Source organism: Janthinobacterium sp. CG3 (assembly GCF_000344615.1).
In the GTDB taxonomy this organism is placed as follows: domain Bacteria; phylum Pseudomonadota; class Gammaproteobacteria; order Burkholderiales; family Burkholderiaceae_D; genus Janthinobacterium.
Genome location: NZ_KB467824.1, coordinates 5,254,123 through 5,366,503, shown reverse-complemented (window position 1 = coordinate 5,366,503; position 112,381 = coordinate 5,254,123). Strand labels below are relative to the sequence as shown.

99 protein-coding genes and 4 pseudogenes (2 of these 103 running past the window's edge) are annotated in these 112,381 nt (G+C 65.7%); 59 read left to right on the top strand and 44 right to left on the bottom strand.

The genetic code is table 11. The annotated features are described in order from the left end of the window. Positions 1–3,025: the 5' portion of an FG-GAP-like repeat-containing protein gene (locus JANGC3_RS0123840; RefSeq protein ID WP_157406857.1), read on the bottom strand. 296 nt of this gene lie to the left of the window's left edge; only the first 3,025 of its 3,321 coding nucleotides appear in the window; the start codon lies at positions 3,023–3,025; its stop codon lies beyond the left edge, outside the window. A 398-nt stretch (positions 3,026–3,423) separates the two neighbouring features. On the opposite strand from JANGC3_RS0123840, the gene JANGC3_RS29970 reads away from it, so the two are divergent. Both JANGC3_RS29970 and JANGC3_RS0123830 read left to right on the top strand, forming a co-directional pair. Next, positions 3,424–3,762: a DUF6444 domain-containing protein gene (locus tag JANGC3_RS29970; protein ID WP_017879004.1), complete on the top strand. Its 339-nt coding sequence runs from the start codon at positions 3,424–3,426 to the stop codon at positions 3,760–3,762. Then, a pseudogene (locus JANGC3_RS0123830) lies at positions 3,741–4,220 on the top strand (IS66 family transposase); the annotation flags it as partial. The gene JANGC3_RS29970 and the pseudogene JANGC3_RS0123830, both read left to right, overlap by 22 nt. 83 nt (positions 4,221–4,303) lie before the next feature. On the opposite strand, the gene JANGC3_RS32980 reads toward JANGC3_RS0123830, so the two are convergent. The 6 genes from JANGC3_RS32980 to JANGC3_RS0123805 form a co-directional block, all read right to left on the bottom strand. Continuing rightward, positions 4,304–4,627, bottom strand: coding sequence for a hypothetical protein (locus tag JANGC3_RS32980; RefSeq protein WP_157406855.1), 324 nt, complete (start codon positions 4,625–4,627; stop codon positions 4,304–4,306). A gap of 229 nt (positions 4,628–4,856) precedes the next feature. Next, the gene (gene coaD, locus JANGC3_RS0123825) at positions 4,857–6,002 is read right to left on the bottom strand and encodes a pantetheine-phosphate adenylyltransferase (RefSeq protein ID WP_017879002.1); all 1,146 of its coding nucleotides are present in this window, start codon (positions 6,000–6,002) and stop codon (positions 4,857–4,859) included. Between the two features lie 80 nt (positions 6,003–6,082). After that, positions 6,083–7,423, bottom strand: coding sequence for an ATP-binding protein (locus JANGC3_RS0123820; RefSeq protein WP_026133433.1), 1,341 nt, complete (start codon positions 7,421–7,423; stop codon positions 6,083–6,085). Then, complete coding sequence (locus JANGC3_RS0123815) at positions 7,420–8,079, bottom strand: response regulator (RefSeq protein WP_026133432.1); 660 nt, start codon at positions 8,077–8,079, stop codon at positions 7,420–7,422. The genes JANGC3_RS0123820 and JANGC3_RS0123815 overlap by 4 nt, the downstream gene beginning before the upstream one ends. A gap of 104 nt (positions 8,080–8,183) precedes the next feature. Beyond that, the gene (locus JANGC3_RS0123810; RefSeq protein WP_017878999.1) at positions 8,184–9,722 is read right to left on the bottom strand and encodes a Do family serine endopeptidase; all 1,539 of its coding nucleotides are present in this window, start codon (positions 9,720–9,722) and stop codon (positions 8,184–8,186) included. Between the two features lie 214 nt (positions 9,723–9,936). Beyond that, on the bottom strand, positions 9,937–10,392 hold the full coding sequence (locus tag JANGC3_RS0123805) for an Hsp20 family protein (protein WP_017878998.1): 456 nt from the start codon (positions 10,390–10,392) through the stop codon (positions 9,937–9,939). Positions 10,393–10,662: 270 nt separating this feature from the next. Between JANGC3_RS0123805 and JANGC3_RS0123800 the strand changes: the two genes are divergently transcribed. The 3 genes from JANGC3_RS0123800 to JANGC3_RS0123790 all read left to right on the top strand — a co-directional run bounded on the left by JANGC3_RS0123800 (position 10,663) and on the right by JANGC3_RS0123790 (position 14,024). Continuing rightward, on the top strand, positions 10,663–12,585 hold the full coding sequence (locus JANGC3_RS0123800; protein ID WP_017878997.1) for a M61 family metallopeptidase: 1,923 nt from the start codon (positions 10,663–10,665) through the stop codon (positions 12,583–12,585). Between the two features lie 72 nt (positions 12,586–12,657). After that, entirely contained in the window at positions 12,658–13,614 is a 957-nt protein-coding gene (locus JANGC3_RS0123795) for a sensor domain-containing diguanylate cyclase (protein ID WP_017878996.1), read from the top strand. Between the two features lie 50 nt (positions 13,615–13,664). Continuing rightward, on the top strand, positions 13,665–14,024 hold the full coding sequence (locus JANGC3_RS0123790) for a hypothetical protein (RefSeq protein WP_017878995.1): 360 nt from the start codon (positions 13,665–13,667) through the stop codon (positions 14,022–14,024). A gap of 365 nt (positions 14,025–14,389) precedes the next feature. Here the strand turns inward: JANGC3_RS0123790 and JANGC3_RS0123785 are convergent, their stop codons facing one another. Both JANGC3_RS0123785 and imuA read right to left on the bottom strand, forming a co-directional pair. Continuing rightward, a complete protein-coding gene (locus JANGC3_RS0123785) occupies positions 14,390–15,871 on the bottom strand; it encodes a Y-family DNA polymerase (RefSeq protein ID WP_026133431.1) in 1,482 nt (493 codons plus the stop codon). Beyond that, positions 15,801–16,511 (bottom strand): translesion DNA synthesis-associated protein ImuA, encoded by a 711-nt coding sequence (imuA, locus tag JANGC3_RS0123780; RefSeq protein WP_017878993.1) that lies wholly within the window; start codon positions 16,509–16,511, stop codon positions 15,801–15,803. The genes JANGC3_RS0123785 and imuA overlap by 71 nt, the downstream gene beginning before the upstream one ends. A gap of 174 nt (positions 16,512–16,685) precedes the next feature. On the opposite strand from imuA, the gene JANGC3_RS0123775 reads away from it, so the two are divergent. Together JANGC3_RS0123775 and JANGC3_RS0123770 are read left to right on the top strand one after the other, a co-directional pair. Next, complete coding sequence (locus JANGC3_RS0123775; protein WP_026133430.1) at positions 16,686–17,945, top strand: putative Na+/H+ antiporter; 1,260 nt, start codon at positions 16,686–16,688, stop codon at positions 17,943–17,945. A gap of 46 nt (positions 17,946–17,991) precedes the next feature. Beyond that, positions 17,992–18,624: a LysE family translocator gene (locus JANGC3_RS0123770; RefSeq protein WP_017878991.1), complete on the top strand. Its 633-nt coding sequence runs from the start codon at positions 17,992–17,994 to the stop codon at positions 18,622–18,624. Here JANGC3_RS0123770 and JANGC3_RS0123765 read toward each other — a convergent pair. Together JANGC3_RS0123765 and JANGC3_RS0123760 are read right to left on the bottom strand one after the other, a co-directional pair. Then, positions 18,621–20,684 (bottom strand): GNAT family N-acetyltransferase, encoded by a 2,064-nt coding sequence (locus JANGC3_RS0123765; protein ID WP_017878990.1) that lies wholly within the window; start codon positions 20,682–20,684, stop codon positions 18,621–18,623. The two genes, JANGC3_RS0123770 and JANGC3_RS0123765, sit on opposite strands and share 4 nt — an antisense overlap. Positions 20,685–20,767: 83 nt before the next feature. Continuing rightward, the gene (locus JANGC3_RS0123760; protein ID WP_017878989.1) at positions 20,768–21,982 is read right to left on the bottom strand and encodes an MFS transporter; all 1,215 of its coding nucleotides are present in this window, start codon (positions 21,980–21,982) and stop codon (positions 20,768–20,770) included. A 267-nt stretch (positions 21,983–22,249) separates the two neighbouring features. Between JANGC3_RS0123760 and hepB the strand changes: the two genes are divergently transcribed. Further along, complete coding sequence (hepB, locus tag JANGC3_RS29965) at positions 22,250–25,171, top strand: heparin/heparin-sulfate lyase HepB (RefSeq protein WP_157406853.1); 2,922 nt, start codon at positions 22,250–22,252, stop codon at positions 25,169–25,171. 21 nt (positions 25,172–25,192) lie between these two features. Here the strand turns inward: hepB and JANGC3_RS0123750 are convergent, their stop codons facing one another. Continuing rightward, positions 25,193–26,422 carry an extracellular catalytic domain type 1 short-chain-length polyhydroxyalkanoate depolymerase gene (locus tag JANGC3_RS0123750; protein ID WP_017878987.1) on the bottom strand — a complete coding sequence of 410 codons (1,230 nt, stop codon included), beginning with the start codon at positions 26,420–26,422 and terminating at the stop codon, positions 25,193–25,195. A gap of 289 nt (positions 26,423–26,711) precedes the next feature. Here JANGC3_RS0123750 and JANGC3_RS29960 point away from each other — a divergent pair, with 289 nt between their 5' ends. From JANGC3_RS29960 to JANGC3_RS32975, 3 genes and pseudogenes are all read left to right on the top strand, one after another. After that, positions 26,712–27,182, top strand: coding sequence for a PRC-barrel domain-containing protein (locus JANGC3_RS29960; protein ID WP_035787922.1), 471 nt, complete (start codon positions 26,712–26,714; stop codon positions 27,180–27,182). Positions 27,183–27,279: 97 nt separating this feature from the next. Continuing rightward, positions 27,280–28,432, top strand: a pseudogene (locus tag JANGC3_RS29955) (IS110 family transposase). 222 nt (positions 28,433–28,654) lie between these two features. Beyond that, positions 28,655–28,894 carry a hypothetical protein gene (locus JANGC3_RS32975; protein ID WP_157406410.1) on the top strand — a complete coding sequence of 80 codons (240 nt, stop codon included), beginning with the start codon at positions 28,655–28,657 and terminating at the stop codon, positions 28,892–28,894. Between the two features lie 132 nt (positions 28,895–29,026). On the opposite strand, the gene hrpA is transcribed toward JANGC3_RS32975, so the two are convergent. Then, the gene (gene hrpA / locus JANGC3_RS0123735) at positions 29,027–33,142 is read right to left on the bottom strand and encodes an ATP-dependent RNA helicase HrpA (RefSeq protein ID WP_017878983.1); all 4,116 of its coding nucleotides are present in this window, start codon (positions 33,140–33,142) and stop codon (positions 29,027–29,029) included. A gap of 55 nt (positions 33,143–33,197) precedes the next feature. Between hrpA and argA the strand changes: the two genes are divergently transcribed. Further along, a complete protein-coding gene (gene argA / locus JANGC3_RS0123730) occupies positions 33,198–34,508 on the top strand; it encodes an amino-acid N-acetyltransferase (RefSeq protein WP_017878982.1) in 1,311 nt (436 codons plus the stop codon). Between the two features lie 33 nt (positions 34,509–34,541). Further along, complete coding sequence (locus JANGC3_RS0123725) at positions 34,542–34,814, top strand: oxidative damage protection protein (RefSeq protein ID WP_017878981.1); 273 nt, start codon at positions 34,542–34,544, stop codon at positions 34,812–34,814. A gap of 175 nt (positions 34,815–34,989) precedes the next feature. On the opposite strand, the gene JANGC3_RS0123720 is transcribed toward JANGC3_RS0123725, so the two are convergent. Beyond that, on the bottom strand, positions 34,990–35,379 hold the full coding sequence (locus JANGC3_RS0123720) for a hypothetical protein (protein ID WP_026133429.1): 390 nt from the start codon (positions 35,377–35,379) through the stop codon (positions 34,990–34,992). 39 nt (positions 35,380–35,418) lie between these two features. Continuing rightward, a complete protein-coding gene (rpiA, locus tag JANGC3_RS0123715; protein ID WP_026133428.1) occupies positions 35,419–36,096 on the bottom strand; it encodes a ribose-5-phosphate isomerase RpiA in 678 nt (225 codons plus the stop codon). 227 nt (positions 36,097–36,323) lie between these two features. Here rpiA and JANGC3_RS0123710 point away from each other — a divergent pair, with 227 nt between their 5' ends. Genes JANGC3_RS0123710 through JANGC3_RS0123700 form a run of 3 tightly spaced genes read left to right on the top strand, consistent with a single transcriptional unit; the run spans position 36,324 to position 38,337 of the window. Continuing rightward, on the top strand, positions 36,324–36,692 hold the full coding sequence (locus JANGC3_RS0123710; RefSeq protein WP_026133427.1) for a response regulator: 369 nt from the start codon (positions 36,324–36,326) through the stop codon (positions 36,690–36,692). Positions 36,693–36,694: 2 nt separating this feature from the next. Then, positions 36,695–37,315, top strand: coding sequence for a chemotaxis protein CheC (locus JANGC3_RS0123705; RefSeq protein WP_017878977.1), 621 nt, complete (start codon positions 36,695–36,697; stop codon positions 37,313–37,315). Then, positions 37,312–38,337, top strand: coding sequence for a diguanylate cyclase domain-containing protein (locus JANGC3_RS0123700; RefSeq protein ID WP_017878976.1), 1,026 nt, complete (start codon positions 37,312–37,314; stop codon positions 38,335–38,337). The genes JANGC3_RS0123705 and JANGC3_RS0123700 overlap by 4 nt, the downstream gene beginning before the upstream one ends. Before the next feature lie 163 nt (positions 38,338–38,500). On the opposite strand, the gene eda is transcribed toward JANGC3_RS0123700, so the two are convergent. Together eda and edd are read right to left on the bottom strand one after the other, a co-directional pair. Next, on the bottom strand, positions 38,501–39,130 hold the full coding sequence (eda, locus tag JANGC3_RS0123695) for a bifunctional 4-hydroxy-2-oxoglutarate aldolase/2-dehydro-3-deoxy-phosphogluconate aldolase (protein WP_026133426.1): 630 nt from the start codon (positions 39,128–39,130) through the stop codon (positions 38,501–38,503). 1 nt (position 39,131) lies between these two features. Next, entirely contained in the window at positions 39,132–41,048 is a 1,917-nt protein-coding gene (gene edd, locus JANGC3_RS0123690) for a phosphogluconate dehydratase (protein WP_017878974.1), read from the bottom strand. Between the two features lie 333 nt (positions 41,049–41,381). Here edd and pgi point away from each other — a divergent pair, with 333 nt between their 5' ends. Continuing rightward, on the top strand, positions 41,382–43,046 hold the full coding sequence (pgi, locus tag JANGC3_RS0123685) for a glucose-6-phosphate isomerase (protein WP_026133425.1): 1,665 nt from the start codon (positions 41,382–41,384) through the stop codon (positions 43,044–43,046). 16 nt (positions 43,047–43,062) lie between these two features. Continuing rightward, a complete protein-coding gene (locus JANGC3_RS0123680; RefSeq protein ID WP_017878972.1) occupies positions 43,063–43,965 on the top strand; it encodes an SMP-30/gluconolactonase/LRE family protein in 903 nt (300 codons plus the stop codon). 72 nt (positions 43,966–44,037) lie between these two features. Here JANGC3_RS0123680 and JANGC3_RS0123675 read toward each other — a convergent pair whose 3' ends face one another. Beyond that, positions 44,038–44,994 carry a chemotaxis protein gene (locus tag JANGC3_RS0123675; RefSeq protein ID WP_026133424.1) on the bottom strand — a complete coding sequence of 319 codons (957 nt, stop codon included), beginning with the start codon at positions 44,992–44,994 and terminating at the stop codon, positions 44,038–44,040. Between the two features lie 504 nt (positions 44,995–45,498). On the opposite strand from JANGC3_RS0123675, the gene zwf reads away from it, so the two are divergent. Genes zwf through JANGC3_RS0123660 form a run of 3 tightly spaced genes read left to right on the top strand, consistent with a single transcriptional unit; the run spans position 45,499 to position 49,207 of the window. Beyond that, complete coding sequence (gene zwf, locus JANGC3_RS0123670; RefSeq protein ID WP_017878970.1) at positions 45,499–46,971, top strand: glucose-6-phosphate dehydrogenase; 1,473 nt, start codon at positions 45,499–45,501, stop codon at positions 46,969–46,971. Beyond that, on the top strand, positions 46,971–47,825 hold the full coding sequence (locus JANGC3_RS0123665) for an SIS domain-containing protein (RefSeq protein ID WP_017878969.1): 855 nt from the start codon (positions 46,971–46,973) through the stop codon (positions 47,823–47,825). The genes zwf and JANGC3_RS0123665 overlap by 1 nt, the downstream gene beginning before the upstream one ends. Positions 47,826–47,881: 56 nt before the next feature. Then, positions 47,882–49,207, top strand: a complete 1,326-nt coding sequence (locus JANGC3_RS0123660) for an IS1182 family transposase (RefSeq protein ID WP_017878968.1) — start codon at positions 47,882–47,884, stop codon at positions 49,205–49,207. Between the two features lie 299 nt (positions 49,208–49,506). On the opposite strand, the gene JANGC3_RS29950 is transcribed toward JANGC3_RS0123660, so the two are convergent. Next, positions 49,507–49,887 carry a hypothetical protein gene (locus JANGC3_RS29950; protein ID WP_157406851.1) on the bottom strand — a complete coding sequence of 127 codons (381 nt, stop codon included), beginning with the start codon at positions 49,885–49,887 and terminating at the stop codon, positions 49,507–49,509. Positions 49,888–50,126: 239 nt separating this feature from the next. Here JANGC3_RS29950 and tal point away from each other — a divergent pair, with 239 nt between their 5' ends. The 7 genes and pseudogenes from tal to JANGC3_RS0123625 all read left to right on the top strand — a co-directional run bounded on the left by tal (position 50,127) and on the right by JANGC3_RS0123625 (position 58,774). Beyond that, positions 50,127–51,065 (top strand): transaldolase, encoded by a 939-nt coding sequence (gene tal / locus JANGC3_RS0123650; protein WP_017878966.1) that lies wholly within the window; start codon positions 50,127–50,129, stop codon positions 51,063–51,065. 256 nt (positions 51,066–51,321) lie between these two features. Beyond that, positions 51,322–52,509, top strand: a complete 1,188-nt coding sequence (locus JANGC3_RS0123645) for an efflux RND transporter periplasmic adaptor subunit (protein WP_026133423.1) — start codon at positions 51,322–51,324, stop codon at positions 52,507–52,509. Positions 52,510–52,523: 14 nt separating this feature from the next. Then, positions 52,524–55,682, top strand: a complete 3,159-nt coding sequence (locus JANGC3_RS0123640; protein WP_017878964.1) for an efflux RND transporter permease subunit — start codon at positions 52,524–52,526, stop codon at positions 55,680–55,682. Further along, positions 55,675–57,114, top strand: a complete 1,440-nt coding sequence (locus JANGC3_RS0123635) for an efflux transporter outer membrane subunit (protein ID WP_017878963.1) — start codon at positions 55,675–55,677, stop codon at positions 57,112–57,114. Before JANGC3_RS0123640 ends, JANGC3_RS0123635 begins: the two co-directional genes overlap by 8 nt. A gap of 82 nt (positions 57,115–57,196) precedes the next feature. Continuing rightward, a complete protein-coding gene (locus tag JANGC3_RS34180; RefSeq protein WP_269746277.1) occupies positions 57,197–57,328 on the top strand; it encodes a hypothetical protein in 132 nt (43 codons plus the stop codon). Continuing rightward, positions 57,295–57,426 (top strand): annotated as a pseudogene (locus tag JANGC3_RS31875) (methyl-accepting chemotaxis protein); the annotation flags it as partial. The gene JANGC3_RS34180 and the pseudogene JANGC3_RS31875, both read left to right, overlap by 34 nt. Positions 57,427–57,637: 211 nt before the next feature. Then, positions 57,638–58,774: a tetratricopeptide repeat protein gene (locus JANGC3_RS0123625; protein WP_232429762.1), complete on the top strand. Its 1,137-nt coding sequence runs from the start codon at positions 57,638–57,640 to the stop codon at positions 58,772–58,774. A gap of 17 nt (positions 58,775–58,791) precedes the next feature. On the opposite strand, the gene hemW is transcribed toward JANGC3_RS0123625, so the two are convergent. The 5 genes from hemW to JANGC3_RS0123600 all read right to left on the bottom strand — a co-directional run bounded on the left by hemW (position 58,792) and on the right by JANGC3_RS0123600 (position 63,427). Continuing rightward, positions 58,792–60,030 (bottom strand): radical SAM family heme chaperone HemW, encoded by a 1,239-nt coding sequence (gene hemW, locus JANGC3_RS0123620; protein ID WP_017878960.1) that lies wholly within the window; start codon positions 60,028–60,030, stop codon positions 58,792–58,794. Then, positions 60,027–60,611, bottom strand: a complete 585-nt coding sequence (gene rdgB, locus JANGC3_RS0123615; protein ID WP_026133421.1) for an RdgB/HAM1 family non-canonical purine NTP pyrophosphatase — start codon at positions 60,609–60,611, stop codon at positions 60,027–60,029. Before rdgB ends, hemW begins: the two co-directional genes overlap by 4 nt. Before the next feature lie 90 nt (positions 60,612–60,701). Beyond that, positions 60,702–61,436 carry a ribonuclease PH gene (rph, locus tag JANGC3_RS0123610; protein WP_017878958.1) on the bottom strand — a complete coding sequence of 245 codons (735 nt, stop codon included), beginning with the start codon at positions 61,434–61,436 and terminating at the stop codon, positions 60,702–60,704. An 18-nt stretch (positions 61,437–61,454) separates the two neighbouring features. Beyond that, entirely contained in the window at positions 61,455–62,399 is a 945-nt protein-coding gene (locus tag JANGC3_RS0123605; protein WP_017878957.1) for a PP2C family protein-serine/threonine phosphatase, read from the bottom strand. Positions 62,400–62,425: 26 nt separating this feature from the next. Continuing rightward, the gene (locus JANGC3_RS0123600; protein ID WP_017878956.1) at positions 62,426–63,427 is read right to left on the bottom strand and encodes a serine/threonine protein kinase; all 1,002 of its coding nucleotides are present in this window, start codon (positions 63,425–63,427) and stop codon (positions 62,426–62,428) included. Between the two features lie 88 nt (positions 63,428–63,515). Here JANGC3_RS0123600 and JANGC3_RS0123595 point away from each other — a divergent pair, with 88 nt between their 5' ends. Further along, positions 63,516–64,397, top strand: a complete 882-nt coding sequence (locus tag JANGC3_RS0123595; RefSeq protein ID WP_017878955.1) for a YicC/YloC family endoribonuclease — start codon at positions 63,516–63,518, stop codon at positions 64,395–64,397. Positions 64,398–64,667: 270 nt separating this feature from the next. Here JANGC3_RS0123595 and JANGC3_RS0123590 read toward each other — a convergent pair whose 3' ends face one another. Further along, positions 64,668–65,723 carry an ABC transporter ATP-binding protein gene (locus tag JANGC3_RS0123590; RefSeq protein WP_017878954.1) on the bottom strand — a complete coding sequence of 352 codons (1,056 nt, stop codon included), beginning with the start codon at positions 65,721–65,723 and terminating at the stop codon, positions 64,668–64,670. 59 nt (positions 65,724–65,782) lie between these two features. On the opposite strand from JANGC3_RS0123590, the gene JANGC3_RS0123585 reads away from it, so the two are divergent. Then, the gene (locus tag JANGC3_RS0123585; protein WP_017878953.1) at positions 65,783–67,459 is read left to right on the top strand and encodes an ABC transporter permease; all 1,677 of its coding nucleotides are present in this window, start codon (positions 65,783–65,785) and stop codon (positions 67,457–67,459) included. Positions 67,460–67,664: 205 nt separating this feature from the next. Here JANGC3_RS0123585 and JANGC3_RS0123580 read toward each other — a convergent pair whose 3' ends face one another. Then, positions 67,665–68,678 (bottom strand): Fe(3+) ABC transporter substrate-binding protein, encoded by a 1,014-nt coding sequence (locus tag JANGC3_RS0123580; RefSeq protein ID WP_017878952.1) that lies wholly within the window; start codon positions 68,676–68,678, stop codon positions 67,665–67,667. A 256-nt stretch (positions 68,679–68,934) separates the two neighbouring features. Here JANGC3_RS0123580 and gmk point away from each other — a divergent pair, with 256 nt between their 5' ends. The 3 genes from gmk (at position 68,935) to JANGC3_RS0123565 (ending at position 72,182) form a co-directional block, all read left to right on the top strand. Further along, a complete protein-coding gene (gene gmk, locus JANGC3_RS0123575) occupies positions 68,935–69,573 on the top strand; it encodes a guanylate kinase (protein ID WP_017878951.1) in 639 nt (212 codons plus the stop codon). Between the two features lie 49 nt (positions 69,574–69,622). After that, entirely contained in the window at positions 69,623–69,826 is a 204-nt protein-coding gene (rpoZ, locus tag JANGC3_RS0123570) for a DNA-directed RNA polymerase subunit omega (protein ID WP_017878950.1), read from the top strand. Between the two features lie 82 nt (positions 69,827–69,908). Beyond that, positions 69,909–72,182 (top strand): RelA/SpoT family protein, encoded by a 2,274-nt coding sequence (locus JANGC3_RS0123565; protein ID WP_026133420.1) that lies wholly within the window; start codon positions 69,909–69,911, stop codon positions 72,180–72,182. A 64-nt stretch (positions 72,183–72,246) separates the two neighbouring features. Here the strand turns inward: JANGC3_RS0123565 and JANGC3_RS0123560 are convergent, their stop codons facing one another. Beyond that, positions 72,247–72,936 carry a transposase gene (locus JANGC3_RS0123560; RefSeq protein ID WP_026133419.1) on the bottom strand — a complete coding sequence of 230 codons (690 nt, stop codon included), beginning with the start codon at positions 72,934–72,936 and terminating at the stop codon, positions 72,247–72,249. A gap of 154 nt (positions 72,937–73,090) precedes the next feature. Further along, entirely contained in the window at positions 73,091–73,657 is a 567-nt protein-coding gene (gene greB / locus JANGC3_RS0123555; protein ID WP_017878947.1) for a transcription elongation factor GreB, read from the bottom strand. A 119-nt stretch (positions 73,658–73,776) separates the two neighbouring features. Between greB and JANGC3_RS0123550 the strand changes: the two genes are divergently transcribed. The 4 genes from JANGC3_RS0123550 (at position 73,777) to JANGC3_RS0123535 (ending at position 78,360) form a co-directional block, all read left to right on the top strand. Further along, positions 73,777–74,367 (top strand): hypothetical protein, encoded by a 591-nt coding sequence (locus JANGC3_RS0123550; protein ID WP_017878946.1) that lies wholly within the window; start codon positions 73,777–73,779, stop codon positions 74,365–74,367. A gap of 21 nt (positions 74,368–74,388) precedes the next feature. Continuing rightward, positions 74,389–75,915 carry a PAS domain-containing sensor histidine kinase gene (locus tag JANGC3_RS0123545; RefSeq protein ID WP_017878945.1) on the top strand — a complete coding sequence of 509 codons (1,527 nt, stop codon included), beginning with the start codon at positions 74,389–74,391 and terminating at the stop codon, positions 75,913–75,915. A gap of 37 nt (positions 75,916–75,952) precedes the next feature. Then, positions 75,953–76,600: a response regulator gene (locus JANGC3_RS0123540; protein ID WP_017878944.1), complete on the top strand. Its 648-nt coding sequence runs from the start codon at positions 75,953–75,955 to the stop codon at positions 76,598–76,600. A 134-nt stretch (positions 76,601–76,734) separates the two neighbouring features. Next, a complete protein-coding gene (locus tag JANGC3_RS0123535; protein ID WP_035788973.1) occupies positions 76,735–78,360 on the top strand; it encodes a diguanylate cyclase in 1,626 nt (541 codons plus the stop codon). Between the two features lie 25 nt (positions 78,361–78,385). Here the strand turns inward: JANGC3_RS0123535 and fliD are convergent, their stop codons facing one another. From fliD to JANGC3_RS0123520, 3 genes are all read right to left on the bottom strand, one after another. After that, positions 78,386–79,720, bottom strand: coding sequence for a flagellar filament capping protein FliD (fliD, locus tag JANGC3_RS0123530; RefSeq protein ID WP_017878942.1), 1,335 nt, complete (start codon positions 79,718–79,720; stop codon positions 78,386–78,388). Positions 79,721–79,779: 59 nt separating this feature from the next. Next, positions 79,780–80,166 carry a flagellar protein FlaG gene (locus tag JANGC3_RS31870; protein ID WP_081611964.1) on the bottom strand — a complete coding sequence of 129 codons (387 nt, stop codon included), beginning with the start codon at positions 80,164–80,166 and terminating at the stop codon, positions 79,780–79,782. A 207-nt stretch (positions 80,167–80,373) separates the two neighbouring features. Further along, entirely contained in the window at positions 80,374–81,174 is an 801-nt protein-coding gene (locus JANGC3_RS0123520) for a flagellin N-terminal helical domain-containing protein (protein ID WP_017878940.1), read from the bottom strand. A 434-nt stretch (positions 81,175–81,608) separates the two neighbouring features. Here JANGC3_RS0123520 and fliS point away from each other — a divergent pair, with 434 nt between their 5' ends. From fliS to JANGC3_RS34370, 7 genes and pseudogenes are all read left to right on the top strand, one after another. Beyond that, positions 81,609–82,058: a flagellar export chaperone FliS gene (gene fliS / locus JANGC3_RS0123515; protein WP_035788971.1), complete on the top strand. Its 450-nt coding sequence runs from the start codon at positions 81,609–81,611 to the stop codon at positions 82,056–82,058. A 4-nt stretch (positions 82,059–82,062) separates the two neighbouring features. Then, positions 82,063–82,389, top strand: a complete 327-nt coding sequence (locus tag JANGC3_RS0123510; RefSeq protein ID WP_035787919.1) for a flagellar protein FliT — start codon at positions 82,063–82,065, stop codon at positions 82,387–82,389. A gap of 17 nt (positions 82,390–82,406) precedes the next feature. After that, a complete protein-coding gene (gene fliK / locus JANGC3_RS0123505) occupies positions 82,407–83,663 on the top strand; it encodes a flagellar hook-length control protein FliK (protein WP_017878937.1) in 1,257 nt (418 codons plus the stop codon). Further along, positions 83,653–83,985, top strand: coding sequence for an EscU/YscU/HrcU family type III secretion system export apparatus switch protein (locus tag JANGC3_RS0123500; protein WP_017878936.1), 333 nt, complete (start codon positions 83,653–83,655; stop codon positions 83,983–83,985). The genes fliK and JANGC3_RS0123500 overlap by 11 nt, the downstream gene beginning before the upstream one ends. A 13-nt stretch (positions 83,986–83,998) precedes the next feature. Next, positions 83,999–84,760, top strand: a complete 762-nt coding sequence (locus JANGC3_RS0123495; protein ID WP_017878935.1) for a flagellar brake protein — start codon at positions 83,999–84,001, stop codon at positions 84,758–84,760. A gap of 363 nt (positions 84,761–85,123) precedes the next feature. After that, positions 85,124–86,380 carry an IS4 family transposase gene (locus JANGC3_RS0123485; protein WP_051068410.1) on the top strand — a complete coding sequence of 419 codons (1,257 nt, stop codon included), beginning with the start codon at positions 85,124–85,126 and terminating at the stop codon, positions 86,378–86,380. Positions 86,381–87,424: 1,044 nt separating this feature from the next. Continuing rightward, positions 87,425–87,532: pseudogene (locus JANGC3_RS34370) on the top strand (FxDxF family PEP-CTERM protein); the annotation flags it as partial. 142 nt (positions 87,533–87,674) lie between these two features. Here JANGC3_RS34370 and JANGC3_RS34175 read toward each other — a convergent pair. Next, positions 87,675–87,800 carry a hypothetical protein gene (locus tag JANGC3_RS34175; RefSeq protein ID WP_269746259.1) on the bottom strand — a complete coding sequence of 42 codons (126 nt, stop codon included), beginning with the start codon at positions 87,798–87,800 and terminating at the stop codon, positions 87,675–87,677. A gap of 155 nt (positions 87,801–87,955) precedes the next feature. Next, positions 87,956–88,276 (bottom strand): flagellar hook-basal body complex protein FliE, encoded by a 321-nt coding sequence (gene fliE, locus JANGC3_RS0123475; RefSeq protein WP_017878932.1) that lies wholly within the window; start codon positions 88,274–88,276, stop codon positions 87,956–87,958. 305 nt (positions 88,277–88,581) lie between these two features. On the opposite strand from fliE, the gene fliF reads away from it, so the two are divergent. The 13 genes from fliF (at position 88,582) to fliR (ending at position 100,182) form a co-directional block, all read left to right on the top strand. Further along, positions 88,582–90,294, top strand: a complete 1,713-nt coding sequence (gene fliF, locus JANGC3_RS0123470; RefSeq protein ID WP_026133415.1) for a flagellar basal-body MS-ring/collar protein FliF — start codon at positions 88,582–88,584, stop codon at positions 90,292–90,294. A 34-nt stretch (positions 90,295–90,328) separates the two neighbouring features. Continuing rightward, complete coding sequence (fliG, locus tag JANGC3_RS0123465; protein ID WP_026133414.1) at positions 90,329–91,327, top strand: flagellar motor switch protein FliG; 999 nt, start codon at positions 90,329–90,331, stop codon at positions 91,325–91,327. Between the two features lie 40 nt (positions 91,328–91,367). Continuing rightward, on the top strand, positions 91,368–92,042 hold the full coding sequence (locus tag JANGC3_RS0123460) for a flagellar assembly protein FliH (protein WP_051068409.1): 675 nt from the start codon (positions 91,368–91,370) through the stop codon (positions 92,040–92,042). Positions 92,043–92,116: 74 nt separating this feature from the next. Next, positions 92,117–93,433, top strand: a complete 1,317-nt coding sequence (fliI, locus tag JANGC3_RS0123455) for a flagellar protein export ATPase FliI (RefSeq protein ID WP_198292095.1) — start codon at positions 92,117–92,119, stop codon at positions 93,431–93,433. Between the two features lie 35 nt (positions 93,434–93,468). Beyond that, positions 93,469–93,909, top strand: a complete 441-nt coding sequence (gene fliJ, locus JANGC3_RS0123450; RefSeq protein ID WP_017878927.1) for a flagellar export protein FliJ — start codon at positions 93,469–93,471, stop codon at positions 93,907–93,909. A gap of 38 nt (positions 93,910–93,947) precedes the next feature. Then, a complete protein-coding gene (locus JANGC3_RS30965) occupies positions 93,948–95,420 on the top strand; it encodes a flagellar hook-length control protein FliK (RefSeq protein ID WP_017878926.1) in 1,473 nt (490 codons plus the stop codon). Between the two features lie 164 nt (positions 95,421–95,584). After that, entirely contained in the window at positions 95,585–96,103 is a 519-nt protein-coding gene (gene fliL / locus JANGC3_RS0123440) for a flagellar basal body-associated protein FliL (RefSeq protein WP_017878925.1), read from the top strand. 7 nt (positions 96,104–96,110) lie between these two features. Then, positions 96,111–97,091, top strand: a complete 981-nt coding sequence (fliM, locus tag JANGC3_RS0123435; protein WP_017878924.1) for a flagellar motor switch protein FliM — start codon at positions 96,111–96,113, stop codon at positions 97,089–97,091. Between the two features lie 43 nt (positions 97,092–97,134). Beyond that, positions 97,135–97,575 carry a flagellar motor switch protein FliN gene (gene fliN / locus JANGC3_RS0123430; RefSeq protein WP_017878923.1) on the top strand — a complete coding sequence of 147 codons (441 nt, stop codon included), beginning with the start codon at positions 97,135–97,137 and terminating at the stop codon, positions 97,573–97,575. Then, entirely contained in the window at positions 97,572–98,183 is a 612-nt protein-coding gene (gene fliO / locus JANGC3_RS0123425; protein WP_232429761.1) for a flagellar biosynthetic protein FliO, read from the top strand. Before fliN ends, fliO begins: the two co-directional genes overlap by 4 nt. Positions 98,184–98,190: 7 nt before the next feature. After that, on the top strand, positions 98,191–98,964 hold the full coding sequence (gene fliP, locus JANGC3_RS0123420) for a flagellar type III secretion system pore protein FliP (RefSeq protein WP_017878921.1): 774 nt from the start codon (positions 98,191–98,193) through the stop codon (positions 98,962–98,964). An 18-nt stretch (positions 98,965–98,982) separates the two neighbouring features. Further along, positions 98,983–99,252: a flagellar biosynthesis protein FliQ gene (gene fliQ, locus JANGC3_RS0123415; protein WP_026133412.1), complete on the top strand. Its 270-nt coding sequence runs from the start codon at positions 98,983–98,985 to the stop codon at positions 99,250–99,252. A gap of 57 nt (positions 99,253–99,309) precedes the next feature. Continuing rightward, positions 99,310–100,182 (top strand): flagellar biosynthetic protein FliR, encoded by an 873-nt coding sequence (fliR, locus tag JANGC3_RS0123410; RefSeq protein WP_017878919.1) that lies wholly within the window; start codon positions 99,310–99,312, stop codon positions 100,180–100,182. Positions 100,183–100,233: 51 nt separating this feature from the next. Here the strand turns inward: fliR and flgL are convergent, their stop codons facing one another. The 11 genes from flgL to flgB form a co-directional block, all read right to left on the bottom strand. Beyond that, positions 100,234–101,469 carry a flagellar hook-associated protein FlgL gene (gene flgL, locus JANGC3_RS0123405; protein WP_017878918.1) on the bottom strand — a complete coding sequence of 412 codons (1,236 nt, stop codon included), beginning with the start codon at positions 101,467–101,469 and terminating at the stop codon, positions 100,234–100,236. Positions 101,470–101,517: 48 nt separating this feature from the next. Beyond that, positions 101,518–103,482: a flagellar hook-associated protein FlgK gene (gene flgK, locus JANGC3_RS0123400; RefSeq protein WP_026133411.1), complete on the bottom strand. Its 1,965-nt coding sequence runs from the start codon at positions 103,480–103,482 to the stop codon at positions 101,518–101,520. A gap of 95 nt (positions 103,483–103,577) precedes the next feature. Further along, a complete protein-coding gene (gene flgJ / locus JANGC3_RS0123395; protein ID WP_017878916.1) occupies positions 103,578–104,492 on the bottom strand; it encodes a flagellar assembly peptidoglycan hydrolase FlgJ in 915 nt (304 codons plus the stop codon). Positions 104,493–104,503: 11 nt separating this feature from the next. After that, the gene (locus JANGC3_RS0123390) at positions 104,504–105,634 is read right to left on the bottom strand and encodes a flagellar basal body P-ring protein FlgI (protein WP_017878915.1); all 1,131 of its coding nucleotides are present in this window, start codon (positions 105,632–105,634) and stop codon (positions 104,504–104,506) included. A 2-nt stretch (positions 105,635–105,636) separates the two neighbouring features. Continuing rightward, a complete protein-coding gene (locus JANGC3_RS0123385) occupies positions 105,637–106,281 on the bottom strand; it encodes a flagellar basal body L-ring protein FlgH (RefSeq protein WP_026133410.1) in 645 nt (214 codons plus the stop codon). 87 nt (positions 106,282–106,368) lie between these two features. Then, complete coding sequence (gene flgG, locus JANGC3_RS0123380; RefSeq protein ID WP_026133409.1) at positions 106,369–107,151, bottom strand: flagellar basal-body rod protein FlgG; 783 nt, start codon at positions 107,149–107,151, stop codon at positions 106,369–106,371. A 70-nt stretch (positions 107,152–107,221) separates the two neighbouring features. After that, entirely contained in the window at positions 107,222–107,968 is a 747-nt protein-coding gene (locus tag JANGC3_RS0123375) for a flagellar basal body rod protein FlgF (protein ID WP_026133408.1), read from the bottom strand. Positions 107,969–107,996: 28 nt separating this feature from the next. Continuing rightward, the gene (locus JANGC3_RS0123370) at positions 107,997–109,550 is read right to left on the bottom strand and encodes a flagellar hook protein FlgE (protein WP_017878911.1); all 1,554 of its coding nucleotides are present in this window, start codon (positions 109,548–109,550) and stop codon (positions 107,997–107,999) included. Positions 109,551–109,583: 33 nt separating this feature from the next. After that, on the bottom strand, positions 109,584–110,273 hold the full coding sequence (locus JANGC3_RS0123365; RefSeq protein ID WP_026133407.1) for a flagellar hook assembly protein FlgD: 690 nt from the start codon (positions 110,271–110,273) through the stop codon (positions 109,584–109,586). A gap of 17 nt (positions 110,274–110,290) precedes the next feature. After that, positions 110,291–110,692 carry a flagellar basal body rod protein FlgC gene (flgC, locus tag JANGC3_RS0123360; protein ID WP_026133406.1) on the bottom strand — a complete coding sequence of 134 codons (402 nt, stop codon included), beginning with the start codon at positions 110,690–110,692 and terminating at the stop codon, positions 110,291–110,293. 2 nt (positions 110,693–110,694) lie between these two features. Next, on the bottom strand, positions 110,695–111,105 hold the full coding sequence (gene flgB / locus JANGC3_RS0123355) for a flagellar basal body rod protein FlgB (protein WP_017878908.1): 411 nt from the start codon (positions 111,103–111,105) through the stop codon (positions 110,695–110,697). A gap of 181 nt (positions 111,106–111,286) precedes the next feature. On the opposite strand from flgB, the gene flgA reads away from it, so the two are divergent. Together flgA and flgM are read left to right on the top strand one after the other, a co-directional pair. Continuing rightward, positions 111,287–112,000, top strand: coding sequence for a flagellar basal body P-ring formation chaperone FlgA (flgA, locus tag JANGC3_RS0123350; protein WP_017878907.1), 714 nt, complete (start codon positions 111,287–111,289; stop codon positions 111,998–112,000). Between the two features lie 117 nt (positions 112,001–112,117). Continuing rightward, positions 112,118–112,381 carry the 5' portion of a flagellar biosynthesis anti-sigma factor FlgM gene (gene flgM, locus JANGC3_RS0123345; protein WP_017878906.1) on the top strand. Its footprint extends 39 nt past the window's final position, so 264 of the gene's 303 nt are visible here — the first part of the coding sequence; it begins with the start codon at positions 112,118–112,120; the stop codon falls past the right edge of the window.

The following is a 112,381-nucleotide window of genomic DNA, read 5'->3' as shown; positions in this document are numbered from 1 at the left end:
GATCGCCACTGTCGTTGAAGGCGTTGGTCGTGACAACGACCGGCAGCGCCGTGCCGTCCAGGTCCCATCCCTCTTCCCTGCTTTGGTACAGATATGGCCGCCGAACTATTTTCACGGATGGGCACGGCAAAGTGCTGGTCGCGGTAGTGCTCGATGATGTCTTGTCGCAATAGCTGTAGCTGCTACGGCTGAGCACTTGCGCGCCGGATGCATTGAGCGGCCCCAATCGGGTTTCGCTCGCCGCCGGTACGCCGGTATAGTAGCCATTTTGCAAATTGCTCGTCACGATTGTCAAATTGCCCCCGTTTGGAGCAGTATGCTGGCGCCGAACTTCGCGGAAGCCGAGGAAGCCAAACCCGGCGGCGCTCATCTTCATGCCCGCATAGCTATATTCTGAAATTTGCTTGCCCGTCCCGACGCCGCTATCGGTAGTGCTGGTGACCACCACATGGCTCGGCATCGTGATATCCACCATCGGATACTTGGCCGCGTACGGCGTGCCGAAATCGCTGGCATAGCGCGCACCCAAGCCGCCGCTGGCGGAATTGCTCATCGGCACCCAGGTCAGGCTAGTGCTTATGCCCGTACCCGACGTGACCGATACGAGCTGGTCCAGCGGCGTGCTATCGCTCTTGACGAAGAGCCGATTGGTGTATCCCAGGCGCAGGATCTCGGTGTTGCCGCGCCCCGTGAAATCGCCCAATATGAAATTGGCGCTTCTGTCGCTTTTTTGCAGCACATCGTTCGTCGTCGTCAGATTAAACGTGGCGTCGCGGCGGAAAGTGCCGTCGCCATTGCTTAACCATACGGCGTTCTGCGTCGGATCGTCACTCCAGCGCAGCATATCCGTGCGGCCGTCGCCGTCGATGTCCGCCAGTTGTACATCCATAGTTGGAGGCATTCCGAGCACAGGCGTTTTCCTCATATCATCGCTTGTGAGGTTGAAATTGCTTGCCCGTTTTAACGTATCGCTGCCATCGGCCGTGTAGAGTGCGGCTGGATATAAGCAGTCGGATCGGCCGTCACCGTTAAAGTCAAGGGAGTCCCGGCAGCCTCTGTCGACACTCGAATTAGCCAATGGAGTGATATCGAAGTTGCCGTCACCGCGGGATAACCAGACACCGTTAGTGACAAGCAGGTCCGGTAAGCCATCGCCATTGGCGTCAGAAACATATGGCCTGCGCAGCGTTTCGCGAGGTGGTTCCTCGGCATAAACAGAACGGTGTGCAAGGTTAGTATCCGTTTTTTCGACAAAACCACCGCCTGGCTGTCCCAGGAACTCTCGGGTGCAAACCAGCGTTGCGCACAGCGTCGCGTCGCTATACGGGGTAGATGTTCTATTAAACGAAGGCATGATCGTTGTAACAATATCCAGCAAGCCATCATTGTTGACGTCCAATATATGGAAGCCCCGCCCCTCGGTCTGTGAAAAAGCAGTCGGATCCATAGAATATTCATTGCAATTAGCACCAGAACCAGAGAGGCAGTCGTAGTATGATTGCCTGCTCCCTTTTTTTTTCGTAAAATCGATCCCGGCCACATCCGTTTCAGCGAATGAACCGTCGCCTTTGCCAATGTACAAAATATGTCGCATTGCACCGCAGGAGGTCGAACTGGTGGAGTACGTCTGCATGATGCGCAAGATGTCGCTCATGCCGTCGCCGTTGAAGTCGGCCACGACTGAGGAATAGCATCCATCGCTCTTAAACAGATTTTGAGCGGTGATGTTAAATACTGCCACCTTCGTAAACGAGCCGTCAGTCGCGCCTTTGTACAACTCGTTTTGGCTCGGCGTGTCCAACCAGCGCAGAATGCCGGCGCGGCCATCGCCAAAGAATTTCCCGACGCTCACACCGTAGTTGCCGGTTGTGCTTTGCATCGTCAAGTTGCCGAGCGCGCTGTCGGTAAATTGTGAATTTTGCGTGTATCTGGCGTTGCCGCCAGGCGCATAGTTAAAGCTCGTGGGCGGCAAACACTTGCTGCTCGCGCCAGCACACTCGGTGATTTTTACCAACCGGCTACGGCCGCTGACCGGGCCCTTCTGATAAGCCAGGTTGATTGTCTTCACATTGATCGGACTTGCCTGCGCATTGATGTACGTTCGGATCGCGCTAAGCAGCCGTACGCTGACGTTCTTGCTGCCCTCATGGTAGCTTTCCGAACGATCCTGCGCGGCGCCGCCGCCAGCCATGTCGGGCCGGTCCGTGTATTCGAATACCACCTTGTTGGCCGGGGCTTGGTTGCTACTGCCGGTATAACGAACTTCCAGCAAATTCCATTCGCGACCGACCGTCGGACTGCCGGCGACCGAACCGCTGCCCCAAGCAACATCGCGCTGCTCGTACTCGAAATCCATGAAGTTGCTGACGGTGTCTCGAATGCGGCTGACTGGCCAGGCCGCCACCACGCTTTTGCCTCCTGCGAGGATTTGCGCGTTGGCGGTGGAGTTGGTGCCCACGCCATATTCGTAAATCTGGCCGCTCTTGGTCCAGACCTTGAAATACGCCGGCCCGTTGGCGGCATTGCCACCGGCGACGCCGTAGGCGCGGATGCGCGCATACATGTCCTTCTCGGTGCGGTACTCGCGCACAGTCCCCGAACCGCCCAAGCTATCGTTGAGCTGCGGGCTCACGACAACGCCATCGGCATCGGTCTGGATCAGGCGCTGACCGTCCAGGCACAGTTTGTCAGCCGCGGCGAATTTGACCGGCACGGGGTAGCCATCGATGATTTTGTTACCCGCGCAGCGAGTGATCATCGAGATGCCCTGAACTGTCCAGCCCAGTCCGACGGGACCGTTCACACCGCCACCGCTGTAGAACAATGCCAGGTTTGGCGCCATCCCGGCAATACCTGGCGGCACGCCAATCGGAAAGGAGTAGGACGCCATGCCACCGTCGGATACGGAAACCTGATCGCCTGCCTGCGCGCCAAACGAAGCGAGCGCAAGAAAGCAGCTGAGCGCCCAGCGCCCGATCGAAGCAGCCACCTTGGGGCATCTAACTACATTGTTTACTGTGATCAAACCGTTATTCTCCGCTGCGGCAGAAGGCAGGCATGGCGCTCAACTGTCATGGCAACGCATGGCGTCTCCGCCGCCTTGCTGCCATGCTTGATACGCCCCTGACATTGCTCAAGTTAAAAAATTTCCACTGGGATATTAACATATCCCGAGAAAATTGTTGCCATAAAATTATTTAACTTCCTGCAAAAACAACGGTGCGGACACCTGCGCCTTGGCGGTTGGGCCTATCCTTGCTGCGATTTTTCATGGGGCTAAAATTTCACAGTTTGCCGCCCTCGAAATTTTCAATGCAAAAAAGGTCCATGTCGAAGAAATAATGAATTTTTTGCACCTATTCAGCCTGAGCGAGCGGTGTGAAAATTGTTGTAAACAGAACTGGAATAACGCATCATTCGTGTATGCCACCGAAGTCGCCACGCCTCGACCTCGCACATCTGTCCGAACAGGACAAGGACCGGCTTATCGACGCCCTGTTCGCACGCCTCGACGCAGTTGAGGCGAGACTTGGAATGAACAGCGAGAATTCGAGCAAGCCGCCGTCGACCGATGGCCTTGCCAAGAAGAAAACGACGCAATCGTTGCGCGGGTCGTCGGACAAGAAAGCGGGCGCACAAGGTGGACACAAGGGGGCGACGCTCAAGCAGGTCACCGAACCGACCGACACGGTGCGCCATCCATTGCCATCGCTCGTTGCCACTCGACGAGGCGCGTGTGGCGCATCGCGGAACTATATGTGATGGAGGCCGAGATCCGCAACAAACCGCCCGACGAACGCAGGACAGTTCGGCAGACGCGCTCGCGGCCCTTGCTCGACGACCTGGAGCGCTGGCTGCGCGCCGCGCTTGATAAACTCCCGCGCAAATTCGACACGGCGGCAACTATCCTGCACGCCTTGAACCTGTGGCCGGCGCTGGCGCGCTACTACGACGACGGTGCCATCGAGGTCGACAACTCGGCCGCCGAGCGGGTCCTGCGCGCAATCGCCATCGGCCGCCGCAACTACCTGTTCGCGGGCGCCGACAGTGGCGGCGCGCGCGCCGCCGTGATCTACTCACTGATCGGCACGGCCCGGCTGAACGGAATCGACCCCGATACCTGGTTGCGCCATGTGCTGGCGCAGATCGGCGACCATCCCGTCAACCGCGTCGACGAGTTCCTGCCCCGGCATTACGTCCAGCAGATCAAGCCTGCCTGAACAACACGCCGCTTCCCAGCGCTGTAACGTCATCATCGATTAATTCGGCAGCGCGCTCAAGACGTCACTGGTTTGACGCTCCCTCAAGGATTCACAAAAATAGACTGCAACGGCATACCCCAAACGCACGTAATATTATTGGGAATTTCCAAAGCTACCGGCTTTTGCGCCACAAATCCCGCCATCGCGGCGGCATACATTGCCTTTCCACCAGGCGTCGCGGTATCCACGGTAAACGTCTTGAAAGCACACACACCAACGCTATGATCTATATAAACAATGCCATTCACGTAGGCCCGAATATTTATTATAGAACCATACGGGGAAACGTACTGGGAACTCGTTTGTGCATGCGCGAAATTTTGTAGCAACCCAAGGAAAATCGCCAATAATTTAAATTTTTTCATTTCTTTACAATCAATAAACGTCAACAATTAAGAAAACCCAGTATATTTAAGCCTTATAGAAATAACTGATAAAAGTATCTTCCGCATTAAAAATTTATTTCGGCATAGTGCCAACATCATCGAAAACACGATGCAACATACGAAGCACATAAACATTATAGCAAGCCTGCCAATTCAAAATTTACAATACAATTTAAATATCAATAAATTTTTATATAAACAACGCTTTTCAAGCGCCGAGCGCGTCGATCTCGCGCGTCAGGTTGTCGATGGCCTTGTCGTTGTACTGCTCGGCGAAGTAGGGGTCGCCGAACATCCCGCCGGACTCGGCCTTGGCGCGCAGGTGGATCAGCGCCAGCCGGCGCTGCTCGCGGAAGCGGGCCTCGTCGACGTGCGCGTATTCCTGGCGGATGGCGCGGGTGTACGCTTCGTACACCTCGTCGTTCTGGCCCAGGATGGCCAAGTCGACGCTGAGCATGACGTCCTTGAGCTTGTGGTTGATGCCGGGGCTCTGGAAGTGGTCGGTGGCGCGGATCAGCTCGGCCACCTCGGTACCGGTGCCCATGTCCAGGCCGCTGCCCAACCACAGTTGCGCGCTCGCCTCCTCGTTCGAGAACAGCGCCGCCTCGTCGCGCTCGTACAGCGCGTCGTGGAACCAGAAGGCCTTCTTGACGATGTCCATATCGTGCGCCGAGGCCTGGGTGTTGGCGGCCCACACGCGGATTTCGCACAGGCCGTGCACCAGGTGGTCGAGGTTATGGTAATAGCGGTCGGCGCCGCCGTAGGCCTGCGCCCCGGTCAGGTGGGCGAACCAGCGCTCGATCAGCTCCTGCTCCGGCGCCAGCGCGCCGGCGTTGTCCCACAGGCCGTCCCATTCCTTGCGCAACCAGCTGAGGATCCAGGCGCGGTAGGCCGGGCCGGGCACGAATTTCTTCATGGTCCAGTTCCAGCCAACCGGCCCCTCCAGCGCCTTGACGAAGCTCGAACTGACCGAGCCGAGGTCGCGCGGCGGCATCACGAAGATGGTCTTGGCGCCCTGCAGCACGTCGACGTTGGTTTGCTGGATCAGGTTCTCGTAGTCGAAGTCGGCGGTGGTGCGGATGCCGCGGATCAGGTAGTCGGCGCCGTGCTTTTTCGCCACGCGCGCGGTGTAGTCGCTCTTGACGATGACGACCTGGACGTTGTCCCAGCCGCGTTCGCGCGCGCTCTGCTCGATGATGTTCTTGCGGTCCTCGGCGGGGAATTGCGGCCGCTTGGCCGGATTCTGCGACAGGAACACGATGACCTCGTCGGCGATCGTGCGCGCCTCGCCGATCACCCACATGTGGCCGTTGGTGATGGGGTCGAGGGTTCCCGAGAATCCGATTTTCTTCATGCGGCGCTCCAAATTGGCTGTAGTTCCGCAGAAGATATAGCGCGCGGGCGCCCCCGTCAATCAAAAGGATTGCATCAAGATTAAGCTTTAAGCGCCGCGGCGGGGAATTCGACCTGCACGCGCAGCCCGCCCAGCCGCTGCGACTGCTCCAGCACCAGTTTGGCGCCATGCCGTTCGGCGATGGCCTTGATGATCGCCAAGCCCAGGCCGCTACCGCCGGCCGCGCTGCCCGGCACCCGGTAGAAGCGGTTGAAGACGCGCTCGCGCTCCTCCGGCGAGATGCCGGGGCCGCTGTCCTCGACCGCCAGCGTCACGCCGGCCGCGCCGGCGCGCAGCTCGACGTCGACGCTGCCGCCGGCCGGCGTGTACTTGAGCGCGTTGTCGACCAGGTTGCGCAGCATGATCAACAGGGCGTCGCCCTGCCCCGCCACGCCGGCCGGGTCGAGGTGGTGCAGGCCCAGGTCGATCTGGCGCGCCTGCGCGGCGCCGGCCATGTCGCCCAGCGTGCGTTTGACCAGCTCGCCCAGTTCGACCGGTTGCAGCAGGTCGCCGCTGGCCGCGCTGGCCTCCTGCCGCGCCAGCACCAGCAATTGCTCGACCAGGCGGGTGGCCCGTTCGATGCCGGCGCCCAGGCGCGCCACCGCGACGCCGCGCGCCTCGTCGCAGCCGGCCCGCTCCAGGCTGACCACCTGCAGCTTGAGCGCCGCCAGCGGCGTGCGCAACTCGTGCGCGGCGTCGGCGACGAAGTGCTGCTGCGCCTCGAAGGCGGTTTTGACGCGGCCGAACAGCAGGTTCAGCTCGCGCACCAGCGGCTGTACCTCGTCGGGCAGGCCCGACTCCGACACCGGCGAGAGGTCGTCGGCCTGGCGCGCCGCGACCTGCTTGCGGACCCGCTCGACCGGCGCCAGCGAGCCGCTGACGACCCACCACACCACCAGCATCAGGATCGGCGCCATCAGCGCGATCGGCCCGACCGTGCGCAGCGCCATGCTGCCGGCCATGCGCTTGCGCACCGCCATGTCCTGCGCCACCTGCACCGTTTGCGAGCTGGTCTGCACCGAGAAGATCCGGTAGGTGGTGCCGTTGGCCTGGACGTTGGAAAAGCCCAGCACCGCGCGCTGCGGCAGCTCGGCGCGGGTGATCGAGCGGTACACCTGGGCGCCGTCCGGCGTCCACACCTGCACCACCAGGTCGTTGTTGGCCGGGTCGGCCGGCGTCTGCGGCGGCTGCTGCTGCTGGTTCGCCAGCGGCGCGCCCGAGCGCAGCGACAGCGCCATCTGCTGCATGTGGTAGTCGAAGATTTCGTCGGCGTCGTACAGCGCGCTGCGGTAGGCGATCGAGGCCTGCGCCAGCGCCGCCATGATGATGGCCGCCAGCAGAAACCACAGCAGGCGCCCGCGCATCGAATGCGCCACTCTCATGCCTTCGGCACCATGTAGCCGAGTCCGCGCACGTTCTGGATCAACTCGCTGCCGAGCTTCTTGCGCAGGCCGTGGATGTAGACTTCGACGGCGTTGCTGTTGACCTCGTCCTTCCAGCTGTACAGTTTTTCCTCCAGCTGGGCGCGCGAGAGCACGATGCCGGGGCGCGCGATCAGCGCCTCGAGCACCGCCCATTCGCGCGCCGACAGGTTGACCGGGTGGCCGTCCGCCACCACTTCGCGCGTCAGCGGATTGATGCTCACGCCCTGGTGCTCGAACACCGGTTCGGGCCGGCCGGCGGCGCGCCGCAGCAGCGCGCGGATGCGCGCCAGCAGCTCGTCGAGGTCGTAGGGCTTGAGCACGTAGTCGTCGGCGCCGGCGTCGAGCCCGGCGATGCGCTGGTCGACGGCGTCGCGCGCCGTCGCCACCAGCACCGGCGTGTCCTGCTTGCGCAGGCGCATGCCGCGCAGCACGTCGAGGCCGTCCTTGCGCGGCAGGCCCAGGTCCAGCAGCACCAGGTCGTAGGTCTGGGTCTGCAGGGCCGTGTCGGCCATGTCGCCGTCCTTGACCCAGTCGACCGCGTAGTGCTCGGCCCGCAGCAAGTCGAGCACGACCTCGCCGATCATGACATCATCTTCCACCAGCAAAAGTCGCATCGCGTTTCCGTTATTCTCGTTAATGATTCATGCCAAACCACACCGCCGGCGTGAACCCGGGGTCAGACCCCGACGGTCCGACCCCGGCTCCTCGCGCGTGGCCGTCACCCCAGGCGCACCGGGATGAAGATGCGCTCGGCGCCGCGCTGGATCAGCAGCGCCACCGACCTGGCCGACTGCCCCACCACTTCGCGCACCTGTTCGACGCTGTTGACCGGCTTGCCGTTCACCGACAGCAGCACGTCGCCGGCCTGCACCCCGGCGTAGGCGGCGGCGCCGCTGGCGTCCTCCACCAGCAGGCCCGAAGGCAGGCCGGCGTCGCGCCGCTCGGCCGGTTGCAGCGCGCGCAGCGCCAGCCCCAGCTTGACCTTGCCGGCCGGCGCGTCGCCGCGGTTGACGTCGGCGAGCTTGTCGGCGGCGTTGCCCAGCTTGGCCGACAGCGCGATGGTTTTGCCTTCGCGCCACACCTCCATCGTCACATTATCACCCGGCAGCGCGATTCCCACCATCGCCGGCAGGTCGGCCGAGGCGACGATGTTCTGGCCGTTGAGCTTGCGCACCACGTCGCCCGGCTTCAGGCCGGCCCGTTCGGCCGGACTGCCCGGCTCGACGTTGGCCACCAACGCGCCCTCCGGCGTGGCCAGCTTGAACGAATCGGCGAAGCCCTGGTTGACCTCCTGCACCGTCACGCCCAGCTTGGCGTGGCTGGCCTTGCCGGTGGCGACGATCTGGTCCTTGATGCGGTTGGCGACGTCGATTGGAATGGCGAACGACAGGCCCTGGAAGCCGCCGGTCTGGCTGTAGATCTGCGAATTCACGCCGACCACCTCGCCGCGCACATTGAACAGCGGCCCGCCCGAGTTGCCGGGGTTGACCGCGACGTCGGTCTGGATGAAGGGCACGTTGCTGTCGTCCGGCAACGAGCGGCCCTTGGCGCTGACCACGCCGGCGGTGACGGTGCTGTCGAAGCCGTAGGGCGAACCGATCGCCAGCACCCATTCGCCGACCTTCAAGTCCTTCGAGGCGCCCAGCGGCACCACCGGCAGGTTCTTGGCGTCGATCTTCAACACCGCGATGTCGGTTTTCGGGTCCGAGCCGAGCACGCGGGCGCGGTATTCGCGGCGGTCGGCCAGCTTCACCGTCACCTCGCTGGCGTCGCGCACGACGTGGGCGTTGGTGATGATGACGCCGTCCGGGCTGACGATGAAGCCCGAGCCCAGGCCGTGGGTCGGCATCTCGCGCCCGCCGCGCTGGCCGCCCTGCGGCCCCTGGAAGCGGCGGAAGAATTCGAAGAACGGGTCGTCGCCGAACGGGTCGGCGCGCTGGCCGCGGCCCTGGGCGCCATCGGCCATGTCGAGGCCGACCTTGGTGGTGCCGGTGACGCTGATGTTGACCACCGCCGGGCTGTTGCGCGCGGCGATCTGGCTGAAGTCCGGCAGCGCCACCGTCAGCGCCGCCGCGGTCGACGGCGCGGCGGCCGTGGCCGGCGCGGCGATGGCGGCGACGGCCGTCGGCGCCGCATTGGCGTCGGCCTTATTCTGGTGCATCGCAATCGCGCCGACGGCGCCGACGACGCTGACGGTGGCCAAGGCCAGCGTCAGCCGTTTGATTGTCATCGATCCGGAATGGGATTGTTTTTGCATGGGGCGCTCCTGATTGAATAGGATGATTGATGTAGTGGATCATCGCGCACTAGACTTAGACGCCGCTTAAATAAACGACTAGGCCAGCGCGCCATCGACCTGGCGCGCCGGGAAACGCGAATGGCCCGTAGCGGAATACGGGCCAGCTCCTTGCAAGCCGTGTTCCGGCCAGTCCCGGCTTGGGCCGGCCGGATGTCGGTAGGCGATTACGGGCTTACGCGGCCTGGCGCTCCAGCGCACTGACGTTGTCCGCGCCGTCGATGACGATCTTGCGCGGCTTGTGCGCCTCCGGCACCTCGCGCACCAGTTCGATGGTGAGCATGCCGTTGTCGAACGAGGCGCCGGTTACCTTGACGTGGTTGGCCAGCTGGAAGCGCTGCTCGAAGTCGCGCGCCGCGATGCCACGGTGCAGGAAGGTGCGCTCGACGCCGTCCTTTTGTTTGCGGCCGGTCACGTGCAGCGAATCGCGTTCGGCGACGATGTCGACTTCGGCGCGGCTGAAGCCGGCCAGCGCCATGACGATGCGGTAGTTGTCCTCCGACACCAGTTCGATGTTGTAGGGCGGGTAGCTGGGCTGGGCGTCGCCGCGCTGCGCTTCGTTCAACAGATGGGCCAGGCGGTCGAAGCCGATGGCGGAACGATACAGGGGGGCGAGGTCGAATGTACGCATGGTGGATATCCTTTTAAGAGTGAAGCGATAGGGTGGCGCGGACCTCACGATGAGCATCCGCTGAGTACGATATACGGCCCCCGCCCAGGCATTTCAAGGCCTTGAAAAACGCTGCAAGACGCCCCATGGCGGCGCAAAATAATTTGCCGGTGGTGTTCCAGCCTGCCGCGGCGGGCCGCATGCTACACTGGATCGGCCCTGCGCAAGGCTGTCGGCGGCGGCCGTTTTCGCCCCGGCGGGTCATCCACTCACCCTCCCTTTCGACCGCCCATGATTGCTCAATCGCTGTTCCGTTTACGCGCCAGCGCGCGCTCGACCGCCCTGCTCGCCGCGTTGCTCGGCGCCGCCTTCGGCGCCCGCGCCGCGGCGCCGGCCGCCGCCGCCGAGCTGGCCTATCCCGGCACCATCGTGCTGCGCGTCGACGCCACCAACCTGGCGCAACAGATCTTCCGCGTCAGCGCCAGCATTCCCGTGCGGGCCGGCAATGTGACCTTGCTGTATCCGCAATGGGTACCCGGCAACCACGGTCCCAGCGGCCCGTTGGCCCAGTTCGCCGGTCTGAAGCTGAGCGGCAACGGCACCGCGCTGGCGTGGCGCCGCGACCCGGTCAACATGTTCGCCTTCCACGTCGAGGTGCCGGCCGGCGTCGCCATGCTGGAGGCCGAATACCAGTACCTGTCGCCGGTCGAGGCCACCCAGGGCCGCTTCACGATGAGCAACGAGATCCTCGGCGTGCAATGGCACGCGATGGCGCTGTACCCGGCCGGCTACGCCAGCCGCAACATCAGCGTGCAGGCCAACCTGACCCTGCCCGACGGCTGGCAGTACGCCAGCGCGCTGGAGCAGGCCGGGCGGCGCGGCAACGAGGTCGCCTTCAAGCCGCTCGACCTGGAAAAGCTGGTCGACTCGCCGCTGTTCGCCGGCCGCCACGTCAAGCGCATCGACCTCGACCCGGGCGCCAAGGTGCCGGTGCACCTGAACCTGTTCGCCGACAACGCCGACAGCCTGGAGGCGAAGCCGGAACACATCGCGCTGCACCGCGCGCTGGTGCAACAGAGCTACAAGCTGTTCCAGTCGCACCACTACGCCCACTACGACTTCCTGCTGGCGCTCAGCGACGACTTCGGCGCGATCGGCCGCGAGCACCACCAGTCCAGCGAGAACGGCGTCAAGCCGGATTACTTCACCGACTGGGCCAAGAGCGAGCCGGTGCGGGCGCTGCTGCCGCACGAGTTCGCGCACTCCTGGAACGGCAAGTTCCGCCGCCCGGCCGACCAGGTCACGCCGGACTTCAACACGCCGCTGCAAAACAGCCTGCTGTGGGTCTACGAGGGCCAGACCCAATACTGGGGCAACGTGCTGGCCGCGCGCTCGGGCCTGATCGGCGCGCAAAACATGCGCGACATCTTCGCCGCCAGCGCGGCGCAATACGACAACGTCCAGGGCCGCAGCTGGCGCGCGGTGCAGGACACCACCAACGACCCGATCATCAACGGCCGCCGCCCGCTCGGCTGGGGCAACTGGCAACGCAGCGAGGACTATTATTCGGAAGGCGCGCTGATCTGGCTCGACGTCGACACCAAGCTGCGCGAACTGTCGGGCGAGCGCCGTTCGCTCGACCATTTCGCCCGCGCCTTCTTCGGCGCCGGCGACGGCAGCGCCGCCACCGCGCCCTACACCTTCGACGACGTGGTGCAGGCGTTGAACGCGGTCCAGCCGCACGACTGGGCCGTCTTCCTGCGCGCCCGCCTGGACGGCCACGGCCCCGGCGCGCCGCTCGACGGCCTGGCGCGGGCCGGCTGGAAACTGGTCTACGGCGACACCCAGAGCGAGTTCCTGAAGGGCGCCGAGGGGCGCGGCAACTGGACCGATTTCAGCTACTCGCTGGGCCTGGCGGTCGACAAGGAAGGCAAGATCGGCAACCTGCAATGGGGCGGGCCGGCGTTCCAGGCCGGCCTGTCGGGCAACACCACCTTGCTGGCGGTGAACGGCCGCGCCTACAAGCCGGAGGTGCTGAAGGCGGCCATCCAGGCGGCCAAGGGCGACCCCAAGGCGATTGAATTGCTGGTCAAGAAGGGCACGCAATTTCGCACCGTGGCGCTGGACTACCACGGCGGCCCGCGCTATCCGCGCCTGGAACGCATCGAGGGCGCGCCGGACCGTTTGACGGGCATCTTGCAAGCGTTAAAATAGGGCGGACCGCGGGCGGGGCTGGTGTATATTACATTTTTTACATGATATAGCCCCGACTCCGCCACCCCGTCCATGCCGCCCGATATCGCCCATTCCACCGACGCCGGCGCTGCCAGCGACGAGCTAGCGCGCCAGCTCCAGGAGCTGGCCGGGCTGCGCGCAGCCGACGGGCTGTTGCGCGCCCTGCTCGAGCACGCGCCGATGCTGATTTCCACCAAGGACCTGCAGGGCACGGTGACCATGGCCAACCGCCATTTCGCGGTCCTCGACGGCTACGACCCCGACAATTTCGTCGGCAGGAACGTCTTCGACCTGTTTCACCGCGCCATAGCCGAACAGCTGTGGAACAACGACCAGCGCGCCGCGCAACAGCGCGCCCCGGTGCGCGAGGAGGAGTCGGTGTACCACGCCGACCAGTCGCTGCACACCTACGCGACGGTGAAGTTCCCGCTGTTCGACGGCGCCGGCCGGGTCACCGCGACCTGCGCCGTCTCGACCGACGTCACCGAGGCCAAGGCCGCCAGGCTCGACAGCATCACCGACGAGCTGACCGGCCTGAACAACCGGCGCTACTTCAATCTGCGCTACGCCGAAGAGCAAAAGCGCGCCCAGCGCGAACGCCGCGTGCTGACGCTGCTGCTGGCCGACGTCGACCGTTTCAAGCAATACAACGACCACTACGGCCACGCGGCGGGCGACCGGGTGCTGGCGGCGGTGGCGCGGGCGATGCGGGCGGCGCTGAGCCGGCCGGCCGACCTGTGCTTTCGCACCGGCGGCGACGAATTCGCCTGCCTGTTCGCCAGCCGCGGCGCCGACGACAGCGTCGCGCTGGCCGAGCGCATGCGCCGCGGCGTGTTCCAGGCCGGCATCGCGCACCGCGCCAACGCGCCCTTCGGCCAGGTCACGCTGTCGATCGGCCTGGTTTTCATCGCCCCCGACGCCGCGCTCGACCAGCACGCTTTTTATGAACTGGCCGACCGCGCGCTGTACCGCGCCAAGGCCAAGGGGCGCAATCTGGTGTCGCGCTGACGCCAGCGCCGGCCCTGTGGCGCGGCGGCGTTTTGGTGTATGCTGACGCTATGAATACTGACACCGATATCCAACTGAGCGGCCCCTTCAAGGCCACCGACGGCTCCGGCCGCGCGCACGACATCAAAGCGATCCGCATTTTCGACGAAGGCTACGGCGTTATCGACGTCTACGTCGACTTCAGCGCCGCCATCGACGCCGACGCGTACAAAGACAAGACCCTGGTCGGACAGATCCTGGCGCGCCTGCGCAGCCTCGGCTACGTCGGCCCGGACTTCGGCCACGGCGACCTGGGCCTGCAGGACAAGAAATTGATCGTGCTCGAAGCGCCGGAGGAGTTCAACACCTTCGCCGCCAGCAAGGGCTGGAAAGACCTGGCGGCCGAGTTCGACGAAGGCGACGACGCCTGACAGGAACGGCGTTAAATGAGCGTGAGCGGGTCGGCGGCGCTGAAATCAAGCAACGGCAAAGAGCCGGGGTCGGACCCTCGGTTGTAAACTCGCCGGCAACCGGCGTACGGGCCGTCCGGCGAATCGAGCCGGGCCGGACCGCCAGCCTGGCGCCGTCGGCGCCGGCCAAGTCCAGTCGCGCTGATCGCCTCCCCCCCCCCTTGGAATGACGGCCTGGCCGCAACCGTTCCTTATGCGCGCCGTCCCTTCCCCCATGCCGCCAAGCCAAGGTTTTCGTAGGTCGGGTTAGCGCGCAACGCGCGCGTAACCCGACAATGTTGGCGCCGAGCCGGCGGGCGGCGTCAGCGTCGACGCAGCCCCCCCCCTCAGCCGAACAGGCCGTGCAGATACCAGCGCGGTTCGGCCTGCTCGACCGCGCCGCCGATGCGCTCGCGGTAGACCCAGTAATGGGCGTGGTCGCGGCCCTCGGCGACGAAGTAGTCGCGCGCCTGCGTCTGGCTCCACCAGCCCGCCTCGATGCGTTCCGGCGCCGACCTCATCGTCAGCGGCGAACCGTAAAACGGCCGGTGCTCGCGCATCAGCAGCGCGACCGGCTTGGCCAGCAGCCAGCTCGGACGCGGCATGCTGAGGATGTCGGCCGGCAGTTGCGCCTGGCCGGCCGCCGCCTTCGGCGCCAGTTGCAGCGGCACCCAGGCGTTGGCCGCCTCCGGCCGGTAGTCGGCCCGCGGCGCCGCCTGCAACACGTTGTCCGGACCCAGCCGCGCCGCCAGCAACTCGAACAGGCGCTGGCGCTCCTGCGGCGTGCCGCCCGGCTCGGGGAACAGCGACTCGCTCGGCGGCGCCATCGGCTGCACCTGCAAGGCCTCCAGGCACAGGCCGATCACCGGCGCCTCCAGCGTCAGTTGCGCCAGCCGCTCCTTGAGCAGGCGCAGCAGGTGGTCGTCGCGCCAGGTCGGCTCGGCCAGCACGATCTCAAGCGCCGTCGGCGGCCGCGCCACCCGGCCGCGCTCGTGTTCGAGCAGCAGGCTGACGCGCTCGACCGCGCATTGCCGCGCGCACAGCCAGCCCGTCATCTGCAACAGCAGCCGGCGCGCACCGAACAGCAAGGCCCCGGCGTCCTCGACCCGGTCGAACAGTTCCAGCTTGGCGCGAAAACTGGCCGGCGCCTCGATCCATTCAAACAGGTCGGCGCTGTGGCCGTGCGCGCCGTCGAGCATGTCGAGCAGCGCGCGGCCGCAGCGCCGCTGCAAACCGGGCCGCGGCAGGGCGCGCATCTGCCCCAGCGTCAGGCAGCCGATGCCGTCAAACCACTCCAGGTAGGGCCGCGCCGGCGGCAGCAGGGCGCTCGGCAGCCGGTCCAGCCGGCGCACCATCGACGGCATCGTCAGCGCCCGCCCGGCGTTGGCGCGCGCCAACAGCCAGGCGCCGCGCGCGGTCGGCGCGCAGGCCAGCGCGGCCGAAAAACCCAGCGCCCGCACGCTGGCGGCGATGCGCCGGCACAGCGCGCGCACGCCGCCGAACAGGCGCAGGCTGGCACCGACGTCGATCAACAGCGTGGCCTCCTCGGCCGCCGCCACCAGCGGCGTGTACTGCAGCAAGGCCATCGCCACCGCGTGCAGCGCCTCGGCCTCGCGCGCCGGCGCGCGCTCGTGCACGCGCACCTGCGGCGCCAGCATCAGCGCGCCGCCGCGGCGCATGCCCGGACGCACCCCGGCCGCGTGCGCCAACGGCGACAGCGCCACCACCCGCTCGTGCTCCAGCACCACGCTGCAACTGTCATCCGACCAGTTCGGAAAAAACACTTCGAGCGGAAGCCGGGGCAGATAAAGGCCGATCCAAAGACGCATGGCGCTGCAGTAAAGAAGAGGGGGTCAGGGGCAGGAACAGCGGCGCGTCGCGCTGCGGTCCCCGGCGTTTCACGAAGCCGATGTCGACGCCGCCGGCGGCCGGGCGCAGCGACAGCCGCAGCGGCGCCGGCGAGGCGTCCTGCGCCGAGGCCAGCGGGCGCAGCATGCAAAACAGCGTGTCGCCGCTTTGCGCCGCCAGGTGCAGGCGGCGCAGGGTTTCGCCGCGCGCATGGTTTTGCCAGAACAGCAAGGCGGCGCAACTGCCGCTGCGCAGCACGTTTTCGGCCGCCCACAGCGCGTCGCCGCTGCTGCCGCTGCGCACCCAGAGCAGTTGCGACGGCGCCAAACCCAGCGCCGCCAACGCCAGCGCCTGCGGCGGATGGGGCGGCTGCAACAGCACGATGGGCAGCTTCGGCAGCCGCGCCAGCGCCGGACTGAGCAAGCGCATTTCGCCGCTGCCGGTCTGCTGCACCAGCAAATCGATCAGGGTGCCGGTCGGCCAGCCGCCGCCCGGCAGTTGCGCCGACAGCGCGGCGAAGCCGGTGTCGACGCAGCGCGTGGCCGAGTACGCCAGCTGCGAGGCCCGCCACAAGGACGGGTGCAGCGCTTCGGGCGCGGAGAGGAGGTCGGATCGGAGCATAACATTCGCCGGTAAGAGTACTGTATAAATACACAGTACTGTTTGAACCGGGGTTTGGCAAGGTTTATCTTGCGCCCGCCCGCACGCCAACAGGTGCCAAGCGGTAATACTGTAAAATAGACACCGTATTCCGGCATGACCGTCGGCCATTTCCTTTTAAAAAAGGCATTCCATTTGACCACCATGCAACTGATCAGCGCGATTGTTTTCGGCCTCGCGCTGCTGCACACCTTCGCCGCCAAATCGTTTGAAGTACTGGCCCACCGCCATCCGCACCACGCCGGCCTGTTCCATTTGCTGGGCGAGGTCGAGGTGGTGTTCGGCTTCTGGGCCTTCATTCTGATCATCGTCATGGCCTTCGTCGACGGCGGCGCCCAGGCCATCGGCTACGCCGAGTCGCGCCAGTACACCGAGCCGCTGTTCGTCTTCGTGGTGATGGTGGTGGCGGCGTCGCGGCCGGTGCTCGACATCATGCAGCGCCTGCTCGGCGGCGTGGCCCGGCTGATGCCGGTGCGCACCGAACTGGCGCTGGTCTGGCTCGGCCTGGCGCTAGTGCCGCTGCTCGGCTCCCTGATCACCGAGCCGGCCGCGATGACGCTGGCGGCGCTGATGCTGGCGCCGCAAATCTTCCGCCAAGGCATTCCCGAGGGGCTCAAATACGGCGCGCTCGGCGTGCTCTTCGTCAACGTCTCGATCGGCGGCACGCTCACCTCCTACGCCGCGCCGCCGGTGCTGATGGTGGCCACCACGTGGAACTGGGACAGCGCCTTCATGGCCAGCCATTTCGGCTGGAAAGCCGCCATCGCCGTGCTCGTCAACGCCACCGGCGCCAGCTTCCTGCTGCGCCGCTACCTGCGCGGCGCCGCCGCCAACGACGCCGGCCCGCACGTCGAGCCGGTCGCGGCGATCCCGTGGCCGGTCACCGCCGTGCACCTGGGCGTGCTGGCCGCCGTGGTCGCGCTGGCGCACCACCCGGTGCTGTTCCTCGGCCTGTTCCTGCTGTTCCTGGGGTTTTCACAAGCCTACCAGCGCTACCAGAGCCCGCTGATCCTGAAGGAGGGCTTGCTGGTCGGCTTCTTCCTGGCCGGGCTGGTGGTGCTGGGCGGCATGCAGCAATGGTGGTTGCAACCGATCGTCTCGAGCTTGCCGCCGGTGTCGCTGTTCTTCGGCGCGCTGGGCCTGACGGCCATCACCGACAACGCCGCCCTGACCTACCTCGGTTCGCTGATCGCCGGCATGAGCGACGAGGCGAAATACATGCTGGTGGCCGGCGCCGTCGCCGGCGGCGGCCTGACCGTGATCGCCAACGCGCCCAACCCGGCCGGCGTGGCGCTGTTGCGGCGCGGCTTCAAGGACGAGTCGATCAGCGCGCTGGGCCTGCTGGCCGGCGCGCTGCTGCCGACGGCGGTCGCGGCCGCCGCGTTTTTCCTGTAGTCAAGCCATGTAGTGCCATCTTGTATCGATATAAAGGAAACACATCATGCCCGACATAAGCAATTGGCTCGCTTTTGGCCTGGTCGCACTCGGCATGGCGCTGACGCCCGGCCCGAACATGGTGTATCTCATCTCGCGATCGATTTGCCAGGGAGCGGCGGCCGGGCTGGTCTCGCTTGGCGGCGTGGCCCTGGGTTTTGTCGTCTACATGGTGTGCACCGCCCTGGGTATCACGGTACTGTTTCTGGCGGTTCCGTATGCCTATGACGCCTTGCGCATCGTCGGCGCCATTTACCTGCTTTACCTAGCCTGGCAGGCGGTAAAACCGGGCGCACGCTCACCCTTCCACGTGCGCGACTTGCCACAGGACAGCAATCCTCGGCTGTTTGTGATGGGCTTTCTCACCAGCCTGTTCAACCCGAAGATCGCGGTCATCTACCTTTCCCTGCTGCCCCAGTTCATCAGCCTGGAGCATGGCAACGTGCTGGCACAATCGCTCACGCTCGGCTTTACGCAGATCGCCGTCAGCCTGAGCGTTAACGCCCTGGTCGCCATGACGGCCGGGACCATTGCGGGCTTTTTCGCCGGGCGGCCGGCGTGGCTGGTCATCCAGCGCTGGCTTATGGGAACCGTGCTGGCGGGCCTGGCCATGCGCATGGCGATGGAAGCCCGGCGCTAAGCGCCGCCCTGGCCGGGTTCGTACACCAGGAAGTGCAAGCGGTCATAAAATATGCTGAAGGCATAGTCGAAGGTACCGGCGATCTTGAAGCCCTTGCGTAGATAGATCTGCAAGGCGTCGCTCTTCTCCCACACCGTCAGCGTGATGCGCTCGCAGCGCCGGCGGCTGCTCAGGCTCTTGATTTCATTGAGCATCTGATTGAACAAACCCTTGCCCCGGTATTTCTCATCGATAGCCAGACTGCTGACGAAACAATCGTCGTCGCGGGAATGCTCCAGCACGAATTGGTCGTAGGCGTCGTCGAGCGCCTTCATGTCGTCGCGGTAGTACGATACCGCGCCGCATGCCTGGAAATCCGCCATCGTCGCGGCGGTAAAAAAGCCGATGAAATTATCCTCCTCATCGTGCAAGCCATGGATGTGCTGTAAATAGGGATCGATGTTTTGCCGCCTTTGCAATTCGACAAACTGCACATTCAGCTTGTTCCCAAAGGAGCAGTACTCCAGGTAACTGGTGGAAAACAAGAGTTTCGCCATGCGATTCTTGGTCTCCTCCCCCAACAGGCTGCCGTGAACCAGTGTGACGGGGGCGTGCGACAACAGCCCGGCATGGCCGCTATGGTCCGGCGCCTTTGCGCCCCTGTGGCGGCCGACGGTCCGACGCCAGAACGCCCCCGCCGCGATGTTTTTCGAATTATGCGCCACCAGGTAGCGGCAAAATATCGCATTCACCCGGTCCAACTGCCCGTCGTCCGACAACACCGAGTAGTAGTGGAAATGATCGACTTCCGCGCGCAACTGCGCCGGATACGCCATCCTGGGCGCCTCATCGATTGAAAACACATCGACGATATTGGCCAGCTCCAAGGGGTCCTTCAGGCGCCAATTGATCTCGTCGAGCCTGGCGATACAGCGCGCATACGCGCGCTTTTCCTCCTCGCTCAAGGGCAGTTGAATATCGGTGATGATATCAACCAACAAGCGCATGCCGCGGATTCCACCGACCACCGCCTCTTTGCCGCCGTGATACAGCACCGAATAGCGCTGGTAGAACTCGGCATGGCTCAGGAAGGTCCGGCCCAAGTTCTTCTTCCACTCGCTATAAAACTCGCCGAACAGCCGCGATTCGAATTCCGGACAGCTGCAAGGAATGCCCGCGTCGATGCGTGAATAGGCCAGATTCACATTCCGGAACACCTCCCTCAGGGCGGGGTCGTTCTTTTTGGCGATGACCATGCCGGTCTCATCCAAAAACAGATTCATCCAGCTGACATGATGGCTTTTTTCCGCGCCGCCGTCGGCGACCTGGCGATGAAAATAATCGGGCACCTCCGGCGTCATCAGAAAAATGGTCGCCGGATTATGCGGAATGGTATCCACGTCCATGTAGATGCCGCCATATTCGCACATGATCAGGATGCGGAAGTAATCGGACAGCGTCGCGAAATAGCGCTTCGTATGCAACTCATCCAACAGATCAAATCTGTCTTGCGCAAAGTCCAGCGCCAAGTCGCGCAGCGCGTTGATATGCAGCGTATTCGGGCCGATGGCATAGCGGCCGATGGCGTAGCGCCCGACGCCGCCGGTCGGGCTGAAGCGGGGATCGCGCGCCAGTTGCCCCTCGTCCCAGACCCAGAGGATCGACACATACGGCGCGCCGCCGTTTTCCCTTACTTCGTCGAGCGCCGCGCCCCACTGCTGTATGGCTTCCGCGGCAATGGACGGCAACTGCCCGCCCATCCAAATTCTGTGGATATAGCGTTCATCGTTGCCGATCGAACGCGTCGGAATACAGCTCAGCGACGAACACGTTGCCGCGTTGAAGTGGTTGAAATTCAAATGAATAAATGTGCGCAGCGCGGCGACCCCGGCGTCGTACTCGTCCGCCATTTCCTCCAGGCGCGCGTCATTGCGCGAAGGGCGGGCAGCGTCCGCCAGCGCATGGGGAAAGGCGTCCGCCAGCGTGATGTAATCGAGCTTCAGCTTATTGATGCGGAACTCATACTCCAGGTTGAAAATTTTCGCTTGATCGTGTTGCGAGGCCAGGTCATCTATCTTCATGAGCGCTCCATATTTCCCGATGAGAATGTAGGTAATTTCCGAACGATGTCAACCATTTCAAGCACACGCGAATCTACCGGATATCAGTGCTGGACTTGCAGTAGCGCGCTTCCCCCTCGCGCCGCCATGCCCCTGGAGAAAATCAGCAGGCAGGCCATGATCATCAAAATGACGGGAATGTTCAGCAATGCGTAAGTCGACAGGGAGTAGCCGAAGCGCTGGCACAGCACGTTGTAGAGCTGCAGCCAGGCAGCCAGGTAGATGCAGTAAAGCAGGCTCATCGCGGCCGACGTCAAGGTCAGCGATTCCTTGCTCGACGTGATCGCGCACCTGATCAACGCGCCATTAAACAAGCCGAAGCCGATGGAGTAGACAAACATGCAGGCGGCGAAAACATCGATATGGTGACGAGCCGCGCCAGCGCCCAGCATGCCGGCCGCCGCGATCAAACCGCCCATGCGCAGCAAATTCACGAGCGGGAAGTCATTTTTGATTTTTTGAATGGCGATACTGCTCAGAACGAATCCCGACAAGATGGCGCATTGCAGGACGATGTAGGTGGTGTAGGAGGCTTGCATATCCTGCATCACGAAGATGGGAGAAAAACCGATCCAGGCCGTCAGCGGCACGGTGGCCAGTCCGGCGGTGAACATGCCGAACATGAAGCGCCGGTTGCTGAAGATTTTCGCGTAACTTCGGCGGATGGCGGCGTAGTCCAGGAATGGCTGCGTCACCTCTTTTTTCGGCATGAATTTGAACAAGCCGACCAATGAAATCAGTCCCAGCGCGCCGGACATGAAAAACACGTATTTCCAATCCAACTTGCTGATGATCGCGCTGCCGATAATGGGTCCGGCCAGCGGCGCCAATATAGTGGTGCTGGACAGGATGCTGCTGAGCTTGACCGCTTCAATATCGTCGAACAACTCGTGAATCATGGCGTAGCCGACGAACACGAAACAGCAGCCCATCCCCTGGAAAAAGCGCGTGAGCAGAAACTGCTCGATGGACGTGGAAAACGGCACCATCAGCGTTGCCAGCAGAAACAACGAATTGCCTATCAAGATGAGTTTGCGCTTACCGATGTAATCGGCTAAAGGGCCGAGGAAAATCTGCATGGAACTGCCGCCCAGCAGATACAGGCTCAGGGACAAGGGTATGAATTTTTGCTGCGCCCTGAACTCATCGATAATGATCAGCATCGCCGGCATGATCATGTCATTCGACAGATAGATATTGAGTTCATAAACGACGAAAAACGCAAAAAACCAGAGCAGTTGTTTGGACTTTATATACATTGCTTGATCCGTAAATGGGTAGTATCCAGCGCGGCCAGCCGCTGTCAGCATATACCAATTGTATACCAATTTACCTTTTAAGCAATGTTTTTGCCTATTTTAAATGCCAAACTAATACCACATTGGTCGGCTTTACACCTTTCCAGGGGCGATACGTACGTTGCCACACAGTAGGCGAAAAACGTCCGGTAACCCGCACGGGCCAGGCGCCACATGTTACTATTTATGAAATTATCATTGATATAATATTGCATGGGAGAGTATGAGATGAGTATTCGCACGCGTTGTGGTGCACGGGCCAAATTATTGCCGTTGCTTATATCCGCGGGACTGGCCAGCCACGCGGCCCTGGGCGCATCGATCCCATTCCAAACCGAGTTCATGATCGAGGCCGAAGACGGCACGAAAAGCGCGAGCTCTGGATGGCTCGAGAAAACTGGCGCCGGCGCATCGAATCAACGGTTCATGCAAGCGCCGCCCGAGTACAAGGGGGCGCAAGAGGCCGGTACTCCCGGTGAACTGTCTTATCAAGTGCTGATTCCTGCCGCCGGCACTTACAAAATCTGGCTGCGCATGCTGGCAACAAGCGCTACGTCGAATTCCCTCTTTCTGGCGGTAGAGGATGACATGGGATCCAGCGCGTTCAGCGCGACCAGACCGCCCAAAGTGGACGGCGACTGGAAGTGGTTCTATGTAGAGCGCGTACTCAAAGCTGGCGTGAACACTATCAAGCTCGACCGCCACATGGGCGGAGCAGGCATTGACCGACTGATGGTAAGCTCCTTGCCCGCCTTTGTTGCCAGCGGCATGGGCACCAGCCCCGGCATCCCCGCTATCGTGCCACCGGCCGGCCACCCTCGCCTGTTCGCCAGGAATTCCGATCTGGACCGGTTGCGCAGCCAAATGGCGCATCCGGAAATCAAGCCGGCGTGGGAGCGCATGGAAAAAATTGCCGGCGACGCAATCAAGGTCTATCCCGAGGGCAATCTCCCGCTTGCGGAGGCCGGCAAGTCAAATTACAAAAAGGAGTTGCTGGTCGCCATTAAACGCCGAGCCCTGGATTATCTGCTGTACGGCAACCAGATGAACGGAGCGTTGGCCGTCACCCTGATGGAAAACAACCTAAAGACCGTCCGATTCACTGCGGATACCCGCGAAAAAGGCGACACCATCTTGACCAGCGCCATGGTCTACGACTGGTGTTACCCGCTGATGACCGCCGCGCAGCGGACGTACTTCATCGAACGCTTCAAGACGATTGCGCCAACCATGGAAATCGGCTACCCGCCAATCAAACAGGGTTCGTTGGTTGGCCATGGCAGCGAGGCGCAACTGATGCGCGACCAGTTAAGCGCCGGCGTGGCTTTCTACGACGAAGATCCGACCATTTACCAGATCGTCGCCGGCCGCTTCTTCGCGGAATTCATCGAAGCCCGTCATTTCAGCTATCAAGCCCAAAGCCACCATCAAGGCCTTTCTTACGGGCCGGTCCGCTACATGGCCGACCTGTATGCGGCCTGGATCTTCCGTCGCATGGGCGCCGGCGACGTATTCGATCCACTGCAGCAAATGACACCCTATCACTGGCTCTATATGCGCAGGCCCGATGGACAGATGATGCGTGACGGCGACATCTATCAATCCGCTTACATGCGCTATGGCCAGTACTGGTCGGAACCGATCGCTTATCTTTTGCCCGCAAGCTATTACAACGACCCGGTACTGAAACAAGAGCTTGCGCAGCAACTCAGTGTGGTCGAACAAACCACTGGTTTTAGTGTCGAGGACGATATCTGGTACCTTTTGTTTGGCAACACGCAATTGATCCCGCAAACCAGTCCGAAAAACCTGCCTCTCACAAAGTATTTCCCCGACCCGGCAGGCATCATGGTGGCGCGCACGGGCTGGGAAAACGGCGTCAAGCTGGATTCCGGCACGGCCATCGCGAGCATGAAAATCGGCAACGTGCAATACAGGAACCACCAGCACCTCGATGCCGGCCAGTTCCAGTTCTACTACAAAGGCAGCCTGGCCAGCGCATCGGGCATCTACTCGGGCAAGAGCACCGCCAACGGCGTCCCCGGTAGCGCCGACGGCACTACAAGTTTGGAATACGGCAGCACCCACGACAAAAACTACTACAAGCGCACGATCGCCCACAATGCGCTATTGGTGCTTGATCCGAGCGAAGAGTTCCTGGGTTCCGCCAACGACGGCGGCCAGCGCTGGGTCTCGAAATACGAACCATTCTCGCTGCCGGAATTGCTCAACCTGCCGCATCCGGATACCCAGTACAACAGCGACCAGCGCGTGGACAACAGCTCGGTAGTGGCCAGCGTGCTCAGGCACCAGTTCGGCCCGGACGCCGTCAAACCGGAGTTCAGCTATCTGAAAGGCGACCTCACCAACGCCTACACGTCCAAGGTCAGCGAGGTCAAACGTTCCTTCGTATTCTTGAATTTGAACGACCCCGACCATCCCGCCGCCCTAATCGTGTTCGACAAGCTAACCTCCAGCAACAGCGCCTTCACCAAAACCTGGTTGCTGCACACCCAAGCCGAACCGCAGATCACAGGCGATACCGTCACGGTCCTGCGCACCGGCAACGGCTACAACGGCAAGCTGGTCAACCGGACCTTGCTGCCCGCCGCAGACAACACCGCCATCGTCAAGGTTGGCGGCCCGGGCCGCGAATATCTGGTCGGCGACACGAACTACGCCATCTTTCCGAACCATCAACTAAACACCGAGGAAGCGGGATCTTGGCGTGTCGAAGTTTCGCCAAAAACGAAAGCCGGCGCCGATACCTTCTTGAATGTCATGCAGGTGATGGATGCCAAGGTGCTCAATATGAACGGCACGGTCGTTGGCGAAGGCCCCCCTCCATTTGCCACGGCGGCCATTGTGTCGGAGCAGATGAGCGGCGTGACGCTGAAAGACCGGGCGGTGTTGTTCGCCAAGGACGGCGCCGACATCACCGATACGGCCAGCTTCGTGCTGCCGCCTTCGCCCGGCGGCATGAAAGTGTTGGTGACCGACTTGACGCCTGGTATATGGACGGTCGGAAAAGCTGGCGACAGTGCCACGGTCCAGTATGAAGTCCAGCCTGACGAGGGAACTGTATATTTCGTCGCGTCAACGGGCGGAACTTACGTCTTGCAGCGCGGATCGGCCACCGTGCTGCATTAAGGCCGCAGGCGAACCCGGGCCTCAGCGAACGCGGCGGTGCTTGGCGAAGAAGTCGAGCATCATTTTGCTGGCGTCCGGCCCGGCCTTGTCGTTGTAGGTCAGGCTGGGGTCGCCGCCGCTCCAGGCGTGCTCCAGGCGCTCGATCCTGGCCACCCGCAGCAGCAGTTTGCTGCCGACGTGGAAGTCGCGGATCTGGTGCGCGTTGGCCGGGTTGCGGCTGCCGGCCCGCCCCGCCGGCTTCGCCTCGACCGACACCGCCGTCTGCGCCGGCATGCGGTTCAGCAGCAGGCTTTGGCGTGTCAGCTGGGCTTGGTTGACCGGACGCACCACCTTGTCGGCCTCGCCCTGGATCAGGATCGCCGGCAGCGCCGGAAACGCCGGGCGGCGCGCCAGCACGTCGCCGATGGCGTCGTCGACGTGCTGGCTGGCGCCGTGTTGCATCACCTTCAGCGCGCCGATCACGCCGTGGCCGGCGCCATACACCGGCCCGGAATGCAGGCCCACCGCGGCGATCAGTTCGGGATGCGTCAGCGCGACGATGTCGGCCATGCCGGCGCCGGCCGACATGCCGGCAATGTAGACGCGCGAGCGGTCGATGCCATAGCGCTGGGCCACTTGCTCAATGATGCCGACGATCGTGCGGACGTCGCCGCCGCCCTCTTGCGTGGCCTTGTCGTACCATTTCCAGCAGCGGTGGGCATGCGAGCTGAGCGACTGCTGCGGATACAGCACGGCGTAACCCTTTTTCTCCGCCAGCCGGTTCATCCGCGTGCCTTGCGCGAACTGCGGCGCGGTCTGGTCGCAGCCGTGCAGCATCACGACCAGCGGCATGCCCTTGCGCAGCATTGTCGCGGACGGCGCTTTGTCGGGCAAATACAGGTAATACATCATGCGCTTGCCGGGCATGTGCCCGGCTTCGGGCGTCGGCGAATAATAGCTGGCCAGCCACTTTCCGGGCAGCGCCGGTTGCGCGACACGGGCGCGCGGCGCGGCCGCCGGCTTGGCCCGCGACGCGGCGGCAGCGGGCTTTGGCGCCGCCTTTGCCCTCGGCGCCGCCCGTGGCTTCGGCGACGGCGCCAGCGTTGGCTTCGGCGCCAGCGCCAGCGTGGGTTTGGGTTTAGGTTTGGCCTTGGCGCGCGGCTTGGGCGCGGGTGTGCCGAACAGGCTTTGGGCCAGCTTGGTGGCGCTGCGCTGCTGCGCCTTGCCAACGCGCACCAAGCCGCGTAGCCATTGCGTCGAGGCCTTCACCATCGTCGTCTCACCACATTGCCTGGACAATGGGAATCCATCCTGCCGGTAAAAAATGTCATCGCAATCCTCTATCCCGCGTTAGAACCGCACTGTTTCGCCGGCATGCACAAACACCACAATAACGCGAAACAGCGCCGCGCTCGGTACGCTAGCGCTCACAAGGAGCGGGCCAACACGATTGAGGCAGATCAAACGCCGCGGGGTACGAATGCTTATTCTGACTTTTGCAGAACCCCATTCATCAGCGACTCCCGGCGTTTCCGGGCGAATCAATACAAAGGAGGCTGACATGACTTATATGGACCGTGACACCCTTGGCATGTACAAAGGTAGAAGCAGCAGCAGCGGCGGCCCCGGCCCGGAATTAATGGGTTCCGGTACGCTGGTGGGCGAAGATGTTTACAACCACAAAGAGCAAGACCTGGGCGACATCAAGGAAATCATGCTCGACATGCGCACCGGTGAAGTGGCGTATGCCGTGCTGTCGTTCGGCGGCATTCTCGGCATGGGCGAAAAACTGTTTGCCGTGCCTTGGGAAAGCCTGACGCTCGACACCGTCAACAAGCGCTTCCTGCTCGACATCGACAAGGACCAGCTTAAAACCGCACCCGGTTTCGACAAGGACCACTGGCCCGACATGACCAGCGAAGACTGGGCCCAGCAAATCAGGACGTTCTATGGCACCGGATCGCGCAGCGGCGCGGCACACAGCGGCCGGTCGACTTCCGGGGCCGGTAGCTCGGGCGGGATTGCAGGCTAGCGCCAGGTTTTGTAGATACTATGAATGAAGGCGGGTCGGCAAAAGACGCAAATTAATCCTAAAGTGAAGGTTCGAAGAATCAACTTAGGAGAAAATCATGCAACCGACCCGCGCCAACGATTTTACGCCTGAAGTCGAAGTTTTTGCAGTGGCATTAGAGTTGTCGAGCAAGAGCTGGAAAATTGCCTTGCACGACGGAAAGAGAGAGAAGCCGGCGATTCAGACGGTTTCCGGCGAGACAGCGGCGGGGCGCCTCAACGAAACGGTGCAGGAGATTGAGAAGTTCAAGGCAAAGTGGGGCCTGGCCGCCGAGGTACGCACCGTCGTGCTGTACGAGGCTGGTCAGGATGGCTTCTGGATTGAACGCGCCCTCTCGAAGCTGGGCTACGAGGTGGTGATCTGCGACCCTGCCAGCATTCCCGTCGAGCGGCACAAACGGCGGGCCAAGACCGACCGGCTCGACGCGATCAAGCTGGTGCTGACATTGCGGGGCTGGTTGCGTGGCGAGTACGACCGGATGCACGTGATCCGTGTTCCGACGGTGGAGGCCGAGGCGCAGCGGCACGTGGTACGGGACCGCGGCGAGTTGCAAAAGGAAACGCAGCAGCACCGCGACCGGATCCGCAAGCTGCTGCGCACCGTCGGCTGCTGGGATGGCGTCGGCGGCGATGTGGGGCGCGCGGCTGAACAAGCGGGAATTGTGTTGCTACGACGGCGATCCGCTGTCGGCGCAGCTGCAGCAGCGGCTGGAACAGGAGTGCAAACGTTTGGAGTTGGCGCAGCAACAACTGGCCGCGCTGGAAAAAGGGATGGCGGAGCAATTGCCGCCGGAGGTGCGCCAGCGCATTGCCGACCTGGAACGGTTGAAGGCGGTGGGGCCGGTGGGCGCGACGAGGTTGGTGCTGGAGCTGTTCTGGCGCAAATTCGAGAACCGCAGGCAGGTGGGCGCCTGCGTCGGTTTGGTGCCGCAGCCCTACGACAGCGGCGAGAGCCGGGTTGACCAGGGCATCAGCAAGCAGGGCAACCGGCGCGTGCGCGCGCTGTTGATCGAGATGTCTTGGTTCTGGCTGCGCTACCAACCCGACAGCGTGATGACGAAATGGTTCGCCCGGCGCACGCAGGGAGGCCAGAACAAGCGCGGCAAGCGCATCGCCATCGTCGCGGTGGCGCGCAAGCTGGTGGTCGCCCTGTGGCGCTACCTGGAGCATGGGATCGTCCCCGAAGGGGCGCAGTTGAAACGAGCGGCATAAGGGAGTAAGGCGGCACGTTCAGTACCAGCAGTTGGCATTACGTTGAACTACGCAGCAGCAAGGAGTAGGCAGGCCCGTAACCCGACCTGGTTGCCCATGGCAACCGACCCTAGTAGATGGGGCTTGCACGCATCAAGGTCACTAAGCGCAACGCGCATGCAGAATTAGGCTGGGGTAGCAAAACCAGCGGATAGAAGGTGGTGGGACGTGAAGTCTCACGCAATGATGACCGAGAGCTTCGAACTGGGCTGTACGAACGACGAAAGCAAAGCGCTGGCAATGAACGAAGGCCAAAACGAAACAGGTCGGCATGGCGCCAAGCCGCAATATGCGTCATGGCGCCATGGACCAGCATATTTCGGTATCGGCGGCGTCAAGGGTTCGCTTCGCCGGGCTTCGCCCGCCCTTGACCCCGCCGATACCGAAACAAGGGATAGGATAAATTTGCGAAAAACCAGTTGACTTGGAATTCATCATAGAAGGTCGGGTTAGCCCATCGGGCGTAAGCCGACAACGTTGGCCTGGAGCGGCGCGTTCCGCTTTGGCCAACACTGCCGCACTACGCTCCGCCAACCCGACCTACGAGACGCTAACTTAACGCTGCATCGATTCCCACACTTTTTGCAGGCGTTTCGCCGACACCGGCATTGGCGTGCGCAACTCCTGCGCGTACAGCGACACGCGCAGCTCTTCCAGCATCCAACGGAACTCCGTCAGCTTCGGATCGGTGTTCTTGCCGGCCTGGCGGTCCTTGGCGCAGCGCTGGTACAAGGTCGCAGCCTGTTGCCACTCGGCCATCAGCTTGGCGTCGCGGGCGGGGTCGATGCGCAGCTTTTCCAGGCGCACGTTCATCGCCTTCAGGTAGCGCGGGAAGTGCGCGATCTGGCCGTAATCGTTGTCAAGCAGGAAGCGTTTGTTGACCAGCCCTTGCAACTGGCTTTGCATGTCGGCGGCGGCCGGCCCCGGTATGCCCTGCAAGCGCTTCGGCAAACCGTGGAACTCGGTGAGCACCTGCGCCAGCAGGCGCGCGATTTCATTGACCAGCAATACCAGGCGCGACTTGCCCTCGTCCTTGCGCTTGGCGAAAGCGGCGGCGTCGAGCGGCAGCGGATCTTGCAGGCAGGCGATGTCGAGCGCCTTTTGGATGATTTGTTCGCGCAACTCTTCCTGCGAACCCAGCGCCATGAATTGCATGCCCATCTGTTGCAGGCCGGGGATGCTTTTCTCGACGTATTTGAGTTGGTCCTTCATCTGCAACGCGAACAGGCGGCGCAGGCCGACCCGGTGCGTGCGCGCGGCAACGGTCGGATCGTCGAACACTTCCAGGTCGCAATGCGTGAGCTTGTCGACCAGCGCCGGGAAGCCGATCAGGGTCACTTTCCCCTGGACGATTTCCAGCAGCTCCGGCAGTTCGCCGAAGGTCCAGCCGGTCAGGCCCATGTGCTGCGTGACGGTGTTCGCCGCAGCGCCGCCCGCCTTGGCCGCCGCCATGTTGCCGCCGGCGCCGAAGCCCTTGGCGGCGGCCGGCACGTACACCGCGCCGGTCGGCGGCGCGGTCTTCACCTCGGCCATCTTTTGGAACTCCTGGCGCGCCTGCCCGCCGAACTCGGCCTGCAAGGTGGCCAGGTTGCGCCCCATGTCCAACTGGCGGCCGTGCTCGTCGACCACCTTGAAGTTCATGAAGTGATGCGCCGGCAAGGTCTCCGGTTTGAAGTCGGTGGTCAGCACGCTCAGGCTGGTCTGGGCGCGCACGTCGGCGATGATGGCGTCGACCAGGTCGCCGCGGCCGAACACGCCCGCTTCGTGCACCCGTTCGCAGAACTTGGCCGCGTAGTCGGGCAGCGGCACGCAGTGGCGGCGCAGCTTTTGCGGCAGCGATTTGAGCAGCAGATGCACCTTCTCCTTCAGCATGCCCGGCACCAGCCATTCGCAGCGTTCGCGCGGCAACTGGTTGAGCGCGAACAGCGGCACCGACAAGGTGACGCCGTCGCGCAGGCTGCCCGGCTCGAAATGGTAGGTCAGCTGCATTTCCAGCCCCGTCACCGCCATCATTTTCGGGAACAGCTCGGTGGTCACGCCGGCCGCCTCGTGGCGCATCAGCTCGTCGCGGTTGAGGAACAGCAGCTTTGCTTCCTTGGCCGTGGCGTCCTTGTGCCACTTCTCGAAGCCGGCGCCGTTGCACACGTCGGCCGGCAGCAGCTTGTCGTAGAACGCGGCGATCAATTCATCGTCGACCAGCACGTCGAGGCGGCGCGACTTGTGCTCGAGGTTCTCGATTTCCTTGATCAGCTTGTGGTTGTGCGCGAAGAACGGCGCGCGCGTGTCGAACTCGCCGCCTACCAGCGCGTCGCGGATGAAGATTTCGCGCGCCTCGGGCAGGTTGAACTGGCCGTAGTTGATGCGCCGCTGCGCGTACACCACCAGCCCGTACAGCGTGGCGCGTTCGGACGCGCTGACCTGCGCCGAGCGCTTTTCCCAGCGCGGCTCGCCCCAGGACTTCTTCAACAGATGGCCGCCGACCTTTTCCAGCCACTCCGGCTGGATCTGCGCGATGCAGCGCGCGTACAGGCGCGTGGTGTCGACCAGCTCGGCCGCCATGATCCACTTGCCGGGTTTCTTCAGCAGCGAGGAACCGGGCCAGACGTGGAACTTGATGCCGCGCGCGCCCAGGAAGCCGGCGCCCGGCTCGTCCTCGGCCTTGAAGCCGATGTTGCCCAGCAGGCCGGTCAGCAGCGCCGTGTGCAGGTTTTCATAAGTGGCGGGCGCGTCGTTCATGCGCCAGCCCTGCTCCTTGACAATCGTCAAGAGCTGCGAATGGACGTCGCGCCACTCGCGCAGGCGCAGTTGCGACAGGAAATTGGCGCGGCAGTTGTCCTGCAACTGCCGGTTGGTTTTCTTGTGCTCGATGGCGCCTTCGAACCATCTCCAGATCTTGATGTAGCTGAGGAACTCCGACTTCTCGTCGGCGAACTTCTTGTGCGCCTCGTCGGCCGCCTGCTGGTGTTCCATCGGCCGGTCGCGCGGGTCTTGCACCGACAGCGCCGAGGCGATGATCAGCACTTCCGTCAGGCAAACGTTGTCGAGCGCGGCCAAAATCATCCGGCCCACGCGCGGGTCCAGCGGCAGCTTGGCCAGCTTGTTGCCCAGCGCGGTCAGGCGGTTGACCTCGTCGACCGCGCCCAGTTCCTGCAACAACTGGTAGCCGTCGGCGATGGCGCGCGCCAGCGGCGGCTCGATGAAGGGGAAGGTTTCGACGTCGGTCAGGTGCAGCGACTTCATGCGCAAGATGACCGAGGCCAGCGACGAGCGCAGAATCTCCGGCTCGGTGAACTTCGGCCGCAGCAGGAAGTCCTGCTCCTCGTACAGACGGATGCAGACGCCGTCGGCGACGCGGCCGCAACGGCCGGCGCGCTGGTTCGCCGCCGACTGGGCGATCGGCTCGATCTGCAACTGTTCGACCTTGTTGCGGTAGCTGTAGCGTTTTACGCGCGCCAAGCCGGCGTCGACCACGTAGCGGATGCCCGGCACCGTCAGCGAGGTCTCGGCGACGTTGGTGGCGAGCACGATGCGGCGCGCGTTGCTCACTTTGAAGACGCGTTCCTGCTCCTCGGCCGACAGGCGGGCGAACAGCGGCAGGATTTCGACATGCGGCGGATGGTGCTTGCGCAGCGCCTCGGCGCAGTCGCGGATTTCGCGCTCGCCCGGCAGGAACACCAGCACGTCGCCCGAACCGATGCGGCACAGTTCCTCGACGCCGTCGACGACGGCGTCCATCAGGTCGCGCTTCTCGCGCGCGGCGGCGGCCTTGGGCGCCGGCTTGGCGGCGTCGGCGTTACCCATCGGCACGCCGTCGCGTTCGACCGGACGGTAGCGCACCTCGACCTGGTACAGCCGGCCCGACACCTCGATCACCGGCGCCGGCTTCTCGGGCGTGCCGAAATGGCGCGCGAAGCGGTCGGCGTCGATGGTCGCCGAGGTGATGATGATCTTCAAATCCGGCCGGCGCGGCAGCAACTGTTTTAGATAGCCGAGCAGGAAGTCGATGTTCAGGCTGCGTTCGTGCGCCTCATCGATGATGATCGTGTCGTAATTTTTCAACAGCGGATCGGTTTGCGTCTCGGCCAGCAAGATACCGTCCGTCATCAGCTTGACCGAGGCGCCGCGCGTCAGCGTGTCGGCGAAGCGCACCTTGAAGCCGACGGTTTCGCCCAGCGGCGTGCCCATCTCCTGGGCGATGCGCTTGGCGGTCGACGAGGCGGCGATGCGCCGCGGCTGGGTGTGGCCAATCAGGCCCTTCCGGCCGCGCCCCAGCTCCAGGCAAATCTTCGGCAACTGCGTGGTCTTGCCCGAACCGGTCTCGCCGCAGACGATGATGACCTGGTTCGCCTGCAAGGCCTCGGCGATTTCGCCGCGCCGGCCCGACACCGGCAAGTCTTCCGGATAGGTGATCGGCGGCAGCGGATTGCGGAACGGCGCTTCGGCAACGCGCGGCTCGCGCGGCGTGCGCGGCTCGCTGGGCCCGCCCTGGCCTTCCGGCCGCGGCGCGCGCGGCGGCCGTTGCGCCTGCTGCCCCTCCGGCCGCGGCGCGCGCGGCTGCTCCGCCGGCCGCGCGGGCGCGTTTGGCGCCGCGGACGCGGTCGTTCCACTCTGGTCGGAGGCCGAATTCGGGCGTGGGAAAGTAGTCGAAGGCTTATTGCTGGTTTGGGACATTGTTTTTTACAGGTATTTGGGCGCGGACATCGCGCAGCGAATTATAATGCGCTTAATGGAAAACCCTACCCAATTCGTCCAATGGCTGCGCTCGGTCGCACCTTACATCCACGCATTCCGTGGCAAGACCTTCGTGGTCGCCTTCCCAGGTGAACTCGTCACCGCCGGCGCGTTGCCGGTGTTGGCGCAGGATCTGTCGCTGTTGCACGCGCTCGGCATCAAAGTCGTCATCGTCCACGGTTCGCGACCACAGGTAGCCGAACAACTGGCGTTGCGCAACGTCGAAGGCCGTTTTACCAACGGCATCCGCATCACCGACATCGCCGCGCTCGAGTGCGCGAAAGAGGCCGCCGGCGAATTGCGCCTCGACATCGAGGCCGCCTTCAGCCAGGGTTTGCCGAACACGCCGATGGCGCACGCCGCCATCCGCATCATTTCCGGCAACTTCGTCACCGCCCGCCCGCTCGGCGTCATCGACGGCGTCGACCTGGAACTGACCGGCGTGGTGCGCAAGATCGCCTCCGAAACCATCCACCCGATCCTGGCCGCCGACGCGCTGGTGTTGCTCTCGCCGCTGGGCTTCTCGCCGACCGGCGAGGCGTTCAACCTGACGATGGAAGACGTCGCCGTCTCGGCGGCGATCGCGCTGCACGCCGACAAATTGATCTTCATCAGCGAAACGCCGATGATGCTCGACGCCGCCGGCACCGAAATCCGCGAACTGTCCTCGCACCAGGCCGAGGCCGTGCTGCAAGCCGGTTTCCTGCCGCACGACACCGCCTTCTACCTGCAGCACGCCATCAAATCGTGCAACAGCGGCGTACCGCGCGCCCACATCGTGCCGTTCACCACCGACGGCTCGGCGCTGCTGGAGCTGTTCACCCATGACGGCGTGGGCACCATGATCAGCCACGAGAACCTGGAAAGCCTGCGCCAGGCCAGCATCGAGGACGTCGGCGGCATCATCAAACTGATCGAGCCGCTGGAGGCCGACGGCACCCTGGTCAAGCGGGGACGCGAGCTGATCGAACGCGAAATCGAATATTTCTCCGTCATCGAGCATGACGGCGTCATTTTCGGCTGCGCCGCCCTGTACCCGTTCCCGGCGCAAAAAATGGCCGAAATGGCTTGCCTGACGGTTAATCCGGAAGTGCAGGCGCAGGGCGACGGCGAGCGTATTTTGAAACACATGGAAAACCGCGCCCGCGCCGCCGGCTTCAACAAAATGTTTGTTTTGACCACGCGCACCGCGCATTGGTTCAAAAAACGCGGCTTCGTGCCGGCCAACGTCGACGACCTGCCGAAAGACCGCCAGCACATGTACAACTGGCAGCGCAAATCCCAGGTCCTCATTAAGACTTTATAATCACGCTTTACATTGACCGCTTTAGGAGCACAGATGGCCCGCACAATTCACTGTATCAAGTTAAACAAAGACGCTGAAGGCCTCGATTTCGCGCCGTACCCGGGCGAACTGGGCAAGAAGATCTACGAATCGGTATCGAAGGAAGCGTGGGCGGCCTGGCTCAAGCACCAGACCATGCTGGTCAACGAGAACCGCCTGAACCTGGCCGACGCGCGCGCCCGCAAATACCTGGCCACGCAGATGGAAAAGCACTTCTTCGGCGACGGCGCCGACGCCGCCATGGGTTACGTGCCACCGGCCGACTAAGCCGCGGCGGCCGGCCCGCCCGGCGACAAGCCACGCTTTCAGGGACACTTCCGGAACGCGTGGTTTTTTTACGCCCGCAGGTTTTGTAGGTCGGATTACGCCGACGCCTCGGCGGCCCGCGCATCCGACCTACGACACGGCAACTGAACGCCAGCAGGGTCCGCGGCGCCTTGGCCTACATCGGTTTGCACTGGCGCAGTTCGCACTTGGCGAGGAAGACGCTGCCGTTGTCGCACGCCATGCGGTACACCTCGACCGGGCCGGGCTGGCTCACCAGGCCGGCGCCCAGGCCGCCGCTGCAGTTGCGCTGCCGCGCCAGGCGCTCCACCGTCGCCGAGGACACGCCGGCGCGAAACTCGACCTTCTCAATCTCCACGCCGTCGATGGCGACGCGCGCGGTGCCGTCCGCCGCCAGGGCCGGCGGCGGTACGCGCCGGCTGGCGGCGGCGCGCGCCACCTCCTCGCGCGCCTGCGCCTCGGTTTTCATCAACGGCACGCCAAACGGCAAGCCGGCGCAGGCGCTCAACAACAGCGCGGACGACAACAATACGGTCAATCGCTTCATGCTCAGGTCCGGTCAGCAGTGGCGCCGGGGCGCCGTGGTTTAAAACGTCAGCGTGCGCACGCCGTCCGCGGTACCCAGCAGGCAAACGTCGGCGCCGCGACCGGCGAACAGCCCGACCGCGATCACGCCGACGATCTGGTTGATCTCGCGCTCCAACGCCACCGGGTCGGCGATCGCCAGGCCCAGCACGTCGACGATGACGGCGCCGTTGTCGGTGACGAAGGCTTCGTCGCTGCCCGCCTTCAGGCGCAGACGCGGCTGGCCGCCGAGCGCGCCGAGGCGGCGCGAGACGGCCGCGCGCGCCATCGGCAGCACCTCGACCGGCAGCGGGAACTGGCCCAGCGTCTCGACCAGCTTGGAGCCGTCGGCGATGCAGACGAACTGGCCCGACACCGAGGCGACGATTTTCTCGCGCGTCAGCGCCGCGCCGCCGCCCTTGATCATCGCGCCGGCGGCGGTGATTTCGTCGGCGCCGTCGACGTAGACGGCGATCGACGCCACGTCGTTGAGGTCGAACACCTCGATGCCATGGCCGCGCAGGCGCGCCGCGGTCGCTTCCGACGAGGCCACGGCGCCCTTGATGCGGTGCTTGATCTTGGCCAATTCATCGATGAAAAAATTGGCGGTCGAACCCGTGCCCACACCTATAATCTCACCGTCCACTACATACTCGATGGCGGCGCGGGCAACAGCTTGTTTCAATTCGTCTTGGGTCATGGCAGTGGTGCTCTGTAAAAAGGGTGGAAATAAACGGCAATGGCGGTATTTTAGCGGATTGCCGGCCTGCCCAGCCGCTTTGCGCGGCAAATGGCGCCGGCCGGTCCGCCGCGCCGGCAGCGCCCACGCCCCGACACCGTACGCACGCGCCTAATATACGCGGGAGCGGGCGCGCAAAATGTGCGAAAATGCGTTGTCGCCAGCATACAAAGTTTCAGGAAGAACCCATGAACCAAAGTAAAACGGTCCTTATTGTCGACGACAGCCGGGTTTCCCGGCTGATGGCGCATCAATTTGTTCTGAGCAAGAAACCCGATTGGACCGTCGTCGAGGCGGCCACCGGCGAGGAAGCGCTGGCGAAGGCGCCGGCGCTGCAACCGGTCCTCATCCTGATGGACGTCAACATGCCCGGCATGGGCGGCATGGCGGCGGCCGAACAGCTGCGCGCGCTGTGTCCGCACAGCCACATCTCGCTGGTGACGGCCAACGTGCAAAACGCCACGCGCAACCGGGCCACCGAACTGGGCATCGGTTTCATGGAAAAACCCATCACCGAAGGCCGCATCCACCAATTGCTCAACGCGCTAGAGAGCTGAGCATGCTCTCCCTCACCGAACTCGAACACGATGCCCTGGTGGAGATTTTTAACATCGGGGTCGGCCACGCGGCCGCCGCGATGAGCGAAATCGTCAACGAGGAGGTGACGATGTCGGTGCCCTCGATCAGCTTCCTGAGCCGCGCCGAGGCGGCCCAGTTGCTGGGCAAGCGCGACGGCGAACGCATCTGCGGCGTCAGCCAGCACTACGAGGGCGCGTTCCAGACCGAGGCGATGCTCATGTTCCCCGAGGATAAAAGCCTGGAAATCGTGCGCCTGATGGTGGGCGAATCGATCCCGCTGCAGGAACTGACGGAGATGGAACAGGAGGCGATGAGCGAGATCGGCAACATCATCCTCAATTCCTGCGTCGGCACGCTGGCCAACATCTTCGGGCGCGAGCTGCACGGCTCGCTGCCGGTCTACCACGTCGGCACCAGCGAGGAAATCATGGCCTCCTCGGGCGGCCAGGCCGACACCGTGGTGCTGATGCTGCACATCGACTTCATCCTGGAAAAACACCAAATCCACGGCTACGTCGCCTTCGTGCTCGACGTCACCTCGCTGCACGACCTGAAGGACCTGGTCAACCAGTACCTGGTCAAAGTGATGGGGACGGCGTGACGACCGGGCCGGGCCACGTCGGGCGCCTGGGCCTGCTCGAGAGCGCGCTCGGCGCCGTCAACCTCGGCGTCGTCGTGCTCGACGGCGCGCGCCGCGTGGTGCTGTGGAACCAGTGGATGGCGCGCCACTCCGGCCTGTCGGCCGACACCGTGATGGGCCGGGATTTCCTCGAACTCTACCCCGAGCTGCGCGCGCGCCGGGTCGACGCGGCGATCGGCCAGGCGTTGCGCGACAACTTCCCCTCGCTGCTGTCGCAGACGCTCAACAAGTCGCCGTTCGCGCTGTACTCGAGCCCGGCCACGGCGGCGCGCAACGAACGCATGCAGCAGGCGGTGGCGGTGGCGGTGACGCCGATCGACATCGCCGGCGCGCCGCGGCATTGCCTGATCCAGGTGCACGACGTCAGCGTCGCCGTCGGGCGCGAAAAACTGCTGCGCGAGCAGACCCTGGTGCTGCGCTCGCAAACCTTCGCCGACGGCTTGACCGGCATCGCCAACCGCCGCCATTTCGACGTCGCGATGGAAAAGGAGCTGCGCCGCGCCAAGCGCAACGGCGCCGCGCTGTCGCTGCTGATGATCGACATCGACCACTTCAAGTCCTACAACGACCACTACGGCCACCAGCAGGGCGACGACTGCCTGATCCAGGTGGCGGCGGCGCTGACGGCGCTGCTGCAGCGCTCCACCGACCTGCTGGCGCGCTACGGCGGCGAGGAGTTCGCGGTGATCCTGCCCGAGACCGACGCCGACGGCGCGCTGGCGATGGCCGAGGCGATGCGCGCCGGCATTAGCGCGCTGGCCGTGCCGCACCTGCAGGCCGGCGGCGCCGAGCGCCACATCACCGTCAGCATCGGCATCGCCAGCCAGGACCCGGACGCGCCGGTCGAAGTGGCGACGCTGATCGGCGCCGCCGACCGCGCGCTGTACGGCGCCAAGCGCGCCGGGCGCAACCGCGTGCTGGCGCAGACGCCGGCGCCGGCCGGCGTTGCCGGCGGACCGACGCCAGACCTGTGCGCGGACTAGGATTCAAGCGCGCTTCGGCGTTGAACTAGTTAACACAAAAAGCGTGAATCCGGCTTCACCGCATGGGGGGGGGCGGCCCCTCGGGGGCCGACCCCGGCCCGGCGCCGCTGGTTTTAACGGCGCCGGCGCCACGCATGCCGGGACGGCAGGCGCGGGAGGGGGCTTAGGCGGAGCGCAGGCCGCTGGCGGCTTTGGCCAGGTCGGTGATGCGGTCCCAGTTGCCGGCCAGGATGGCGTCTTTCGGCGTCAGCCACGAGCCGCCGACGCAGGCGACGTTTTTGCACGCCAGGAACTGCGACGCGGTTTCCTGCGAGATGCCGCCGGTCGGGCAGAAGGTGATGTCCGGCAGCGGGCCGTAGATCGCGTTGAGCATGCCGACGCCGCCCGCCGGCACCGCCGGGAACAGTTTCAGTTGCTGGAAGCCCTGCTCGCGCGCGGCCATCACTTCGGACGGCGTCATCACGCCCGGCAGCAGCGGCAGGCCGCTGCTTTTCGCGGCGGCGATCAGCGCCGCCGTCAGGCCCGGCGAGACGCCGAACACGGCGCCGGCGTCGCGCGCGGCGGCGAATTGTTCCGGCTGCGTCAGCGTGCCGACGCCGACGATGGCGCCCGGCACTTCGGCCATGGCGCGGATCGCCGCCAGGCCGTGTTTGGTGCGCAGCGTCACTTCCAGCACGCGGATGCCGCCCGCCACCAGCGCGCGCGCCAGCGGTACGGCGTGCTCGGGGTCGTCAATCGCAATCACGGGGATCACGGCCGAGGTGCGCATCATTTCCAGCAGAGTCATAGTCATATTATTTCTTTATGAGAGTGTCTTCATCGGACCCCGGCAAGTCTTCGACGATGGCGTCGGCGTCATGCAGGGCAACGGTGGTGGGAATCGGCGACGGCAGACCGAAGGTGGTGGCACCCTCTTCCGCGGCGCTGACGGTGGAGCGGAACATGGCAAACAATTCGCGGCCCATGCCGACGTGGTTCGGCGTCATGTCGGCCTGCGCCTGCGTGCGCGCGCACCAGACGTCGGCCGGCACCAGCGCCTCGAGCGTGCCGGTGAAGGCGTCGACGCGGATGATGTCGCCGTCGCGCACCAGGCCGAGCGGGCCGCCGGCCAGGATTTCCGGCGACACGTGGATCGCCGCCGGCACCTTGCCCGACGCGCCCGACATGCGCCCGTCGGTGACCAGGGCGACGCGGCGCCCGGCGTCCTGCAGGTTGGCCAGCGCCGGCGTCAGCGCGTGCAGTTCCGGCATGCCGTTGGCGCGCGGCCCCTGGAAGCGCAGCACGGCGACGAAGTCGCGGTCGAGCTTGCCGGCCTTGTAGGCGAGCATGAATTCCTCCTGCGAATTGAACACCAGCGCCGGCGCCTCGACCGTGCGGTGCTGCGGCTTGACGGCCGATACCTTCATCACGGCGCGGCCCAGGTTGCCGGCCACCAGCACCATGCCGCCGTCCGGCGCGAACGGCGCGGCGGCCGTGCGCAGCACGTTCTCGTCGGCGCTGGCCAGCGGCGCGTCCTTCCACACCACGCCCCGCCCCGGTGCGTCGAGGAAGGGCTCGGTGCAGTGCGCGCGCAGGCCCTTGCCGAGGATGGTCGTGACGTCCTCGTGCAGCAGGCCGGCGTCGAGCAGTTCGCGGATCAGGAAACCGGTGCCGCCGGCGGCGTGGAAATGGTTGACGTCGGCGTCGCCGTTCGGGTAGATCCGCGTCAGCATCGGCACCGCGGCCGACAGTTCGTTGAAGTCGTTCCAGTCGATGACGATGCCGGCCGCCTTGGCGATCGCCACCAGGTGCAAGGTGTGGTTGGTCGAGCCGCCGGTGGCCAGCAGGCCGACCAGGGCGTTGACGATACATTTCTCGTCGACCACGTGGCCGACCGGCAGGTAGTTGCCGCTTAGCGCCGTGATCGACGCGGCGCGCTGGGCCGCCGCCACCGTCAGGGCGTCGCGCAGCGGCGTGTTCGGCGTGATGAAGGCGGCGCCCGGCAGGTGCAGGCCCATCACTTCCATCAACATCTGGTTGCTGTTGGCGGTGCCGTAGAAGGTGCAGGTGCCGGCGCCGTGGTAGGCCTTGGCCTCGCCTTCGAGCAATTCCTCGCGCGTCGCCTTGCCCTGCGCGTACAACTGGCGCACCTTGGCTTTTTCCTGGTTCGACAGGCCCGACGCCATCGGCCCGGCCGGCACGAACACGGCCGGCAGGTGGCCGAAGTGCAGCGCGCCGATCAGCAGGCCCGGCACGATCTTGTCGCACACGCCCAGGTACAGGGCGGCGTCGAACATATTGTGCGACAGCGCCACGGCGGTGGCCATGGCGATGGCGTCGCGCGAGAACAACGACAACTCCATGCCCGGCTGGCCCTGGGTCACGCCGTCGCACATGGCCGGCACGCCGCCGGCGAACTGCGCCACCGCGCCGACCTGGCGCACGGCGTCCTTGATGATGGCCGGAAAGCGCTCGAACGGCTGGTGCGCCGACAGCATGTCGTTATACGACGAGACGATGGCCACCGACGGCTTCTTGTCTTCGCGCAGCGCCAGCTTGTCGTTGGCCGGGAACGCCGCGAAACCGTGCGCCAGGTTGGTACACGACAGCGCGTTGCGCTGCACGCCCTTGACGCGCGCCGCTTCCAGGTGCGCCAGATAGGCGCCGCGCGACGGTCGGCTGCGCTGGATAATGCGCGCTGTTACGGTTTCGACTACTGGATGCACCGCCATGATCGGTTCCTTATAAATGTATTTCGTGAAATTTTACTACAAAATTGGAATACGACCACCCTTTTGTGAGCCAGCTTGCTATATTTTCCGCCAAAACGCAAGCGCCGCACGGCTGCGCGCCGGGCCGCCGCCGCGCGCCGGGCGGATTGCGGGGCGGGCGCGAACGCCAAGCGGGCGCCGCCAAAGCGGCCGGCGCGGGGCGCCGCCGCCGATCAAACTGTAGTGAAATTACCGGTTTTTCATGTATAGTTAAATAATATGACGCCGGGCCGGCCTTTTCCGCGCCGCCCGCCCCCTCAACCCGCCACAGCCACTCTACGACGCCGACCCATCATGCGCCAGACCGCCCCTACCCCGATGCTCACCGCCACCGCCAGTTTCCAGGCCCTGCAATCGCACGCCACCGCCGCCAGCCAATGGCAGATGCGCCAGTTGTTCGCGGACAATCCGCAGCGCTTCCGCCAACTGACGGTCGAGGCCGCCGGCCTGCTGCTGGACTTTTCCAAGAACCGCCTGGACGCCACCACGCTCGGCCTGCTGACCGACCTGGCGCGCGAGCGCGGCGTCGAAGCCCGGCGCGAGGCCATGTTCGCCGGCGAAAAAGTCAACCCGACCGAAGACCGGGCGGTGCTGCACACGGCGCTGCGCGCGCCGCGCGGCGGCGCGCTGGTGGTCGACGGCCAGGACGTCAACGCCGACGTCCACGCCGTACTGGATCGCGTCAAGGACTTCACCGCGCGGGTGCGCAACGGCGGCTGGCTCGGCTACACCGGCAAGCCGATCTGCGACGTCGTCAACATCGGCATCGGCGGCTCCGACCTGGGCCCGAAAATGGCCTGCCTGGCGCTGCGCTCCTACGCCAACCCGGGCCTGGAAATGCACTTCGTCTCGAACGTCGACGGCCACGACATGGAGGCGATCCTCTCCAAGGTCGACCCGGAGACGACGCTGTTCATCGTTGCCTCGAAAACCTTCGTGACCGCCGAGACCATGCTCAACGCCAATACCGCGCGCGCCTGGTTCCTGCTCGAGGGCGAGGCGGCCGACCTGGCGCGGCACTTCGTTGCCGTGTCGACCAATACCGAGGCGATCAAGGCCTTCGGCATCGACCCGGAGAACATGTTTCCGTTCTGGGACTGGGTCGGCGGACGCTACTCGGTCTGGTCCTCGATCGGCCTGGCGCTGGCGCTGTCGGTGGGCTTCGACTACTTCAGCGACTTCCTGGCCGGGGCGCACGCGATGGACCAGCACTTCCGCCGCACGCCGCTGGAGCGCAACATGCCGGTGCTACTGGCCCTGGTCGGCTTCTGGAACCGCCAGTTCCTCGACTGCGCCTCGCTGTCGATCGCGCCCTACCACCAGGACTTGAGCCGCTTCCCCGCCTACCTGCAGCAACTCGACATGGAAAGCAACGGCAAGCGCGTCACCAAGGGCGGCGCGGCGGTCGACACGCCGACCTGTCCGGTGGTCTGGGGCGAGTGCGGCACCAACGCCCAGCACGCCTACTTCCAATTGCTGCACCAGGGCAGCGACGTCACGCCGATCGACTTCATCGCCGCGCTGCGCCCGACCCACGACCTGCCCGGCCACCACGACGCGCTGCTGGCGAACTGCTTCGCCCAGTCGGAAGCCTTCATGACCGGCAAGACCGACGCCGAGGTGCGCGCCGACCTGCAGGCGCAGGGCTTGGCCGCCGAACAGATCGACGCGCTGGCGCCGCACAAGACCTTCCCCGGCAACCGTCCGAGCAACACCATTTTGATGGACCAGCTGACCCCGGCCGCGCTGGGCGCGCTGATCGCGCTGTACGAACACAAGACCTTCGTGCAGGGCGTGCTGTGGGACGTCAACAGCTTCGACCAGTGGGGCGTCGAACTGGGCAAGGTACTGGCCCGCAACATCCAGGCCGAACTGCAGGGCGAGGCCTGCCCGCAGCGCCACGACAGCTCGACCAACGGCTTGATCGAACTGGCCAGGGCGGCCAGGTCGGCATACTAATCGCAAGGACACGACTATGACGAATCACACCGCGGCCGCCATCGAAGCGGCCTGCGACGGCGCCATGCAAGTGGGCGAATGCCCGCTGTGGCACGCCGAAGAGGCGGCCCTGTACTGGGTCGACATCGAAGGTTTCAGCGTGCACCGGCTCGACCCGGCCAGCGGCGCGCGGCGCACCTGGCGCATGGAGTGCGAGCCGTCGGCGCTGGCGCGCCACGCCGGCGGCGGACTGCTGGTGGCGCTGCGCAGCGGCTTCGCCCACCTCGACACCGACAGCGGCGCCGTCACGCAGATCGCGCCGGCGCCGTACGACACCGCCACCACCCGCTTCAACGACGGCCGCGCCGACGCCGCCGGGCGCTTCTGGGTCGGCACCATCTACGAGCCGCGCGACCGGCAGGCGGCGCAGATGTTTTGCCTGGAACGGGGCAAGACCCGGCTGGTCTGGTCGGGCGGCATGACGGTCTCGAACGGCCTCGGTTTCAGCCCGGACCAGCGCAGCCTGTACCACGCCGACACCACCACCCACCGCATCGACCGCTACAGCTTCGACCTGCAAGCGGGCACGGTGGCCGACGCGGTCGAATTCCAGCGTTTTTCGACCGACAAGGCCAACCACTACGGCGGCCGGCCGGACGGCGCGGCCGTCGACAGCGAAGGCAACTACTGGTGCGCGATGTTCGAGGGCGGGCGGGTGTTGTGCATCGCGCCGGACGGCACGCTGCTGCGCGAAGTGGCGCTGCCGGTGCGCTGCCCGACCATGGTGGCGTTCGGCGGCGCCGACTTGCGCACGCTGTATATCACCAGCGCCAGCTACAAGCGCTCGGCCGAAGAATTGGCGGCGCATCCGCTGTCGGGCTGCGTGCTGTCGCTGCGGGTGGACGTGGCGGGACGCGCCGAACCGGCATATATCCCTTAATATCGACGGGCGGATTTTCGTCGGTCGGGTTAGCCCAGGGGGCGTAAGCCGACCGACAAAACCTGGGCAACCTTACTTGGCCAGCACCTTGCGGATGGTCGCGGCCAGTTCCGCCGCGACGAACTTGGCGACGTAGGCGTCGGCGCCGACGCCCTTGACGTGGTCTTCGTTGGTCGAGCCCGTCAGCGACGAGTGGATCACCACCGGGATGCCGGCGAAGCGCGTGTCGGTCTTGATGTTGCGCGTCAGCGTGAACCCGTCCATCTCCGGCATCTCCAGGTCGGTCAGCACCAGCGCGACCTTGTCCTTGACGGTCTTGCCCTCGGTGATGGCCTGGTCCGACATGGCCTGCAATTTCTCCCACGCTTCCTTGCCGGTCTTGGTCATGATGTACGGCGTGCCCATCGCCGTCAGGCCCTGTTCGATCAGCGAGCGCGCCAGCGACGAGTCGTCGGCCGCCAAAATGACCGCGCCGACCGGCAGGCGCACTTGCGGGCCGATGCTGCTCTTGTCGACGTCCGGGTCGCCGGACGGCAATACGTTGCGCAGGATCTGCTCGACGTCGAGCACCTGGGCCAGGCGGGTCTTGTCGGTGTCGCCGTCGAGGCGGGCGATGCTGGTGATCAGGCCGCCGCCGACGGTCTGCTCGGCCGACAGCACCTGGTTCCACTCCAGGCGCACGATCTCGTCGACTTCCTCGACCGCGAAGGCCTGGGTCGAGCGGGCGAATTCGGTCACCATCAGGATGCGCAGGCCGTTGCTGGCGGTGCAGCCGACGGCCATCGGCAAGTCGATCACCGGCACGATCTGGCCGCGGATGTTGACCACCCCCAGCATGTGCGGATGCGAGCCGGCCACCGCGGTCACCTGCGGCATTTCCATGATCTCGCGCACCTTGAACACGTTGATGCCGAACAGCTCGCGCTGGGTCGAATTCTCGCTGGTGCCCAGGCGGAACAGGAACAATTCGAACTTGTTGTTGCCAGTCAGGCTGGTGCGTTCATCGACGTCTTGCTGCATTGAACTCATGGTGTCCCCTGTTGTAAAGGTGCGAATGTGGTGTGGGCGCCGGCTTGTAGTGCGCACCGGTCTGTTGCGGCGGCCCCGGGGCATCGCCCCAGGCGCATCGGAAGGCACGCAAGGGCACGCCCAAACGGGGTAATCGGTCGATTTGATTATACGGAAATTTGTTCGCGGGCAATAATATATTTGCCGTTCCACTGTCCCGCCTCACACTTTTATGTCCGCATGTTGCAGCGGCGCCAAAGCGGCCGGCGCCGCGCTTGCGGCGGCCAAGCCCGGCGCCGCAAGCGCCCGCCCGGCGCCGGCGGATCGGCATATAATGGGCCGTCCGGGTGCGCGCGGCAGCGCCCCCGATGGCCGAACATGGCTGCAATGTAGTAAAATTACTTGCATTCGTCACATCTACGTAGTAAATTTACATAAATGCCCGCGTCGGGTTCCAGACTGCCGGCAGCGCGACACCCTGCGCACCTCCTCCGGCCCCTTTACTTTTGCGACGACTCTCATATTATGGCTCTTTCCGATTTTGACCTGGTTCTGTTTGGCGGCAGCGGCGACTTATCCATGCGCAAGTTGCTGCCGGCGATGTACGCGCGCGACGTCGCCAACGACTTGCCGGCGAGCTCACGCATCATTTGCGTCGGCCGCCAGGATTGCGGCCAGGACGAGTTCCTGAAGACCGTCGAAGCGAACTCGAAGCCGCACATCAAGGCCACCACGCTGACGGCGCCGGCCTGGACCAAGTTCTGCCAGCGCATCGTCTACGTCTCGCTCAACGCCACCGACGCCGACAGCTACGCGCCGCTGGTGGCGGCGTTGCGCCCGGAGCCGGCCCTGACCCGGGTCTACTACCTGGCCACGCCGCCGCACCTGTTCGCGCAAATCTGTGACAACCTGGCCGCCAACTCGCTGGTCACGCCGAACTCGCGCGTGGTGCTGGAAAAGCCGCTCGGGCGCGACCTCGCCAGCGCCAAGCAGATCAACGCCGAAGTCGGCCAGGTCTTCGCCGAAACGCAGATCTACCGCATCGACCACTACCTGGGCAAGGAAACCGTACAGAACCTGATGGCCCTGCGCTTCGGCAACATCCTGTTCGAGCCGCTGTGGCGCCGCGAATGGATTTCCGACGTGCAGATCACCATCGCCGAGAAGCTCGGCGTCGGCAACCGCATGGGTTACTACGACACCTCCGGCGCGCTGCGCGACATGCTGCAAAACCATCTGCTGCAACTGCTGTGTATCGTGGCGATGGAACCGCCGACGTCGATCTCGTCGGACGCGGTGCGCGACTCCAAGCTGCAGGTGCTGCGCTCGCTGAAAAAATTCACCCCGACCACGCTGGCGCAAAACATCGTGCGCGGCCAGTACCGCGCCGGCCACGTCGACGGCAAGGCCGTGCCGAGCTACCGCGACGAGCCGGACGCGCCCGAGCACTCGCACACCGAGACCTTCGTCGCGCTGAAGGCTGAAATCGACACCTGGCGCTGGGCCGGCGTGCCGTTCTACCTGCGCACCGGCAAGCGCATGGCCGACAGCCTGGCCGAGATCGTCGTGCGCTTCAAGCCGATCCCGCACTCGATCTTCGCCCAGCCGACCTCGAGCTTCCAGCCGAACTGCCTGGTGATCCGCCTGCAGCCGGACGAGGGCCTGCGCATGAACCTGATGGCCAAGACGCCGGGCGACGGCATGCGCCTGAAACCGGCCGAGCTGGAACTGGACTTCCGCGAATCGTTCAAGACGCCGCGCATGGACGCCTACGAGCGCCTGCTGCTCGACGTGCTGCGCGGCCAGCTGACGCTGTTCATGCGCGGCGACGAGCTGGAGGCGGCGTGGGAATGGGTCGAACCGATCCTCGACCATTGGGAAGACAGCGACAACGCGCCGATTCCGTACACCGCCGGCACCTGGGGCCCGGCCGCGGCCAGCGCCCTGATCGGGCGCGACGGCTTGCAATGGCGCGAAGAAGCGCTGCCGGAAGACTGATGCTACTCGACTCGATCCGCACCCAGCTCGATTCGCTCTCGAAGTCGGAGAAAAAAGTCGCGCTGGCGGTGCTGGAGCAGCCGACCCAGACCGTGAGCCAGAACATCACGGCGCTGGCCAAGAGCGCCGGCGTGTCGGAGCCGACGGTGGTGCGCTTTTGCCGCACCCTGGGCTACGACGGCTGGCACGAATTCAAGCTGAAGCTGGCGCAGGGCCTGGCGCTGGCCATGCCGGGCGCCAACGAGCAACCGGCCCAGGACGACCTGGCGGCCGACCTCGTCAACAAGATTTGCAGCCGCTCGATCAACACCCTGCTCGACCTGCGCAACAACCTGAACCCGGAGGCGATCCAGCGCGCGCTCGACATCCTGTCGCGCGCCAGCAAGATCGAGTTCTACGGCCAGGGCACGTCGGGCATCGTCGCCGCCGACGCCCAGCACAAATTCTTCCGCTCCGGCGTGCCGACGGTGGCCTACGCCGACCCGAACATCCACAGCATCGCCGCGGCGCTGCTGCGCAGCGGCGACGCGGTGGTCGCCATCTCGCAGCGCGGCAACAGCCCGGCGCTGGTGCGCTCGGTCAAGCTGGCCCGCCGCGGCGGCGCCGACGTCATCGTGCTGGCGCCGTCGGGCACGCCGCTGGCCGACCTGGCCACGGTGTTGATCCCGATCGACCTGGTCTTCAACATCGACCCGTACACGCCGATCTCGGCGCGGCTGGCCTACCTGGTCGTCATCGACGTACTGGCGGTCGGCCTGGCCCTGCAGCGCGGCCCCGAGTTCCGCAAAAAGATGCAGAACGCGCAAAAGGCGCTGCAAGAATTCGACATGCAGTTCGACTCCTTCATCGGCTAGGAGTCTGCGCGGCAGAAACTGATGCAATCGGAATGGGGACGAGGTAAACTTGTCGAATGACGACGAGCTACCTGCCCTACAATCAGCATCAACAGATGCTGCTTCCCCATGCTTTGCAAGATTGGCTCCCTGAGGGGCACCTGGCCTACTTCGTTAGCGACACTGTCGACTCGCTCGACCTGTCCGCCTTTCACGCGCGGTATGCAGGGGGCGGGTCCCGCAACCAGCCATTTAATCCGGCGATGATGGTCAAAATACTTGTGTACGGGTATGCAACCGGTGTGTTCTCATCACGCAAGCTGGCCCGAAAGCTGTACGAGGACGTGGCGTTGCGTATGCTCGCCGCTGACAACTATCCGGCGCACCGAACAATTTGCGATTTCCGCGCGATCCACTTGAAGGAACTGTCGGACCTGTTCGTACAGGTAGTGAAGATGGCGAAAGAGTGCGGCTTGGTCAAGCTTGGCACGATCGGTGTCGATGGCACCAAGATCAAGGCCAACGCATCGCGCCACAAAGCGATGAGCTACGACCGGATGCAAAAGGCCGAGCGTGAGCTCAAGGATCAAATCGACGCGTTGCTGGCCAGGGCCAGAGCGGCGGATGCCGCCGAAAAAAACGAGCCGGAACTCGATATCCCGGCGGAGATCGCAAGGCGCGAGGACCGCCTTGCCGTCATCCGCGCTGCCCGTGCGCGTCTTGAAGATCGCCAACGCCAGGCCGATATCGCGCGCGGCCGTAGCGATGACGAAGATGTGCCGCCCGAGGACTCTGGCAAGCCAAAGAAGAAGTCGCGTTTTAAATACAAGTTCGGCGAACCCAAGCCCGACGCCCAAGAGAATTTTACCGATCCGGAAAGCCGTATCATGAAGCGCGCCGGCGGCGGCTTCGACTATGCGTACAACGCCCAAGCTGCAGTCGACGAGAGCGCCCACATCATCGTGGCGGCCAAACTCGTCAATAGTGCGGCTGACAGTGGGCAACTGGCGTCGGTGCTCGCAGCGGTAAAGCGCAACGTCGGTGACGATGCCGAGCTGGTGCTCGCCGATGCAGGCTATCGCTCGGAAGCCATGTTCGAGCAACTACGCGCTCACCCGTCCGAACTGATTGTGGCACTCGGACGCATCGGCAAGCAGGAAGCGGTAATCGATCCGAAAAAGCGGCCTTTGTGTGCCGCCATGGCAGACAAGTTCAGATCCGCGACGATCCAGGCGGCTTACCGAAAACGCAAGTGGATCTCGGAACCGCCCAACGCTTGGGTGAAAAGCGTACTCGGGTTCCGGCAATTTAGCATGCGAGGACTGGCGAAGGCTCAGGCCGAGTGGAAACTCGTCTGCACCGCGCTGAACCTGCGGCGCATGGCGAAAATGCTGTCCGCGTAAGACCTGAAAGGGCGAAAGTCCGTCCAATCCCCACTCTCAGGCTCCTATTTCATTCCACTTTCGAGTGCGAAAGTGAATCGCCATCGACGCAGGCAAAGAAGCGCGTCACATGGTCAGCGCAAGAATTGTCTGCCGCGCAGACTCCTAGCCCGGAACCAAACTGCTGGCCATCCTCAACGTTCATCAGTCCCTTGTAGCCGCCCAACGCCTCGTCGCCGCCTCCCAGTCGCGCTGGCTATCGGCCATTGTAGGCATGTCGAACTTGGCTGCAAAGCACGGCGCGCAAGGCGTCGTCAATTTCAATCGCCGGGTCCGGCGCCCGGCATCGTGTCCGCCATCAGGCGCAGTTCCTCCTTGCCTGGCTGCGGCGGCCGGGCGCCGGCGCCGCCCTCGCCCGCGGGACGGCCTTCGTTGTCGAGCGCCTCGGCCAGGGTGTCCGGCGCCGCCGGCTTCGCCTTGCCCGGAACGGCGTCGGGCATCTGGCCGACCTTGCGCGCGTCGTCCGATTGCTGGTCCATATTGACCTCCTCCGCCACCGCGAAACGGTCGTCGTCGGCTTGATCGCGATCAACCGGCAGCAGGGCCTCCGAGCGGACCGGGTCCGCCGGCGCGCCCTCGCCCGCCGATTTGTCCGGTTTGGCGCTTGCTCCGGCCGGTTTCATTTTGTCGTCTGTAGGCATGTGCTCTCTCCTTCGTCGTTGCCGCGGCCGCCCGCTCGTCGGGCCAGCGGCCAATATATACGTTGGCGCCGCGGCGCAGGCGCACGTTAGCTTTCGGAAAGCGTCAAATTGGCGTCGGGAAAGCGCGAACGCGGCGTCCGGGCCGGCGCGCCACACTTGCTTGGCATTAATACATCGCTGTCGCGCCGGATTGGGTACAATACTCCGGCAGGTCCCGTCACCCTTTTATTAGCGTAGCCATGAACCAACTCGAACAGCTCAAGCAACTTACTACAGTGGTGGCCGACACCGGCGACTTCCAATCGATCAAGGCGTACACGCCGCGCGACGCGACGACCAACCCGTCGCTGATCCTCAAGGCGGTGCAAAAACCCGAATACCAGCCGCTGCTGGAAAAAGCCGTGCGCGAGCGCCCGCAGGCGTCCACCGGCGAGATCATCGACCATCTGCTGATCGCCTTCGGCGTCGAAATCCTGAAAATCATCCCGGGGCGCGTCTCGACCGAAGTCGACGCCCGCCTGTCGTTCGACACCGACGGCACCGTGGCCAAGGGCCGCGAGCTGATCGCGCTGTACGAAAAAGCCGGCATCGCCCGCGAGCGCGTGCTCATCAAGATGGCCGCCACCTGGGAAGGCATCCGCGCCGCCGAAATCCTGGAACGCGACGGCATCCGCTGCAACATGACCTTGCTGTTCTCGCTGGGCCAGGCGATCGCCTGCGCCGAAGCCGGCGCGCAACTGATCTCGCCCTTCGTCGGCCGCATCTACGACTGGCACAAGAAGTCCACCGGCATCGACTACCTCGGCGCCGAAGATCCGGGCGTGCAGTCGGTCAAGCGCATCTACAACTACTACCGCAAGTTCGGCTACAAGACCGAGGTGATGGGCGCGAGCTTCCGCAACACCTCGCAAATCCTGGAACTGGCCGGCTGCGACCTGCTCACCATCAGCCCGGACCTGCTGCAAAAGCTGGCCGACACCGACGCGCCGTTCGTGGTGCGCAAGCTGGGTTCCGACACCGCCAGCGGCGCCGGCATGGTGAAGATGACCCTGGACGAGAAGACCTTCCGTTTCATGCTCAACGAAGACCAGATGGCAACCGAAAAGCTGGCCGAGGGTATCCGCGCGTTCTGCGCCGATTCGGGCAAGCTGAAGCAAATGATCGCTGCGCTGCGCTAAGTCGTTCGCGCCCTGGAAAAGCGGCAGCGACGACGGCATCCCGTTGTCGCTGCCGCTTTTTTTTGCCGCGTATGCCGACGTAGGGTGGGTACGCCCTCGTGCCCACGCGTGGCGCCGGCAATCGCGTGGCCGCCACGACAAATAAACAATCGAAAACTAGGAATTTTGCCATTGTATTAATATCGTTTCAGCTTCTGCCTTGCACGCGATACAGGGCGGTGCGCGCTTACCAACGCCTACCTTATACGAGACATCCATGAGCTCTGTTCCGCGTTCCACGTCCGTTTGCGCCGCCGCCCTCACCCTCGCCTTGTCCCTGCTGGCCGGCTGCGGCGAAAAGAACGCCGGTCCGGGCCCGGGGCCGGGCGCCGGCGGCGCGCCGCCGCCGCCGACCGTCGCCGTGGTCAGTGTCGCCGCCGCCGCGCTGACCCTGAGCACCGAGCTGCCGGGCCGGGTCGAGGCGTCGCGCGTGGCCCAGGTGCGCGCGCGCACCCCCGGCATCGTGCTGCGGCGGGTGTTCAAGGAGGGCGGCGAGGTCAAGGCCGGCGAGGTGCTGTTCCGCATCGACCCGGCCAGCTACCAGGCCAGCTACGACAGCGCCCAGGCGGCCGTGCTGAAGGCCCAGGCCAACCTGGCGCAGGCCGATCTGAAAGCCAAACGCTACAAGCCGCTGCTGGCCGCCGGCGCCGTCAGCGCGCAGGAGCACGACGACGCCGTCACCGCGCAGAAGCAGGCCGCCGCCGACCTGGCCACGGCCACCGCGGCGCGGCAGAACGCCGGCATCACGCTCGGCTACGCCACCGTCACGGCGCCCATCGCCGGGCGGGTCGGGCGCGCGCTGGTGACAGAGGGCGCGCTGGTCGGCCAGGGCGAGGCGACGCCGATGGCCACCATCCAGCAGCTCGACCCGGTGTACGTGACGGTGACGCAGTCGTCCACCGAATTGCTGCGCCTGCAACGCGCGCTGGCCGGCGGCCAGCTGAAAAGCGCCGGCTCCGGCCAGGCCAAAGTGACCCTGTTTACCGAGGACGGCCAAGCCTATCCGCACACCGGCAAGCTGCTGTTCGCCGACGTCGCCGTCGACGAAAGCTCGGGCGCGGTGGCGATGCGGGCCGAATTCCCCAACCCGCAGCGCACCCTGCTGCCCGGTATGTACGTGCGCGCCCGGCTCGAACAGGCCGTCCAGGAGGCCGCCATCACGGTGCCGCAGCAGGCCGTGGTGCGCAACCCCGAGGGCGCCAGCGTGATGCTGGTCGGCGCCGACAACAAGGTGACGCCGCGCCCGGTCACGGCCGACGTCGCCCAGGGCAATCTGTGGGTCGTCAGCGCCGGCCTGAAGGGCGGCGAGCGCATCATCGTCGAGGGCTTCCAGAAGGCCAAGCCGGGCGCCGTCGTCAAGCCGGTGCCGTGGCAGCCGGCGCCGCCCGCCGCCGCCAAGCCATAAGCCCGGGAGACCAGATGGCCAAGTTCTTCATCGACCGCCCCGTCTTCGCCTGGGTCATCGCGCTGTTCATCCTACTCGGCGGCGCGCTCTCCATCACCAAGCTGCCGGTGGCGCAGTACCCGACCATCGCGCCGCCGTCCATCGTCGTCACGGCCGCCTATCCGGGCGCCACCGCGCAGGTGCTCGACGACGCCGTCACCAGCGTCATCGAGCAGGAGATGAACGGCGCCGACGGCTTGCAATACGTCGAGTCGCAAAGCGAGGCCAACGGCCAGGTGACGATCACCATCACCTTCCAGCCGAACGTCAACCCGGACCTGGCGGCGGTCGACGTGCAAAACCGCATCAAGCGCATCGAGGCGCGCCTGCCGCAGGCGGTGGCGCAGCAGGGCGTGCAGGTGAACAAGGCGCGCAGCAATATCCTGATGTTCGTCGGCCTGTCGTCCAGCGACGGCAAACTCGACCCGACCGCGCTGGGCGACTACATGGCGCGCAACGTCGTCAACGAGATCAAGCGCCTGCCCGGCGTCGGCCAGGCCCAGTTGTTCGGCACCGAGCGCGCCATGCGCGTGTGGATCGACCCGGCCAAGCTGGTCGGCCTGAAGCTGACGATGGCCGACGTCGCCGCGGCGATCCGCGCGCAGAACGCGCAGGTGACCTCGGGTACGCTGGGCGACCTGCCCAGCCCGTCCACGCAAACCTATTCGGCGCCGGTGGTGGTCAGCGGCCAGTTGTCCTCGCCCGAGGAGTTCGGCAAGGTGGTGTTGCGCGCCAACCCGGACGGCTCGACGGCGCGCCTGGCCGACGTCGCGCGCATCGAGCTGGGCGGGCAGAACTACGGCACCAGCGCGCGCCTGAACGGCCAGCCCTTCGCCGCCGTCGCGGTGCAGCTGTCGCTGACCGGCAACGCGCTGGCCACCGCCGACGCGGTCAAGGCCAAGATGGAGCAGTTGGCCAAATATTTCCCGCCCGGCGTCAAATACACCATCCCCTACGACACCTCGACCTTCGTGCGCATCTCCATCGAAGAGGTGGTCAAGACCCTGTTCGAGGCGGTGCTGCTGGTGTTCCTGGTGATGTACCTGTTCCTGCAAAACTTCCGCTACACGCTGATCCCGACCATCGTCGTGCCGGTGGCGCTGATGGGCACCTTCGCGGCGATGCAGATGTTCGGCTTCTCGATCAACGTGCTGACCATGTTCGGCATGGTGCTGGCGATCGGCATCCTGGTCGACGACGCCATCGTCGTCGTCGAAAACGTCGAACGCATCATGACCGAGGAGGGGCTGGGCCCGCGCGAGGCGACCCGCAAGGCGATGTCGCAGATCACCGGCGCCATCATCGGCATCACGCTGGTGCTGATCGCGGTGTTCATCCCGATGGCCTTCTTCGGCGGCGCGGTCGGCGCGATCTACCGCCAGTTCTCGCTGGCGATGGTGTCGGCGATGGTCTTCTCGGCGCTGATGGCGCTGACCCTGACGCCGGCGCTGTGCGCCACCATCCTGAAACCGGTGGCGCCCGGCCAGCACGCCAAAAAGGGCTTCTTCGGCTGGTTCAACCGCGGCTTCCAGCGCACCGCCACGGGCTACCAGGGCATGGTCGCGGGCGTCCTCACGCGCAGCGGGCGCTACCTGGCGATCTTCGCGCTGATCCTGGTCTGCGTGGCCTGGCTGTACCAGCGCCTGCCCTCGTCCTTCCTGCCCAACGAGGACCAGGGCTACCTGGTGACCAACGTGCAGCTGCCGGCCGGCGCCTCGACCAGCCGCACGCTGGCGGCGCTCGACCAGGTCGAAGCCTATTTCAAAAAGCAGCCGGGGGTGGCGCGCACCATCAGCGTGGCCGGCTTCAGCTTTTCCGGCAACGGCCAGAACGCCGGCCTGGTGTTCGTGCCGCTGAAGGACTGGGGCGAGCGCACGCCGGAGCAGTCGGCCACGGCCATCGCCGGGCGCGCGTTCGGCGCGCTGTCGGGCATCGCCGACGCCATCGTCTATCCGCTCAGCCCGCCGCCGATCCGCGAGCTGGGCAACGCCACCGGCATCACCGCGCGCCTGCAAGACCGCGCCGGCCTGGGCCACGAGGCGCTGCTGGCCGCGCGCAACGAACTGCTCGGCATGGCCGGCAAGAGCGCGGTTTTGCGCGGCCTGCGCCCGGAGGGGCTGGAGGACGCGCCGCTGCTGCGCCTGGAGGTCGACCGCGACAAGGCCAACGCGCTGGGCGTGTCCTTCGCCGACATCAACAGCATGCTGTCGAACGCGCTCGGCTCGTCCTACGTCAACGACTTCGCCAGCGGCGGGCGGCAGCAGCGCGTCGTCATCCAAGCCGACGCGCCGACCCGGCTGCAGCCGGAGGACATCCTGAAACTGCACGTGCGCAGCGGCGCCGGCAACATGGTGCCGTTCGCCTCCTTCGCGCGCACCCGCTGGAGCGTCGGCCCGGTGCAACTGGTGCGCTACAACGGCTACCCGGCCATCAAGCTGTCGGGCGACGCCTCGCCGGGGCGCAGCACCGGCGAGGCGATGGACGAGCTGGAGCGGCTGGCGGCGCAACTGCCGGCCGGCTTCGGCATCGAATGGACCGGCCAGTCGCTCGAAGAGAAGACCTCGGGCTCGCAGGCGCCGGCGCTGTTCGCGCTGTCGCTGCTGGCGGCCTTCCTGGTGCTGGCCGCGCTGTACGAGAGCGAATCGATACCGGTCGCGGTGCTGCTGGTGGTGCCGCTGGGTATACTCGGCGCGCTGCTCGGCGCCACCATCCGCGGCCTGCCCAACGACGTCTACTTCAAGGTTGGCCTGATCGCCATCATCGGCCTGTCGGCCAAAAACGCGATCCTGATCATCGAGTTCGCCAAGGACCTGCAGGCCCAGGGCATGGGCCTGGTCGAGGCGACGCTGGAGGCGGTGCACCTGCGCTTCCGCCCGATTATCATGACCTCGCTGGCCTTCATCCTCGGCGTGCTGCCGCTGGTAGTGGCCAGCGGCGCCGGTTCGGCCAGCCAGCGCGCCATCGGCACCGGCGTCATGGGCGGCATGATCACCGCCACCGTGCTGGCGGTGTTCCTGGTGCCGGTGTTTTTCGTCGTGATACGCAAAACGTTCAAAGGCAGCGAGCGCCAGCGCCGCCTCGCCGCCCACGAACTCGACAAGCTGGAGACGCCAGCGGAGAAAGCACATGATTAAGCGCGGCCCCGCCCTCCCCTCCCCGCGGCGCCTCGGCGCCATCGGCGCGCTGGCCCTGCTGGCCGGCTGCGCGCTGGCGCCGCCCTACCAGCGCCCGGACGCGCCGGTGGCGCCGGCCTACCCGGCGGCCGGCCCGGAGCTGGCCGGCGCCGGCGCCAGCGCCGCCGACATCGGCTGGCGCGGCTTCTTCAGCGACCCGCGCCTGCGGCAGTTGATCGCCGCGGCGCTGGAGCACAACCGCGACCTGCGCACGGCGGCGCTGCGCATCGAGGAGGCGCGCGCGCAATACGGCCTGGCCTCGGCCGAGCGCCTGCCCACGCTGAACGCGGCCCTGGGCGCCACGCGCGCGCGCGCGCCCGCCGCGCTCGGCCAGAACGGCCGGGCCGGCGTCGGCGAGCGCTTCGACGCCGGCCTGAGCATGCCCACGTTCGAACTCGACTACCTGGGCCGGGTGCGCAGCCTGGGCCAGGCCGCGCTGTCGCTGTACCTGGCCACGGAGGAGGCGCGCCAGGCCGCGCACCTCGCCGTGGTGGCGGAAACCGCGAAAGCCTACTTCACCGAACGCGCGCTGGCCGAACAGTACGCGCTGGCGGCGCAGACCCTGGCCGGGCGCGAGCGCACCTTCGAGCTGACCCGGCGCCGGCTCGAAGCCGGCGCCGCGTCGCGGCTCGACCTGCGCCAGAACGAAACGCTGTACCAGGGCGCGCGCGCGACGGCGCTGACGCTGGCGCGCCAGCGCGCGCAGGCGGAAAACGCGCTGACGCTGCTGGTCGGCCAGGCGCCCGCGGCGACGCCGACGACGGTCCCGGCTGGCGCCGCGCCGGACGACGCCGCGCTCGACGCCATGAACGCGCTGCCGGCCGGCCTGCCGTCCGAGCTGCTGGCGCGCCGGCCCGACATCCGTGCCGCCGAGCTGCGCCTGAAGGCGGCCAACGCCAACATCGGCGCCGCGCGCGCCGCCTTCTTCCCGCGCCTGAGCCTGACGGCGGCGCTGGGTAGCGCCAGCCCGGCCTTTTCCGGCCTGTTCGACAGCGGCTCGGGCAACTGGTCGTTCGCGCCGCAACTGCTGCTGCCGATCTTCGACGGCGGCCGCAACCGCGCCAACCTGAGCCTCGCCGACACGCGCAAGAACATCGCCGTGGCCGACTACGAAAAAACCATCCAGGTGGCGTTTCGCGAAGTGGCCGACGCGCTGGCCGCGCGCGCCTACCTGGGCGAGCAGGTGGCGGCGCAGCGCGCCGTGCGCGAAGCCCAGGGCGAACGCCTGGCGCTGCTGCAACTGCGCTTCGACAACGGCGTCGCCAGCGCCCTCGACGTGCTCGACGCCCAGCGCGAACTGTTCAGCGCCGAGCAGTCGCTGGTGCAGGCGCGGCTGCTGCGCACCACCACAGCGATCGACCTGTACCGGGCCCTCGGCGGCGGCGTGGAATAGGCGCCAATCCGCGGCCCGGGCCGGCGCGGCTGGCTAGAATGCCCTATCCGCCTTCCGAATCGCGCTTTCCCGGGACTAGTCGATGTCGCCACCCATTCGTATCCGCCTCGGCCAGCGCGCGCGCCAGTGCGAACCGCGCACCGAGCAGCAAGCCAGCTCGCTGGAGGAAACCGCCGCCTCGATGGAGCCTTCCAGACCAACATCCTGGCGCTGAACGCCGCCGTCGAAGCGGCGCGGGCCGGCGAACAGGGCCGCGGCTTCGCCGTCGTCGCCACCGAGGTGCGCAACCTGGCGCAGCGCTCGGCCGCCGCCCGGGCCGGCACGCCACAACCCCGGGGCCAGGTTTCGATATGGCGGTTTTTAAGGCAAGCAAACCGTTATGCTGAGACCTGGCCCCGCGGTTGCTTGCCTCGCTCGCGGTGGCTGGTCTGTGCCGAGCTTGTTTGACAGGCGACTCGCAGGCGCGGATACTGGACGCACGGCGCACCGCCTTCGTTCTCGTCCGCGCCGAAGGAGACGCCGCATGAGAATCCGGGCCGCGTTGGCGTTGCTGTGCGCCCTGCTCGCCGCCTGCGCGACGGCGCCGCCGGCGCCGCCCCCGCCGGGGCTGTTCGCCGACGCGCGGTTCCGCGCGCCGTCCGAAGCGATCGACGCCGCCGCCATCTTCGCCGTGAGCGAACCGATGCGGCAGTACCTGCGCCAGCATATCGTGCCCAGGACGCGCGGCAGGAATCCGCGCCAGGTGCTGTTCGACGCGCTCTACAGCAAAGGCCAGCTCAAGCTCGAATACGACGCCGCCCAGACCTTCGAGGCGCGCGCCGGCAACTGCCTGTCGCTGGTGCTGATGACGGCCGCCTTGGCCGGTGAAATGGGGCTGCGGGTGCAGTACCAGAGCGTGCTGGCCGACGAGAACTGGAGCCGCAACGGCGAACTGTATTTCGTCAGCGGCCACGTCAACCTGGTGCTGGGAACGGGCAAGCTCGATCAGTCAATCGGCTACGACACCGGCGCCAACATGACCATCGACTTCCTGCCGCCGCAACAGACGCGCGGCTACCGCACCGTCGCCATCGACGAGGCCACCGTGGCGGCGATGTACATGAACAACCGCGCCGCCGAGGCGCTGGCGCAGGAGCGCGTCGACGACGCCTACTGGTGGGCGGCGGCGGCGGTGCGCCGGCAACCCGGCTTCGGCGCCGCCTACAACACGCTGGGCGTGGCGTTCCGCCGCCACGGCGACCTGGAGCAGGCCAGGCGCGCCTTCGCGCTGGCGCTGGCGCGCGCGCCGGCCGACATCCGCGTGATGGACAACCTGGCGCAGACGCTGGCGGCGCTGGGCCGCGCCGACGAGGCGCAGGCGCTGCGGCGCCAGTTGGCGCAACTGCTGCCGCATCCGCCGTTCGCCTATTTCAACGAGGGGCGCACGGCGCTGCGCCGCGGCGACTTCGAGGGCGCGGCGGCCTTGTTCTTGAAGGAGCTGGAACGCGATCCCGATTACCACGAGTTCCATTTCTGGCTGGCGCAAGCCTACGCCGGCCTGGGCCAGGCCGAGCGCGCCGAACGGCAGCTCGACCTGGCGTTCGACGCCAGCACCACGCGCCGCGACCAGCAGCTCTACGCCGGCAAGCTGGCGCGCCTGCGCGCGCTGCGGCCGCACTGACGGCGCGCCGCCCCCCCTCAAGCGCCGAGGAACATTTGCTGCAGGTCGTTGAGGAAGCGCTGGCCCAGCTCGGTCGGACGGATGACCCGGTGGTCGCGGTACAGCAAGCCCTTGGCCTCGGCCTGGTTCATGGTCTGCTCGATGGCGTTGAGCGACAGGCCGGTGCGCTCGCTGAACAGCTGGGGCTGGAAGCCGCCGGTCAGGCGCAAGGTGTTGAGCATGAACTCGAAACCCATGTCGTCGCGGCCGATCTCGGCCTCGTCCTGCACCGGATTGCCGTTTTTCACCGCCTCCAGGTAGGCCTTCGGCTGCTTGTAGCGGGCCTGGCGCAGCACCCGGTGCGGGAACGAGATCTTCGAGTGGGCGCCGGCGCCGATGCCGAGGTAGTCGCCGAACTCCCAGTAGTTCAGGTTGTGGCGCGCGCGCCGGCCCGGCTGGGCGTAGGCCGACACCTCGTACTGGCCGAAGCCGGCCGCCTTGCTGATCTCGGCGATCATGTCCTGCATGTCGGCGCTGGCGTCGTCGTCCGGCACCACCGGCGGGTACTTGGCGAACAGCGTGTTCGGCTCCAGCGTCAGGTGGTACAGCGACAGGTGCGGCGGCGCGAACGACAGCGCCGTCTCCAGGTCCAGCCTGGCCTCGGCCAGCGTTTGCGACGGCAGCGCGTACATCAGGTCGAGGTTGAAATTGTCGAAGTTGGCCTGCGCGATCTCGACCGCGCGGCGCGCCTCGTGGTCGTCGTGGATCCGCCCCAGCGCCTGCAAATGGCGGCCGTTGAAGCTTTGGATGCCGATCGACAGGCGGTTGACGCCGCTGGCGCGGTAGGACTTGAACTTTTCAGCTTCGAAGGTGCCGGGGTTGGCCTCCATCGTCACCTCGACCGCGCCGTCCAGCGGCAGCAGCGTGCGCACGTCCGACATCAGCCGGTCCAGGCCGGCCGCCGACATCAGGCTGGGCGTGCCGCCGCCGATGAAGATGGTGTAGATCTTGCGGCCCCAGATCAGCGGCAGCGCCATCTCCAAGTCCAGCCGCAGCGCGTCCAGGTACTCCCGCTCGGGGAAGCCGCCGCGCACCTCGTGCGAATTGAAGTCGCAGTACGGGCACTTTTTGACGCACCACGGAAAATGGATGTACAGCGACAGCGGCGGCAGCGCCGCCAGGTTCAGCGCGCCCGGCTGCAGGTACTTCAGCGCGCCGGCGGCGGCGCTGGACGGACCGGGCTTGCTGGCGGCGCCGTGCAGTTTGATAGGAATCATCGCAGTTTCTCGATTAATTCGCGCAGCGCCTGGCCGCGGTGCGACAGCGCGTTTTTCGCGTCGGCCGTGAGTTCGGCGGCGCACTTGTCCAGCTCCGGCAGCCAGAAATGCGGGTCGTAGCCGAAGCCGCCGGCGCCGCGCGGCGCGGCGACGATCCGGCCGTGCCAGCGGCCGTCGGCGATCACCGGCTGCGGGTCGTCGGCGTGGCGCACGAACACCAGCACGCAGTAATAATACGCCGACTTGTCGGCGTGCGGCGCCAGGTCGGCGACCAGTTTGGCGCTGTTGCGGGCGTCCGACTTCGGCTCGCCGGCGTAGCGCGCCGAATACACGCCGGGGGCGCCGCCGAGCGCGTTGGCGCACACGCCGGAGTCGTCGGCCAGCGCCGGCAGGCCGGTCAGGCGCGCCGCGTGGCGCGCCTTGTGCAGCGCGTTTTCGACGAAGGTGGCGAAGGGCTCGTCGGCCTCCGGCACGTCGAATTCGCCCTGCGCGCGCGCGGCGAAGCCGACGGTGGCGAGCAGCTCGTTGAATTCCTTGAGTTTGCCGGCGTTGTTGGAAGCGAGGATCAGTTGTTGTGTCATGAAAATGTCGATGTAGGAGTGCAAACCGGGGACAGACCACGATTTCCAAGAAAGATTTTCCTGGAGCGTGGCCTGTCCCCTTGCTGTTTTTTATACGCCCAGGCCGAGCGCCTGTTTTTGCATGCGGATCAGGTCGGCGATGCCGCCCTGCGCCAGGTCCAGCAGCCGGTTCATGCCGGCGCGGTCGAAGGCGACGCCCTCGGCGGTGCCCTGCACTTCGATGAAGTGGCCGGCCTCGGTCATGACGACGTTCATGTCGGTGTCGCAGCCGGCATCCTCGACGTAGTCGAGGTCGAGCACCGGCATGCCCTGGTAGACGCCCACCGAGATCGCCGCGACGAAGCTTTTCAACGGCAGCGCGTCGATCGCGCCGCGCGCCACCAGTTGCGCGAAGGCGTCGTGCGCGGCCACCATGGCGCCGGTGATCGAGGCGGTGCGGGTGCCGCCGTCGGCCTGGATCACGTCGCAGTCCAGGTGCAGCGTGCGCTCGCCGAAGGCCTGCAGGTCGAAGGCGGCGCGCAGCGAGCGGCCGATCAGGCGCTGGATCTCCTGGGTCCGGCCGGACTGCTTGCCGCGCGCGGCCTCGCGGTCCATGCGCGTGTGCGTCGAGCGCGGCAGCATGCCGTATTCGGCCGTCAGCCAGCCCTGCCCCTTGCCGCGCAAAAAGCCCGGCACCTTGTCCTCGATGCTGGCGGTGCAAATGACCTTGGTGTCGCCGCATTCGATCAGCACCGACCCCTCGGCGTGCTTGGTGTAGTGGCGGCTCAGGCGGATGGCGCGCAGCGCATCGACGGCGCGGCCGCTGGGACGTGTTTCAAATGACATGGTTGGCTTCCTGGTTTGTTATTTAAGTACTTGGGATGATTTTTCTATGGCGCCGCGGATTTCGGCGATGGCGCGCTCGATCTCGTCGTCGTCGAAGGCGTCGGCCGCGGCCGGCGGCGCCGGCATGCCCTGGATGGTCGAGCCGACCAGGTCCTGCGGCAGCGCCTCGGTCGAGATCACGCTGGCGTCGCCGGCGGCGACGCTGTTGGCGCTGTCGACCACGCTACTACCCTGCCACATGATCGCCAGCGCGGTCGCGTTGTCGGCGTGGCGCCCGGCCAGCGCCAACGCCGCGCTGAGCATGTCGGGCACCGCGCGCACCACCGTTTGCGCGTGCATGCGTTCGGCCAGGTCCTGGTCCGGCAGCATCGCCCACAATCCATCCGAGCATAATAACATCTGGTCGCCCGGCAGCAGGCTGGCGCGGCCGGACAAGTCGATCTTCGGCAGCGCGGTCGCGCCCAGGCAGTTGTAGAGCTTGTTGCGGTCGGGGTGGGTGGCGCGCTCGGACGGCGCCGCCAGGCCCTTGGCGATCAGCGACTCGACGTGCGAGTGGTCGCGCGTGCGCGCCAGGATCTGCCCGCCGCGCATCCAATACAGGCGCGAGTCGCCGCAGTGGGCCCAGGTGGCCGAGTTGAACTGGATCAGGCAGGCCACCACGGTGGTGCGCGGCGCCTCGGCCAGGTTGTGGGCCAGGCGGTAGCGGTGGATTTCCTGGTGCGCCGCCAGCAGGCTCTCCTCGAGGAAGCGCTCGGGCCCCTTGACGTAGGGCGTGGCGTGCTGCTGGAAGCGCTGCGAGATCACTTGCAAGGTCAGTTGGGCGGCGATTTCGCCGTGCAGGTGGCCGCCCATGCCGTCGGCCAGCACCAACAGCAGCGCGTCGCGGGTGAAACTGTAGCCCATGCGGTCCTGGTTGACCTTGCGGCCGCCGAGATGGCTTTCCTGGTAGACGGAGAATTGCATACGTTGCCTCTTGAAAATGGGGTGCGTCAGGATTGCCGGGTGTTCGGCGCGGCGCCGCCGCCCGCCCCGGGCCGGCCCAGGCGCCCGGCCAGCGCGCGCAGGCGCGCCGACCAGCGCGCCAGCGCGCCGGCGGCCGGCCGCGCCGCCGGCGCCGCCAGCAGCACCTTCTGCAGCGCGAACAAGCTTTGCGGGCGCGCCAGCACCTCGCTCATCAGGCAGGCGCGCACCAGTTGCACCAGCTCGGCCGAATAGGCGCCGTCGAGGCGGGCGAAATGCTCGGCCATCTTGTCGTCGCCGCGGCGCTGGTCGGCCGGCTGCGGCGGCGAGCCGACCATGCAGGCGAACATCGCCGCGCCGATGCTGTAGACGTCCGACCACGGCCCCAGGCTGGCGCCCTTCTGGTACAGCTCGGGCGGGGCGAAGCCGGGCGTGTACATCGGCGTTAGCGCCGGCAGGTCGGCGTTGAAGCTTTGCCGCGCCGCGCCGAAGTCCAGCAGGATCGGCGTGCCGTCGGTGCGCAGGTAGATGTTGGCCGGCTTCAGGTCCAGGTGCAGCAGGTGGCTGGCGTGCACCTCGCGCAGGCCGTTCAGCACCTGGATGAAGATCTGCCGGATGAAGGCCTCGCCGAGCTTGCTGCCCTTGTTGCGCTGGCGCGCGATGTGCTCCTGCAGCGAATAGCCGGACTCGTAGGCCATGACCATGTAGACGGTGTCGTTGGCGCGGAAAAAATTCAGCACCCGCACCACGTTCGGGTGGGCGATGCGCGCCAGCGCCCGGCCCTCCTCGAAAAAGCACTTCAGGCCGATGCGGAACACCGGCAGGTGGGCCTTGGAAATGCTCGGCGCGAGCTGGCCCGGCTGGCGCAGCGCCAGCGCGCTCGGCAGGTACTCCTTGATCGCCACCGCGCCGCCCTCGGCGTCTTCGGCCAGATATACAATACTGAACCCGCCGGACGCAATTTTCTTTACAATGCGGTATCCAGCAATTTCCAGGCCATCCGGCAGCGCGGCGTTGTTTTGTGCAGCCATGGGTTTCCTTGCATTAACCTGCACGATTGTGTGTATAAAATACTGTATTGTAAAGATAAAACCGGGGACTCCATTGAGCATTTCAAGCATGACAGGTTACGCGGTCGCCACCAGCGAGAGCGCGGCGGGCACACTAACAATTGAAATCAAGAGTGTCAATTCGCGCTTTCTCGATTTGCAATTTCGCATCAACGACGATTTGCGCGCGCTCGAACCGGACCTGCGCACGGCCGTCATGGCCGCCGTCACCCGCGGCAAGGTCGAGGTGCGGCTGAGCTTTGGACGCAAGGCCGCCAGCCCCGGCACCCAGGCGCTGAACACCGCGCTGCTGGCCGAGCTGGCGCGCATGCAGGGCGAAATCGCCCAGCACTTCGCCTCGGCGCCGGTGATGTCGGTGGCCGAGCTGCTGCGCTGGCCCGGCGTGATCGAAGAGGCGCAAGTGGGCCAGGAGTCGCTGCAGGCCGACGTCGGCGCGCTCGGCAAGCGCACCGTGACGGCCTTCGTCGAGAGCCGCCGGCGCGAGGGCGCCGCGCTCGAGGCGGTGCTGGTGTCGCGCATCGACGCGATGGAGGCGATCGTCAAGCGCATCACGCCGCTGATGCCGCAGGTGGTCGCCGCCTTCCAGCAAAAAGCCATCGAACGCATGCAGGACGCGCTGGGCATGGCCTCGAATTCGGCCAACTCGCGCCAGGACGCGATGGAACGCATCCGCCAGGAAGTGATCCTGTACGGCATCCGCATCGACGTCGCCGAGGAGCTGGCGCGCCTGTCGGCGCACTTGGCCGAGACCCGCCACATCATGAAAAAAGGCGGCCAGGTCGGCAAACGGCTCGACTTCATGATGCAGGAACTGAACCGGGAAGCGAACACGCTGGGCGCCAAGGCCTCGGTCAAGGAGCTGGCCGACGCGTCGATGGACCTGAAGCTGCTGATCGAACAGATGCGCGAGCAGGTGCAGAATTTGGAGTAAGGTTGCAAGCGGCGGGGATCTTGCTGTTAGAAAAATGTCTGAGGACCGGACGGCATGGCATGCGCTGGCCGCGCCCGGATCGCCGCCTTGGGCGAACGCGACTAAAACATGCTCGGCCAACGCTTCCGGCTGGACGACACGGCCTTGCCCGACCCTCCCGATCAGGCCGTATCGCGCTATCATATGCAGCGATCGGAAAACATCAGGCGCCCGCCCGCCAAACGCGTCGGCGAGTGTGCCGACCGGTTCGGGGCGCCCCCCGCGGATGAATTAACCCGCGAGCTGCTCGAAGGCGACCACGTGGTCGACGCCGAGCACGATGCCGATGCGCTCGCCGATGGCGTGGTTGTGGTGGCTCGGCACCAGCGACAGCAGTTGCGCGCCGCTGGCCAGCTTGAGCGTGTAGAGGAACTCGGCGCCGCGGAAGGCCTTCGCCACCACCTCGGCGCGCAGCGCGCTGGCGTCGTCGTGCACCACGTCGTCGGGCCGCAGCAACACGCAGACCCGGCGCCCGGCCGGCGCCGCGCCCGCGCCCAGGCTGTGCGACGGCAACACCCCCAGTTCGATCTGGATGCGCCCGCCGGCCAGCACCGCGCCCGGCAGGAACACCCCCTGGCCGACGAAATCGGCGACGAAGCGGTTGTCCGGCCGGTGGTACACATTGTAGGGCGTGTCCCACTGCTGGATGCGGCCCTCGTGCATCACGCCGATTTCATCGGCCATCGCAAACGCCTCGTGCTGGTCGTGCGTCACCATGACCGCGGTGGCGCCCTCGGCGCGCAGGATGCCGCGCACCTCCAGCGCCAGGCGCTCGCGCAAATCCACGTCCAGGTTGGAAAACGGTTCGTCGAGCAGCAACAGGCGCGGCCGCGGCGCCAGCGCGCGCGCCAGCGCCACCCGTTGCTGCTGGCCGCCCGACAACTCGTGCGGGAACTGGCCGCCCAGGCCGGCCAGGCCTACCGTGGCCAGCAATTCGGCGACGCGGGCGGCGCGGGCGGCGGCGGCGCCGCCGTGCAGGCCGAAGCCGATGTTGGCGGCCACCGTCAAATGCGGGAACAGCGCATAGTCCTGGAACACCATGCCGATGCGGCGCCGCTCGGCGGCCAGGTGCAACCCGGCGCTGCTGACCAGTGCGCCGTTCAACGCGATGCGGCCGGCGCTGACGGCCTCGAAACCGGCGATGCAGCGCAGCACCGTGGTTTTTCCGCAACCAGACGGCCCCAGCAGACAGGCGATGCTGCCGGCCTGCAACTGGAACGACAGCTTGTCGAGCACCTGCCGGCGCCCGAAGGCGTAGGAAACCTGCTGCAGATCGAGTAAGGGCATGGGGCGGCGGGGAAAATGGCAATCGTCTATTATAATTCCCATTTTCAATGAGGAGTGCCGTGCCGACATCCGCGTCAAGCGTCATCCGCGCCGCGCCGCGCCGCCGCGGCCCGTCCCCGCTGGCCGGCTGCGCGCTGGCCGTCGCCGCGCTGCTGGCCGTGCCCATCCTCAGCGTGCTGGCCAACGTGCTGCGCGGCGGCGCCGGCGACACCTGGCGGCATCTGGCCTCGACGGTACTGGGCGGCTACATCGCCAACACGCTGATCCTGTGCGCCGGCGTCGCGCTGGGCGTCGTCGTGGTCGGCGTCGCCACCGCCTGGCTGGTCAGCATCCACGACTTCCCCGGCCGCGCCGTGTTCGAGTGGGCGCTGGTACTGCCGCTGGCCGTGCCGGCCTATGTCATGGCCTACACCTACACCGACGCCTTGCAGTTCGTCGGCCCGGTGCAGACCTGGCTGCGCGCGGCCGGCGGCTGGGAGGCCGGCGGCTACTGGTTCCCGGACGTGCGCAGCGCCGGCGGCGCGGTGCTGGTGTTCGTCTTCGTGCTCTACCCCTACGTGTATCTGCTGGCGCGCGCCGCCTTCCTCGAGCGCGCCAGCGGCATGCTGGAAGTGGGCCGCTCGCTCGGACTGGGGGCCTGGCAAAGCTTCTGGCGCATTTCGGTGCCGCTGGCGCGCACGGCCATCGCCACCGGCGCCGCGCTGGCGCTGATGGAAACCCTGGCCGACTACGGCGCCGTCTCCTACTTCGGCGTGCCCACCTTCACCACCGGCATCTACCGGGCCTGGTTCGCGCTCGGCGACCGGGTCGCCGCGGCGCAACTGGCGGCGGCCCTGCTCGGCTTCGTCGCGCTGCTGCTGCTGGCCGAGCGCCTCTCGCGCGGGCGCGCCCGCTTCCACAACACCACCGGGCGCAACCGGCCGCAGTCGAACCGGCGCCTGCGCGGCTGGCGCGCGCTGGCCGCCTTCGCCGCCTGCCTGCTGCCGCTGGCGCTGGGTTTCCTGCTGCCGGCGGGGATGTTGCTGGACATGGCGCTGCGCAGCGGCGACGCCGAGTTCGGCGAACGCTTCGTCGAGCTGGCGCGCAACAGCTTCCTGGTGGCGGCGCTGACGGCCGCCATCGCCGTCGCGCTGGCCGTGCTGATCGCCTACGCCGGGCGCGTGTCGCGGCACTGGCCGCTGCGCCTGGCCAGGCGCGCGGTCGGCCTGGGCTACGCGGTGCCCGGCTCGGTGATCGCCGTCGGCGTGCTGATCCCGGTGTCGCAGCTCGACAATTGGCTGTCGACGGCGCTGCTGGCCGTGAGCGGCCACAACCCCGGCTTGCTGCTGACCGGGGGCGTGGGCGCGCTGATCTACGCCTACCTGGTACGCTTCCTGGCGGTGTCGCTGCGCACCGTCGACACCAGCCTGGCGAAAATCACCGGCAACATGGACGACGCCGCGCGCTCGCTCGGACTCGGGCCGATGGCGACGCTGCGGCGCGTGCATCTGCCGCTGCTGGGCGGCGGCATGCTGACGGCGGCGCTGCTGGTGTTTGTCGACGTGATGAAGGAGTTGCCGGCCACCCTGGTGATGCGGCCTTTCAATTTCGATACGCTGGCCACGCAAACCTACACGCTGGCGTCGGACGAGCGGCTGGCCGAGGCGTCGACGGCGGCGCTGGCCATCGTCGCCGTCGGCGTGCTGCCGCTGATCGTGCTGTCGTGGCAGATACGCCGCGGCAGGCAGCCCCGCTAGTTGGCCGGGAACGGTGAAAAAACCATTCGCCGAACGCCGGGGTCGGACCCCGGAGGTCCGCCCCCCCGGGTTGCGCCCTTGCTATTAGCGAAGGCGCCGACGCCCCACAATGTGGTGCGACCGGCCCGGGACAGCGCGCACAGCGCGGCGAGGCTGGCGCCTTGCGCGCATGGGCAACGCGGTACCGGGCCGTTACCGCCCCGTTTTATTGCCAACCGGCGCGGTCGTAGATCTTCTGTACGGCCGCCTGGTGTTTCGCCAGTTTGCCGACGTGCAAGGTGTCGGCCTTGAACGGGCCCAGGGCGTCCAGCGCCGGGTTGCCGACCTTGACGTTTTGCACCACCGGCCATTCGTTGTTGCCGTCGGCGAAATAAACCTGGGCCTGGTCCGAGGCCAGGTATTCCAGGAATTTGACGGCGTTGGCCTTGTTCGGCGCCAACTTGAGCACGCCGGCGCCGGAAATGTTCAGGTGGGTCCCGCTGCCGGCCTGGTTCGGCCACACCACGGTGACCGCCTCCATCACCTTGCGGTCTTCCGCCTTGTCGGAGCGCATCAGGCGCGCCACGTAGTAGGAGTTGGCCAGCGCGACGCCGCACTCGCCGGCCGCGACCGACTTGATCTGGTCGGTATCGCCGCCCTTCGGCGAGCGGGCGAAATTGGCGACCAGCCCCTTGGCCCAGTCGTGGGTCTTTTGCTCGCCGTGGTGCTCCAGCAGCGCCGCGCCCAGCGACAGGTTGTACGGGTGCGAGCCGGAGCGCACGCAGAGCTTGCCCTTGAGCTTGGCGTCGGCCAGGCTTTCATAGCTCTGCACGTCGGCGCCGTTGACCGACTTCTTGTTGTAGACGATGACGCGCGCGCGGGTTGAAAAGGCGTACCAGTCGGGACTGCGCAGGTGCGCGGGAATGCGCGCGTTCAACAGCGGCGAGTCGATTCGCTGGAACAGGTTGAGCTCGTCGGCCTTGGCCAGGCGCGCCGCGTCGACCGTCAGCAACACGTCGGCCGGGCTGTTGGCGCCCTCGTTCTTGATGCGCTCGAGCAGCTCGTTCTCGCCCGCCTCGATGCGGTTGATCTTGATGCCGGTCTGCTTGGTGAAATTGGCGTACAGCGCCTGGTCGGTCTGGTAATGGCGCGCCGAGTACAGGTTCAACTCCTGGGCGCCGGCGGCGCCGGCGGCGGAAAGGCAAACAGCGGCCAGCGTGGCAAGTTTAAACGGCGTCATGGGCGTGCCCTACAAAGGTGGATGGGATGCCGATGCTAACAAAATGCGCGGATACTTGCAAACAAGTCTCATTTGCTTCCGCCGCACGCGTGATACGGGTGCGCTCGGGCGCCGCGTCGCCGGCGTCGGTTTGTGGCCGATCCGGCGGCGCTTTGATTCCGCCCCTCGCCGGACGGCGTTGCTCTTGGTAAAATACGCCTTTGGGCGACGCGTGCGCGCGGCCCGCCCCAGCCAACATCGTCCGAGGAAGATCAGCATGAGCCAATCCACCGCCCTATCCGGCAGCCTGTTCATGGTCGTCGCGCCGTCCGGCGCCGGCAAATCGACGCTGGTCAACGCCTTGCTCCAGCAAGAGCCGACCATCCAGCTGTCGATCTCGACCACCACCCGCGCGCCCCGCCCGGGCGAGGAGCACGGCCGCGAGTATTACTTCACCAGCGCCGAGGATTTCGTCGCGCGCGCCGGCGCCGGCGAGTTCCTCGAATGGGCCGAAGTGCACGGCAACTACTACGGCACCTCGCGCATCCTGGTCGAAAAAGAGATGGCGGCCGGCACCGACATCCTGCTGGAAATCGACTGGCAGGGCGCGCGCCAGGTGCGCAAACAGTTCCCGCGCACCGCCGGCATCTTCATTTTGCCGCCGTCGATCGACGCGCTGGAAGAGCGCTTGAACAAGCGCGGCCAGGACAGCCAGCACGTCATCGCGCGGCGCCTGCTGGCGGCCGGCGGCGAAATCGCCCACGCTCCGGAGTTCGAATATGTTATTATCAATGAAGAGTTTACGGTCGCCTTGTCGGAATTGACGGCGATCGTGAGAGCAACCCGTTGCCGGTTTGCGCAACAAGCGGCGCGCAACGCATCGCTCTTCGCCCAGTTGGGCATCCACGCGGAATAGCATTAGCACCGCAACAGCACCGCCACCAGTCGCATTATTAGGAGTTAAGATGGCCCGTATCACAATTGAAGATTGCCTCAAGAATATCCCGAACCGCTTTCAACTGACGCTGGCCGCGACCTATCGCGCCCGTCAATTGCTGCAAGGCCACACCCCGAAGGTTGACGCGAAAGACAAGCCAACCGTGGTCGCCCTGCGCGAAATCGCGGCCGGCAAGGTTGGCATCGAAATGCTGAAGAAGGTCCCGATGTAATTGGGGACCGGCGTACCCGCACCGTGCTGACTCAGGTTTTCCAGTACCCTTTTCTTCACCCTGCGACGGAACGCACAGCTTTATGACCCCGACTCCAGCCGACACGACTTCAGCGGGACCGTCCGCCCTGGCCCCGCGCCCGGCGGCGAAAGTGCCGGGCGCCAACGCGTCCGGCATTGCCACGTCCGCGCCGTCGGCGCCGCCGGTGCTGCCGGCCGGGGTCGCCTCTATCAGCCACCTGGCCGAAAAGCTCGGCGAATACCTCAGCCCGGCCGAGCTGAAGAAGGTCAAGGAGGCCTACCGTTTCTCCGACGAGATGCACCTGGGCCAGGTGCGCCGCTCGGGCGAACCGTATATTTCCCACCCGATCGCGGTGGCGGAAATCTGCGCCGACTGGAAGCTCGACGCCCAGGCCATCATGGCGGCGCTGCTGCACGACGTGATGGAGGACCAGGACGTCAAGAAGGACGAGCTGGTCGAGCGCTTCGGCGCCCCGGTCGCCAGCCTCGTCGACGGCCTGTCGAAGCTGGAAAAGATCGAGTTCCAGAGCCAGATCGAAGCCCAGGCGGAAAATTTCCGCAAGATGCTGCTGGCCATGGCCAGCGACGTGCGGGTGATCCTGATCAAGCTGGCCGACCGCCTGCACAATATGCGCACCCTCGAGGTGATGGCGCCGGCCAAGAAGCGCCGCATCGCCAGCGAGACGATGGAAGTGTACGTGCCGATCGCCCACCGCCTCGGCCTCAACAACATCTACCGCGAGCTGCAGGACCTGTCGTTCTCGCACCTGTACCCGCTGCGCTACCGCACGCTGGCCAAGGCGGTCAAGGCGGCGCGCGGCAACCGCCGCGAAGTGGTCAAGAAAATCCTCGAATCGGTCAAGAACACGCTGTCGATGGCCGAGATCGAAGCCGAGGTGTACGGCCGCGAAAAGACCCTGTACGGCATCTACAAGAAAATGCGCAGCAAGCGCCTGTCGTTTTCCCAGGTGCTCGACGTGTACGGCTTTCGCGTCGTCGTCGACAGCTTCCCGAACTGCTATGTTGCGCTGGGCACGCTGCACAGCCTGTACAAGCCGATGCCGGGCAAGTTCAAGGACTACATCGCGATCCGCAAGCTCAACGGCTACCAGTCGCTGCACACCACGCTGATCGGCCCGTATGGCACGCCGGTCGAATTCCAGATCCGCACCCAGGAAATGCACCGCACCGCCGAGTCCGGCGTGGCGGCGCACTGGTTGTACAAGAACGGCGACTCGAACCTGTCGGACCTGCAGCAGCGCACCCACGCCTGGCTGCAGTCGCTGCTCGACATCCAGCAGCAGACCGGCGACTCGGCCGAGTTCCTGGAACACGTCAAGGTCGACCTGTTCCCCGACTCGGTCTACGTGTTCACGCCGAAGTCGAAGATCATCGCGCTGCCGCGCGGCGCCACGGCGGTCGACTTCGCCTATTCGATCCATACCGGCATCGGCGACCATACGGTGTCGGTGAAGATCAACAACGAAACGGCGCCGCTGCGCACCGAACTGCGCAACGGCGACATCGTCGAGATCGTCACCGACGCGTCGTCGCGGCCCAGCCCGACCTGGCTGTCGTTCGTGCGCACCGGCAAGGCCCGCTCGGCCATCCGCCACCACCTGCGCACCATCAACCTGCCCGAATCGATCGTGCTGGGGCAACAGTTGCTGGCCCAGGCGCTGCTCAACCTGAGCATCCATCCGGAGCTGCCGGCGCTGCTGGTCGAGCGCCTGCTCAATGAATCGAGCGCCAAATCGCTCGACGAGCTGCACGCCGACATCGGCATCGGCAAGCGCATGGCGGCGCTGGTGGCGCGCCACCTGTTCGGCCTGATGGGCGGCGAATCGGCCAGCGCGCCGATCGACCACAACAGCGCGGCCGAACTCGACCCGGTGACCATTTGCGGCAGCGAGGGCGTGTCGGTGCAACTGGCGCCGTGTTGCCTGCCGATCCCGGGCGACCAGATCATCGGCCAGTTGCGGCGCGACCAGGGCTTGCTGGTGCACACCAGCGACTGCAGCCTGGCCAAGCGCCAGCGCGTCAAGGAGCCGGACCGCTGGATCGCCGTGCGCTGGGGCCTGGAACTGAACCGCCGCTTCGACTGCCGCATCAAGCTGCTGATCAACAACGAAAAAGGCATTTTGGCGCGCGTGGCGGCCGAAATCGGCGAATCCGACGCCAACATCACCTACGTCGGCATGGACGAGGACAAGGAACACGTGCTGCACCAGTTGCGCTTCACGGTGCAAGTCAAGGACCGCGTGCACCTGGCGGGACTGCTGCGCAACGTGCGCCGCGTCAGCGGCGTCAACCGCATCCTGCGCGAACGCAGCTAGCGCCACACCGGGGACAGACCACGATTTCCGGGAAATACTTTCCCGGAAATCGTGGTCTGTCCCCTTACTTTGTTTTTGGCGGCCGCCCTGGCGTATCCGGCACCACCCTTCTGCCCAGCGCCGCGGCGGCCTGTTCGGTGAATGCCAGGTCGCCGAGCGCGAAGTTGCCGTTTGTCGCCTTGCGCAAGGCATTGACGCGCTCCGGCGCCAGCGCATCATCAAACAGTGAACGATAGACCCGCTGCCTTTCGCCGGCATCCTCAGCCATGCCGCTATACAGGGGATGGGGACGCAAAATCGGGTCGGCGCATCCTTCGGCGTTGCCGCGATAGCTGGACCATTGGTACTGGGCCGGTTCCTGCACCATACCCGCGCGCACGGGATTGAGTTCAATATAGCGCTGGCATATCAATAGATACATTTCCTGCTGTATCAGGCAGGAGCGGAAACGCCCTTCCCACAGCGTTCCGCTGCGTCCGTAGCGGCGGTTGACGTACTGCACATATTGCTGACCCAGGGCCTTCATCAGCGCACCAGGCGATCCCGCCTCGTCTACGGAAATCAACAAATGCACGTGATTACTCATCAATACATAGGCATGTACGCGACAACCGTTCGCGTCGGCGTGTTCGGCCAGCCACGCCAGATAGACGCGGTAATCGGCATCGGCAAAAAAACACGCTTGCCTGTTATTTCCACGTTGAATCAGATGCAAGGGAACGTTTGGCAAAACGAGGCGGGCGCGGCGCGGCATGGCAGTCCTCCAACTTGAACACATTTCCAAGTTAACAGAGGTCCACGCCCCTCACCTGATAAGGCGCAACGAGCGCGCCATTAAAACCGGGGACAGACCACGATTTCCGGGAAAGTATTTCCCGGAAATCGTGGTCTGTCCCCGGTTTGTGCGCTCAGTCGGGCGCGGGCGCGGGGTAGCGCACCGCCAGCAATTCGAGTTCTTCGGCGCCGTGCGGCGTGGTCAACGTTACCAGGTCGCCCTCGCGCGCCTTGGTGATGGCCCGCGCCACCGGCGAGACCCAGCTGATTTTGCCGTTCAGCGGGTCCAGTTCGTCGATGCCGACAATCGTGATGGTGTGCGTCTCGCCGGCGCCGTTGCGGTAGGTGACGGTGGCGCCGAAGAAGGCCTGGTCGCCGCCGTGGTGCACGCTGGGGTCGACGATGGCCGCCAGGTCCATGCGCTTGGTCAGGAAGCGGATGCGCCGGTCGATCTCGCGCAGGCGCCGCTTGCCGTAGATGTAGTCGCCGTTTTCCGAGCGGTCGCCGTTCGACGCCGCCCAATGCACGATCTTCACCACTTCGGGCCGGTCGACGTCGATCAGGTGCAGCAGTTCGTCCTTGATGCGCTGGTAGCCGGCCGGCGTGATGTAATTCTTCGCGCCAAGCGGGATCGCCAGCGCCAGCGCGGCGGCTTCGTCGTCATCGTCGTGGTCCGACTCTTTTACAAATGCTTTGTTCATGCCGACCATTGTAGCGGCACTGGCGCCGCGCGCGCGCACGCGTTTGCGGCAACATGGCGACTTTTTCACGTATCATCCGAGAAACACGCAACGCCGCGTGGCACCTAACCCGAAGACCGATGAAACGATTTTACACATGGCGCCGCTGGCTGTTCGCGCCGCTGGTTTACCTGGCCGCGCTCTGCCTGCTATTCGAGGAGTGCTTGTGGGACGTCGGCGCGCGCCTGATGCGCTGGGTCGCCCAGTTCCCGCCGCTGCGCGCGCTTGAAAGCGGCATCGCCCGCCTGCCGCCCTACTGGGCGCTGACGGTGTTCGCGCTGCCGGCGGTGCTGCTGTTCCCGGTCAAGCTGCTGGCGCTGCTGGCGATCGCCCGCGGCCATCCGTTCTCGGGCGTGTGCGTGATCGTCGTCGCCAAGCTGGCCGGCGCGGCCGCCGTGGCGCGCCTGTACAGCCTGACCCGGCCGGCGCTGCTGTCGCTGCCCTGGTTCGCGCGCTGGCACGGCAAGTTCATCGCCGTCAAGAACGACTGGATCGGCCGCCTGCGCGCCACCCGCGCCTGGCGCCGGGTCGACGGCCTGGCCGCCCTGCTGGGCGCGGCGCGGCGCAACTGGTGGGCCGCCCGCCGCGCCCGCGCCGGCCGCCTGAGCGCCCGGCCGGCGCGCGTGCTGCGCCGCTTCGCCGCCTTCTGGCGCGCCCGCCGCCGCCCTTAACCGTTGACTTCCCCCCTTCCCATGAGCAAACCGAAGCGCCCCAGCGCCGCCGCCCCGCACGACACGCCCTGCCTGGCCGCCGTGATGCAGGGCTCGCCGTCCGAGATTTACCTGATCGACGCGGCCACGCTGCAGTTCGTCGACGTCAACGCCGCCGCCCGCGCCAACTTGCAATACGACGCGGCCGCGCTGGCGGCGATGACGCCGTTCACGCTGGCGCCGCAACTGACGCGGGTCCAGTTCGGCGCGCTGCTGGCCGGCCTCGGCCACGCCATCGGCGCCCAGGTCAACCTGCACACCGAGCACCGCCGCCGCGACGGCACGCTGTATCCGCTGACACTGCGCCTGCTGCGCGCCGACCGCGACGGCCAGGCCCTGTTGATCGCCATCGGCGAGGACATGAGCGCGCCGCGGGCCAGCGCCGCCGCGCTCGAACAGGTGCAGTCGCATTTCAACGCCATCGTCTCGAACACGCCCGGCCTGGTCTACCAGTTCCGCCTGGGCGCCGACGGCGCCGTCGCCTTCCCCTACCTCAGCGACGGCTGCCAGGCGCTGCTGGGCCTGACCGCGGCCGAGCTGCAGCGGCGCCCCGAGTTGTTCCTCGAACTGATCCTGGTCGACGACCGCAAGTCCTACCTCGATTCGATGCAAGCGTCGCGCGCCTCGCTGTGGAGCTGGAACTGGGAGGGCCGCATCTGGGTCGACGCCTGGAAGGACGTGAAATGGATCAACCTGCGCTCGAGTCCGCGCGCCGGCGCCGACGCCGTGCAGTGGGAGGGCATCATGACCAACATCACCGAGAGCCGCCTGGAACAGCTCGAGGTGCAGCGCTCGCGCGCCCGCCTGGCCGAGCTGAGCGCCCACGCCGACCGCGTCAAGGAGCAGGAGCGCACGCGCATCGCGCGCGAGATCCACGACGACCTGGGCGGCAACCTGACGGCCATCAAGATGGCGCTGGCGATGCTGGCCAAGCGCCTGCCCGGCGACCCCGACCTGGCGGCCAAGGCGGCCTACCTCGACCAGCTGGTCGACCGCAGCATCGACGCGGTGCACCGCATATCGCTCGACCTGCGCCCGTCGATGCTGGACCTGGGCATCGTCGCCGCGCTCGAATGGCAAAGCAAGGAGTTCGAAACCCAGGCCGGGCTGCCCTGCCATTTCGCCTCGAACCAGAAGGAGATCGAACTCGACCTCGACCAGGCCACCGCCTTGTTCCGCATCTTCCAGGAGGCGCTGACCAACATCGCCAAGCACGCCAACGCCAGCCGCGTGACGGTGCGCCTGGCGCGGCTGCGCCACCACATCAGCCTGAAAATTACCGACAATGGCGGCGGCATCTGGCAGGCCGACCGCGCCAAGCCGAAATCGTTCGGCATCCGCGGCATGGCCGAACGCGCCAACGCGCTGGGCGGCACGCTGACGCTGAGCCACGCGGCCGGCGGCGGCACCGTCGTCGCCATCAAAATCAAGCTGGCCACGCCAAGGGCGACGATAATAGCGGCTGCCGCCGCCGCGCCGGCCAGCGGCAACAGCGCGCCGCCGGTTTAACCGTAATAGTATCAATACGAACAAGAATGACGACCCCATGACAGAAACGCCCACCATCAAGGTCTTCATCGCCGACGACCACGCGATCGTGCGCGAAGGCTTGAAGCAAATCCTCGCCGAGACCGGCGACATCGTCGTCGCCGGCGAGGCCGAAAACGGCCTCGACGCCGTCAAGCTGTTCCGCGCCGCCGACTGCCAGGTGGTGCTGCTCGACATCTCGCTGCCCGACCGCAGCGGCATCGACGTGCTCAAGCAGATCAAGAAGGAGCGCCCGGAAATGGCCGTGCTGATGCTGTCGATGCACCGCGAGGACCAGTACGCGATCCGCTCGCTGAAGGCCGGCGCGGCCGGCTACCTGACCAAGCAGAGCGCGCCGCGCGAGCTGGTCACGGCGATCCGCCAGGTCGCCGGCGGCTTGAAGTACATCAGCGCCGCGCTGGCGCAGGAACTGGCCAACAGCGTCGGCGAGGACCACGCCACGCCGCTGCACGACACGTTGTCGGACCGCGAATACCAGACGCTGACGATGATCGCCTCGGGCAAGACGGTGGGCGCGATCGCCCAGGAACTGTCGCTGTCGGTGAAGACCGTCAGCGAATACCGCGCCCGCCTGCTGCTGAAGATGAAGCTGAAAAACAGCGCCGAGCTGACCCATTACGCGATCAAGAACCAATTGGTCGAGTAGGCGCGCCGGCGGGCGGCGGGCAAACTGATGCCGCAAAGTAAGATGCCTTCCAGCCGCTAATTCTGCCATTGGCGCGCCGCCGCTTGGCATATCATAGAGGCAGTCAGCAATCCCATATAGAGGCCGTGCGCACCATGTCGAGCAAACCCCTTCCCCCTTCCGCCGCCCTCGCCGGCGCCACCGCGGCGGCGGCGCAAAATCCGGCCGACATCGCGCGCGAGGCGTTCCGCCGCCTGGCCACGCGGCGCATCGCGCCGACGCCGCAAGCCTACCGCGAAATCTACAACGAAATCGCCGGCGTCAGCGACGAGCCCGAACCGGCCGCCGTGGTGGCGGCCAGCGCCCCGATGGCGGCCGACGACGGCGCCGCCGGCGTGCTGAACGGTTTCGCCGTCAAGCTCGGCGAGAACGTCGGCGAACTGGCCGAGTTCGGCCGCCGCTTCAACCGCGCCGTCAAGGCGCGCGACTGGGACGGCTACGCCAAGGCGCTGGCGCAACTCGCCGACCGGCACCTGCGCAAGGGCGTCGGCATCGAAACGGCCGCCGCGCCCGAGGGCGAGCAAAGCCGCCAGCTGCGCGAGCTGCTCAGCCGCACCTTGAGCTTCGCCGTCGCCTCGCTGCTGAGCGGCGCGCCGGCGCTGGTGCAGGAATCCGAATCGCTGGGCAACGCCATCAAGCAAGCCCACACCGACGAGGCACTCAACGAAATCGCCGTGCGCCTGAAGCAGTTGTGCTACCAGATCGAGCTGAAAAGCGGCGACACGGCGGAACAGCAGGAATTGCTGCTGCGCCTGTTCAAACTGCTGCTGGAAAACGTCAGCGAGCTGCTCGACGACGACAGCTGGCTGCGCGGCCAGATCGACGCGGTGCAAAACTTGATCTCCGGCCCGCTCGACCAGCGCGCGCTGGAAGACGCCACGCGCAGCCTGAAGGAAGTGATCTACAAGCAGAGCCAGCTCAAGCACAGCTTGGCGGACGTCAAGTTGACGGTGAAGAACATGATGATGACCTTCATCGACCGCCTCAGCCAGGTCGCCGCCAGCACCGGAGACTTCCACGAAAAGATCGGCGGCTATTCGGACAAGATCAGCAAGGCCGACAACATCGTCGAACTCAACCACATCCTCGACGAGGTGCTGCGCGAAACCCGCGTGGTGCAGACCGAGGCGCTGCGCGCGCGCGACAAGATGGTGCTGGCGCGCCAAGAGGTGCAGGACGCCGAGATGCGCATCCACACGCTGGAGGCGAAGTTGCAGCACATGAGCGAACTGGTGCGGGAAGACCAGTTGACGGGCAGCCTGAACCGGCGCGGCCTGGACGACGTGTTCGAGCGCGAAACGGCGCGCTCGGACCGCCGCGGCACGCCGCTGTGCGTCGCCATGCTCGACCTGGACGATTTCAAGCGCCTCAACGACACCTACGGCCACCTGGCCGGCGACGCCGCCCTGAAGCACCTGGTGAAGATCGTCAAGGACACGCTGCGTTCGATGGATGTGATCGCCCGCTTCGGCGGCGAGGAATTCCTGATCCTGCTGCCGGAAACCACGGTCGAAGCCGCGGCCTCGACCATGACGCGGCTGCAACGCGAACTGACCAAGCATTTCTTCCTGCACGAGAACGAAAAGGTGTTGATCACGTTTTCGGCCGGGGTCGCGCTGCGCCGCCCCAACGAGGACCAGTCCGAGCTGGTCAAACGCGCCGACCGCGCCATGTACCAGGCCAAGCAGACCGGCAAGAACCGCGTCGTCACCGCCGACTGAGGCGGCGGCCCCGGTTGGGTCGCGCCTAGTAGTTATTGGCGATCGCCGCCAGTTGCTGCGTCAGGAAGTCGCGCGTACCGTTCAGGCTGCTCATGGTCGAGTCGAGCGTCGAAAACTGCTTGCGGTAGCGTTTTTCCACCGCCGCCAAATGGTCCTGCATGTCGAGCTGGTCGTCGGTGATGCCTTTGATCGTTTCCTTCAACCCCTCCTGGCGCGTCTTGATCACCCCGCTGCTCGACAGCATCTCCGTGGCCAGAGCGTTCAGTCTGGTGCCATAGCCGCTGGTCGAGGTGAACAACTGCACCATGTCGGTGACGTTTCCGCTCAAGGCCGTGGTCAATTTCTTGTCGTCCACCGTCAGTTTGCCGTCGCGCTGAAAGGAGACGCCGATGTCCGACAGGCGCGTCAGCGTGCCGCCGCTGCTGGCCGTTCCCATCTCCTTGCGCAAGGCCACCATGATCGAATTGGCGCCGGCGTCGCCCACCAGCACCGCGCCCTTCTTGGCGGCGGCGTCGAAGGCGGTCAGTTTGGTGACGCTGGCGCTGAGCGCGTTGTAGGCCTCGACGAAACCGGTGACCGCCGTTTTCATCGCCGCCGGGTCGCGCGCCACGGCCACCTTGACGGTGCTGCCGATATTCGTCGCGACCAGGTTCAGCGTCAGCCCGGTGACGGCGTCGGTGATCGTGTTCGACGGCTTGGTGACGAGGATATTGTCGATCTTCAGCGTGGCGTCCAGCGGCACCTGCTGCACCGTCATGTTCGGGTCGCTCGTGGCGAACTGCGACAGGCCGCCGTCGGTGGTGATGGTGATGGCGTTGGCCGCGCCGCTGTCGGTGGCGGTGACGACCAGGCGGTTGGTGCTGCCGTCGTTGACGATGGTCGCGCTGACGCCGGCGCCGGCCGCGTTGATCGCGTTGCTCAAGCCCTGCAGCGAATAGTCGGCGGTCGGGATGACGACGGCCGGCTTGGAGCCGATCTGGATCGACATCGTGCCCGAGCCCAGCGCCGCGGTGGTGCTGGCCAGGCCGTTGGCGGCCGACAGCTTGTGGCGCTGCGCCAACTGGGTGACCTCGATCGAATAGGTGCCGGCGACTGCGGTGCTGCCGGCGCTGGCGGTGAGGACGGTGGAGTTGCTGCTGGTGGCCGTTTGCGCGTTCAGGGCGCCGGTGCTGAGCGCCTTGAGCGCGCTCTGGAAGGTCGACAGCGCCGACTGGATCGTGCCGTAGGCCGACAGCTTGGCGTTGAACGTGGTTTCCTTGGCTTTCAGCAGGTTCAGCGGCGCGTTCTCGGACGCCATCAACTGGGAGACGATGTTGTTGACGTCGAGGTTGGAACCAACCCCGGTAACGGAAATACCCATTTCATTCTCCTGTGAGGCGGGCCGGCCGGCAAAGCGGCCGCGGCGGCGTACCCGCGCGCTTACGCCTTGTCGCGGATTAACAAACCCTGCAATTTATTCAGCGAGCGCGAAATCGACAGCGCCTCGGCGTTGGGAATCTGGCGCAATACTTCCTGCGTCTGCGTGTCGATCACCTTGACCACGGTCTTGCCGCTGTCCTGGTCGATCGAAAACTGCACGTTCTGCGCCGTCTGGCCGGTGAACTCGTTGAGCGACTTGACGGCGTCCTCCATCTCGCGGCCGGACGGTTGCGTATCCCTCCTGGCCGGCGCGGGCGCGGGCGCGGGCGCGGGCGCGGGCGCGGCCCGCTCAAGCGGCGGCGCGGGCGCGGCGCTGCCGGCCTGGGGCGGCGGGGGGGGCGGTGCCGCGGCCGGGGCGGCGGCGTTACCATTAATTGATGACAGCATGACGGATACTCCTTAGTCGGACGCGGCGCGGGAGGATCAAAGCCTCCCGCGCCGCGGACCTAATGCAGTGTTATGCACACTTGTGTGGGTATAAAAAGATGTCTTCGCGCGCCGGGCTTTTTTGATCCAACGCGCGAATCCAACATTTTCATCCGCTCCCTCAAGAATACAACACTGCCTTCGCTTACGAAAGCGCCATTTGGGCGATTAGCCGCGCAGCAGGGCCATGACGCCGTTCGGCACCGTGTTGGCCTGGGCCAGCATCGCCGTGCCGGCCTGTTGCAGGATCTGGGCGCGGGTCAGTTTGCCCGTTTCCGCCGCGAAGTCGGTGTCCATGATGCGGCTTTTCGCCGACGACTGGTTCTCGACCGAGCTTTGCAGGTTGCTGATCGCGTAACCCATGCGGTTTTGCACCGTACCCAGGTTGGCGCGCTCGGTGTTGACCGCTGCCAAGGTAATGTCGATCTGGCCCAGCGCGGCCAGCGCCGAGGCCGCGTCCGTGATGGGGGCGATGACGACATCGACAACTTCGTTCGAGGTGATGGTGATCTTCTGGCCCGAATCGGCGCCGACCTGGATGTCGGTGGTGTCCCCGAGGAGCACGGCGGTGCCGTTGAACTTGGTGTCGGATTTGATACGCGCCACCTCGGTGTTCAGCGCCTGCATCTCCGTGTTGATATTGGCCCACTCGGCCGTGCCGTTGGTTTCATTCGCACCCTGCACCGCCAGTTCACGCATACGCTGCAACGCGTCGGTGGTGTTTTGCAGCGCGCCGTCGGCGGTCTGGACCCGCGAAATGCCGTCGTTGGCGTTGCGGATGGCCTGGTTCATGCCGCGGATCTGCGAATCCATCTTGGAAGCAATCGACAGGCCGGCGGCATCATCCTTGGCGCTGTTGACGCGCATACCGGAAGACAGGCGCTGCAGCGACGAGTTCAAGTCATTGCCCGACGATTTCAGATTGCGTTGGGCGTTCAGCGACGCCATGTTGGTGTTGATGATGCTCATGGTATTTCTCCGGTTGGCTTGTGGATGATACGGTAAGGGCGGCGACTTCGTGAATCAGTTCGCTTGTTCACCGCAGTTAATTCATTAACGGAACACCCCGCGAAAACTGAAGGCTTTTTAAAAAATAAAATGGTACAAGGCAATAGTTACCGATGCCGTGGGAACGCCGCTACGCCCCGCGATGCATGACGCCATATATATGCCGGGTGCGCCAGGCACCCGGCCGGGGGCGGCGCGGCTCCAGCCCCCCCCCTCCGGGCGGCGGCCCGCGGCGGATGCGCGAAACTGAAGCCTAATCGCCCCTCTCAAGTCTTAATTGATTCTGCCGATAATGACTTATATTGGGGGCCTGGCGAGCAACAAGCGTGCGCAAGCGGTCCCCGGCGCCCGATCGCGGAATCATTGATTATTTAGGCAACAACCAGGAGAAGATGATGTTTGGAACCATGCAACGCGGCGTCGACGCGTACGCCAAAGTGGGACTGGAGACGGGAGTCGTTGCCGCCACGCCGCACAAGCTGGTAGTCATGCTGTTCGACGGCGCGCTGGTGGCGGTGGTCAGCGCCCAGATGCACATGAAGGCCGGTAACATCGCCGAAAAGGGCGCCGCCATTTCCAAGGCCATGCTGATCATCGGCAGCGGCCTGCGCGCCAGCCTGGACAAGAAGGCCGGCGGCGACATCGCCGAAAGCCTGGACGCGTTGTACGACTACATGGGCAAGCTGCTGCTGGAGGCGAATCTGCAAAACCGCAGCGACAAGCTGGAGGAAGTGCAATTGTTGCTGAGCGATTTGCGCGACGCCTGGAACGCCATCGGCAACGCGCCCGCCGTGCAACCGGCCGCGCTGGCGCCCGCCAACGCGTCCATCCTTGCGAGCGCCTGAGCCAATGACCAGCCAAGAAGTGTTAGCAATATATGAATCGATGGTCGATCTGACCGAGCAAATGGTACGGGCCGCCAGCGACGCCGACTGGGACTTGCTGGGCGAGCTGGAGCAGCGCTGCGCGGCCCAGGTGCGATTGCTCAAGGACGGCGAGGAGCCGCCGGCGCTGAAGGGCCAGAGCCGGCAGACGAAAGTCGACTGCATCAAAAAAATGCTCGACGACGACCGCAAGATCCGCGACCTGACCATGCCGTGGATGGCCCAGTTGTCGGCGCTGATCCACAGCACCGGCACCGAGCGGCGCCTGGCCAACGTCTACGGCGCCACCTAAACCGGGGGGGGAGCAACATGCAGCGGCTCGACGCCAGCGGCATCGCCGCGCCAACGGCCGTGCGGGCCGCGCTCGCCGTCGAATCGATCGGCGAGCCGCGCCAGTTGGCCCTGCAGCGTTCGCTGCAAGCGCTGCTGGGCCAGTCGATGCAGGGCGCCGTGCTGGCGCGCCTGGGCGACGGCAGCTCGCTGGTCAACGTCGCCGGCGGCCCGGTGCGCATGACGCTGCCGCCGGGCTTTCCGGTCGGCGCCGAGGTGCCGCTGACGCTGGTGGCGCTCGATCCACGGCCGACCTTCCAGATCGGCCGCGGCCGCGACGCCAGCAGCAACGTCACCCTGACCTACGCCGACCCCGGACCGGAAGCGCCCGACGCCGACGCCACCTTGCCGCACGGGCAGAGCGGCGCCGCCCAGCAGGGCGCCGCCCAGCAGGGCGCCGCGGCGCAAACGCCCCAGGCAACAACGACCGCGGCCCAAGCCCAGGCCGCCCAGCAGGCGCGTCCGGCCAGCCTGGCCGCGGTGCTGCTCAGCAAAGCCCCGCTGACGCCGTCGAACCAGTTGCCGGGCTTCGATCCGAGCGCGCCGGCGCCGGCGCTCAGCGGCGCCGCGCGCGCCATCAGCGGCATCTTGCAACGGGCCGAAAGCCGGCCCGGCGCGCCGCTCGGCATCGTCGGCGGCAGCCCGCTGATGGCGGCGCCGGACGCGCCGCCGGCCGCGCTGGCGCACAGCCTGCGCAACGCGCTCGGCTCCAGCGGCCTGTTCTATGAATCCCACGTGGCCGAATGGGCGGCCGGCAAACGCCCGCTGCAAGACTTGCTGCGCGAGCCGCAAATGGCGCAGCTGTCGCAGGCGGCCCAGGCCGAGCGCGCGGCCGGCGGCACCGACCTGGCCGCTGCCCAGCTCATCAATTTGCAATTGCACACCCACGAACAGGCGCGCGTGTTATGGCAGGGCGAAGCCTGGCCGGGCCAGCCCATGGAGTGGGAAGTACACAAGGACGCGCCCGACGACGGCCGCGGCGAGCGCGACGGCGACGAAGCGGCCCGCACCTGGCGCAGCGGCGTGCGTTTCCGCTTTCCGCTGCTGGGCGACGTCAACGCCTCGGTGGTGCTGGTCGGCGACCAGGTGCATATCCAGGTCAGCACCGGCTCGGCCGGCAGCGCCGCCGCGCTGCGCCTGCACGCGGACGCGCTGGAAACATCGATGGCGGCGGCCGGCTCGCCGCTCAGTTCGCTCACCATCGGCGCCGACGACGGAGCCGGCCATGCCCAATGAGGCGCCGCGGCGCGGCCTGCAGACGGCCGTCGCGCTGGCCTACCAGCGCGACGCCGGCGCGCCGACCGTCGTCGCCAAGGGCAGCGGCCTGGTCGCCGCCAACATCATCGCCAGCGCGCAGGAGCACGGCGTGTTCGTGCACGAATCGAAGGAGCTGGTGGCGCTGCTGATGGACATCGACCTGGACCGGCAAATTCCGCCGGCGCTGTACCGGGCGATTGCGGAACTGCTGGCCTGGTTATATCATGTGGAAAGCGCACAAAGCAGCGGCGCCGCGCCGCCGCCCGCGCCGGACACCGCCGCCCTACTCACCGAGCCATAGGCAGAACCACTCAATGCAAGCACACCACATCGATTCCGGCCTCGAAAACTGGCATGACTTTGAAGTCGAATCGCGCAAGGAAATCGTTGCGTTGCTGCGAGGCATAGCGGAAAAGAAACAACTAATCCGCATGTTGATCCACGGCGAGTCGGACGTCTGCGTCACCTCGATCCTCGAAGTCGACGCGGAACAAAACACGGTGATCCTGGACCGCTCCATCAACCAGGAGCAAAACCGCCGCATCGTCGTCGCCAACGGCATCTCGTTCGAGACCACGCTCGACAAGATCCGCATCCTGTTCTCCAGCGAGCAGGTGCAGGAATGCACGTTTGAAAACGGCGCGGCGCTGAAAATCGCGCTGCCTTTGACCCTGATCCGCTTGCAGCGGCGCGAGTACTACCGCATGGGCACGCCGGTCAGCAACCCGGTGCGCGTCATCATCCCGCTGCCGGCGGAACTGGGCGGCGCGGCCACGCCGTTCCCGCTGGCCGACATCAGTTGCGGCGGCATCGCCATCATGGACAACAAATTAATGCTGGGCGACACCATCGGCAAGGAATACCCGGGTTGCCGCATCGAGCTGCCGGACGTCGGCACCGTCACCACCACGCTGCAGATCCGCAACTCGCTGGACATGACGCTGCTGAATAACAAGCTCAACCGGCGGCTCGGCTGCCAGTTCGTCGACATCCCGCGGCCGATGCTAGCCCACGTGCAGCGCTACATCACCCGCCTCGAACGCGAGCGCAACGCCCGCATCGCCGGCCTGGGCTAGCGGCCGGGAAACAAGCTTGGGGCCGGTTCAGGCCAGCCCCAAGGTCGCGCGACGTCAACGCCAAATTCGATTTGCTCGATACTTGCACCGTCGGGCACTGTCGGAAGGAAATACTCCGGAGGCTCGGCGTCTCCCTGCGGCGATCCGTGCGGCAAGTTTGCATCATCATTTCTTTTGTAAAACAGCAATACCTACCACTACGCACAGCAAAAAACCCGCACCAAGGTGCGCTTGCAGTAGCGTACACCCCAATCCACCCAAGTTAAGAATTTTTCTTTAAAAGTAGAGCGAAATACAATAAAAAGCTTGACATGCCAGTGAGGTAGGGCGCGGCCAGTGAGATTTTTTACCTCATTGGCCGCCATGTCCCTTGCCGCACTGTTCAACGATCTTGCCGCGCATTTGCAGTCCGTCGAATTCCTTCTGACGGCCCGACATATTGAACCCCCCGCCGCATTTTCCCGCCAGCGAAAATTGCCGTTGCCGGCGCTGGTCGCGTTGATGCTTACCGGTATGCGCATGAGCGTCCAAGCCGAGCTCGACGTATTCTTCGCCCATCTGCAGCAACGTGCGCAATTGGTGCGCAAGGTGTCTGAGCAGGCGTTCGCCCAGGCGCGCGNCAAGCTGTCTCTGACGGCCATTCCCCTGCTCAACGACTGGCTGGTCGCACGCGCCGAGNACCACGGATTTGTGCCGCGCTGGCGCGGCCTGCGTTTGGNCGCCGCTGATGCTTCGACCATGCGCTTCGGCTTGCGCGCGAGCCACGTCAAGCGCGCCGCGCTGGCCGATCAAATCCTGTTCGGCCTGTTCCTTCCCGGCGCGGANTTGATGCTTGCGGCCTCGCTGCACGGCATCGAGGACTGCGGCGAGCGGCAAATGCTGGTCGAACACCTGGACCGNCTTTCCGGCACCGATCTTCTGCTGCTCGACCGGGGCTACCCGTCCCGATGGCTGGTATCGCTGCTCAAACATCGNCACATTGCGTTCTGCATGCGCGTCGAGAAGGCCGGCAACGGCGGCTTTCCCTGCGTGCGCGACTTCCTGCGCTCCGGTCTGAGCGAGCAGCTCGTCATGCTGCGCGCGCCCGACCGGCGCGACGCCGACGATTATGAATGCCCCCGAGANCCCCAGCAGGTGCGCCTCGTCCGCCATGTCGCGCCGAACGGCAAGGTGCGGGTGTTGATGACCAATTTGTTCGACAGCGCGCGCTTTCCCGCCGACGGCTTCGGCGACCTCTACCACAAGCGCTGGCGTATCGAGGAAGCCTTCAAGCGGCTCAAGCATCGNCTCAATTTGGAGCATGTGTCCGGCCTGTCCCAGCAAGCCGTGGTGCAGGACGTCGCCGCCAAAATCATGTGCGATAACTTGCAAACCCTGGCGGCCTTGACAGCCCACGACAGCGCCGACCTGCGCGCAGCCGAGCGCATCAACCACGCCTATGCGCATACCGCCCTCAAACCATTGTTGCCGGCCCTCCTGCTCGGAAAAAAGGTGGCGAAGTTACTGCGCGAGGTGCTGCGCCTGATTGCGAAACGGACATACGTCCATAGGGAAAATCTATCCAAAACACGCAAAGCCAGGCCGAAGCCGCACAAGCACATGGCCCAAAAACCATGTTAAAAGGTTGGAAAATCCTTAACTTGGGTGGATTGGCGTACACCCCCTCCAGGTTTGCCGCGCACGCCGGTCGAACCCCGCTCCAGTCTCCAACTCGACAACGTTGAAACCAGGTCTGATTTACCGCGCCCCGCTATAGGCCAGGAACGCGAAGCCAAGCTGAACCAGCTCGCGATGTGGCTGTTCTGCAAGTCCGGAATCTGGCCATGGCGGTCAGTGCCGAGGTTGCGCGGCTCGCGCACTTGCCCCCTTGCATAGCAACGCCACTCACCCCACCGAACAAACTCTTAACACCCTTTCATTTAATTTAAAAGAATTATTAAAGACGGCATTACGTTCCTATTCAAACAATTGCCTAATTAATTCGATGGTAACATTTCATCCATGGCAAATCTGATAGTTGGAAGATCCCGAAAAACACATCCGCCCCATCGTTTAACTCACATTCATCCTTCTCCATTTCATGGAATTAAATACATTCAATAAAAACATGCAATAACGATCTGTCGCTCGCACATTCTGCGGTGAAATACATATACTTATAGGAAAATAATGAAAATCTTTAAAGCGTTTACTGTCAGCACTTTGCTCCTCCTTGGGTCGTCGGCATTCTCAGCGGCATCTGCTCGCGTGATTGACTTCGACGACATCTATGTTCCTCCTCCGCCGCGGTCCGGGCGTAACGCAGTGCAGCTCGCCAACGGCTATGGAGGGTTTAACTGGTCCGGTACACGTGGCCCACAGAGCTGGCTCATCGCGCAGAACGGCGACGGCTGGTGGAGAAATATTCCAGCACCTTCAGGACAAAACCTGGTTTGGAGCAATGGCGGGAGCGATCTGAGCATGTCTGATATGCATGGAGAACAATTTACCTTAGACAGCTTTTTGGGGCGCGCATATTTAAATCGCCCGATCACATTGCGTGGCTTTTTGGACGGTCAAGAAATAATGACTCGGACAGTGAACATTACCACTCAGTTCCAGAAATTCGATCTCAACATGAAAGGAGTAGATAAAGTGACGTGGTCGAGCGGCTTTAATATCCTGCTTGACGACATCACGGTTTCTGCCGTACCTGAGCCACAGACCTATGCAATGATGTTGGCTGGCCTTGGTCTACTTGGTTTCATGGCGCGCCGCCGCCGTCAAGCCTGAGTAAGTTAGTAAGCCCAGCGTCCAACGAAGCCCGCCTTGTGCGGGATTTTTACGCAAACGCGTGCCGCCAGACGCGATTCCGATAAGCGAGAGAACGTTGCAGGTACTCCAAGGGCTGCCGACTCGAAGCTCCACGCGTGCGCTAATAACGCGGGTGTTCGGTACGATATTTCGCAATATGCAGCTCCGCTCCGAGTACCACCGTGATGGCGCCGGATTCATCGGTCCGCAGGCGCCGGATGCCCATCTGGCGGTAGCGCTCGATCACTTCAGGCTTCGGATTCGGTTTGTGTGGGTAGAGCGTTTTCGTTCTGCCAAAACGACAGTGGGGTCAGGTCTCGAAATGACGGTTTCCGGCGGAAAACCGTCATTTCGAGACCTGACCCCAGGGTTTGTTGCGTCGCGTTGCCGCCCGCCGCCGCGCTAGACCTGCATGTTCATGATTTCATGGTAGGCCGACACCAGTTTGTTGCGCACCTGTACGCTGGCCTGGAAGGAGATGCTGGCCTTTTGCATGGTGATCATGACGTCGGACAGGTTCACCGAGTCGTCGCCGAGGGCGAATTTCTTGCCCATGTCCTCGGCTTTGTGCTGGGCGCCATTGACGGCGTCGATCGCGCCCTTCAGGGCGTCGGAGAAGTTGACCTTGGACGCCGGCGCCTCGGCTTGCAGCGCCGGCGCGCCGACGATGACGCCGACGCCCGCCTGCGGCCGCGTCGCCGCCGCCTTCAGTTGCGCGATCATCGCCTCTATCCTGCTGCTGTCGATACCGCCTGTTTTCACCTTGCCCCCCGATCCGCTAATCTGTTACCGCAGAAGAACAAATTCGCGGCATAGTCGACCACGCGAGTACAATATGTTGCACAGGCGAGGTCAGGCTTACAGAATAGCAGCGGCGGCGCCCGGCGCTGCCCGGAGCAGGGCCGGAATCGCCGCTCTGTTCCGCCGATGGCCGAGCCCGGCGGCGCCGGATAATAGCCTCCATTCGCCCCATCCCGCTGCTGGTTTGGCCCCACGACCCACCTTGACGACGCGCCCGGAAACCGACCATGGCTGTAGCGGAAGAACTCCAATTGAACCCCGACGCCGCACCGGCCGTCCCTTTGACGCCGGTCGAGTCCATGCGCAACTTCGCCCAGAGTCCGATGGGCAAGAATTTCCTGCGCGGCTTGGGCGTGGCCGCCCTGGTCGGCGTCGGCTTCGCGCTGTACCTGTGGAACCAGCCGCCCGAGTACCGCGTGCTGTTCTCCAATTTCACCGACCGCGACGGCGGCGCCATCACCGCCTCGCTCGACCAGCTCAACATCAAGCACAAGTTTTCCGAGGGCGGCGGGGCGATCCTGGTGCCGACCGAGCAAGTCCACGACGCCCGCCTGAAGCTGGCGGCGCAGGGCTTGCCGAAGGGCGGCAACGTCGGCTTCGAGTTGATGGAAAACCAGAAGCTGGGCGTGTCGCAATTCCTCGAACAGGTCAATTTCCAGCGCGCCCTGGAGGGCGAGCTGGCCAAGTCGATCCAGTCGGTCGGCGCCGTCGACAGCGCGCGCGTCCACCTGGCGCTGCCCAAGCCGTCGGTGTTCGTGCGCGAGCAGCAAAAGCCGACCGCGTCGGTGCTGCTGAACCTGCACCCCGGGCGCGCGCTCGACCAGTTGCAGGTCAGCGCCATCGTCCACCTGGTCGCCTCGAGCGTGCCGGAATTGTTGCCGGCCAACGTCACCCTGGTCGACCAGGCCGGCAACCTGCTGTCGAACAACGACAAGGACAAGGCCGCCGCCGGCAAGGAAAAAAACCTCGACCCGAACCAGCTCAAGTATGTGCAACAGTTGCAGCAGAGCGTGATCAAGCAGGTCGAGTCGATTATCGCGCCCATCGTCGGCGCCGACAACGTGCGCGCCGAGGCCACCGCCGACGTCGACTTCTCGCAGGTCGAGCAGGCCGCCGAGACCTACAAGCCGAATTCGCCGCCGGAGGCCTCGTCGATCCGCAGCCAGCAAACCAGCGAAAGCACCGGCCCGGCCAACGCCAACCCGGCCGGCGTGCCGGGCGCGCTGTCGAACCAGCCGCCGGGCGTGGCCACGGCGCCGCTGACGGCGACCGCGCCGACCGGCGCCGCGGCCGCCCCGGCGGCGCCGACGCAGAAGGATTCGACCACCAATTACGAGGTCGACAAGACCGTGCGCTACGAGCAAAAGTCGATGGGCGGCCTGCGCCGGCTGTCGGTGGCGGTGGTGGTCAACTACCGCCGCAGCGTCGGCAAGGACGGCAAGATCAACGTCACGCCGCTGTCGCCCGCCGACCTGGTGCAGATCAACAACCTGGTCAAGGAGGCGATGGGCTACAACAAGGAGCGCGGCGACAGCTTCAGCGTCGCCAATTCGCGCTTCGACGGCGTCGACCGGCCGGCCGAGCCGACGCTGGACTGGTGGCGCGACGCCGCCAACTTGCCGCTGGCCAAGGAACTGGCCAAGTTCCTCATCACCGCGCTGATCTTGCTGTATCTTTTCATTAAGATCGTGCGCCCGATGCTGCGTCCGGTGTTCCGCAAGATCGACGATTTCGCCGCGCCGCCGCCGGTCATCGAGGAAGTCGTCGACGAAGAGGAAAAAGTCGACGAGGAAATGGTCAGCCAGCAGGCGCTGGCGACGATGGAGGCCGACACGGCCCGCGGCTACCGCGAAAACCTGGCGATGGCCAAGAAACTCGCCAGCGAGGATCCGCGCGTGGTGGCCAACGTCATCAAGGCGTGGATAGGCAACAACGATTGACGTATTGACGTATTGACGACAGTGAGCGACGACCATGAGTGAAACGACAGGATTGCAGAAGGCCTCCATTTTGATGCTGGCCATGGGCGAGAGCGAGGCCGCCGAGGTGATGAAGTTCCTCGGCCCGCGCGAGGTGCTCAAGCTGGGCGCGGCGATGGCGACGATGAAGGGCATCGCCCACGAACAAGTGGTCGAGGTGCTCAACGACTTCCGCGCCCAGACCGAGATGAATTCGACCGTCGGTCTCGATTCGGACGAGTATATCCGCCAGGTGCTGACCAAGGCGCTGGGCGACGACAAGGCCTCGGTGCTGCTGTCGCGCATCCTCGGCGGCAAGGACGCCTCCGGCATCGAAAGCCTGAAGTGGATGGATTCGCAGTCGGTCTCCGAGCTGATCCGCAACGAACACCCGCAGATTATCGCCACCATCCTGGTCCACCTGGAGCGCGACCAGGCTTGCGAAATCCTCGGCCATTTCACCGACCGCCTGCGCAACGACGTGGTGCTGCGCATCGCCACCTTGGACGGGGTGCAGCCGGCGGCGCTGCGCGAACTCAACGACGTGCTGACGAAGCTGCTGTCGGGCAACGAGAACATCAAGAAATCCTCGCTGGGCGGCGTGCGCGCGGCCGCCGAGATCCTCAACTTCATGAGCGGCGAGCAAGAAGGCTCGGTAATGGACAACATCAAGAACTACGACAACGACATGGCGCAAAAGATCATGGACGAGATGTTCGTGTTTGACAACGTCATCGACATCGACGACCGCGGCATCCAGTTGCTGCTGCGCGAGGTGCAGTCGGAAATGCTGATCATCGCGCTCAAGGGCGCCTCGCAGGAATTGCGCGACAAGATCTTCAAGAACATGTCGCAGCGCGCCGGCGAGATGATGCGCGAAGACCTCGAATCGAAGGGGCCGGTGCGCCTGTCCGAGGTCGAGGCGCAGCAAAAACAGATCTTGCAGATCGTGCGCCGCCTGGCCGACGAAGGCCAGATCGTGTTGGGCGGAAAAGGCGAGGATTCGTTTGTCTAATGTGCCGAAAGAGCAACAGAGCGCCTACCAGCGCTGGGAGATGACCTCCTTCGGCGACGAGCGCGCCAGCGCCGTGGCGGCGCGCAAGGCGGCCGAGCCGGTGCCGGAGCCGGAGCCGGAATGGCCGGAGGAGGCGCCGGCGCCGCCCGACTACCCGACCCAGGACGAGCTGGACGCGATCCGCGAACAGGCCCGCGCCACCGGCCACGACGAGGGCGTGGCGGCCGGCCGCGCCGAAGGCTACGCCGACGGCGAGGCCGAGGCGCTGGCGCTGGGCAAGGCGGCCTCGGCCGTCGAACTGGCGCACCTGCGCGCGCTGGCGCTGGCATTCGGCGGCGCGCTGGCCGAGGCCGACCAGCTGATCGCCAACGAGGTGCTCGAGCTGGCCTTGCAACTGGCCAAGGGCATGTTGAAAACGGCGCTGCTGGTCAAGCCCGAGCTGGTGCTGCCGATCGTCCGCGAAGCCATAGAATACCTGCCGGTGCTGCAACAACCGGCGCTGCTGATACTCAACCCGGACGACGCCAAGGTGGTGCGCGAGGGCATCGGCGAGGAAATCGACAAGGGCGGCTGGCGCGTCATCGAAGACCCGACGATCGAACGCGGCGGTTGCAAGATCGACACCGCCAGCAACCAGATCGACGCCCAGACCTCGGCGCGCTGGCAGCGCCTGAGCCACGCGCTGGGCAAGGACGTCGACTGGCTGGCGCCGTGAGCAAGAACCTGCACGCCGGCCGCTGGCACGCCTACCTGGCCGACTGCGGCGCGCTGGTCGGCTTCGTCGAGCCGATGCAGGTATCGGGCCGGGTGACCCGGGTCGCCGGCCTGGTGATGGAAGCGGTCGGCCTGCGCCTGGCCGTCGGCGCCGCCTGCACCGTGCCGCTGCAAAACGGCAGCCGGGTCGAGGCCGAGGTGGTCGGCTTCGACGGCGACCGCCTGTTCCTGATGCCGCAAAGCGACGTCGAGGGCATCGTCCCCGGCACCCGCGTGTTCCCGGTCGAACCGACGATACCGCGCCCGGGCAAGGTCGAACACCAGCGCCGCCGCCCCAGCGACCGGGCGCGCCACCTGCCGGTCGGGCCGCAACTGCTGGGCCGGGTGCTGGACGGCGCCGGCCGCCCGCTCGACCAGCTGGGACCGCTGCACACCGTCGACAGCGCGCCGATCAACGTGCGCCCGGCCAACCCGCTGGGACGCGCGCCCATCGTCGACACGCTCGACGTCGGCGTGCGCTCGATCAACGCCATGCTCACCGTCGGCCGCGGCCAGCGCATGGGCCTGTTCGCCGGCTCCGGCGTCGGCAAGAGCGTGCTGCTGGGCATGATGGCGCGCTACACGGCGGCCGACGTCGTCGTGGTCGGCCTGATCGGCGAACGCGGCCGCGAGGTCAAGGAATTCATCGAACAAATCCTGGGCGCCGAGGGGCTGGCGCGCTCGGTGGTGGTGGCGGCGCCGGCCGACACGCCGCCGTTGATGCGCCTGCAGGGCGCCGCCTACGCCACGGCGATAGCCGAGCATTTCCGCGACCAGGGCCAGAACGTGCTCTTGATCATGGATTCGCTGACTCGCTACGCCATGGCGCAGCGCGAAATCGCCCTGGCCATCGGCGAGCCGCCGGCCACCAAGGGCTATCCGCCGTCGGTGTTCGCCAAGTTGCCGGTGCTGGTCGAGCGCGCCGGCAACGGCGCCGAGGGCGGCGGCTCGATCACCGCCTTCTACACCGTGCTGACCGAGGGCGACGACCAGCAAGACCCGATCGCCGACTCGGCGCGGGCGATCCTCGACGGCCACATCGTGCTGAATCGGCGCCTGGCCGAGGCCGGCCACTACCCGGCCATCGACATCGAACAGTCGATCAGCCGCGCCGCCCACTCGATCACCAGCTACGAGCACCAGCAGCAGGCGCGCAACCTGAAGCAACTGTATTCGCGCTACGAGCGCAGCCGCGACCTGATCAGCGTGGGCGCCTACAGCCCCGGCACCGACCCGGTGCTGGACAAGGCGATCCTGCTGCACGATCGCATCGAGGCTTTCCTGCAACAGCAAATCACCGAACGGGTCGGCATGGCCGAGAGCTTGCAGCAACTTACCGCTCTATTCGAGTGATGGTGGACCCGACCGGCGTCCTATAATGAGTCATTATGGCCTCCCGCTCCCAACTAGAAACACTGATTGATCTGGCCCGCCGGGAAACCGACGACACCGCGAAGCGCCTGGGCGCGGCGCTGAAGGCGGTCGACGACTGCCAGCAGAAGCTGCAAATGCTCAGCGATTACCGCGACGACTACGCGCGCCGCTTCGAGGCGACGATGGCGGCCGGCATCACCCCGGCCGCCTTCCGCAACTTCCAAGCCTTCATGGACAAGCTCGACAACGCCATCAGCGGCCAGCGGGAAGTGGTGCGCCACGCCCAGCGCCGCAGCGAGGCGGAACGGGCGGCGTGGCAGTTGAGCGAACGCAAACGCATGTCCTACACCACGCTGGACAACCGCGCCCAAGAGGCCGCGTTGAAGCTGGAAAACAAGCGCGATCAAAAGGCCATGGACGAACACGCGGCACGCCAGGCGTATTACAAACGTTGAGAACGCCATCCCGGCAACCTTCACCATACGGCACCAGCATGCAAACCCCTATCCTTCCCGTCCAGTCCAGCAGCAACATCGCGGCCCAGCAAGCCAAGGCCGGCCCGTCCGCCGGGGCCGCCGACGGCGTCGACTTCCAGCGCGCGCTGACGCGCCAGATCGAGCAACGCCAAGCGCAGAACCGCGGCGGCCAGGCGCCGGCGCCGATGCCGACGAGGAACACGGCGCCGGCGCCGCACAGGCCGGCCGCCGCGGCGGCGCAGTTGCCGCCCAAGCCAGCGCCCCAGCAACAAGCCGGGGCGGCCACGCCGGCGCCGGCCCAGCCGCAGGCGAAGGCGGCGCCGGCGCCGGCGCCGGCCAGCGCGCAGAAACCGGCGCAGGCGGATAAAGCGGACGTGGACAAGGACGTCGCAGCGGAGGCCGGCGCCAGCAATGCCGCGCCGGCAACGGCGGCCGCGCCGCAGGCGCCCGCCGACGCCGCCGCGGCAACGCCGGCAAACGCCGCCGAAGACGCCTACACCGGGCCGGTGGCCGACATGCTGGCCCTGGTTGCCAGCTTGAACCTGAGCGTCGCGCCGCCGCCGTCGACAGAGGTGATCGATAGCCAGACAGCCGCGGGCACGGGCGTCTTGCCGGCCGACGCGGGCGTCAAGCCGGCCGCCGACGCGCCAGCCAAGGCCGGCCTCGCCGACCAGGGTGCCGGCGCCACGGCAACGGCCTTCGCCGCCGTCGTCGACGCGGCCAAAGCCGGCGTTGCCGCGGCCGGGAAGTTCGCGAGCGCAACGACGGCGACGGCGTCGACGGCGCCCGCCGCCGACGCGCGCGGCGCCGCCGACACGCTGTTGCCGGCCGCCCAGCTTGCGGCCCAGCCCGGCGCGCCGGCGCCGCAGGCCCAGGCCAGCGACCCGGCCGCGGCGCAATTGGCCGCCGTGAAAACCCGCGACGGCCTGCCGGAATTGCAACTTATACAGGAACCGCCGCGCGAGGCCGCCACGCTGGCGGCGGCGCCGGTGCAACAGGCGTCGCTGCAGATCGCCGAGGCCGCCACGTCGGTGCCCGGCGCCGTCTTGCGCGGCCAGGTCGGCACGCCGGCCTGGAACCAGGAACTGGGCCAGAAAATCGTCTGGATGGTGGCCGGCGCCGAGCAAAGCGCCACGCTGACGCTGAACCCGCCCGACCTGGGCCCGCTGCAGGTGGTGCTGAGGGTCAGCAACGACCAGCTCGACGCCACCTTCACGTCGGCCCAGCCGGAAGTGCGCCAGGCGCTCGAGGCGGCGCTGCCGCGGCTGCGTGAAATGATGAGCGCAACGGGCGTCGAACTGGCCAACGCCAGCGTCTCGGCGGGCTTGTCGAACCAACAAAATGGTGGCAACGGCGAGGCCCGCATGGGCCGCGGCGGCGGCGGCGGCTCGCACGGGGGCGGCGGCGGCGACGGCAACGGCGGGCTCGAACGCGGCGGCGCCGCGGCGCCGCGCAAGGTGGCCCAGGGCATGGTCGACACCTTTGCCTGAGCCCGCCGTGGCGGCGGCGCGCACTTTTCTTAGGGAAACTTTGAGATGCGCGCCCTTCCGCTCTCTTTTCCGCGCATCCGACCGCGCAGAGTTTGCCGATAATGACATAATGGCGACGTGATCCACTTCCCCGCACCAAGGCTCCATTGAAAGCTAATCCGAAAATGAAAGCAGATCCAAAAGCAGACGCGGCGCCGCCGGCGGCGGGCGCGTCGAAGAAAAAGCTTTTGATCATCATCCTGGCGGCGGTGCTGGGCGCCGGTTCGCTCGGCGGCGGCGCGGCGTGGTTCCTGCTGCACGGCAAGGCCGACGCCGAAGAGGGCAAGCACGACAAGGGCGGCAAGAAGAAGAAGGCGGTGAAGGCGGGCCCGCCGGTGTTCGTGCCGCTCGACCCGTTCACCGTCAACCTGCAGCCGGAGAACGGCGAGCAGTACCTGCAAATCGCCTTCACGCTGCAAGTGGCGAGCCTGGAAGAGGTCGAACTGGTCAAGCTGAACATGCCGAAGGTGCGCAGCCGCCTGCTGTTGCTGCTGTCGAGCAAAAAAGCCTCGGAACTAAACACCGGCGAGGGCAAGAAAACGCTGGCCGGCGAAATCATCGCCCAGGTCAACGAGCCGTTCGAGGACCACGGCGAGCAGCAGGAAGTCACCGACGTTTTATTCACCTCGTTTATCATTCAATAAAGCAGTCATGGCCGATAATTTCCTCTCCCAGGAAGAAGTCGACGCCCTTCTCAAGGGCGTCAACGGAGACCAGGACGACGCCCAGGCGCCCGAAGAGGCCACTGGCGTACGCACGTACAACCTGGCCACCCAGGAACGTATCGTGCGCGGGCGCATGCCGACGCTGGAAATCATCAACGAACGCTTCGCGCGCCTGTTGCGGGTGGGCCTGTTCAACTTCCTGCGCCGCAGCGCCGAGGTCTCGGTGGGCTCGGTGCGGGTGTCGAAGTACAGCGAATTCATCCGCAACCTGGTGGTGCCGACCAACCTGAACCTGGTGCACATGAAGCCGCTGCGCGGCACCGCCCTGATGGTGTTCGACCCGGGCCTGGTGTTCCTGCTGGTCGACAACCTGTTCGGCGGCGACGGCCGCTTCCACACCCGCGTCGAGGGGCGCGACTTTACCCAGACCGAGCAGCGCATCATCCTGCGCATCCTCGACATCGTCTTCGAGGCCTACACCAAGTCGTGGGAACCGGTGTTCCCGGTCGAGTTCGAGTACATCCGCTCGGAAATGAACACCCAATTCGCCAACATCGCCACGCCCAACGAGGTGGTGGTGGCGTCGACCTTCACGGTCGAGCTGGGCTCGGTGTCGGGCCAAATCCACTTTTGCATGCCGTATTCGATGATCGAGCCGATCCGCGACGCCCTCACCTCCAGCCTGCAAGGCGAGGCGCTGGAAGTGGACAAACGCTGGATCCGCCTGATGACGCAGCAGATCCAGATCGCCGAGGTCGAGCTGGTGGCCTCGCTGGGCACGGCCAGGGTGTCGTTCGACGAGATTTTGAACATGAAGGTGGGCGACATCATTCCCCTCAACATCCCCGAGCTGATCGCCGCCACCGTCGACGGCGTGCCGGTGATGGATTGCACATATGGGGTATTGAATGGACAATACGCCTTGAAGGTCGAGAAATTACTCGCCAATTCCGATAACATCAAGTAAGACCGGCGCCCGGCGCCGGAGTCCGCAACAACAGGAGAGCAACATGTCCGACAATCAAGACGATCAAAGCGCGGAAGACGATTGGGGCGCGGCCATCGCCGAGCAGGCCAAGGCGGAAGCGGAGGCGCTGCAAAACCAGGCCAGCCAGGCCAGCGTGGCCAGCGCCGCCAGCGCCGCCGTGTTCAAGGACTTCTCCAAGCAGGGTTCGAAGACCGAGACGCACAACGACATCGATTTCATCCTCGATATCCCGGTGCAACTGACGGTCGAGCTGGGCCGCACCAAGATCGCCATCAAGAACCTGCTGCAACTGGCGCAGGGTTCGGTGGTCGAGCTCGACGGCCTGGCCGGCGAGCCGATGGACGTGCTGGTCAACGGTTGCCTGATCGCCCAGGGCGAGGTGGTGGTGGTCAACGACAAGTTCGGCATCCGCCTGACCGACATCATCACGCCGTCCGAACGCATTAGAAAACTGAATAAATGAAGCCTGTAGCATTCATTGCAATGGCGCTGGCCTGCTGTATCGCCAACGCCACGGCGAACGGGGCCGCCACACCGGCGGCCCCGTTCGCCGCCGTCCCCGCCACTCCCCCTTCCAGCGTGTCCGCCCCCGCGCCCGCGCCGTCCGCCGCCGCAACGCCCGACCCGGCGCCCGTACCGGCGCCGGAAGCGCTGGCCATGCCGGGCCGCGCCGTTGCGCCCGCGCCTGCGCCAATCCCGGCCGCGACCGCGACCGCGCCGGCCTCGGCCGCCGGCAGCCTGCTGCAAACCATCCTGGCCCTGCTGTTCGTGCTGGCCCTGCTGGGCGGCCTGGCCTGGTTCATGAAACGCTTCGGCCCGAAAGTGGCGGGCGGCAACTCCCGGCTGCGGCTGCTCAGCTCGATGAGCCTGGGCGGGCGCGAGCGCGTCATGCTGATCGAGGTCGGCGACCAGTGGATTGTCGTCGGCGCTTCGCCGGGCCGGGTCAACGCGCTGGCCACCATGCCGCGCCAGGACGACGCCAGCGCCACGGCGGGCCAGCCGAACAGCCCGGCCGCCGCCAACTTCTCCGAGTGGCTGAAACAGACAATTGAAAAACGCAATGGCAAATAGGCAGCGCATGCACGTCGCAGCATTCTTACCGCACTCCCCTCGCCAGGCGCTGGGCTGGCTGCTGGCCGGCGCCGCGCTGGCGCTGCCGCTGCTGGCGCTGGCCGAACCCGGCATTCCGGTCTTCAGCAGCACGCCGGGCCCGGGCGGCGCGCAAAACTATACGCTGCCGGTGCAGACGATGTTGCTGATGACGTCGCTGTCCTTCCTGCCGGCGGCGCTGTTGATGATGACCAGCTTCACCCGCATCATCATCGTGCTGTCGCTGCTGCGCCAGGCCATCGGCACCCAGTCGGCGCCGCCGAACCAGGTGCTGGTCGGGCTGGCGCTGTTCCTGACGCTGTTCGTCATGGGGCCGGTGTTCGACAAGATCTACACCGAGGCCTACCTGCCTTTGCAGGAAAACAAGATCAGCATGACGGTGGCGATGGACAAGGGCGTCGAGCCGCTCAAGGCCTTCATGCTCAAGCAAACCCGCCAGGCCGACCTGGCGTTGTTCGCCAAGATGTCGCGCACGCCGGCGCTGCAGGGGCCGGACGACGTGCCGCTGCGCATCCTGGTGCCGGCCTTCGTCACCAGCGAGCTGAAGACGGCGTTCCAGATCGGCTTCGCCATCTTCATCCCCTTCCTGATCATCGACATGGTGGTGGCCAGCGTGTTGATGGCGATGGGGATGATGATGATGTCGCCGGCCGTCATCTCGCTGCCGTTCAAGATGATGTTGTTCGTGCTGGTCGACGGCTGGCAGTTACTGCTCGGCTCGCTGTCCCAGAGTTTCTACTAAATTGAGCAAAGGTTCGCGATGACACCGGAAAGCGTCATGACCCTGGGCCGCAACGCCATGGAAGTCACCCTGATGGTGGCCGCGCCGATGTTGCTGGTGGCCCTTATCATCGGCCTGGTCGTCAGCATCTTCCAGGCCGCCACCCAGATCAACGAGGCGACGCTGTCCTTCATCCCCAAACTGGTCGGCATTTTCGTCGCGCTGGTGGTGGCAGGCCCGTGGATGCTGTCGGTCATGCTCGACTATATGCGCCAGGTGTTTACCAACCTGCCAGCGCTGGTCGGCTGACGCGGGGTACGGCCCAATGTCCCCTCCGAACCGGCGCGCGCGCGCCGCCCGCGCGCCATGCTGACGCTGTCGAGCGTCGACCTGAACACCTGGATCGCCGCGCTGCTGTGGCCGCTCACGCGTATCCTCGGCCTGATCGCCGCCGCGCCGGTGCTGGGCAACTCGGCGGTACCCAACAGCAGCAAGATCATGCTCGCCGTGATGCTGGCGGCGATCATCGGACCGACCGTGCCGGCGCTGCCGGCGGCCGACCCGCTGTCGCTGGCCGGGCTGCTGATCCTGGCGCAGGAGCTGCTGGTCGGTCTGGGCATGGGATTTTCGATGCGCATCGTCTTCGCCGCCATTGAAATGGCCGGCGAGATCAGCAGCCTGACCATGGGCCTGGGCTTCGCCACCTTTTTCGACCCGCAGTCGCACGGGCGCTCGTCGGCCATCGGCCAATTGCTGGCCCTGCTGGCCAGCATGGTTTTCCTGGCCGCCAACGTCCACCTGGTGCTGCTGGCGGCGCTGGCCGAGAGTTTCGTCAGCCTGCCGGTCTCGGCGGCGCCCTTGAGCGGCGCCGGCTTCAAGCACCTGGCCGACTGGGGCGGCAAGATCTTCGCCTCGGGCTTGCAGATATCGCTGCCGATCGTCGCCGCCCTGCTGCTCACCAACGTCGCGCTGGGCATCCTGACGCGCGCCGCGCCGCAGCTAAACCTGTTTGGCATCGGCTTCCCGATCACGCTGGGGGTCGGCATGCTGGTGATCGCCATGGCCATGCCCTACATGGAGGGGCCGCTGGAGCGCCTGTTCCTCGAAGCGATAGAGACCAGCCGCAAACTGCCGCGGTCCTGGGCCGAGCGGACCCGCCCGGCGCTATTGCCGGTGCGCCCGACCAAGCCCGCCGGCCCGGCGCCGGTGCCGGTGCCGCGTCAGCCCCAAGACCGTTAAATTCGCGGGGGGCGGTAACGCTGGAAATCAACCTGAGGCGAAGAGCCGGGCTTAATTGATGTAGTTGAACAGCGACAGGCCCATGACCTTGGTGTAGGTTTGCTGCGCCGCCTTGAGCGTGGTTTCCTGCTGCGTGAACAGGGAAATCGCCTTGACGATGTCGAGATCTTGTAAATCGGACAGGGTGCCGGCGTATTGCAGCTCCAGGTCCTCGCCGGCGCTGTCGAGGTAGTCCAGTTCCTTCAGGCGCGAGCCAACGTCGGCCTGCACCGCCAGCACGTTGTCGAAGGCGGTGTCGAGGATGACGTGCACCGCGTCGAGGCCGTTGCTCAGGCGCGCCTGGCCAGCCGTGCCGCTGGCCGGCTGGCGCAGCACCGTCAAGGCGGTCGACAGCGTGGTGAACAGCGACTCCTTGCGGCTCGGCGCGACGGTAAACGTGTCACCGTTGGCCGGCGCGCCCTTGACGTCGAACTGCTGGCCGTCGAAGGAGATCGCCGCGCCGCTGATGTAGGGCGCCGGCGCGGCCGGGCTGGGCACGGTCACGCCCAGCGTGGTGTCGGTGACCAGGTAGGTGGTGGCCGCGCCGGTGCCGCTAAAGGCGATCGAATAATTGTGCCCCGTCAGCGCCACCGGGTTGGTCACGGTGCCGGCGGAAATCTTGCCGCCGCCGCCGCGGCCGAAGTTGCCCGGATCGGGCGCCGTGACGAAGCTGCCGTTGCCGGTCATGTTGTTGTCGAAGACGGTGCTGCCGGCGTCGCTGGTGGCCAGTTGGCGCGACATGCCCACCTGCAGCGTGCGTTGGCCCTGGTCGCCCTGGTAGGTGGCGCCGCCGCCGCCGGCGTTCATGCTGTACGGCACGGTGGTCGATTTATAGCCGGAGAACAGGTAGCCGCCGGCGCCGTCGGAGGTATTGGCCACCGCCAGCAGGTCGTTCAGGCGCACCTCCAGCTCGGTCGCCAGCATGGCCCGCTCGCTGTCGGTGTAGGTGCCGTTGCCGGCCTTGTCGACCAGTTCCTTGACGTCGGCGATCAGTTGCTGGGTGGTGTTGAGCGCCTGCAACTCCTGGCCCAGGAAATTCTTCGCGTTTTGCCGGTTCGTCACGAACTGCGTGTTGATCGACTGCGACTGCGTCACCTCCAGCGCGCGCGCGCTGGCGATCGGGTCGTCGGCCGGCGTCAGGTTGCGGCGGTTGCTCGACAACTGCTGCTGGGTGCGGTTGAGCGCGGACTGCAGCTTGTTGATCTGCGTGCTGCCGATGTCGTACGTGGTCTTGGTGCTGATGCGCATGATGTTACCCTTCCTCGCCGGCGCGGCCCGGGGCCGCGCCGGACACAATTATCGTCCGAGCCCGATGATGACGTCGAACAGCGTGCTGGCAAGTTGCATGACCTTGCCGCTGGCCTGGTAGGCCTGCTGGTAGCGCAACAGGTTGGCCGCCTCCTCGTCGAGGTTGACGCCCGACAGGGACTGCTGCGCCGTTTCGGTCTGCTCCAGCAACGCCGTGCTGGCCAAGCCGTTGATCTGCACCTCGCGCGTGGTGTTGCCGACGAAGCTGACGGTCTCCGCGTAGGCGCCCTGGTAGGTGGCCTTGCCGCCGTCGAGGATGTTCTTGGTTTGCAAGGCGCCCAGCAAGGCCATGTTGCGGTTGTCGCCGACGCCGCTGACGTTGGGGCCGACGCTGAACTGGTCGCCGGCGCCCGGGGTGCCGGCGATGGCCACGTGGACGCCGCCGAAACTCAGTTCGGCGCCGTTGGTATAGGGGATGCTGGCGGTGCCGGCCGGATACACGGTGGGCACGCCGTTGGCCGTCACCGTGACGGCCTGGCCGGGCGGGAAGCCCGACAGGGAATTGCCGGCCAGGTTGTAGGTCAGCGTCACCGGCGCCGCCAGGGTATTTCCCGGCAGCAGGTAGGCGCTGTCGACCGAGCCGGCGCTGATTTTGGCGTTGCCGGTGTTGGCCAGCGGGCTGGAGGTGCTGACCGGGGCGGCGGCGGCGATCTTGGCGCGGTCGGTGATCAGCACGTTGAAACCGGCGGCGCCGTTGGCGGTCGGCTTGACCATGAAATTGTCGGCCTCGGCGGCGCTGCCGCTGATCGAGAAATCGACGCCGTCGATGGTTTGCGGGCCGCTTTGCGGATACGGCGCGATGGTGGTGCGCTGGCCGTCGGACTGGCGCGTGACGACGAAATCGGCGCCGTCGTAGCGCACCGCGTAGTCGCTGACGGTGAGCTTGGTCGGGTCGCTGATGGTGGCCGTCACCGCCGCCGTGCTGGTGGCGTTGTTGCGGTAGTCGGCCGCCACCACCGGCGCGGCGACGCTGAAGAAGGCGCCGCCCGGCGCGCCGTTCTGGTCCTGCCCCAGCTTGTGCTGGTCGTTGAAGGTAATGGCCATCGTCACCGCCAGGCGGCCGAGCGAATTTTGCACGCGGTCCAGGGTGCCGCTGCGAAATTCCAGCAAGCCGCCGAGGGAGCCGCCGTTGAGCGCGCCCTCGCCCAGCACCGACACGGTGTCGCCGATCATATACCCCACTTCGAGGCGGTCCGGGTTGGTCAGCGCCGGCGTCGTCGCCAGCTGGAACGCGTGCTTGCCCAGCACCAGCGGCTGGCCGGAGCCGATCGCCACCGTGACGCTGTTGTTTTCGCCCGGCGTCACCGTCACCTTGACGTATTTGCTCATTTCATTGATCAACTGGTCGCGCTGGTCCAGCAAGTCGTTGGGCAGGTTGGTTTCGTTCACGCCGAGGTTGCTGATCGAGGCGTTGAGCTCGGCGATCTGGGTGGCGAAGGAATTGATCGAGGCGACGCTGCCCTTGATTTCGCTGGTGACGCCGTTGCCGATTTCCCGCAGGCGCGCGGTCAGCCCCTGGAAGCGCGAGGCCAGCGAGCCGGCGCCCGACAACAGCGCCTGGCGCGACGCCACCGAGGCCGGATTGGCGCTGACGTCCTGCACGCTCTTGAAAAACTCTTGCAGCGACGGCGACAGGCCGGCCGACGGGTCGGCCAGCAGGTTGTCGATCTGGCTGATCTGCGTGTAGACGGCCTCGTGGCCGCTGGAGGCGCTTTGCGCCGCGCGCACCTGGTTGGCCAGGAAGTTGTCGTACACCCGCTTCACCTGCGCCACCTCGGTGCCGGTGCCGACGAAGCCGTAACCGGCCTGGTTCGGCACGGCGTTGCGCTGCAACACGGTCTGGCGGCTGTAGCCGGTGACGTTGGCGTTCGAGATGTTGTGGCCGGTCGTCGCCAGCCCCAACTGCGCCGCCATCAGGCCGCTTTTGCCAATATTGAGGAGATTGATAGACATGGTGTGGGTACTTTTCTGTGCGCTCTACTTCAGCTCTACTTCATTTACGGCACCGGGCGGCGAAACTTGAAGCGGCCGGCCCGCGCCCCCCCCGGCTAGCCGACCAGCGAGTGCTTGATAATGCGGGTCAGCTTGGCGGCGTAGTGCGGGTCGGTGGCGTAACCGGCGCGCTGCAGGCCCTGGGCGAAGCTGCTGGCGTCGCCGGCGCTGGCCAGCACCTTTTCGTAGCGCTTGTTGTCGGTGATTAACTTGGCGTAATCGCGGAAGCTGTCGGCGTAGGAATCGTAGGCGCGGAACTTCTCGGTGCGCGTCTTCGGCACCCCGTTGACGTACTCGGTGGTAACGGCCTCGGCCACCTTGCCCTTCCACTCCGGGCCGGCCTTGATGCCGAACAGGTTGTGGCTGGCGGCGCCGTCGCGGCCCTTGATCTCGCGCTTGCCCCAGCCGCTCTCGAGCGCGGCCTGGCCCAGCATGAACTTGGCCGGGATGCCGGTGGCGCGGCTGGCCTCGGCGGCGTGGCCGCCGAGTTTTTCCTGGAACGCGCGCACGTGCGGCGCCTGGCTGCCCGCGCCGACGCCGGCAGCCGCGGCCGGTTTCAGCGCCGCCGCGGCGGCCGGCGCGCCCGCCCCCTGCTGCTGGGCGCGGAAGGCTTCCAGCGCCGCCGCCATCGTCGACGAACGCGGCGAGACGTCGGCGTCGGGCGCCGGCGCCACCTGCGTCAACTGGCGCATCAGCACGTCGGCCAGGCCGGTGCCGCGCTTGGCCAGGTTCTGGCTGGTCTGCTGGTCCAGCATCGAGGTGTACATCTTGCTCTGCTGGCTGTCCATGACGCCGTCCTGCGGCGTGGCGTCGCGCATGCTCTTCATCATCATGTTCAGGAACATCGCCTCGAACTGGGTCGCCGCCGTCTTCAGCGCCTCCGGCTCCTTGGCCTTGGCGGACTGGCGCAATTCGCCCAGGCCCTTCAGGTCAAAGGCGTTCTGTTTCGACAAGTCGGTTTGGCTGATCATGGCGGCCCCTATTAGATAATTTCAAGTTCGGCGCGCAGCGAACCGGCGGCCTTCATCGCTTGCAGGATCGCCAGCAAGTCTTGCGGCGAGGCGCCGATGGCGTTGAGCGCCTTGACCACCTCGGCCAGCGAGGCGCCCGGCTTGAGCAGCAACACCTTGCCCGGCTCTTTCTTGATGTCGATCTGCGCGCCCTGGGTCACCACGGTCTGGCCGCCGCCAAGCGGGTTCGGCTGGCTGACCTGGGTGTCGGCGCTGACGCTGACCGACAGGTTGCCGTGCGAAATGGCGCAACTGTCCAGCGTAACCGCCTGGTTCATCACCACCGAACCGGTGCGCGCGTTCATGATGACCTTGGCGGCCATTTGCGCCGGCTTCACGTCCAGGCTTTCCAGCGCGCCCAGGAAGGCGACGCGGGCGTCGCTGTCGCTGGGCGACTGGACGCGGATCACGCGCCCGTCCAGCGCCGCCGCGACGTTGTTGCCGAAATGGTTGTTGATCGCCTGCACCACCCGGCTGGCGGTGGAAAAGTCGGTGGTGTTCAGTTCCAGGCGGATGGTGTTGTCCTGGCCCAGCGCCGAGGCGACCGCGCGCTCCACCGTGGCGCCGCCGGAAATGCGGCCCACGCTGAGGTGGTTGATCTGCACCGAGCTGCCGGCCGCCTGGGCGCCGACGCCGCCGACCAGCACGTTGCCCTGCGCCATGCCGTAGATCTGGCCGTCGGCGCCCTTGAGCGGCGTCATCAGCAAAGTGCCGCCGCGCAGGCTCTTGGCGTTGCCCATCGACGAGACCGTAACGTCGAGCATCTGGCCCGGCTGGGCGAACGCCGGCAGCGACGTCGTCACCATGACGGCGGCGACGTTTTTCAATTGCAGGCTGGTGCCCTGCGGCAGGTTCACGCCCAGTTGCTGCAACATCGACACCACGCTTTGCACGGTGAACGGGGTTTGCGTGGTCTGGTCGCCGCTGCCGTCGAGGCCGACCACCAGGCCGTAGCCCATCAATTGGTTCTGGCGCACGCCGGCGACGCTGGCCAGGTCTTTCAGGCGCTCGCCGCGGGCGGCGCCGGGCAGCAGCGTGGCGCACAGCGCCAGCGCGGCCAGGGCGCGCAGCAGGCGCGAGGCTTGGGTGGACAAGGTCGCCATGATCAGAACGGCAACAGGCTGAGGAAGAAGCGCGAGGCCATCGACGCCACTTCGGCCTTGTCGATCTGGCTGTTGGTGCGGTATTCGACGCGGGCGTCGGCGACCTGGGTCGACAGCACGTTGTTGCCGGTGGCGACGGTGTCCGGGCTGACCATGCCGGAAAAACGGATGAACTCGACGCCCTTGTTCATCGCCACCTGTTTCTCGCCGGCGACCAGCAGGTTGCCGTTGGCCAGCACCTCGATGACGGTCACGCCGATGGTGCCGGTGAAGGCGTTGCTGGCGCTCTGGTTGTCGCCGTCGGCGTGCTTGGTGGCGCCCTCGGCCGAGGCGGTGGCGCCGAAGCGGGCCTGCAGCGGCCCGGCCATGCCAAAGTTGACGCTGCCGCTCTTGTTGCCGGAGCTGGCGCCGGCCTTGACGGCGTTGGTTTTCTCGGTGATGGTGATGGTCAGCATGTCGCCGACGTGGCGCGCGCGGCGGTCCTCGAAATACGGCCGGTAGGCGGCGCTTTGGAAAATGGCGCCGTTCGACGGCGCCGGCGTGTCGGCCTGCAACGGGCGCGACGACGTCGGTTGCTGCACGATCGAGGTCGGCACCACCGAGCAGGCGCCCAGGGCCGCCGCGCATATCAGGATCAAGTATTTCATATTGCCTCCGCTGGCGCGCCGCGTGGCGGCGTCCGGCCTTGTGTCAGTGTTCAGTGTTCAGTGCGCCAAGCTAAATGGGGGGGGGCGTTACAGCTGCGCCAGTTTCGCCAGCATCTGGTCGGACGTGGTGATGGCCTTGCTGTTGATCTCGTAGGCGCGCTGGGTCTGGATCATATTGACCATTTCCTCGGCGACGTTGACGTTGGACGCCTCGATGTAACCCTGCATCATGATGCCGGTGCCGTTGGTGCCGGGCGTGTTGGTCTGGGCGGCGCCGGACGCGCCGGTCTCGACGTACAGGTTTTCGCCCTTCGACTCCAGCCCGGACGGGTTGACGAAGGTGGTCAGTTGCAGCGAGCCGATCTGCGACGGCGCGGCGCTGTTGGGCAGCGTCACCGAGACGCTGCCGTCGCGCGCCACGGTCAGGCTCAGCGCGTTGCTCGGCACCGTGATGGCGGGTTGGATGACGAAACCCTCGGCCGTCACCATCTGGCCGTTGGCGTCGGTCTGGAAGGAGCCGTCGCGGGTGTAGGCGGTGGTGCCGTCGGGCAGCAGCACCTGGAAGAAGCCGGCGCCGTTGACCATGATGTCCTTCGAGTTGCCGGTCGACTGGGGGTTGCCCTGGGTGTGGATGCGTTCGGTGGCGACGGTGCGCACGCCGGTGCCGATCTGCAGGCCGGACGGCAACTGGGTTTGCTGCGACGACTGCGCGCCGGGCTGGCGCACGTTTTGGTACAGCAAGTCCTCGAACACCGCGCGCGACTTCTTGAAGCCGGTGGTGCTGACGTTGGCGAGGTTGTTGGCGATGACGTCCATCTGCGTCTGCTGCGCCTCCAGCCCGGTCTTCGCGATCCATAGTGAACGTATCATTTTCTCTCTCCGATAACGGCGGCGCACGGCCCGCGGTGAATTCTATGTGGCCATTATGCGCGCGCGGCCGTCAATTCAAAGCCAGGATCTGGGTCGCTTTAGCGGCGTTGTTCTCGGCATTCTTCAGCATGCTCATCTGGGTTTCGAAGGAGCGCGCCAGGGCGATCATGCTGACCATCGAGTCGACCGGGCTGACGTTGCTGCCCTCCAGCGCGCCGGCGGAAAGGCGCACCGCCGGGTCGGCCTCGGCCGGGGCGCCGTCGCGCAGGCGGAACAGACCGTCGTCGCCGCGCACCAGCGACTGTTCGGGCGGGTTGACCAGCTTGATGCGCCCGAGGATGGTGGCCGGGCCGGGCTTGGTGTCGGTGGAAATGGCGCCCAGCGTGCCGTCGCCGGCGATCGCCAGGCGCACCTCGGGCGGCACCGCCAGCGGCCCGGTCTCGCCCTGCACCATCAGCCCGGACTGGGTTTGCAGCATGCCGTTCTCGTTGATGCGCAGCGCGCCGTTGCGGGTGTAGGCTTCCGAGCCGTCGGCCGACTGCACCGCGATCCAGCCCTTGTTCTGCACCGCGACGTCGAGCTCGCGTCCGGTTTGCAGCATCGGCCCGGGGGCGAAGTTGCTGCCGACGGTGGAGTCGACGACGAAGGTGCGGGTCGCCAGCGGCAGGTTGTCGGCCACCACCGGCACCGCGCGGAAGGCGTTGAGCTGGGCGCGAAAGCCGGTGCTGGTGGCGTTGGCCAGGTTGTTGGCCGTCGTCGCCTGCTGCTCGAGGATGTGGCGGGCGCCGGTCATGGCGGTGTAGATCAAACGGTCCATCTGCTTCTCCTTGTGCCGGCGGCGACGCTTAGCGCAGGTTGACCAGCGTTTGCAGCACCTGGTCCTGGGTTTTGATGGTTTGCGCGTTGGCCTGGTAGGCGCGCTGCGCGGTGATCATGTTGACCAGCTCGGCGGTCAGGTCGACGTTCGACACTTCGACCGAGCCGGAGCGCAGCAAGCCCAGGCTGCCGCTGTTGGGCTCGCCCACCAGCGGGCCGCCGGAGGCATTGGTTTCGGCCCAGGCGTTGTTGCCCTGCGGCTCCAGGCCGTTCGGGTTGGCGAAGTTCGCCAGCACGATCTGGCCCAGCGCGGCGGTGCGGCCGTTGCTGTACTTGCCGACCAGCACGCCGCTGGCGTCGGCGCCGAAGTCGATCAGCGCGCCGCCGGCGTAGCCGTCCTGGGTGGTCTTTTTCTCGCTGGTCGGGTTGGCGATCTGGGTCGAGTTGCTAAACTCCACATTGATCGGCAATTGCGGCACGGCGCCGGTGGCCGGGAAAATCGGCAGCGAAACCGACATCGGCAGCGTCTGCGGCGGCGTCAGCGACAGCATCGACGCCTTGTCGAGCGTGCCCGAGGTGTTAAACAGCAACACGCCGACCTTCTTCGCCGGCACCGCGGTGGCGGCGGCGATGGCCTTGTCGATCTGGTCCGGGGTGCGCCCGGCGTTCTGGTCGCTGCCGGGGATCGCGGCCGGGTTGTAGCTGAGCAGCAGCGCGGCCAGCTGGGCCGGACTGGCGCCGGCCGCCGTGGCGGCGGCCGTGACGGCCGCGCCGGCCGCGGCCGCGTAACCCAGCGCCGCCGTGATCACGGCGGCCGGGTTCAGCGGCACCGCCGTCACCGCCGTCTGGTAGACGGCGCGCGCGGCCAGCGACGCCGGGTCGCTCTGGACGGTGGCGGCGGCCTTCATGGCGGTGATTTCCATGTTGTCGTTGGCCATGTAGATATCCCACGAATTGGTGCCGGTCTTGACGTAATAGGTCGACAAGGAATGGGAATTGCCGAGCGAATCGAAGACCTCGGTCGGGGTTTGCTTGGTATAGGTGTCGGCGTCGCCCACGCTGAAGGGAAACTTGATCGGGATCTGGCTGGTCGAATTGAGGTTGATCTGGGTGTCGACCCGGGTCGTGGCCTGCGGCTTCATGTCGGTCTTGTTGATTTGCAGCGGCTGCGCCGAGCCGGCCACGATCTTGCCGTTGACGTCGGCCGCGTAGCCGGTCAGCTTGGCCAGCTGGGCGTTGACGATGAAGCCCTCCTTGTCGACCTGGAACTGGCCGTTGCGCGAATACTGGATCGCGCCGTTGACCGAGGTGCGGAAAAAACCGGCGCCGTTGATCGAGATGTCGAGCGGGTTGGCCGAGGTTTCCAGGTTGCCCTGGGTGAACATCTGGGCGATCTGCGACACCGACACGCCGATCCCGGCCGAATTGCCGCCGACGCCGTTGAGCGACTTGGCGTAAATGTCGGCGAACTGCGCCTGCGACTGCTTGAAGCCGACCGTGTTGGCGTTGGCGATGTTGTTGCCGATCACGTCGAGTGATTTCGCTGCGCCGTTCAGGCCGCTAAGCCCTTGTTGGAAAGACATGGAATTCTCCTGGTAATGGGTGGGATGCCGCGGTTACAGAATTTGTTTGATATCGGCCAGGCCGACGCTGCCGACCGAGGGCACGTTCAGCAGCACCCCCTTGGCGCTGGTCGAGACGCTGGCGACCGAGCCGAATTGCAGCGCCTTGGCGTCGCCGACTTTTTCGCCGCCGCGCATGGCCACCACCTCGAAGACGTATTTGCCGTCGGGCGCCACGCCGGGCTTGCCGGTGCCGTCGTCCTCGACCTTGCCGTCCCAGGCCAGCGGCACCGTGCCGACCGCCTGCGGCCCCATTTCCATGGTCTTGACCTCCTTGCCGCCGGCGGTGCGGATCACCACCTTGACGCTGTCGACTTCGGAGCCGAAGTCGACGCCGAGGATGGCGGCGCTTTTCATCAGGTTGATGGCGTTGCCGTCGACCAGTACGCCGTGGCCGATCAGGTTGGCCGCCTGCAGCGACTCGTTCGACTGGTAACTGGCCTTGAGCGACTCCACCGTGGCGTTGAGTTTGTTGACGCCGGTGACGGTCGACAACTGCGCCAGCTGGCTGGTCAACTGGGCGTTGTCGAGCGGGTTCATCGGATCCTGGTTCTTCAACTGCGTCACCAGCAGCGTCAGGAACTTATTGGTTTCGGCCTCGACCGTGCCGGCGGCCGGCGCCTTGGCCGACTTCGGGTTCACGGCGGCCATCAAATCGCCGTAGCCGGTGTCAATAGTAGTCATGTTTGCATCTCCGCGGCCTACTGGCCGATCGTTAAGGTTTTCAACAACAGCGTCTTGGCCGCGTTCATGGTTTCCACATTGGTCTGGTAGGAGCGCGAGGCCGACAGCATGTTGACCATCTCGTCGACCGGGTTGACGTTCGGCATCGCCACATAGCCCTTGTCGTCGGCCAGCGGGTGCTTCGGATCGAACACCATCTTCAGCGGCGACGGGTCCTCGATCACCTCGCGCACCTTGACGGCGGTGGCGCCGCCGGCCAGCGGCACCGCCTCGAACACCACCTGCTTGGCGCGGTAGGCCTGGCCGCTGGCGCTGGTGGCGCTGTCGACGTTGGCCAGGTTGCTGGCGGTGGCGTTGAGGCGCTGCGCCTGGGCGCTCATGGCCGAGCCGGAAACGCTGAAGATATGAAAGAGGGACATGGTTATTGCGCTCCTTGTATCGCCGTCATCATTTCCTTGATCTGGGCGTTGATTAATGTGATGCTGGCCTCGTAGCGGACGGCGTTGTCGGCGAACTGGTTGCGCTCGACGTCCATGTCGACGGTATTGCCGTCGACCGCGCCCTGGGCCGGCGTGCGGTACTGCAGCGCGCCGGCGGCGGCGCCGCCCGCCGCCGCCGTCGGGAAATGCCGCGCCGCAGTGGCCGCCAGCGCCGGCCCCGCCCCGCCCTGGCCCAGCGCGCCCTTGAGCGCGGCGGCGAAGTCGAGGTCGCGCGCCTTGTAGTTCGGCGTGTCGGCGTTGGCGATGTTCGACGCCAGCACTTGCTGGCGGTTCGCACGCAGGTTCAGCGCCGTTTCGTGAAAGCCCAAGTAAGCGTCGAGTTTGCCTATCATTTCTAGCTCCGCAAGAGATCGGCCACTTCCTTCCGGGGTGGGCGATATGGTGGTGACAGGATCGATGATACGGCCGGCGGCGCCGCCGCCATCGCTTGATCAGACCGCTGTTTGCGGTCTTGCTCGGGGTTTCGTCCGGCCCCGCCCGGCCTATCATCTAACCATTCCGGGGGTCCATACCATGCCATACGCTTTCACTCTGCCACGCCGCATTCCACTGTTCGCCGCCCTGCTGTGCTGTGCCGCCGGCGCCGCCGCCCAGGCCGGCGCGCGCCAAGAGCCGGAGGCGCTGCGCCAGAGCGTGGCGCAATTCCTGCAACTGCAAACGGCCGGCCTGCCCGGCCAGGTCACGGTCACGGTCGGCCCGCTCGACGCGCGCCTGAACCTGGCCGCCTGCCCGGCGCCGCAGGCGTTCATGGCGCCGGGCGCACGGGCCTGGGGCAAGACCACGGTCGGGCTGCGCTGCACCGCGCCGACGCCGTGGACCATCTATATCCAGGCGACGGTGGCGGTGCAGGCCGGCTACATCGCCAGCGCGCTGCCGCTGGCGCAGGGCCAGCCCATCGTCGCCGAACAACTGGTGAGCCTGCGCGGCGACCTCGCCGCGCTGCCGGCCGGCATCGCCACCGACATGGCGCAGGTGCTCGGGCGCAGCGCCACCGTCTCGCTGGCGGCCGGCACGCCGCTGCGCCTCGACATGCTGCGCAGCGGTAACGTGGTACAGCAGGGGCAACTGGTGCGGCTGGTGTCGAGCGGCGCCGGCTTCCGCGTCTCGGCCGAGGCGCGCGCGATCAACAACGCCAGCGACGGCCAGGTGGTGCAGGTACGCACCACGGCGGGCCAGCAAATCAGCGGCGTGGCCAGGGCCGGCGGCCTGGTCGAAGTGGCGTTTTAAACGTCTTGGCAAAGAGATATGCTGATTGGCGGCGCCAGGGCTAAAGTTTCCGCCGCGGGCGCCGATAAAGAACACATATCCCGGAGTTCCAAGCTCCGACCAGACGAGGATGATGCTGTGAAAATTACCGATACCATCAAGAGCACCCCCGGCCTGCCGGTGACGCCGGCAGCCACTTCCAGTGCGCGCGGCGCCGAAAAGGCCAGCGTTAACACCGACACGTCGGACAAGGTGCGCCTGTCGCCGCAGGGCCAGGCGCTGGCCGCCAGCGCGGCCGGCAACAGCGCCGTGTTCGACACCAAGAAAGTAGAACGCATCAAGCTGGCCATCGCCGACGGCCAGTTCCAGGTCAATTCCGAAAAAGTCGCGGACGGTCTGCTG

What these genes read in the sequence shown, in the direction of transcription:
- fliN (WP_017878923.1), top strand. Translation starts at nt 97,135, where the DNA reads ATGTCCGACAATCAAGACGATCAAAGCGCGGAAGACGATTGGGGCGCG.
- flgG (WP_026133409.1), bottom strand. Translation starts at nt 107,151, where the DNA reads ATGATACGTTCACTATGGATCGCGAAGACCGGGCTGGAGGCGCAGCAG.
- hrpA (WP_017878983.1), bottom strand. Translation starts at nt 33,142, where the DNA reads ATGTCCCAAACCAGCAATAAGCCTTCGACTACTTTCCCACGCCCGAAT.
- fliQ (WP_026133412.1), top strand. Translation starts at nt 98,983, where the DNA reads ATGACACCGGAAAGCGTCATGACCCTGGGCCGCAACGCCATGGAAGTC.
- JANGC3_RS0123560 (WP_026133419.1), bottom strand. Translation starts at nt 72,936, where the DNA reads ATGCCGCGCCGCGCCCGCCTCGTTTTGCCAAACGTTCCCTTGCATCTG.
- JANGC3_RS0123725 (WP_017878981.1), top strand. Translation starts at nt 34,542, where the DNA reads ATGGCCCGCACAATTCACTGTATCAAGTTAAACAAAGACGCTGAAGGC.
- JANGC3_RS0123550 (WP_017878946.1), top strand. Translation starts at nt 73,777, where the DNA reads ATGAAACGATTTTACACATGGCGCCGCTGGCTGTTCGCGCCGCTGGTT.
- flgL (WP_017878918.1), bottom strand. Translation starts at nt 101,469, where the DNA reads ATGCGCATCAGCACCAAGACCACGTACGACATCGGCAGCACGCAGATC.
- JANGC3_RS0123500 (WP_017878936.1), top strand. Translation starts at nt 83,653, where the DNA reads ATGCCCAATGAGGCGCCGCGGCGCGGCCTGCAGACGGCCGTCGCGCTG.
- hemW (WP_017878960.1), bottom strand. Translation starts at nt 60,030, where the DNA reads ATGATTCCTATCAAACTGCACGGCGCCGCCAGCAAGCCCGGTCCGTCC.
- JANGC3_RS29950 (WP_157406851.1), bottom strand. Translation starts at nt 49,887, where the DNA reads ATGCCTACAGACGACAAAATGAAACCGGCCGGAGCAAGCGCCAAACCG.
- JANGC3_RS31870 (WP_081611964.1), bottom strand. Translation starts at nt 80,166, where the DNA reads ATGCTGTCATCAATTAATGGTAACGCCGCCGCCCCGGCCGCGGCACCG.
- rdgB (WP_026133421.1), bottom strand. Translation starts at nt 60,611, where the DNA reads ATGACACAACAACTGATCCTCGCTTCCAACAACGCCGGCAAACTCAAG.
- rph (WP_017878958.1), bottom strand. Translation starts at nt 61,436, where the DNA reads ATGTCATTTGAAACACGTCCCAGCGGCCGCGCCGTCGATGCGCTGCGC.
- JANGC3_RS0123795 (WP_017878996.1), top strand. Translation starts at nt 12,658, where the DNA reads ATGCCGCCCGATATCGCCCATTCCACCGACGCCGGCGCTGCCAGCGAC.
- rpoZ (WP_017878950.1), top strand. Translation starts at nt 69,623, where the DNA reads ATGGCCCGTATCACAATTGAAGATTGCCTCAAGAATATCCCGAACCGC.
- JANGC3_RS0123605 (WP_017878957.1), bottom strand. Translation starts at nt 62,399, where the DNA reads ATGCAATTCTCCGTCTACCAGGAAAGCCATCTCGGCGGCCGCAAGGTC.
- JANGC3_RS0123580 (WP_017878952.1), bottom strand. Translation starts at nt 68,678, where the DNA reads ATGACGCCGTTTAAACTTGCCACGCTGGCCGCTGTTTGCCTTTCCGCC.
- tal (WP_017878966.1), top strand. Translation starts at nt 50,127, where the DNA reads ATGAACCAACTCGAACAGCTCAAGCAACTTACTACAGTGGTGGCCGAC.
- JANGC3_RS0123600 (WP_017878956.1), bottom strand. Translation starts at nt 63,427, where the DNA reads ATGGCTGCACAAAACAACGCCGCGCTGCCGGATGGCCTGGAAATTGCT.
- fliD (WP_017878942.1), bottom strand. Translation starts at nt 79,720, where the DNA reads ATGGGTATTTCCGTTACCGGGGTTGGTTCCAACCTCGACGTCAACAAC.
- JANGC3_RS0123665 (WP_017878969.1), top strand. Translation starts at nt 46,971, where the DNA reads ATGCTACTCGACTCGATCCGCACCCAGCTCGATTCGCTCTCGAAGTCG.
- JANGC3_RS0123540 (WP_017878944.1), top strand. Translation starts at nt 75,953, where the DNA reads ATGACAGAAACGCCCACCATCAAGGTCTTCATCGCCGACGACCACGCG.
- JANGC3_RS32975 (WP_157406410.1), top strand. Translation starts at nt 28,655, where the DNA reads ATGATGACCGAGAGCTTCGAACTGGGCTGTACGAACGACGAAAGCAAA.
- JANGC3_RS0123800 (WP_017878997.1), top strand. Translation starts at nt 10,663, where the DNA reads ATGATTGCTCAATCGCTGTTCCGTTTACGCGCCAGCGCGCGCTCGACC.
- fliG (WP_026133414.1), top strand. Translation starts at nt 90,329, where the DNA reads ATGAGTGAAACGACAGGATTGCAGAAGGCCTCCATTTTGATGCTGGCC.
- JANGC3_RS0123510 (WP_035787919.1), top strand. Translation starts at nt 82,063, where the DNA reads ATGACCAGCCAAGAAGTGTTAGCAATATATGAATCGATGGTCGATCTG.
- gmk (WP_017878951.1), top strand. Translation starts at nt 68,935, where the DNA reads ATGAGCCAATCCACCGCCCTATCCGGCAGCCTGTTCATGGTCGTCGCG.
- JANGC3_RS0123595 (WP_017878955.1), top strand. Translation starts at nt 63,516, where the DNA reads ATGACAGGTTACGCGGTCGCCACCAGCGAGAGCGCGGCGGGCACACTA.
- JANGC3_RS0123785 (WP_026133431.1), bottom strand. Translation starts at nt 15,871, where the DNA reads ATGCGTCTTTGGATCGGCCTTTATCTGCCCCGGCTTCCGCTCGAAGTG.
- argA (WP_017878982.1), top strand. Translation starts at nt 33,198, where the DNA reads ATGGAAAACCCTACCCAATTCGTCCAATGGCTGCGCTCGGTCGCACCT.
- JANGC3_RS0123565 (WP_026133420.1), top strand. Translation starts at nt 69,909, where the DNA reads ATGACCCCGACTCCAGCCGACACGACTTCAGCGGGACCGTCCGCCCTG.
- greB (WP_017878947.1), bottom strand. Translation starts at nt 73,657, where the DNA reads ATGAACAAAGCATTTGTAAAAGAGTCGGACCACGACGATGACGACGAA.
- flgB (WP_017878908.1), bottom strand. Translation starts at nt 111,105, where the DNA reads ATGATAGGCAAACTCGACGCTTACTTGGGCTTTCACGAAACGGCGCTG.
- fliM (WP_017878924.1), top strand. Translation starts at nt 96,111, where the DNA reads ATGGCCGATAATTTCCTCTCCCAGGAAGAAGTCGACGCCCTTCTCAAG.
- JANGC3_RS30965 (WP_017878926.1), top strand. Translation starts at nt 93,948, where the DNA reads ATGCAAACCCCTATCCTTCCCGTCCAGTCCAGCAGCAACATCGCGGCC.
- fliR (WP_017878919.1), top strand. Translation starts at nt 99,310, where the DNA reads ATGCTGACGCTGTCGAGCGTCGACCTGAACACCTGGATCGCCGCGCTG.
- JANGC3_RS0123705 (WP_017878977.1), top strand. Translation starts at nt 36,695, where the DNA reads ATGCTCTCCCTCACCGAACTCGAACACGATGCCCTGGTGGAGATTTTT.
- JANGC3_RS0123590 (WP_017878954.1), bottom strand. Translation starts at nt 65,723, where the DNA reads ATGCCCTTACTCGATCTGCAGCAGGTTTCCTACGCCTTCGGGCGCCGG.
- JANGC3_RS0123520 (WP_017878940.1), bottom strand. Translation starts at nt 81,174, where the DNA reads ATGAGCATCATCAACACCAACATGGCGTCGCTGAACGCCCAACGCAAT.
- zwf (WP_017878970.1), top strand. Translation starts at nt 45,499, where the DNA reads ATGGCTCTTTCCGATTTTGACCTGGTTCTGTTTGGCGGCAGCGGCGAC.
- JANGC3_RS0123385 (WP_026133410.1), bottom strand. Translation starts at nt 106,281, where the DNA reads ATGAAATACTTGATCCTGATATGCGCGGCGGCCCTGGGCGCCTGCTCG.
- imuA (WP_017878993.1), bottom strand. Translation starts at nt 16,511, where the DNA reads ATGCTCCGATCCGACCTCCTCTCCGCGCCCGAAGCGCTGCACCCGTCC.
- JANGC3_RS29960 (WP_035787922.1), top strand. Translation starts at nt 26,712, where the DNA reads ATGACTTATATGGACCGTGACACCCTTGGCATGTACAAAGGTAGAAGC.
- JANGC3_RS0123760 (WP_017878989.1), bottom strand. Translation starts at nt 21,982, where the DNA reads ATGTATATAAAGTCCAAACAACTGCTCTGGTTTTTTGCGTTTTTCGTC.
- JANGC3_RS0123365 (WP_026133407.1), bottom strand. Translation starts at nt 110,273, where the DNA reads ATGACTACTATTGACACCGGCTACGGCGATTTGATGGCCGCCGTGAAC.
- JANGC3_RS0123680 (WP_017878972.1), top strand. Translation starts at nt 43,063, where the DNA reads ATGACGAATCACACCGCGGCCGCCATCGAAGCGGCCTGCGACGGCGCC.
- flgJ (WP_017878916.1), bottom strand. Translation starts at nt 104,492, where the DNA reads ATGATCAGCCAAACCGACTTGTCGAAACAGAACGCCTTTGACCTGAAG.
- JANGC3_RS0123805 (WP_017878998.1), bottom strand. Translation starts at nt 10,392, where the DNA reads ATGCGTACATTCGACCTCGCCCCCCTGTATCGTTCCGCCATCGGCTTC.
- JANGC3_RS0123790 (WP_017878995.1), top strand. Translation starts at nt 13,665, where the DNA reads ATGAATACTGACACCGATATCCAACTGAGCGGCCCCTTCAAGGCCACC.
- JANGC3_RS0123710 (WP_026133427.1), top strand. Translation starts at nt 36,324, where the DNA reads ATGAACCAAAGTAAAACGGTCCTTATTGTCGACGACAGCCGGGTTTCC.
- JANGC3_RS0123535 (WP_035788973.1), top strand. Translation starts at nt 76,735, where the DNA reads ATGTCGAGCAAACCCCTTCCCCCTTCCGCCGCCCTCGCCGGCGCCACC.
- fliK (WP_017878937.1), top strand. Translation starts at nt 82,407, where the DNA reads ATGCAGCGGCTCGACGCCAGCGGCATCGCCGCGCCAACGGCCGTGCGG.
- JANGC3_RS0123820 (WP_026133433.1), bottom strand. Translation starts at nt 7,423, where the DNA reads ATGAGAGTGGCGCATTCGATGCGCGGGCGCCTGCTGTGGTTTCTGCTG.
- JANGC3_RS0123810 (WP_017878999.1), bottom strand. Translation starts at nt 9,722, where the DNA reads ATGCAAAAACAATCCCATTCCGGATCGATGACAATCAAACGGCTGACG.
- JANGC3_RS0123770 (WP_017878991.1), top strand. Translation starts at nt 17,992, where the DNA reads ATGCCCGACATAAGCAATTGGCTCGCTTTTGGCCTGGTCGCACTCGGC.
- JANGC3_RS0123370 (WP_017878911.1), bottom strand. Translation starts at nt 109,550, where the DNA reads ATGTCTTTCCAACAAGGGCTTAGCGGCCTGAACGGCGCAGCGAAATCA.
- JANGC3_RS0123765 (WP_017878990.1), bottom strand. Translation starts at nt 20,684, where the DNA reads ATGAAGATAGATGACCTGGCCTCGCAACACGATCAAGCGAAAATTTTC.
- JANGC3_RS0123375 (WP_026133408.1), bottom strand. Translation starts at nt 107,968, where the DNA reads ATGGACCGTTTGATCTACACCGCCATGACCGGCGCCCGCCACATCCTC.
- edd (WP_017878974.1), bottom strand. Translation starts at nt 41,048, where the DNA reads ATGGCGGTGCATCCAGTAGTCGAAACCGTAACAGCGCGCATTATCCAG.
- coaD (WP_017879002.1), bottom strand. Translation starts at nt 6,002, where the DNA reads ATGAAGAAAATCGGATTCTCGGGAACCCTCGACCCCATCACCAACGGC.
- JANGC3_RS0123460 (WP_051068409.1), top strand. Translation starts at nt 91,368, where the DNA reads ATGACCTCCTTCGGCGACGAGCGCGCCAGCGCCGTGGCGGCGCGCAAG.
- fliO (WP_232429761.1), top strand. Translation starts at nt 97,572, where the DNA reads ATGAAGCCTGTAGCATTCATTGCAATGGCGCTGGCCTGCTGTATCGCC.
- JANGC3_RS0123660 (WP_017878968.1), top strand. Translation starts at nt 47,882, where the DNA reads ATGACGACGAGCTACCTGCCCTACAATCAGCATCAACAGATGCTGCTT.
- fliJ (WP_017878927.1), top strand. Translation starts at nt 93,469, where the DNA reads ATGGCCTCCCGCTCCCAACTAGAAACACTGATTGATCTGGCCCGCCGG.
- JANGC3_RS34180 (WP_269746277.1), top strand. Translation starts at nt 57,197, where the DNA reads ATGTCGCCACCCATTCGTATCCGCCTCGGCCAGCGCGCGCGCCAGTGC.
- JANGC3_RS29970 (WP_017879004.1), top strand. Translation starts at nt 3,424, where the DNA reads ATGCCACCGAAGTCGCCACGCCTCGACCTCGCACATCTGTCCGAACAG.
- rpiA (WP_026133428.1), bottom strand. Translation starts at nt 36,096, where the DNA reads ATGACCCAAGACGAATTGAAACAAGCTGTTGCCCGCGCCGCCATCGAG.
- JANGC3_RS0123750 (WP_017878987.1), bottom strand. Translation starts at nt 26,422, where the DNA reads ATGGTGAAGGCCTCGACGCAATGGCTACGCGGCTTGGTGCGCGTTGGC.
- flgA (WP_017878907.1), top strand. Translation starts at nt 111,287, where the DNA reads ATGCCATACGCTTTCACTCTGCCACGCCGCATTCCACTGTTCGCCGCC.
- JANGC3_RS0123390 (WP_017878915.1), bottom strand. Translation starts at nt 105,634, where the DNA reads ATGGCGACCTTGTCCACCCAAGCCTCGCGCCTGCTGCGCGCCCTGGCC.
- JANGC3_RS0123640 (WP_017878964.1), top strand. Translation starts at nt 52,524, where the DNA reads ATGGCCAAGTTCTTCATCGACCGCCCCGTCTTCGCCTGGGTCATCGCG.
- JANGC3_RS0123675 (WP_026133424.1), bottom strand. Translation starts at nt 44,994, where the DNA reads ATGAGTTCAATGCAGCAAGACGTCGATGAACGCACCAGCCTGACTGGC.
- JANGC3_RS0123635 (WP_017878963.1), top strand. Translation starts at nt 55,675, where the DNA reads ATGATTAAGCGCGGCCCCGCCCTCCCCTCCCCGCGGCGCCTCGGCGCC.
- fliP (WP_017878921.1), top strand. Translation starts at nt 98,191, where the DNA reads ATGCACGTCGCAGCATTCTTACCGCACTCCCCTCGCCAGGCGCTGGGC.
- fliS (WP_035788971.1), top strand. Translation starts at nt 81,609, where the DNA reads ATGTTTGGAACCATGCAACGCGGCGTCGACGCGTACGCCAAAGTGGGA.
- eda (WP_026133426.1), bottom strand. Translation starts at nt 39,130, where the DNA reads ATGACTATGACTCTGCTGGAAATGATGCGCACCTCGGCCGTGATCCCC.
- pgi (WP_026133425.1), top strand. Translation starts at nt 41,382, where the DNA reads ATGCGCCAGACCGCCCCTACCCCGATGCTCACCGCCACCGCCAGTTTC.
- fliI (WP_198292095.1), top strand. Translation starts at nt 92,117, where the DNA reads ATGCAGGTATCGGGCCGGGTGACCCGGGTCGCCGGCCTGGTGATGGAA.
- JANGC3_RS32980 (WP_157406855.1), bottom strand. Translation starts at nt 4,627, where the DNA reads ATGAAAAAATTTAAATTATTGGCGATTTTCCTTGGGTTGCTACAAAAT.
- JANGC3_RS0123625 (WP_232429762.1), top strand. Translation starts at nt 57,638, where the DNA reads ATGAGAATCCGGGCCGCGTTGGCGTTGCTGTGCGCCCTGCTCGCCGCC.
- fliF (WP_026133415.1), top strand. Translation starts at nt 88,582, where the DNA reads ATGGCTGTAGCGGAAGAACTCCAATTGAACCCCGACGCCGCACCGGCC.
- JANGC3_RS0123495 (WP_017878935.1), top strand. Translation starts at nt 83,999, where the DNA reads ATGCAAGCACACCACATCGATTCCGGCCTCGAAAACTGGCATGACTTT.
- hepB (WP_157406853.1), top strand. Translation starts at nt 22,250, where the DNA reads ATGAGTATTCGCACGCGTTGTGGTGCACGGGCCAAATTATTGCCGTTG.
- JANGC3_RS0123815 (WP_026133432.1), bottom strand. Translation starts at nt 8,079, where the DNA reads ATGCGACTTTTGCTGGTGGAAGATGATGTCATGATCGGCGAGGTCGTG.
- fliE (WP_017878932.1), bottom strand. Translation starts at nt 88,276, where the DNA reads ATGATCGCGCAACTGAAGGCGGCGGCGACGCGGCCGCAGGCGGGCGTC.
- fliL (WP_017878925.1), top strand. Translation starts at nt 95,585, where the DNA reads ATGAAAGCAGATCCAAAAGCAGACGCGGCGCCGCCGGCGGCGGGCGCG.
- flgK (WP_026133411.1), bottom strand. Translation starts at nt 103,482, where the DNA reads ATGTCTATCAATCTCCTCAATATTGGCAAAAGCGGCCTGATGGCGGCG.
- JANGC3_RS0123645 (WP_026133423.1), top strand. Translation starts at nt 51,322, where the DNA reads ATGAGCTCTGTTCCGCGTTCCACGTCCGTTTGCGCCGCCGCCCTCACC.
- JANGC3_RS0123720 (WP_026133429.1), bottom strand. Translation starts at nt 35,379, where the DNA reads ATGAAGCGATTGACCGTATTGTTGTCGTCCGCGCTGTTGTTGAGCGCC.
- JANGC3_RS0123545 (WP_017878945.1), top strand. Translation starts at nt 74,389, where the DNA reads ATGAGCAAACCGAAGCGCCCCAGCGCCGCCGCCCCGCACGACACGCCC.
- flgC (WP_026133406.1), bottom strand. Translation starts at nt 110,692, where the DNA reads ATGTCCCTCTTTCATATCTTCAGCGTTTCCGGCTCGGCCATGAGCGCC.